At 71.3% G+C, this 112,728-nt stretch carries 99 protein-coding genes and 4 tRNA genes (2 of these 103 only partly in view); 50 read left to right on the top strand and 53 right to left on the bottom strand.

Annotated elements, in window-relative coordinates; translation table 11 throughout:
- Positions 1-300, bottom strand: partial view of a maleylpyruvate isomerase family mycothiol-dependent enzyme gene (locus ACLQ3K_RS20555; RefSeq protein ID WP_426001339.1) — the beginning only. It extends 345 nt beyond the left edge of the window; only the first 300 of its 645 coding nucleotides appear in the window; the start codon lies at positions 298-300; its stop codon lies beyond the left edge, outside the window.
- A gap of 83 nt (positions 301-383) precedes the next feature.
- Here ACLQ3K_RS20555 and ACLQ3K_RS20560 point away from each other — a divergent pair, with 83 nt between their 5' ends.
- Positions 384-791 carry a MarR family winged helix-turn-helix transcriptional regulator gene (locus ACLQ3K_RS20560; protein ID WP_426001430.1) on the top strand — a complete coding sequence of 136 codons (408 nt, stop codon included), beginning with the start codon at positions 384-386 and terminating at the stop codon, positions 789-791.
- Here ACLQ3K_RS20560 and ACLQ3K_RS20565 read toward each other — a convergent pair.
- Complete coding sequence (locus ACLQ3K_RS20565) at positions 772-1,437, bottom strand: SPFH domain-containing protein (protein ID WP_426001431.1); 666 nt, start codon at positions 1,435-1,437, stop codon at positions 772-774. The two genes, ACLQ3K_RS20560 and ACLQ3K_RS20565, sit on opposite strands and share 20 nt — an antisense overlap.
- Before the next feature lie 371 nt (positions 1,438-1,808).
- Here ACLQ3K_RS20565 and ACLQ3K_RS20570 point away from each other — a divergent pair, with 371 nt between their 5' ends.
- Positions 1,809-4,262: an alpha/beta fold hydrolase gene (locus tag ACLQ3K_RS20570; protein ID WP_426001341.1), complete on the top strand. Its 2,454-nt coding sequence runs from the start codon at positions 1,809-1,811 to the stop codon at positions 4,260-4,262.
- On the top strand, positions 4,259-5,146 hold the full coding sequence (locus ACLQ3K_RS20575) for an ABC transporter permease (RefSeq protein ID WP_426001342.1): 888 nt from the start codon (positions 4,259-4,261) through the stop codon (positions 5,144-5,146). Before ACLQ3K_RS20570 ends, ACLQ3K_RS20575 begins: the two co-directional genes overlap by 4 nt.
- 28 nt (positions 5,147-5,174) lie before the next feature.
- Here the strand turns inward: ACLQ3K_RS20575 and paaI are convergent, their stop codons facing one another.
- The 3 genes from paaI to ACLQ3K_RS20590 form a co-directional block, all read right to left on the bottom strand.
- Positions 5,175-5,594 carry a hydroxyphenylacetyl-CoA thioesterase PaaI gene (gene paaI, locus ACLQ3K_RS20580; protein WP_336671653.1) on the bottom strand — a complete coding sequence of 140 codons (420 nt, stop codon included), beginning with the start codon at positions 5,592-5,594 and terminating at the stop codon, positions 5,175-5,177.
- A complete protein-coding gene (paaZ, locus tag ACLQ3K_RS20585) occupies positions 5,594-7,645 on the bottom strand; it encodes a phenylacetic acid degradation bifunctional protein PaaZ (protein WP_426001344.1) in 2,052 nt (683 codons plus the stop codon). Before paaZ ends, paaI begins: the two co-directional genes overlap by 1 nt.
- 87 nt (positions 7,646-7,732) lie before the next feature.
- Positions 7,733-8,344, bottom strand: a complete 612-nt coding sequence (locus ACLQ3K_RS20590) for a TetR/AcrR family transcriptional regulator (protein WP_224645447.1) — start codon at positions 8,342-8,344, stop codon at positions 7,733-7,735.
- A 100-nt stretch (positions 8,345-8,444) separates the two neighbouring features.
- Here ACLQ3K_RS20590 and ACLQ3K_RS20595 point away from each other — a divergent pair, with 100 nt between their 5' ends.
- Genes ACLQ3K_RS20595 through paaK form a run of 9 tightly spaced genes read left to right on the top strand, consistent with a single transcriptional unit; the run spans position 8,445 to position 16,008 of the window.
- Positions 8,445-9,203: an enoyl-CoA hydratase/isomerase family protein gene (locus tag ACLQ3K_RS20595; protein ID WP_426001346.1), complete on the top strand. Its 759-nt coding sequence runs from the start codon at positions 8,445-8,447 to the stop codon at positions 9,201-9,203.
- Positions 9,200-10,051, top strand: a complete 852-nt coding sequence (locus tag ACLQ3K_RS20600) for a 3-hydroxyacyl-CoA dehydrogenase family protein (protein WP_224645445.1) — start codon at positions 9,200-9,202, stop codon at positions 10,049-10,051. The genes ACLQ3K_RS20595 and ACLQ3K_RS20600 overlap by 4 nt, the downstream gene beginning before the upstream one ends.
- 28 nt (positions 10,052-10,079) lie before the next feature.
- Entirely contained in the window at positions 10,080-10,862 is a 783-nt protein-coding gene (locus ACLQ3K_RS20605) for an enoyl-CoA hydratase-related protein (protein ID WP_426001347.1), read from the top strand.
- A 27-nt stretch (positions 10,863-10,889) separates the two neighbouring features.
- Positions 10,890-11,834, top strand: coding sequence for a 1,2-phenylacetyl-CoA epoxidase subunit PaaA (gene paaA / locus ACLQ3K_RS20610; protein WP_224645443.1), 945 nt, complete (start codon positions 10,890-10,892; stop codon positions 11,832-11,834).
- Between the two features lie 2 nt (positions 11,835-11,836).
- Positions 11,837-12,133: a 1,2-phenylacetyl-CoA epoxidase subunit PaaB gene (paaB, locus tag ACLQ3K_RS20615; RefSeq protein ID WP_224645442.1), complete on the top strand. Its 297-nt coding sequence runs from the start codon at positions 11,837-11,839 to the stop codon at positions 12,131-12,133.
- Positions 12,134-12,170: 37 nt separating this feature from the next.
- Positions 12,171-13,088: a 1,2-phenylacetyl-CoA epoxidase subunit PaaC gene (gene paaC, locus ACLQ3K_RS20620; protein WP_224645441.1), complete on the top strand. Its 918-nt coding sequence runs from the start codon at positions 12,171-12,173 to the stop codon at positions 13,086-13,088.
- Between the two features lies 1 nt (position 13,089).
- Entirely contained in the window at positions 13,090-13,599 is a 510-nt protein-coding gene (paaD, locus tag ACLQ3K_RS20625; RefSeq protein ID WP_426001348.1) for a 1,2-phenylacetyl-CoA epoxidase subunit PaaD, read from the top strand.
- Positions 13,599-14,678: a 1,2-phenylacetyl-CoA epoxidase subunit PaaE gene (paaE, locus tag ACLQ3K_RS20630; RefSeq protein ID WP_426001349.1), complete on the top strand. Its 1,080-nt coding sequence runs from the start codon at positions 13,599-13,601 to the stop codon at positions 14,676-14,678. The genes paaD and paaE overlap by 1 nt, the downstream gene beginning before the upstream one ends.
- Before the next feature lie 40 nt (positions 14,679-14,718).
- Positions 14,719-16,008: a phenylacetate--CoA ligase PaaK gene (gene paaK / locus ACLQ3K_RS20635; protein ID WP_224645438.1), complete on the top strand. Its 1,290-nt coding sequence runs from the start codon at positions 14,719-14,721 to the stop codon at positions 16,006-16,008.
- 14 nt (positions 16,009-16,022) lie between these two features.
- Here paaK and ACLQ3K_RS20640 read toward each other — a convergent pair whose 3' ends face one another.
- From ACLQ3K_RS20640 to ACLQ3K_RS20660, 5 genes are all read right to left on the bottom strand, one after another.
- Positions 16,023-17,912, bottom strand: coding sequence for an alpha/beta fold hydrolase (locus ACLQ3K_RS20640; RefSeq protein ID WP_426001350.1), 1,890 nt, complete (start codon positions 17,910-17,912; stop codon positions 16,023-16,025).
- Between the two features lie 84 nt (positions 17,913-17,996).
- Positions 17,997-19,181 carry a prolyl oligopeptidase family serine peptidase gene (locus ACLQ3K_RS20645; protein ID WP_426001351.1) on the bottom strand — a complete coding sequence of 395 codons (1,185 nt, stop codon included), beginning with the start codon at positions 19,179-19,181 and terminating at the stop codon, positions 17,997-17,999.
- 86 nt (positions 19,182-19,267) lie between these two features.
- A complete protein-coding gene (locus ACLQ3K_RS20650; protein ID WP_224645435.1) occupies positions 19,268-19,927 on the bottom strand; it encodes a response regulator in 660 nt (219 codons plus the stop codon).
- Positions 19,920-21,545, bottom strand: a complete 1,626-nt coding sequence (locus tag ACLQ3K_RS20655) for an ATP-binding protein (RefSeq protein ID WP_426001353.1) — start codon at positions 21,543-21,545, stop codon at positions 19,920-19,922. Before ACLQ3K_RS20655 ends, ACLQ3K_RS20650 begins: the two co-directional genes overlap by 8 nt.
- Before the next feature lie 28 nt (positions 21,546-21,573).
- A complete protein-coding gene (locus ACLQ3K_RS20660; RefSeq protein ID WP_426001355.1) occupies positions 21,574-22,944 on the bottom strand; it encodes a CitMHS family transporter in 1,371 nt (456 codons plus the stop codon).
- 131 nt (positions 22,945-23,075) lie between these two features.
- Here ACLQ3K_RS20660 and ACLQ3K_RS20665 point away from each other — a divergent pair, with 131 nt between their 5' ends.
- The gene (locus ACLQ3K_RS20665) at positions 23,076-23,519 is read left to right on the top strand and encodes an NUDIX hydrolase (protein WP_426001356.1); all 444 of its coding nucleotides are present in this window, start codon (positions 23,076-23,078) and stop codon (positions 23,517-23,519) included.
- A 320-nt stretch (positions 23,520-23,839) separates the two neighbouring features.
- Here ACLQ3K_RS20665 and ACLQ3K_RS20670 read toward each other — a convergent pair whose 3' ends face one another.
- The 3 genes from ACLQ3K_RS20670 to ACLQ3K_RS20680 all read right to left on the bottom strand — a co-directional run bounded on the left by ACLQ3K_RS20670 (position 23,840) and on the right by ACLQ3K_RS20680 (position 25,594).
- On the bottom strand, positions 23,840-24,496 hold the full coding sequence (locus tag ACLQ3K_RS20670) for a hypothetical protein (RefSeq protein ID WP_426001357.1): 657 nt from the start codon (positions 24,494-24,496) through the stop codon (positions 23,840-23,842).
- Between the two features lie 51 nt (positions 24,497-24,547).
- A complete protein-coding gene (locus ACLQ3K_RS20675) occupies positions 24,548-25,408 on the bottom strand; it encodes a hypothetical protein (protein ID WP_426001359.1) in 861 nt (286 codons plus the stop codon).
- A 112-nt stretch (positions 25,409-25,520) separates the two neighbouring features.
- Positions 25,521-25,594 (bottom strand) — tRNA-Arg (locus ACLQ3K_RS20680).
- A gap of 108 nt (positions 25,595-25,702) precedes the next feature.
- Here ACLQ3K_RS20680 and ACLQ3K_RS20685 point away from each other — a divergent pair.
- Both ACLQ3K_RS20685 and ACLQ3K_RS20690 read left to right on the top strand, forming a co-directional pair.
- Positions 25,703-26,236 (top strand): PadR family transcriptional regulator, encoded by a 534-nt coding sequence (locus tag ACLQ3K_RS20685; protein ID WP_426001361.1) that lies wholly within the window; start codon positions 25,703-25,705, stop codon positions 26,234-26,236.
- A 51-nt stretch (positions 26,237-26,287) separates the two neighbouring features.
- Complete coding sequence (locus tag ACLQ3K_RS20690; RefSeq protein WP_224645410.1) at positions 26,288-28,318, top strand: NADPH-dependent 2,4-dienoyl-CoA reductase; 2,031 nt, start codon at positions 26,288-26,290, stop codon at positions 28,316-28,318.
- On the opposite strand, the gene ACLQ3K_RS20695 is transcribed toward ACLQ3K_RS20690, so the two are convergent.
- Both ACLQ3K_RS20695 and ACLQ3K_RS20700 read right to left on the bottom strand, forming a co-directional pair.
- Complete coding sequence (locus ACLQ3K_RS20695) at positions 28,315-28,716, bottom strand: PPOX class F420-dependent oxidoreductase (protein WP_336671637.1); 402 nt, start codon at positions 28,714-28,716, stop codon at positions 28,315-28,317. The genes ACLQ3K_RS20690 and ACLQ3K_RS20695 overlap by 4 nt on opposite strands.
- Positions 28,713-29,171 (bottom strand): DoxX family protein, encoded by a 459-nt coding sequence (locus ACLQ3K_RS20700; protein ID WP_336671636.1) that lies wholly within the window; start codon positions 29,169-29,171, stop codon positions 28,713-28,715. The genes ACLQ3K_RS20695 and ACLQ3K_RS20700 overlap by 4 nt, the downstream gene beginning before the upstream one ends.
- 188 nt (positions 29,172-29,359) lie before the next feature.
- Here ACLQ3K_RS20700 and cmrA point away from each other — a divergent pair, with 188 nt between their 5' ends.
- Together cmrA and ACLQ3K_RS20710 are read left to right on the top strand one after the other, a co-directional pair.
- A complete protein-coding gene (gene cmrA / locus ACLQ3K_RS20705) occupies positions 29,360-30,166 on the top strand; it encodes a mycolate reductase (protein WP_336671635.1) in 807 nt (268 codons plus the stop codon).
- The gene (locus ACLQ3K_RS20710) at positions 30,166-30,678 is read left to right on the top strand and encodes a hypothetical protein (protein WP_336671634.1); all 513 of its coding nucleotides are present in this window, start codon (positions 30,166-30,168) and stop codon (positions 30,676-30,678) included. Before cmrA ends, ACLQ3K_RS20710 begins: the two co-directional genes overlap by 1 nt.
- Before the next feature lie 82 nt (positions 30,679-30,760).
- Here the strand turns inward: ACLQ3K_RS20710 and ACLQ3K_RS20715 are convergent, their stop codons facing one another.
- Both ACLQ3K_RS20715 and ACLQ3K_RS20720 read right to left on the bottom strand, forming a co-directional pair.
- Entirely contained in the window at positions 30,761-32,308 is a 1,548-nt protein-coding gene (locus ACLQ3K_RS20715) for a helicase HerA-like domain-containing protein (protein ID WP_224645407.1), read from the bottom strand.
- A 27-nt stretch (positions 32,309-32,335) separates the two neighbouring features.
- Positions 32,336-33,343, bottom strand: coding sequence for a pyridoxamine 5'-phosphate oxidase family protein (locus ACLQ3K_RS20720; RefSeq protein ID WP_426001365.1), 1,008 nt, complete (start codon positions 33,341-33,343; stop codon positions 32,336-32,338).
- 66 nt (positions 33,344-33,409) lie between these two features.
- On the opposite strand from ACLQ3K_RS20720, the gene orn reads away from it, so the two are divergent.
- Together orn and ACLQ3K_RS20730 are read left to right on the top strand one after the other, a co-directional pair.
- Positions 33,410-34,006, top strand: a complete 597-nt coding sequence (gene orn, locus ACLQ3K_RS20725; protein ID WP_224645405.1) for an oligoribonuclease — start codon at positions 33,410-33,412, stop codon at positions 34,004-34,006.
- Positions 34,007-34,107: 101 nt separating this feature from the next.
- Positions 34,108-34,183, top strand: a tRNA-His gene (locus ACLQ3K_RS20730).
- Between the two features lie 56 nt (positions 34,184-34,239).
- On the opposite strand, the gene ACLQ3K_RS20735 is transcribed toward ACLQ3K_RS20730, so the two are convergent.
- Entirely contained in the window at positions 34,240-34,764 is a 525-nt protein-coding gene (locus ACLQ3K_RS20735; RefSeq protein WP_426001367.1) for a GNAT family N-acetyltransferase, read from the bottom strand.
- Between the two features lie 131 nt (positions 34,765-34,895).
- On the opposite strand from ACLQ3K_RS20735, the gene ACLQ3K_RS20740 reads away from it, so the two are divergent.
- From ACLQ3K_RS20740 to ACLQ3K_RS20750, 3 genes are all read left to right on the top strand, one after another.
- Entirely contained in the window at positions 34,896-40,430 is a 5,535-nt protein-coding gene (locus ACLQ3K_RS20740) for a glutamate synthase-related protein (RefSeq protein ID WP_426001369.1), read from the top strand.
- Positions 40,427-42,208, top strand: a complete 1,782-nt coding sequence (locus ACLQ3K_RS20745) for a sulfite reductase subunit alpha (RefSeq protein ID WP_426001370.1) — start codon at positions 40,427-40,429, stop codon at positions 42,206-42,208. Before ACLQ3K_RS20740 ends, ACLQ3K_RS20745 begins: the two co-directional genes overlap by 4 nt.
- A gap of 218 nt (positions 42,209-42,426) precedes the next feature.
- On the top strand, positions 42,427-43,140 hold the full coding sequence (locus ACLQ3K_RS20750; RefSeq protein ID WP_426001372.1) for a hypothetical protein: 714 nt from the start codon (positions 42,427-42,429) through the stop codon (positions 43,138-43,140).
- A 51-nt stretch (positions 43,141-43,191) separates the two neighbouring features.
- Here ACLQ3K_RS20750 and ACLQ3K_RS20755 read toward each other — a convergent pair whose 3' ends face one another.
- Genes ACLQ3K_RS20755 through ACLQ3K_RS20765 form a run of 3 tightly spaced genes read right to left on the bottom strand, consistent with a single transcriptional unit; the run spans position 43,192 to position 46,558 of the window.
- Positions 43,192-44,751: an amidohydrolase gene (locus tag ACLQ3K_RS20755; RefSeq protein ID WP_426001432.1), complete on the bottom strand. Its 1,560-nt coding sequence runs from the start codon at positions 44,749-44,751 to the stop codon at positions 43,192-43,194.
- Between the two features lie 50 nt (positions 44,752-44,801).
- The gene (locus tag ACLQ3K_RS20760) at positions 44,802-46,295 is read right to left on the bottom strand and encodes a sodium:solute symporter family protein (protein ID WP_426001374.1); all 1,494 of its coding nucleotides are present in this window, start codon (positions 46,293-46,295) and stop codon (positions 44,802-44,804) included.
- On the bottom strand, positions 46,292-46,558 hold the full coding sequence (locus tag ACLQ3K_RS20765; protein ID WP_426001433.1) for a DUF3311 domain-containing protein: 267 nt from the start codon (positions 46,556-46,558) through the stop codon (positions 46,292-46,294). The genes ACLQ3K_RS20760 and ACLQ3K_RS20765 overlap by 4 nt, the downstream gene beginning before the upstream one ends.
- Before the next feature lie 165 nt (positions 46,559-46,723).
- On the opposite strand from ACLQ3K_RS20765, the gene ACLQ3K_RS20770 reads away from it, so the two are divergent.
- On the top strand, positions 46,724-47,902 hold the full coding sequence (locus tag ACLQ3K_RS20770) for a PucR family transcriptional regulator (RefSeq protein WP_426001376.1): 1,179 nt from the start codon (positions 46,724-46,726) through the stop codon (positions 47,900-47,902).
- 1 nt (position 47,903) lies between these two features.
- Here the strand turns inward: ACLQ3K_RS20770 and putP are convergent, their stop codons facing one another.
- A complete protein-coding gene (gene putP, locus ACLQ3K_RS20775; RefSeq protein WP_224645394.1) occupies positions 47,904-49,403 on the bottom strand; it encodes a sodium/proline symporter PutP in 1,500 nt (499 codons plus the stop codon).
- Between the two features lie 180 nt (positions 49,404-49,583).
- Positions 49,584-49,880: a hypothetical protein gene (locus ACLQ3K_RS20780; protein WP_426001377.1), complete on the bottom strand. Its 297-nt coding sequence runs from the start codon at positions 49,878-49,880 to the stop codon at positions 49,584-49,586.
- Between ACLQ3K_RS20780 and ACLQ3K_RS20785 the strand changes: the two genes are divergently transcribed.
- Both ACLQ3K_RS20785 and ACLQ3K_RS20790 read left to right on the top strand, forming a co-directional pair.
- Positions 49,861-50,496 (top strand): S1 family peptidase, encoded by a 636-nt coding sequence (locus tag ACLQ3K_RS20785; protein WP_426001378.1) that lies wholly within the window; start codon positions 49,861-49,863, stop codon positions 50,494-50,496. The two genes, ACLQ3K_RS20780 and ACLQ3K_RS20785, sit on opposite strands and share 20 nt — an antisense overlap.
- A 40-nt stretch (positions 50,497-50,536) precedes the next feature.
- A complete protein-coding gene (locus tag ACLQ3K_RS20790; protein WP_224646289.1) occupies positions 50,537-51,016 on the top strand; it encodes a nitroreductase family deazaflavin-dependent oxidoreductase in 480 nt (159 codons plus the stop codon).
- On the opposite strand, the gene ACLQ3K_RS20795 is transcribed toward ACLQ3K_RS20790, so the two are convergent.
- Both ACLQ3K_RS20795 and ACLQ3K_RS20800 read right to left on the bottom strand, forming a co-directional pair.
- Positions 51,003-52,520 carry a PH domain-containing protein gene (locus tag ACLQ3K_RS20795; RefSeq protein ID WP_426001379.1) on the bottom strand — a complete coding sequence of 506 codons (1,518 nt, stop codon included), beginning with the start codon at positions 52,518-52,520 and terminating at the stop codon, positions 51,003-51,005. The two genes, ACLQ3K_RS20790 and ACLQ3K_RS20795, sit on opposite strands and share 14 nt — an antisense overlap.
- Positions 52,507-53,031, bottom strand: coding sequence for a PH domain-containing protein (locus ACLQ3K_RS20800; protein ID WP_224646292.1), 525 nt, complete (start codon positions 53,029-53,031; stop codon positions 52,507-52,509). Before ACLQ3K_RS20800 ends, ACLQ3K_RS20795 begins: the two co-directional genes overlap by 14 nt.
- Before the next feature lie 70 nt (positions 53,032-53,101).
- On the opposite strand from ACLQ3K_RS20800, the gene ACLQ3K_RS20805 reads away from it, so the two are divergent.
- Both ACLQ3K_RS20805 and ACLQ3K_RS20810 read left to right on the top strand, forming a co-directional pair.
- Positions 53,102-54,271, top strand: coding sequence for an acyl-CoA dehydrogenase family protein (locus ACLQ3K_RS20805; RefSeq protein WP_336671621.1), 1,170 nt, complete (start codon positions 53,102-53,104; stop codon positions 54,269-54,271).
- 93 nt (positions 54,272-54,364) lie between these two features.
- A tRNA-Lys gene (locus ACLQ3K_RS20810) sits at positions 54,365-54,437 on the top strand.
- Positions 54,438-54,492: 55 nt separating this feature from the next.
- Here ACLQ3K_RS20810 and ACLQ3K_RS20815 read toward each other — a convergent pair.
- A complete protein-coding gene (locus ACLQ3K_RS20815; protein ID WP_426001381.1) occupies positions 54,493-55,026 on the bottom strand; it encodes a hypothetical protein in 534 nt (177 codons plus the stop codon).
- A gap of 232 nt (positions 55,027-55,258) precedes the next feature.
- Positions 55,259-55,504, bottom strand: coding sequence for a hypothetical protein (locus ACLQ3K_RS20820; RefSeq protein ID WP_426001382.1), 246 nt, complete (start codon positions 55,502-55,504; stop codon positions 55,259-55,261).
- Positions 55,505-55,603: 99 nt separating this feature from the next.
- Between ACLQ3K_RS20820 and ACLQ3K_RS20825 the strand changes: the two genes are divergently transcribed.
- A complete protein-coding gene (locus ACLQ3K_RS20825; protein WP_224646301.1) occupies positions 55,604-56,824 on the top strand; it encodes a L,D-transpeptidase in 1,221 nt (406 codons plus the stop codon).
- Here ACLQ3K_RS20825 and ACLQ3K_RS20830 read toward each other — a convergent pair.
- Positions 56,762-58,096, bottom strand: coding sequence for an NAD(P)/FAD-dependent oxidoreductase (locus ACLQ3K_RS20830; RefSeq protein WP_426001383.1), 1,335 nt, complete (start codon positions 58,094-58,096; stop codon positions 56,762-56,764). The genes ACLQ3K_RS20825 and ACLQ3K_RS20830 overlap by 63 nt on opposite strands.
- Before the next feature lie 124 nt (positions 58,097-58,220).
- On the opposite strand from ACLQ3K_RS20830, the gene ACLQ3K_RS20835 reads away from it, so the two are divergent.
- Complete coding sequence (locus ACLQ3K_RS20835; protein ID WP_336671614.1) at positions 58,221-59,084, top strand: LysR family transcriptional regulator; 864 nt, start codon at positions 58,221-58,223, stop codon at positions 59,082-59,084.
- Between the two features lie 17 nt (positions 59,085-59,101).
- On the opposite strand, the gene ACLQ3K_RS20840 is transcribed toward ACLQ3K_RS20835, so the two are convergent.
- Positions 59,102-59,497, bottom strand: coding sequence for a hypothetical protein (locus tag ACLQ3K_RS20840; RefSeq protein WP_336671613.1), 396 nt, complete (start codon positions 59,495-59,497; stop codon positions 59,102-59,104).
- Positions 59,498-59,515: 18 nt separating this feature from the next.
- Between ACLQ3K_RS20840 and bcp the strand changes: the two genes are divergently transcribed.
- Both bcp and ACLQ3K_RS20850 read left to right on the top strand, forming a co-directional pair.
- Positions 59,516-59,989, top strand: a complete 474-nt coding sequence (gene bcp / locus ACLQ3K_RS20845; protein WP_224646309.1) for a thioredoxin-dependent thiol peroxidase — start codon at positions 59,516-59,518, stop codon at positions 59,987-59,989.
- A 16-nt stretch (positions 59,990-60,005) separates the two neighbouring features.
- Entirely contained in the window at positions 60,006-61,151 is a 1,146-nt protein-coding gene (locus tag ACLQ3K_RS20850) for an acyl-CoA dehydrogenase family protein (protein WP_426001384.1), read from the top strand.
- 309 nt (positions 61,152-61,460) lie between these two features.
- Here the strand turns inward: ACLQ3K_RS20850 and ACLQ3K_RS20855 are convergent, their stop codons facing one another.
- The 3 genes from ACLQ3K_RS20855 to ACLQ3K_RS20865 are packed head-to-tail and all read right to left on the bottom strand — an operon-like array spanning position 61,461 to position 76,674.
- Positions 61,461-66,914: a carboxyl transferase domain-containing protein gene (locus ACLQ3K_RS20855; RefSeq protein ID WP_426001385.1), complete on the bottom strand. Its 5,454-nt coding sequence runs from the start codon at positions 66,912-66,914 to the stop codon at positions 61,461-61,463.
- Positions 66,915-66,934: 20 nt separating this feature from the next.
- On the bottom strand, positions 66,935-67,360 hold the full coding sequence (locus tag ACLQ3K_RS20860) for a holo-ACP synthase AcpS (protein WP_224646315.1): 426 nt from the start codon (positions 67,358-67,360) through the stop codon (positions 66,935-66,937).
- A gap of 17 nt (positions 67,361-67,377) precedes the next feature.
- Positions 67,378-76,674, bottom strand: coding sequence for a fatty acid synthase subunit beta domain-containing protein (locus tag ACLQ3K_RS20865; RefSeq protein ID WP_426001387.1), 9,297 nt, complete (start codon positions 76,672-76,674; stop codon positions 67,378-67,380).
- 308 nt (positions 76,675-76,982) lie between these two features.
- Between ACLQ3K_RS20865 and ACLQ3K_RS20870 the strand changes: the two genes are divergently transcribed.
- Positions 76,983-77,801 carry an SIR2 family NAD-dependent protein deacylase gene (locus ACLQ3K_RS20870; protein WP_426001388.1) on the top strand — a complete coding sequence of 273 codons (819 nt, stop codon included), beginning with the start codon at positions 76,983-76,985 and terminating at the stop codon, positions 77,799-77,801.
- On the opposite strand, the gene ACLQ3K_RS20875 is transcribed toward ACLQ3K_RS20870, so the two are convergent.
- Positions 77,776-79,068, bottom strand: coding sequence for a hypothetical protein (locus ACLQ3K_RS20875; protein ID WP_426001389.1), 1,293 nt, complete (start codon positions 79,066-79,068; stop codon positions 77,776-77,778). The two genes, ACLQ3K_RS20870 and ACLQ3K_RS20875, sit on opposite strands and share 26 nt — an antisense overlap.
- 78 nt (positions 79,069-79,146) lie before the next feature.
- On the opposite strand from ACLQ3K_RS20875, the gene ACLQ3K_RS20880 reads away from it, so the two are divergent.
- Positions 79,147-79,953: a shikimate 5-dehydrogenase gene (locus tag ACLQ3K_RS20880; protein WP_426001434.1), complete on the top strand. Its 807-nt coding sequence runs from the start codon at positions 79,147-79,149 to the stop codon at positions 79,951-79,953.
- A 27-nt stretch (positions 79,954-79,980) separates the two neighbouring features.
- Here ACLQ3K_RS20880 and ACLQ3K_RS20885 read toward each other — a convergent pair whose 3' ends face one another.
- Together ACLQ3K_RS20885 and ACLQ3K_RS20890 are read right to left on the bottom strand one after the other, a co-directional pair.
- Positions 79,981-84,198, bottom strand: a complete 4,218-nt coding sequence (locus tag ACLQ3K_RS20885; RefSeq protein WP_426001390.1) for an AAA domain-containing protein — start codon at positions 84,196-84,198, stop codon at positions 79,981-79,983.
- A 109-nt stretch (positions 84,199-84,307) separates the two neighbouring features.
- Positions 84,308-86,119, bottom strand: coding sequence for a DEAD/DEAH box helicase (locus tag ACLQ3K_RS20890; RefSeq protein ID WP_224646325.1), 1,812 nt, complete (start codon positions 86,117-86,119; stop codon positions 84,308-84,310).
- Positions 86,120-86,219: 100 nt separating this feature from the next.
- Here ACLQ3K_RS20890 and ACLQ3K_RS20895 point away from each other — a divergent pair, with 100 nt between their 5' ends.
- Entirely contained in the window at positions 86,220-88,004 is a 1,785-nt protein-coding gene (locus ACLQ3K_RS20895; RefSeq protein ID WP_224646327.1) for an AMP-dependent synthetase/ligase, read from the top strand.
- 65 nt (positions 88,005-88,069) lie between these two features.
- On the opposite strand, the gene ACLQ3K_RS20900 is transcribed toward ACLQ3K_RS20895, so the two are convergent.
- Both ACLQ3K_RS20900 and ACLQ3K_RS20905 read right to left on the bottom strand, forming a co-directional pair.
- Complete coding sequence (locus tag ACLQ3K_RS20900) at positions 88,070-88,447, bottom strand: DUF3817 domain-containing protein (protein ID WP_426001391.1); 378 nt, start codon at positions 88,445-88,447, stop codon at positions 88,070-88,072.
- Entirely contained in the window at positions 88,444-88,914 is a 471-nt protein-coding gene (locus ACLQ3K_RS20905; RefSeq protein WP_426001392.1) for a hypothetical protein, read from the bottom strand. Before ACLQ3K_RS20905 ends, ACLQ3K_RS20900 begins: the two co-directional genes overlap by 4 nt.
- Positions 88,915-89,000: 86 nt before the next feature.
- Between ACLQ3K_RS20905 and ACLQ3K_RS20910 the strand changes: the two genes are divergently transcribed.
- Positions 89,001-89,082 (top strand) — tRNA-Leu (locus ACLQ3K_RS20910).
- A 39-nt stretch (positions 89,083-89,121) separates the two neighbouring features.
- The gene (locus ACLQ3K_RS20915; protein ID WP_426001393.1) at positions 89,122-89,628 is read left to right on the top strand and encodes a hypothetical protein; all 507 of its coding nucleotides are present in this window, start codon (positions 89,122-89,124) and stop codon (positions 89,626-89,628) included.
- A 169-nt stretch (positions 89,629-89,797) separates the two neighbouring features.
- On the opposite strand, the gene ACLQ3K_RS20920 is transcribed toward ACLQ3K_RS20915, so the two are convergent.
- Complete coding sequence (locus ACLQ3K_RS20920; protein WP_426001394.1) at positions 89,798-90,238, bottom strand: hypothetical protein; 441 nt, start codon at positions 90,236-90,238, stop codon at positions 89,798-89,800.
- A 318-nt stretch (positions 90,239-90,556) separates the two neighbouring features.
- On the opposite strand from ACLQ3K_RS20920, the gene ACLQ3K_RS20925 reads away from it, so the two are divergent.
- Entirely contained in the window at positions 90,557-90,913 is a 357-nt protein-coding gene (locus tag ACLQ3K_RS20925; RefSeq protein ID WP_415677161.1) for a hemophore-related protein, read from the top strand.
- Between the two features lie 69 nt (positions 90,914-90,982).
- Here ACLQ3K_RS20925 and trbK read toward each other — a convergent pair whose 3' ends face one another.
- The 11 genes from trbK to clpS are packed head-to-tail and all read right to left on the bottom strand — an operon-like array spanning position 90,983 to position 98,170.
- Positions 90,983-91,264 carry an entry exclusion lipoprotein TrbK gene (trbK, locus tag ACLQ3K_RS20930; RefSeq protein WP_426001395.1) on the bottom strand — a complete coding sequence of 94 codons (282 nt, stop codon included), beginning with the start codon at positions 91,262-91,264 and terminating at the stop codon, positions 90,983-90,985.
- Between the two features lie 57 nt (positions 91,265-91,321).
- Positions 91,322-92,569: an LCP family protein gene (locus ACLQ3K_RS20935; protein WP_426001397.1), complete on the bottom strand. Its 1,248-nt coding sequence runs from the start codon at positions 92,567-92,569 to the stop codon at positions 91,322-91,324.
- 27 nt (positions 92,570-92,596) lie between these two features.
- The gene (rdgB, locus tag ACLQ3K_RS20940; RefSeq protein WP_336671605.1) at positions 92,597-93,217 is read right to left on the bottom strand and encodes an RdgB/HAM1 family non-canonical purine NTP pyrophosphatase; all 621 of its coding nucleotides are present in this window, start codon (positions 93,215-93,217) and stop codon (positions 92,597-92,599) included.
- Positions 93,214-93,996 carry a ribonuclease PH gene (gene rph, locus ACLQ3K_RS20945; RefSeq protein ID WP_224646344.1) on the bottom strand — a complete coding sequence of 261 codons (783 nt, stop codon included), beginning with the start codon at positions 93,994-93,996 and terminating at the stop codon, positions 93,214-93,216. Before rph ends, rdgB begins: the two co-directional genes overlap by 4 nt.
- 34 nt (positions 93,997-94,030) lie before the next feature.
- Positions 94,031-94,792 carry a cyclic nucleotide-degrading phosphodiesterase gene (locus ACLQ3K_RS20950; protein WP_426001398.1) on the bottom strand — a complete coding sequence of 254 codons (762 nt, stop codon included), beginning with the start codon at positions 94,790-94,792 and terminating at the stop codon, positions 94,031-94,033.
- Between the two features lie 28 nt (positions 94,793-94,820).
- Entirely contained in the window at positions 94,821-95,471 is a 651-nt protein-coding gene (locus ACLQ3K_RS20955) for a rhomboid family intramembrane serine protease (protein WP_336671604.1), read from the bottom strand.
- A gap of 36 nt (positions 95,472-95,507) precedes the next feature.
- A complete protein-coding gene (locus ACLQ3K_RS20960; protein ID WP_336671603.1) occupies positions 95,508-96,476 on the bottom strand; it encodes a cysteine synthase in 969 nt (322 codons plus the stop codon).
- The gene (locus ACLQ3K_RS20965) at positions 96,473-96,745 is read right to left on the bottom strand and encodes a MoaD/ThiS family protein (RefSeq protein WP_224646353.1); all 273 of its coding nucleotides are present in this window, start codon (positions 96,743-96,745) and stop codon (positions 96,473-96,475) included. Before ACLQ3K_RS20965 ends, ACLQ3K_RS20960 begins: the two co-directional genes overlap by 4 nt.
- On the bottom strand, positions 96,745-97,185 hold the full coding sequence (locus tag ACLQ3K_RS20970; RefSeq protein WP_336671602.1) for a M67 family metallopeptidase: 441 nt from the start codon (positions 97,183-97,185) through the stop codon (positions 96,745-96,747). Before ACLQ3K_RS20970 ends, ACLQ3K_RS20965 begins: the two co-directional genes overlap by 1 nt.
- Before the next feature lie 28 nt (positions 97,186-97,213).
- Positions 97,214-97,822 carry a DUF2017 domain-containing protein gene (locus tag ACLQ3K_RS20975; RefSeq protein ID WP_224646357.1) on the bottom strand — a complete coding sequence of 203 codons (609 nt, stop codon included), beginning with the start codon at positions 97,820-97,822 and terminating at the stop codon, positions 97,214-97,216.
- Positions 97,823-98,170 carry an ATP-dependent Clp protease adapter ClpS gene (gene clpS, locus ACLQ3K_RS20980; RefSeq protein ID WP_224646359.1) on the bottom strand — a complete coding sequence of 116 codons (348 nt, stop codon included), beginning with the start codon at positions 98,168-98,170 and terminating at the stop codon, positions 97,823-97,825.
- Between the two features lie 18 nt (positions 98,171-98,188).
- On the opposite strand from clpS, the gene ACLQ3K_RS20985 reads away from it, so the two are divergent.
- Positions 98,189-99,523, top strand: a complete 1,335-nt coding sequence (locus tag ACLQ3K_RS20985; RefSeq protein ID WP_426001399.1) for a nicotinate phosphoribosyltransferase — start codon at positions 98,189-98,191, stop codon at positions 99,521-99,523.
- Positions 99,520-100,068, top strand: coding sequence for an isochorismatase family protein (locus tag ACLQ3K_RS20990; RefSeq protein WP_336671600.1), 549 nt, complete (start codon positions 99,520-99,522; stop codon positions 100,066-100,068). The genes ACLQ3K_RS20985 and ACLQ3K_RS20990 overlap by 4 nt, the downstream gene beginning before the upstream one ends.
- Before the next feature lie 3 nt (positions 100,069-100,071).
- Here the strand turns inward: ACLQ3K_RS20990 and ACLQ3K_RS20995 are convergent, their stop codons facing one another.
- Both ACLQ3K_RS20995 and ACLQ3K_RS21000 read right to left on the bottom strand, forming a co-directional pair.
- Positions 100,072-100,374, bottom strand: a complete 303-nt coding sequence (locus ACLQ3K_RS20995) for a type II toxin-antitoxin system VapC family toxin (RefSeq protein WP_426001401.1) — start codon at positions 100,372-100,374, stop codon at positions 100,072-100,074.
- A gap of 52 nt (positions 100,375-100,426) precedes the next feature.
- Entirely contained in the window at positions 100,427-101,398 is a 972-nt protein-coding gene (locus tag ACLQ3K_RS21000; protein WP_426001402.1) for an alpha/beta fold hydrolase, read from the bottom strand.
- A gap of 71 nt (positions 101,399-101,469) precedes the next feature.
- Here ACLQ3K_RS21000 and ACLQ3K_RS21005 point away from each other — a divergent pair, with 71 nt between their 5' ends.
- The 11 genes from ACLQ3K_RS21005 to ACLQ3K_RS21055 all read left to right on the top strand — a co-directional run bounded on the left by ACLQ3K_RS21005 (position 101,470) and on the right by ACLQ3K_RS21055 (position 110,999).
- Positions 101,470-102,015 carry a TetR/AcrR family transcriptional regulator gene (locus ACLQ3K_RS21005; protein WP_336671597.1) on the top strand — a complete coding sequence of 182 codons (546 nt, stop codon included), beginning with the start codon at positions 101,470-101,472 and terminating at the stop codon, positions 102,013-102,015.
- 112 nt (positions 102,016-102,127) lie between these two features.
- Entirely contained in the window at positions 102,128-102,370 is a 243-nt protein-coding gene (locus ACLQ3K_RS21010; RefSeq protein ID WP_224646370.1) for a thiamine-binding protein, read from the top strand.
- On the top strand, positions 102,363-102,743 hold the full coding sequence (locus ACLQ3K_RS21015) for a helix-turn-helix domain-containing protein (RefSeq protein WP_426001403.1): 381 nt from the start codon (positions 102,363-102,365) through the stop codon (positions 102,741-102,743). Before ACLQ3K_RS21010 ends, ACLQ3K_RS21015 begins: the two co-directional genes overlap by 8 nt.
- A gap of 117 nt (positions 102,744-102,860) precedes the next feature.
- Positions 102,861-103,382: a 2-oxo-4-hydroxy-4-carboxy-5-ureidoimidazoline decarboxylase gene (uraD, locus tag ACLQ3K_RS21020; RefSeq protein ID WP_426001404.1), complete on the top strand. Its 522-nt coding sequence runs from the start codon at positions 102,861-102,863 to the stop codon at positions 103,380-103,382.
- Complete coding sequence (gene uraH / locus ACLQ3K_RS21025) at positions 103,379-103,726, top strand: hydroxyisourate hydrolase (protein ID WP_224646375.1); 348 nt, start codon at positions 103,379-103,381, stop codon at positions 103,724-103,726. Before uraD ends, uraH begins: the two co-directional genes overlap by 4 nt.
- 5 nt (positions 103,727-103,731) lie before the next feature.
- Positions 103,732-104,637 (top strand): factor-independent urate hydroxylase, encoded by a 906-nt coding sequence (gene pucL / locus ACLQ3K_RS21030; RefSeq protein ID WP_426001405.1) that lies wholly within the window; start codon positions 103,732-103,734, stop codon positions 104,635-104,637.
- Positions 104,638-104,650: 13 nt separating this feature from the next.
- On the top strand, positions 104,651-106,024 hold the full coding sequence (locus ACLQ3K_RS21035; protein ID WP_426001406.1) for a nucleobase:cation symporter-2 family protein: 1,374 nt from the start codon (positions 104,651-104,653) through the stop codon (positions 106,022-106,024).
- 223 nt (positions 106,025-106,247) lie between these two features.
- Positions 106,248-107,084 carry a hydroxypyruvate isomerase family protein gene (locus tag ACLQ3K_RS21040; RefSeq protein ID WP_426001408.1) on the top strand — a complete coding sequence of 279 codons (837 nt, stop codon included), beginning with the start codon at positions 106,248-106,250 and terminating at the stop codon, positions 107,082-107,084.
- A gap of 49 nt (positions 107,085-107,133) precedes the next feature.
- Entirely contained in the window at positions 107,134-108,015 is an 882-nt protein-coding gene (locus tag ACLQ3K_RS21045; RefSeq protein ID WP_224646380.1) for a 2-hydroxy-3-oxopropionate reductase, read from the top strand.
- 23 nt (positions 108,016-108,038) lie between these two features.
- The gene (gene gcl / locus ACLQ3K_RS21050; protein ID WP_426001409.1) at positions 108,039-109,859 is read left to right on the top strand and encodes a glyoxylate carboligase; all 1,821 of its coding nucleotides are present in this window, start codon (positions 108,039-108,041) and stop codon (positions 109,857-109,859) included.
- A 9-nt stretch (positions 109,860-109,868) separates the two neighbouring features.
- Entirely contained in the window at positions 109,869-110,999 is a 1,131-nt protein-coding gene (locus ACLQ3K_RS21055) for a glycerate kinase (RefSeq protein WP_224646382.1), read from the top strand.
- Positions 111,000-111,031: 32 nt separating this feature from the next.
- On the opposite strand, the gene ACLQ3K_RS21060 is transcribed toward ACLQ3K_RS21055, so the two are convergent.
- Positions 111,032-112,210, bottom strand: coding sequence for an oxygenase MpaB family protein (locus ACLQ3K_RS21060; RefSeq protein ID WP_426001410.1), 1,179 nt, complete (start codon positions 112,208-112,210; stop codon positions 111,032-111,034).
- A gap of 65 nt (positions 112,211-112,275) precedes the next feature.
- A protein-coding gene (locus ACLQ3K_RS21065) for a TetR/AcrR family transcriptional regulator (protein WP_224646384.1) crosses the window boundary here: on the bottom strand, positions 112,276-112,728 show its 3' portion. 210 nt of this gene lie beyond the right edge of the window; only the last 453 of its 663 coding nucleotides appear in the window; the start codon falls outside the window, past its right edge; it ends in the stop codon at positions 112,276-112,278.

Genomic DNA, 112,728 nt, shown 5'->3' on the forward strand with positions numbered 1-112,728 from the left:
GGTGACGCCCGCCTCCTCCCGCAGCATGACGGCCGAGCGGGTGCCGTACTCGGCGGCGGCCTCCCGGGAGAGCAGGTCGATCATGCCGTGCAGCCTGCCGCGGGCACGGACGGCCGCCGAGACCACCGCCCCCGCGGGCGCCGGGCGGAGCACCGCCGCGAGGTGGCCGGCGACGTCGGTCACCGTCCACCCCGCGCACAGCGACGGCGCGGCCCACTGCTCCGCGGTCAGCCCGTCGAGGAGCTCCGCGACCGCCATGCGCTGTTCCGCGATCACCCGCCACGCCTGCTGCTCGTCCATGACGACCTCCATTGGTCAAATTCCCTGACCAATATTAGTCAGTCTCTTGTACCATCGCAAGGGTGGAGATCGGAACTGGCGTCATGCTGTTCGTCGCCTATCGGGCCATGGAGACGCGCGCCATGACCGCGGCCAGGGAGGCCGGCTACACCGACATCACGCTCGCGCAGGCACGCATCGGTCAGCGCATCGGTCCCGAGGGCACCCGCCTCACCGACCTCGCCGAACAGGCGCAGGTCACCAAGCAGACCGCGGGCTTCCTGGTCGATCAGCTCGAGCGCGCCGGATACGTCGAGCGCGTCCCCGATCCCGCCGACGGCCGCGCGCGCCTCATCCGCCTGTCCGCCCGCGGCGCCGGGGTCGCCGACGTCGCGAACGCCGAGGTGGCCCTCGTGGAACGGGAGTGGGAGGACCACCTCGGCGCCGCCGCCTATCGGGACCTGCGCGTCGCGCTGCTGAAGCTGCGCGAGGTCACCGACCCGTATCGCTGAGGACGATCGTCGCGCCGGGCGGCGCCGCCTCGATCATCCGGATCCGGGCCAGCGCGGGCGAGCCGTCGAGCATGCGGCCGGCGTTGGCGAGCGCCCGCAGCGCGGCCGTCTCGGCCCGCGCCTCCTCCAGCCGGGCGGCGCCCCGTGCCTTGGCGGTGATCAGGCCTACCGCGGCGCTCCGGATCTCGGCCGGCAGCACCACGTCCTTGACCACGACGGCGAGCACCTCGACGCCCACGGTCTCGGCGGTCGCGCCGACGCGCGAGCGGATCGCCTCGCCGTCGACGGCCGCCGTGCGACGGGCCAGGTCGTCGATACCGATGCCGCCCAGCGCCTCTCGCAGCGCGACCTGCGCGGCCAGGTAGACCACGGCGTCCGGATCGGCGGCGCGCTCGAGGTACGCGACCGGGTCGGCGACACGGATGCGCAGCGCCATCGACACCCGGACCGGGACGGACTCGGCGGTGACGACCTCCTGCGGCGCCACGGCGAGCAGCCGTTCGGCGACGACGACCGGGACGACGGTGTGCGCCCGGCGGACCCGATGAGGGCCGGGCCCGAGGACGCGGGCGACGGCGCCGTCCCGGTACTCGACGGCGCGGCGGCCCACCGGCACGACGATGCGTCGGCCGCGGATCGCGGTCATGATCGACACGGTGGATCTCCTCTCGTGGTGGCCCGGGGGCCTCGATGTGGGTGGCACCGCCCCGCCGGGCGGGCAGCGGCGGCGGGATGTCCCGGGTAATGGCCGGGGCATCGCAGGGCCGCCGCCGCCCGCGCTTCCGGCGGAACGGCGTTCGAGGGACTCGAACCCTCTGGGCCCCGATGGGGCCGTGCCACTGGTCGGTTCTGCCGGATCGAACGCGCGGAACCGGTCGCGGTACCCCGCTCCGGCCGCTCCCCGGTCAGTGCCGGAACCACTCTGACAGCCGCCGATGACCTATCGCAAAGCCCTTTTTCGCCGTGGGCGGAATCCAGGCAGCGGCGAGCACGGACGAGCGCACATATCCTGGTCGGGTGCCCCCACCTCGCGCTCTGCGCGGCGCCGCCGCGCGCCCCCTCGTCACCGGTGCGGCGCTGGTCGCCGTCGTGATCATCCTCGCCGCGTTCGCGGCGTGCGGCCTGGGCGGGAGGAGCGCACCGTCGTTCCAGCGCACCGACCAGGCGATCGACGGGGCCGGGGTGCGCCTGGACACCTCCTTCTTCCGGCCCGACGGTGCCGGCCCCGCCCCCGCGGTGCTCCTCGCACACGGTTTCGGCGGCTCCAAGGACGACGTTCGCGCCGAGGCCGAGCAGCTGGCGGGCCGGGGATACGCGGTGCTGACCTACACCGCGCGCGGTTTCGGGAAGTCGACGGGCCTCGTCGGCCTCGACTCCCCCGACGCCGAGGTCGCGGACGCGCGCAAGCTCCTCGACTGGCTCGCGACGCGCTCCGACGTGCAGCAGGACCGGCCCGGCGATCCCCGGGTCGGCGTCGCCGGCGGCAGCTACGGCGGCGCCCTGGCGCTCCTGCTCGCCGGGCACGACAAGCGCGTCGACGCCATCGCCCCGCGAATCACGTACTGGGACTTGGAGCAGGCCCTGTTCCCCGGCGGCGTCTACAAGAAGCAGTGGGCGGGCATCCTGTTCACGATGGGCGGCGGCTGCGCCCGGTTCGAGCCGGCCGTCTGCGAGATGTACACCCGGATCGCGCAGGGCGGCACGCTCACCGACGCCGATCGAGCGCTGCTCGCGGCGCGGAGCCCCGCCTCGGTGGGTGCGGAGATCCGCGTCCCCACGTACCTCGCGCAGGGCGAGCTCGACTCGCTGTTCCCGCTCGACCAGGCCGATGCGGCGGCGCGGCGCATCGCGGCGAACGGCGCGCCCGTCGCGGTCGACTGGATCGCCGGCGGGCACGACGCGGGCAGCGCCGAGGACGCCCGGGTGAACGCCCGCACGGCGGAGTGGTTCGACCGCTACCTCAAGAACGAGGACGCCCCGGCGGTGCCCGCCTTCCAGGTCTCCCGGTCCGGCGGCGTCGACCGCGAGACGGGCGAGCGCACCGTCCGCGCGTCGAGCACCGACGCCTACCCCGGGCTCGCCGGGACCATCACGCGCACCGTCGCCCTGCCCGGCGAGCCGCAGCGGGCGGAGAATCCCGCGGGCGGTGCGCCACCGTCGATCTCGGGGGTGCCCGGCCTCGGCGGCCTGGCCTCGTCCGCGGCGGCGCTCGGTTCCTTCGGGCTCTCGCGCGACCTTCCGGCGCAGGCCGCGATCGTCGACTCGGAACCGCTGAGCGGACCGGTCACCGTGACCGGCGCCCCGACAGTGACGATCAAGGTCGACTCCCCCGCGTCCGACGCGGTGCTCTTCGCGAAGCTCTACGACGTGGGCCCCGAGGGCACGCAGATCCTCCCGCAGCAGCTCGCCGCGCCGATCCGCATCCCGATCACCGCGGGCACGGCGACGGCGACCATCCGGTTGCCCGTCATCGACCACGAGTTCGCCGCCGGGCACCGCATGCGGCTCGCCCTCGCCACCACCGACCTGGCCTACCTCTCCCCGTCCGCGCCCGCGACGCACACGATCACGGTGACGAGCCCCCTCACGGTTCCGGAAGTACCGGCGCTGAAGACCGCGCCGGCGCCCCTGCCCACCTGGGTGTGGGTACTGCCGCTGGTCGTGCTGGCGATCGCCGCGGCGTTGCTCCTCGTCCGCCGTCCGCGCCCTGCGCCGCCCGCCGACCCGGAGCTCGCCGATGTGGCGCTCCAGGTGACCGGGCTGTCCAAGAAGTACGCGGGCGGCGACGGCTACAGCGTGCGCGACGTGACCTTCCGGGTGGAGCGCGGCCAGGTCCTCGGCCTGCTGGGCCCGAACGGCGCCGGCAAGACCACCACGCTGCGGATGCTGATGGGCCTCATCACGCCGGACGAGGGCGGGATCCGGGTCTTCGGGCACGAGATCCGGCCCGGTGCGCCGGTGCTCTCCCGCGTGGGCGCCTTCGTCGAGGGCGCGGGCTTCCTGCCGCACCTGTCGGGCCGCGCGAACCTGGACCTGTACTGGCGGGCGACCGGCCGCCCCGCCGACCAGGCGCACCTCGAGGAGGCCCTCGAGATCGCGGACCTCGGTAGCGCGCTCGAGCGCCCGGTGCGCACGTACTCGCAGGGCATGCGGCAGCGGCTCGCGATCGCGCAGGCCATGCTCGGCCTGCCGGACGTGCTGGTCCTCGACGAGCCGACCAACGGCCTCGACCCCTCGCAGATCCGCGAGATGCGGGACGCGATCGTCCGTTACGGCGCCACCGGCCGCACCGTGATCGTCTCCAGCCACCTGCTGGCCGAGGTCGAGCAGACCTGCACGCACGTCGTGGTGCTGCGCCGCGGCGAGCTCATCGCCGCCGGCACCGTCGACGAGATCGTCCAGGCGGGCGAGGGCGGCGGGTCCCGCACCCTCGAAGACGCGTTCCTCCAGCTGACGGGAGACGGGGCATGACCACCACGAAGGACTCCGCGGCCGGGCGCGACGCGACGCACGGCGCCGCACCGGGCTACGCGCCCGGGCACACCCTGACGGTGCGCGTGGAACTCGCCCGCCAGCTGAAGCGCCGCCGCACCCTGGTGATGGCGGCCCTGCTCGCGGCTCTGCCGATCGTGCTCATCATCGCGCTCGCCGTGGGCACCGACGACGGGGGCAACGGCAACGGACGGCCGTCGATGTTCGACGTCGCCACCGCCTCCGGGCTGAACCTCACGGCCACCGTCCTCATCGCGGGCACCGGCTTCCTGCTGGTGATCCCCGTCGCCCTGTACTTCGGCGACGCGGTGGCCTCGGAGGCGGACTGGTCGTCGCTGCGGTACCTGCTGGCCGCGCCCGTCCCGCGGACGCGGCTGCTGGTGACCAAGGCGATCGTCGCGCTGATCCTGTCGGTCGCCTCAGTGGCCCTGCTCACCGCGGTCGCGCTGATCGCGGGAACCCTCGCCTACGGCTGGGGCCCGCTGCAGACGCCGGCGAACACCGCGATTCCGGCGGCCGACGGCCTCTGGCGGCTGTTGCTCGCGGCGGGCTTCATCATCATCTCCGAGCTCGCCACCGCCGGCCTTGCCCTGTGGCTCTCGACCCGCACCGACGCACCGCTCGCGGCGGTCGGCGGGGCCGTGGGCCTGACGGTGATCGGCAGCGTCCTCGACCAGGTCACCGCTCTCGGCGGCCTCCGCGCCGCGCTGCCCGCGCACTGGCAGTACGCGTGGACCGACCTGCTCCAGCCGAGCATCGAGTGGGCGGCGATGGCCCAGGGTGCGTCGTTGTCGGTGAGCATCGCCATCGTCCTCTTCGCCCTCGCCGTGCGCGGCTTCCGGACGAAGGACGTCGTCAGCTGACCGACGCGGATCTCCGCGATGATCGCCGTCAGACGCCGGACGGGATGGTGCGGCTGTCGCCGCGGAACTCGGCGATCACGTCCTCGCCGCGGCGCACCGTCACGTCGTAGAGGCCGTTGCGGCCGAACCGCTCCCGCTCGACCGCGGTGGCGGTGAGCACGTCGCCGAGCCGGGTGGCGCGGAGGAACCGGACGTCCGCCCGCGCGGCGACGGCGGCGTCGCCCCGCGAATTGCAGGCGAGGGCGAAGGTCGTGTCCGCGAGCAGGAAGACGTAGCCGCCGTGGGTGATCCCGTGGCCGTTGACCATCGTCTCCCCCACGGTCACCGTCGTGGTCGCGGTGCCGGGACGCAGGTCGACGATCTCGATGCCGAGCGCCCGGGAGGCGCTGTCGGCGGCGAACATCGACCGCGCCGGCTCGCACTCCTCGATGCGTGCGGACGCGGTCATCACGCCTCGCCCCCGTCCCGTGTCTTGGCGACGAGGGTCAGCACGTCGTAGGTGGCGACCGGCGCGCCGTCCTGGTTCGTGACCACGGCGTCCCAGCGGACCTCGCCGTAGTCGGCGCCGCTGCGCGGGGTGATCTGCTTGGCCGTGAGCGTGACGGTGAGGGCGTCGTCCGCGCGCACCGGGGTGAGGAAGCGGAGCGAATCGACGCCGAAGTTCGCAAGGACGGGGCCCGGCGCGGGGTCGACGAACAGGCCGGCCGCCAGGGAGACCACGAGGTAGCCGTGCGCGACGATGCCGCCGAACAGCGGGTTCGCCGCCGCTGCCTCGGGATCGGTGTGGGCGTAGAAGGTGTCGCCGGTGAAGTCCGCGAAGTGGCCGATGTCCGCGAGGGTGACGGTGCGCGGGCCGCCCACGATCGTGTCTCCCAGGCGGAGCTCGGCGAGGGACTTGCGGAACGGGTGCTCGGCGCCCTCGGTGCGCGGGGCACCGGTGACCCACTGCCCGGTCGCGGCGGCCAGCACCTCCGGGGTGCCCTGGATCGCTGTGCGCTGCATGTGGTGCAGCACGCCGCGGATGCCGCCGAGCTCCTCGCCGCCGCCGGCGCGGCCGGGTCCGCCGTGCACGAGCACGGGCAGCGGGGAGCCGTGGCCGGTGGATTCGCGGGCGTCCTCCGCGTTGAGCACCAGCAGCCGGCCGTGGTACGGCGCGATCCCGAGCAGGACCTCCCGCGCGAGCTGCGGATCGGCGGTGACGAGCGAGGCGACGAGGCTGCCCCCGCCGCGGGCGATCAGCTCCACGGCATGCGCCGTGTCGCGGTAGCCGATGACCGTCGCCACCGGCCCGAAGGCCTCGATCTCGTGCACCTCGGGCGCCTCGGGATCGGTGCTGCGCAACAGCATCGGCGGCAGGTAGGCACCGGTCTCCGCGTCCCCGCCGACGACCGCGACGCGGTCCGGGTCACCGACCACCAGATCGGCGGCGCCGCGGAGCTTGTCGACCGCCGCGAGCACGTCGGTGCGCTGCGACAGGGAGACGACGGGGCCCATCGTGACGCCCTCGGCGCCCGGAGCACCGACGACCACCCGGTCCAGCCGGGCCCGGGCCGCCTCGATCACCGCGTCCACCATCGGCTCGGGGACGAGCGCGCGGCGGATGGCGGTGCACTTCTGCCCGGCCTTGACGGTCATCTCGGTGGTGAGCTGCCCCACGTACAGCTCGAACTCGGGGGCGTCGGTCGTGACGTCCGCGCCGAGGACGGAGGCGTTGAGCGAATCGGCCTCCGCGGTGAAGTGCACGCTGTTCGCCACGAGAACGGGATGCGCGCGCAGCGTCGCCGCGGTGTGCGCGGACCCGGTGAAGGCGACGGAGTCCTGCCCGCCGAGGGCGTCGAGGAGCGGGGCCGGATCGCCGCACAGGAGCTGCACGGAACCCTCGGGGAGCAGGCCCGATTCGATGATCCGGCGGAAGACGAGCTCGGTGAGGTACGAGGTCTGGGTGGCCGGCTTGACGATGGTCGGCACGCCCGCGATGAAGGCGGGCGCGAGCTTCTCGAGGAAGCCCCAGACGGGGAAGTTGTAGGCGTTGATCTGCACTGCGACGCCGCGGCGCGCGGTGTGGACGTGCCGGGCGACGAAGGTGCCCTTCTTACCGAGCTGCTCGACGGGGCCGTCGAGGTGGATCACGTCGTTGGGCAGCTCGCGTTTGGCCTTGCTCGCGTAGCTGAGCAGGGTCCCGAAGCCGCCGTCGATGTCGACGGCCGAGTCCCGCTCGGTGGCACCGGTCCGGGCGGACTCGGCGTAGAACTCCGCCTTCCCCGCCATGAGGGTCAGGCCGAGCGCCTTGAGTGCCGCGGCACGCTCGTGGAAGGTCAGCGCGGCGAGCGCGGGTCCGCCCGTCTCCCTGCCGTAGGCCGCCATCGCGGCGACGTCCAGCCCGGTCGACGAGACCCGCGCGACCTCGGCCCCGTCGACGGGGCTGATCACCGCCCGCCCCTCGTCCGTCGCCCGGTGCCACCGGCCGCACGCGTAGCTCTCCACCATCCTGCTGTCCATCAAGCACGCTCCCATTACCGTATGTTCGGTCGGTAATCAGGGTGGCCCGAGACCCCGCCCCCTGTCAAGAGGGCGGTCGATCTTCGATCAGGTCCGGCGGAGGCCGGCGAAGGCGATCGCCACGAGGGCGTCGGCGACCTCGCCGACGGGGTGATCAGGCCGCGGCCGATACCACTCGATGAGCGAGTTGACCATGCCGAACAGGAGACGGCTGGTGACGGCGGGGTCGGCGTCCGCGCGCACGTCGCCCTCCTCCACGGCGCCCGCCACCAGGTCGGCGATGACGGTGTCGAATTCGCGGCGGCGCGCCAGCGCCCGCCGCTCCACCTCCGAATTGCCCCGCACCCGCAGCAACAGCGTCACGTAGGGCAGCTCCGCCACCAGCACCTCGACGCTCCGGCGCAGCACGTACTCGAGCCGGTCCACCGACCTGCCGGTGGTCGCGCCCGTCTCCGTGGTGACCGCGAACAACCCGCTCAGCGCGCGGTTGAGCGCGAGCTCGAGGAGCTCCTCCTTCCCGGCGACGTGGTGGTAGATCGAGGACTTCGTCAGCCCCAGATTCTTCGCCAGCACATCCATGCTGGTGGCGTCGTAGCCGCGCTCGTTGAAGACGCGGACCGCGACCGCCAACAGGGAGTCGAGGTCGTAGCCGGGACGCCCCGGCGAGCCGGTACGCCGCCGGACGGGTGTGGTGCTCATGAACAGATTCTCCCATCCGGACCCGACTTCCGATCAAGACCTTGTTACCGACCGAATGATCGGTTATTATTTCGGGGCACCGACCGAAGAGGACAGCGCTATGACCGAAGCCCTGACGGCCGTACTCCCCGGCCTCCGCACCGTCTCCGTCGTGCGGACGGAGGACCGGTACGTCGTGACGCTCGACCGCCCCGCGGCGCGCAACGCCATCGACGCCGCGATGATCGCCGAGCTGCACACCGTCTGCGGCGCGATCGAGTCCGATCCCGCGCCCGTCCTGCTCACCGGCGCCGGCGACCACTTCGCGGGCGGCGCCGACATCGGGGAGCTCCGCGACCGGGGCCGCGACCAGGCGCTCGCCGGGATCAACCGCACGCTGTTCGACCGGTTCGCCGCACTCCCCCTGCCCACCGTCGCCGCGGTGAGTGGCTACGCGCTCGGCGGCGGCGCGGAACTCAGCTACGCCTGCGACCTCCGGATCGCCACCGAAACCGCCGTCTTCGGCAACCCGGAGCCCGGCCTCGGCATCCTCGCCGCCGCGGGTGCCACCTACCGGCTGCCCGCCCTGGTCGGCCAGTCTGTCGCCAAGCAGGTGCTGCTCGCGGGCCGCACGCTCAACGCCGCGGCCGCGCTCCGGTGCGGCCTCGTCATGGACGTCGTCCCCGCCGGCGAGCACATCGCCGCGGCCCATCGGGCCATCGACCGCATCACGGCCTCGTCCGCGCTGGCGCTGCGCCTGACCAAATCGATCATCGACGGCACGGGCCGGGTGGAGGACATCGCCCAGGCCGTCCTGTTCGACACCACCGACAAGCAGGAGCGCATGACCGCCTTCCTGGAGAAGAGGAACCGCAGATGAGCACAGCACCGTCGAAGGTGGGCGTCGTCGGCGGAGGCCGGATGGGCGCGGGCATCGCGCAGGTCTTCGCGACGCTCGGCGCCACCGTCGTCCTCGCCGAGAGCGGTGACCGGGAGGCGGCGCGGGACCGCGTCGTCACCGGCCTGCGGCGCGCCGCCGAGCGCGACAAGCTCGGCGGACGCACGCCCGAGGACGTGGCCGCTCGGCTCACCGTGGTCGCCGACATCGAGGACCTGCCCGCCGACGCCGACGTGGTCATCGAGGCCGTGCCGGAGCGCATCGACCTCAAGCTCGACGTGCTGCACCGCGTGGAGCGCGCCGTGGGCGACACCTGCGTCGTCGCGAGCAACACCAGCTCGCTCTCGATCGCCTCCCTCGCCGCCGCGCTCGACGACCCGAGGCGGCTGGTGGGCATGCACTTCTTCAACCCCGTGCCGGCGTCGACGCTCGTCGAGATCATCCGCACCCCGGACACCGACGAGGCCGTCGTCGACCGCGTGCGCGGCTGGGTGGAGCTGTTGGGCAAGCAGGAGGTGCTGGTCAACGACTCCCCCGGCTTCGCCACCAGCCGACTCGGCGTGTGCCTGGGTCTCGAGGCGATCCGCATGCTCGAGGAGGGCGTCGCCGACGCGGAGTCGATCGACCGGGCGATGGAGCTCGGCTACCGCCACCCCATGGGGCCGCTGCGGTCCACCGACCTCGTGGGCCTCGACGTCCGGCTCGCGATCGCCGAGCACCTGGCGTCGACGCTGGGCGATCGGTTCACGCCACCGCAGCTGTTGCGCGACAAGGTCGCGAGCGGCGAGCTCGGCCGCAAGAGCGGCCGCGGCTTCCACACCTGGTCCTGACCCGCCGACATCGATCCGAGGAGACCCCATGGATTCCGCCACCCTCACCGTCGCCGACGGCCTCGCCGTCCTCACTCTGAACCGCCCGCAGGCCGCCAACGCGCTCGACGTCGCGCTCAAGACCGCCCTTCTCGACGCCGTCCGGTCCATCGCCGCGGACGACGCCGTGCGCGCCGTCCTGATCCGCGCCGAGGGCCGCAACTTCTGCGTGGGCCAGGACCTCGGCGAGCACGCGGACGCGCTGAGCCGCTCGCCCGAGCGCGCCATGGATACCGTCGCCGAGCACTACAACCCCCTGATCTCCGGCATCGCCGCGCTCGAGGTCCCGGTGGTCGCCGCGGTCCAGGGCGCTTGCGTCGGTGCAGGACTCGGCCTCGCGCTCGCGGCCGACGTGGTCGTGGCCGCCGAGAGCGCGAGCTTCGCGACGGCCTTCACCGCTATCGGCCTGGCGTCCGACTCGGGCCTGACCCGGACGCTCGTCGACGCCATCGGCGCGGTCCGCACGCGGGCGTTCATCCTGCTCGGCACCAAGATCTCCGCCGCGCAGGCCCTCGACTGGGGCCTCATCGCACAGGTCGCCGCCGACGACGAGGCCGCCGCCACCGCCGAGGCCGTCGCGCGCCGGCTCGCCGCCGGACCCACCGCGGCGTTCGCCGCCGTGAAATCGCTCGTCGCCGCCTCCCTCCCGCCGCTCGACGAGGCGCTCGAGCGCGAGCGCGCCGGAGCGGTCCCCCTCGCCGCCACCGCCGATCACACGGGCGCCGTCGAGGCGTTCCTCGCCAAGCGCCGGCCCGCGTTCACCGGTCGCTGACCACCAGCCGCACGGAAGGCACAGCCCATGACAGACACCACGACCGACCTCGAGACCGAGTTCGACCGCATCGTCCAGTCCGACCAGCGCATCGAGCCGCGCGACTGGATGCCGGACGGATACCGCAAGACCCTCGTCCGGCAGATCGCCCAGCACGCGCACTCCGAGATCATCGGCATGCAGCCGGAGGGCAACTGGCTCACCCGCGCGCCGTCGCTGCGCCGCAAGGCCATCCTCATGGCCAAGGTGCAGGACGAGGCCGGCCACGGCCTCTACCTGTACTCCGCGACGGAGACGCTCGGCGTCGACCGCGCGGAGCTCACGGAGAACCTCATCGAGGGCCGCCAGAAGTACTCGTCGATCTTCAACTACCCCACGCTCTCCTACGCGGACGTCGGCGTGATCGGGTGGCTGGTCGACGGTGCCGCCATCTGCAACCAGGTGCCGCTGTGCCGCAGCTCGTACGGCCCGTACGGGCGGGCGATGATCCGGGTGTGCAAGGAGGAGTCCTTCCACCAGCGCCAGGGTTTCGAGATGCTGATGACGATGATGTCCGGCACGCAGGCGCAGCGGGACATGGTGCAGGAGTCCGTGAATCGCTGGTGGTGGCCGGCCCTCATGATGTTCGGGCCGCCGGACGACCGCTCGCCGAATTCGGCGCAGTCGATGGCGTGGCGGATCAAGCGGCACACCAACGACGAGCTGCGCCAGCGCTTCGTCGACATGTCGGTCCCGCAGGCCGAGGTCCTCGGGGTGACCTTCCCGGACCCCGACCTGGCGTGGAACGCAGATCGCGGCGCGTACGACTTCGGCGAGCCCGACTGGGACGAGTTCATGCAGGTGGTCAAGGGCAACGGCGCGACCAGCGTCGAGCGGATCGCGAACCGTCGCGCCGCGCACGAGAACGGCGCCTGGGTGCGGGCCGCCGCCGGCGCCTTCGCCGCCCGCACCGCAGCATCGGAGAAGGAGTAGACATGACCGAGCAGACCCGTATCGAGTGGCCGCTGTACGAGGTGTTCCTGCGCGGCAAGCGCGGACTGAACCACGTGCACGTCGGATCCCTGCACGCCGCGGACGCCGAGATGGCGCTGCGCAACGCCCGCGATGTGTACACGCGCCGCAACGAGGGCGTGAGCATCTGGGTGGTCCGGTCGACGGACGTCGTCGCCTCCAGCCCGTCCGAGAAGGACCCGTTCTTCGCGCCGAGCGGCGACAAGGTCTACCGCCACCCGACCTTCTACGAGATCCCCGAGTCCGTCCCGCACATGTGACCGCCCCTCGCTCAGCCCGCGAACAGGAATGACAGCCATGATCGATCACGACAACGCCTACGAGGGCCTCGTCGACTCGGACTCCCACGGCCAGTGGGCCTTCGGCACCAGCTTCGACGAGCCCCTCGCCGGGGTGGACACGACGGTGCCGGACGACGCCGACCCGCACGCCCTCGCCGTCTACTGCCTGATGCTCGGCGACGACGCGCTGATCTCCGCACAGCGCCTCGCCGAATGGAGCACCCGCGCCCCCGAACTCGAGGAGGAGGTCGCGCTCGCCAACGTCGGCCTCGACCTCATCGGGCAGGCCCGGCTGCTGCTCGCCCGCGCGGCGGCCGCCGACCCCGCCGTGGTGCCGCACGTCTCGGACACCTCGCCCGTGCCCGCCGAGGACGCCCTGGCCTTCTTCCGCGACGACGCGGCCTTCCGCAACGTCCGGCTCGTCGAGCTCGACAACGGCGACTTCGCCGTCTCGATGGTGCGGCTGCTGGTGTTCGCGACCGCCCGCCTGGCGCTGTTCGACCGCCTCCGGGAGTCCCGCGACCCGGTGCTCGCCGCGGTGGCGGCCAAGGGCGTCAAGGAGATCACCTACCACCGCGACTACGCCGCGCGCTGGGTGGTCACCCTCGCCCAGGGCACCGACGAGTCGCGGCGACGGACCGAGGCGGCGATCGCCCGCGTGTGGCCGTACGTCCCCGAGCTGTTCGAGCCGTCGACCGAGGAACTCGCGCTCACCGCGTCCGGCATCGGCGTGGATCCGAGCGGTCTGCGCCCGGAGTTCGACGCGGTCATGGCACTCACCTTCGGCGCCGCGGGCCTCCCGATCCCCGACGCGCCGGGCGTGGCCCGCGTCGGCGGGCGGGCAGGGCGCCAGGGGCTGCACACCGAGGAGCTCAGCCGCATCCTCGCCGAGATGCAGTCCGTCGCGCGCGCCCACCCCGAAGGGACGTGGTGACGTGCGCGCCACCGCGACCCGTTCCGCCCTCGCCGTCGTCGGCGCCGTGCTCGACCCCGAGATGCCGCAGGTCACCCTCGCGGACCTCGGCATCGTCCGCGACGTCGCCGAGGCCGCAGGCGGCGCAGTGACCGTGACCATCACCCCCACCTACTCGGGCTGCCCGGCGATGGGCACGATCCGCGCCGACATCGAGAGCGCTCTCCGCGGCTCCGGTTTCGGCGAGATCACCATCGAGACCGCGCTCTCCCCCGCGTGGACCACCGACTGGATCACCGACGCCGGCCGCGCGAAGCTCCGCGCCGCCGGGTACTCGACGCCGGGCCCCGCGCCGCGCCGCGGCGACGGTCCCGTCCCGCTGACCCTGCAGCCCGCGCCCCGCCGGATCGCGTGCCCCGCGTGCGGCTCCACCGCCACTCGGCTCGACTCCGAGTTCAGCGCGACGCCGTGCAAGGCGCTCTACCGCTGCCTGGACTGCCGCGAGCCCTTCGACCACGTCAAGGAGATCTGATGACCGCCACCGCCACCCGCGGCCGCGCCTTCCACGCGCTCACCGTCGACGACGTCGAGTCCCTCTGCGACGACGCGGTCGCCGTGACCTTCGACGTTCCGGCCGCCCTCGCCGACGAGTTCGCCTTCGCCGCCGGGCAGTCGCTCACCCTGCGGCGCACCGTCGACGGCGTCGAGCACCGCCGGTCCTACTCGATCTGCGCGCCGGTCGGCGAGCGCCCCCGGGTCGGCGTCCGCGAGGTCACCGACGGCCTGTTCTCCTCCTGGCTGGTCCACCGGGTCCGCCCGGGCGACACCATCGAGGTCCAGGGCCCGACGGGGACCTTCGCCGCGGACCCCGACGCGGGCGGCGTGCACGTGCTCATCGCGGCCGGTTCCGGCATCACCCCGATGCTGTCCATCGCCGGGACCGTGCTCGCCAATCCCGCTGCCCGCGTGATCCTCATCTACGGCAACCGGCGCACCCGCTCGGTGATGTTCGCCGACGAGATCGCCGACCTCAAGGACCGCTACCACGACCGGCTCGACGTGATCCACGTCCTCTCCCGCGAACCCCGCGACGTCGAACTGTTCACCGGCCGCGTCGACGCCGAACGCCTGCGGGAGCTGCTGCGCACCGTCGTTCCCACCGCCGACGTCGACCACTTCTGGCTCTGCGGCCCGCACGGGATGGTGACCGACTCGGAGTCGGTGCTGGCCGAGCTCGGCGTCGCCCGCAGCGCGATCCACCGCGAGCTCTTCTACGTCGACGACGGCACCCCGCCGCCGCAGGAGCGGCACCGCGAGCCCGGCGTCACCGGGCCGAGCAGCGCGGTCACCGTCGTCCTCGACGGGCGGAGCGCGACCGGCACGATCGCGCAGGACGACACCCTGCTCGACGGTGCCGAGAACTTCCGGCCCGACCTGCCCTTCGCGTGCAAGGGCGGCGTGTGCGGCACGTGCCGCGCGAAGGTGCTGTGCGGCACCGTCGACATGCGCCGCAACTACGCCCTCGAGGACGACGAGGTGGCCGCCGGCTTCGTCCTGACCTGCCAGACGTACCCGACCAGCGACACCGTCACCGTCGACTTCGACGCCTGACCCCGCCGCGACCAGCCGCCCCAGCCCGAGGAAGCCAGCCATGACATCGACCGTCCCCACCGACGACATCGAGTTCGCGACCCGCGACCGGATCTCCGCCCTGCAGCTCGAGCGCATGCAGTGGTCGGTCACGCACGCCTACGAGAACGTGCCGCACTACCGCCGCGCGTTCGACGAGGCCGGCGTGCACCCGTCCGACCTCAAGGAGCTCGCCGACCTCGCCAAGTTCCCCTTCACGACGAAGGCGGACCTGCGCGAGAACTACCCGTTCGGCATGTTCGCCGTGCCGCGCGAACGCGTCTCCCGGATCCACGCGTCCTCCGGCACCACCGGCCGGCCGACCGTGGTGGGCTACACCGCCGACGACATCGGCATGTGGGCCGACGTGGTCGCCCGGTCGCTGCGCGCCGCCGGGGTCCGCGCGGGCGACCGTGTGCATGTCGCCTACGGCTACGGCCTGTTCACAGGCGGCCTCGGCGCGCACTACGGCGCGGAGCGCCTGGGCGCCACCGTGATCCCCATGTCCGGAGGGCAGACGGAGAAGCAGATCCAGCTGATCCAGGACTTCGAGCCCGACGCCATCATGGTGACCCCGAGTTACATGCTCACCATCGTGGACACCATGCGCGCCATGGGGATCGATCCACGGGCGACCTCCCTGCGGACGGGCGTCTTCGGCGCCGAGCCGTGGACCGACCGGATGCGCACCGAGCTCGAGCAGGAGGTCGGTATCGACGCCGTCGACATCTACGGCCTGTCCGAGGTGATCGGCCCCGGCGTCGCGATGGAGTGCGTCGAGACCAAGGACGGCCTGCACATCTGGGAGGACCACTTCTACCCCGAGGTCATCGATCCGATGACCGGAGAGGTGCTTCCGGACGGCGAGCACGGCGAGCTGGTGTTCACCTCGCTGACCAAGCAGGCCACGCCGATCATCCGGTACCGCACGCGTGACCTCACCCGGCTGCTCGCCGGGACCGCCCGCACGATGCGGCGGATGGAGAAGGTCACGGGCCGCACCGACGACATGATGATCCTGCGCGGCGTCAACGTCTTCCCCACGCAGATCGAGGAACTGATCCTCGGGATCGACGCCCTGGCACCGCAGTTCCAGTGCGTCCTCGACCGTCCCGGTCGTATGGATCGGCTGACGGTGAAGGTCGAACATCGGCACGACCGGCCCCACGACGAGCACGCCGGCGGCACGCTCGGCAAGCTCATCAAGGACAAGATCGGCATCACGGTCGACGTGGACGTCCTCGCGCCCGGCGGGATCGAGCGGACCGTCGGGAAGGCCCGCCGGCTGGTCGACAACCGACCGAAGGACTGAGGCCCGGCCCTGCGTCAAGCCCCCGCGGCGCGCCCGCCGAGGTGCTGCGCGAGGAACCGCTCCGTCGCCCGGAACATGTCGATCGTGTTCTCCGGGTTGACGAAGCCGTGTCCCTCGTCGGCCTTGATCATGTACTCCACGTCGACGCCGCGTGCCCGGAGCGCCTCGACCAGGTTGTCGGACTCGGCCTGCACCACGCGGGGATCGTTCGCGCCCTGGACGACGAGGAGCGGGGTACGGATCTCGTCGACCTTCGTGATCGGCGAGCGGGCGAGCATGTCGGCCAACCGATCCGGATCCGACGGGTCGCCCACGTACCGGAACCAGTTGTTGGCCAGGTACGGCCGCGCGATCTCGGGCAGCGTCGCCATGAAGTTCGGCAGACTCGAGATCCCGACGTAGTCGATGGCGGCGGCGAAGACGTCGGGGGTGAACGTGACGCCGACCAGCGTCGCGTAGCCGCCGTAGGAGCCGCCGAAGATCGCGAGCCGCTCAGGGTCCGCGATGCCCTCCGCGACGGCCCAGTCGACGGCGTCGATGAGGTCGTCGTGCATCGCGCCGGCGAGTTCGCCTATGCCCGCCTGCATGTGCGCCTTCCCGTAGCCCGTGGAGCCGCGGAAGTTGACCTGCAGCACCGCGTAGCCGCGGTTCGCCAGGAGTTGCACATCGCCGTGGTAGCCCCAGGTGTCGCGGAACCACGGGCCGCCGTGCACGAGCAGCACGAGGGGCAGTCCGACGGGGTCGACGCCCTGCGGCAGCGTGAGGTACGAGGGCAGCGCGCGCCCGTCGCGCGCCGTGATGGTGACCGGCTCCATCGGCGCGAGCGCGGCCGGGTCGAGGTGCGGGAACGGACGGAAGAGCAGCCGCGACTCCCCCGTGCGGTGGTCGTAGAGGTAGGTCGCGCCGGGGTCGCGGTCGTGCACGAACGAGACCGCCCAGCGGTTCCCGTCGAGATCGGAGGTCAGGGCGCCGATGTCGCCGTCCGACAGGGCGCGCAGGGCGTCGAGCACCTCCCCGAAGCGCGGGTCCAGCGCCCGGATCTCCTGGCGCTCACCGAGGTAGCGCACGCCGAGCAGCGCGCCGGTCCTCGGGTCGACGATGAGCGGCTGCGGCATCGTGGGTGCGACGAGGCCGGTGGTGTCCAGATTCAGCGTCGGGTGCGACGCGACCTCCGTCTCCTCACCCGTCGCGCCGTCCAGGTGGACGACGCGGGTGCGGTCGGTGCCGCGGTTCGATCCGAGCCACAGGCCACCGTCGGGCGAGGGCACGATGGGGAAGACGCCGAGCGGGTAGTCGATACCGTCGAACTCCGCGATCGGGCGCAGCTCGCGCGCCTCGGTGTCCCAGCGGCAGATCGCGATCGCGCCCTCCGGGTCCTGGGTGGAGGCGAACAGGGTGCCGTCGGCGCCGTAGACCCACCCGGCGACGTTGCCCGGGTTGCGCTCGATCTCGGTGAGCGCGCCGGTGGCGATGTCGAGCTCGAAGACGTCGAACTCGTCGACCTTGCGGGCGTTGGTCGAGATGATCGCGATCCCCGGGCGGGCGATCGGCAGATCCATGAGGAAGGTCGTGGAGCCGTCGAACGGGGTCAGGTCCACGGCGGGCTCGTCCGGGTCGTCGAGGTCGGCGCGCATCAGGTGCCACCGCTCGTCGCCGCCGTCGTCCTGCAGGTAGATCAGCCAGCGCGGGTCGGTGGTCCAGGAGAACATCTGCACGCTGCGGGTCGCGTCCGCGGTCACGCGCCGGGCGGGCGCGTCGCCGTCGAGATCCTCGACCCAGACGTTCAAGCGGTCGTTCGACGGTGCGAGGAAGGCGATCCGGGTGCCGTCGGGCGAGATCTTCGCTGCGGCGCGGACGGGCGACGAGAAGAACTCCTCGACGGTGATGAGGGTCGGCAGCGGCATGGTGGTACTCCTTTCGGCGGGTGACTCCAGGAGAAACCATGCCGTCGGGGCACGGTCAAGCGCCGCCTCCGCGCGGCCGCGCGATCAGGCGAAGACGCGGGCGAGGAAGGGGGTCGAGTCCTTCATGGATTCGAGGACGGCGCCGCTGTGGCCGGCGTTCGGGTACTGGTGCAGCTCGACGGTCGTGCCGCTCTTCTTCAGAGCGGCGGCGAGGGCGATCGAGGACTGGACGGGCACGTCGGTGTCCTTGAGGCCGACGCCGAGGAACACCGGCCGGTCGTAGCCCGACGTGGGGGTTCCCATGTACCGGTCGAGGGCGGCGCTCGCGCCGGGCACGGTGCTGACCTTGGCGGTGAGGAAGTCCGTCGGCTTCTGCCCGGCGAGGGACGTGCTGAGCTGCGCGTAGCACTGCACCTCGGCCTTCGCGGCGGCCGCCTTGCCGCGCGGGGTGAGCACCGAGTCGAAGTCCACGCCGGGGTTCGCCTCGCGGATCCCCGCCAGGATGTAGGCGGTGTAGGACGTGGCCGCGGAGCTCAGTCCGCCGGGCAGCCCGCTCGCGGGCCCGACGTTCTTCACGACCTCCTCGATCTTGAACGGGGTGCCCGTGGCCACGACGCCGCGGTAGTCGAGGCCGCTCCCGGCGCTGAACTCCGTCGCCCATCGGGCGCTGTTGACGGCGGCGCCGCCACCCTGCGACTGGCCGACGATCGCCCACTTCTTCGACAGCTGCAGCGACGGGTCCTGGTGCGCCGCGACGACGGAGTCGACCACGTTGTGCGCGGTCGAGACGCTGTTGAGGTAGCTCATGAGACCCGGCGTCCCCAGCCCGGCGTAGTCGGAGGCGACGACGGCGTACCGCTGCGACAACCAGTGCCCGAGGTACTCGCGGTCGCGGGCGGACCGGGGACTCGCCGACGGGGCGCAGGTGTCACCGAGGCCGACGGTGCCGTGCGCCCACGCGATGACCGGCCAGCCGCCCGCGGGCGCGGGCCCCTTCGGCACGAAGATCGCACCGGTGCTGGTCGCGGGCTTGCCGTGCTGATCGGTCGTCGAGTAGAGCACCCGCTTGGCCGTCCCCGCGCCGGGGATCGAGAGCGCGGGATCGAGGTCCACGGACCGGATCTGCTGGCCGCCCTTCGCGGGGATCGGCCCGGCGTAGTTCGCGACGTCGAGGCCCGACCAGTTCGGCGCGGCGCCGGCCGGGGCAAGGAACAGCCCGGATCCGACGAGTGCGGTGATGCCGGCGAGCGCGAACCGAGTGATTCTCATGGCTTCGGACTCTAGCGCCACCGGGGGCGCGGTACCCGGCGAGTCGGTCGATCCGCTCGCGGACATCGCGCGGCGCGGAAGACGGCTCAGCTCAGCGTGTACCGCTGGCGCGGCCGGCCCGTCGCGCCGTACTGCAGGGCCATCGTCAGTGTGCCCTCCCGGACCAGTTCCGCGAGGTACCGGCGGGCGGTCGCCGGCGAGACGCCGACCTCGGCGGCGATGTCATCGGCGAGCATCGGGCCGTCGGCGGCGCGCAGCGCTTCGACGATCCGTCTTTCGGTGACCGAACCGCCCTCGTCGCGGCGCGGGGCGGGCCGTTCGCTGCGCAGTACGGAGGCGGCGGCATCGACCTGCTCCTGGGTGACCTCCGCCGTGCCGAGGATCCGGCGGTACGCCGTGTAGGCGCCGAGCCGGCGCGCGAGCTCCGTGGTCGCGAAGGGCTTGATGAGGTACTGCAGCGCGCCCGCAGCAAGGCCCGCCCGGACGCTGGCGGCATCGTCCGCGGCGCCGAGGATGAAGGCGTCGCAGCGCATCTCACGCACCAGGTCGATGCCGGAGCCGTCCGGCAGATAGACGTCGACCAGGGCGAGGTCGACCCGGTCCCGCTCGAGAATGGCCCGCGCCTCCGACAGCGTGCGCGCGGAGCCCGCCGTCGTCAGGCCGACCATGGCGTCCACGATCTTCGCGTGCATCGCGGCCACCCGGAAGTCGTCGTCGACGACGAGGATCCGCAGCTCGTCAGGCATCGTCGCGCACCCCTTCCGGCAGCGTTGCCATCACCGTGGTGGGCTCGCCGTCGCCGCCCCGGGCCACCACTGTCACGTCTCCCCCGTGCCCGCGGGCGACCTGTCGGGCGATGACCAGTCCCAGCCCGCGGCCGCCGGGCACCGTCGGGTCGGTGCGGGTGCTGACGCCCTCGACGAACGGGTCGTCGACGGCGAAGCCGGGGCCGCTGTCGACGACGATGACGGCGAGGTCGTCGCCGTCGCGGAGCACGTCGAGTTCCACCTCCCGTGGTTCGGGGCCGTCGCCCGCGGCGTCGATGGCGTTGTCGAGGAGATTGCCGACGAGGGTGGTGGTGTCGACGGGGTGCGCGAGCACGCCGACGAGCGCGGTGTCGGCGCCGACGCGCAGGACGACGCCCCGCTCGCGGGCCCGCGCCGCCTTGGCGGAGACGAAGGCCCGCAGGTGCGGCTCGTCGAGTCGATCGAGGCCGGAGACCGGGAGGACGCCCGCGCGGCCGGCGATCTCGTCCAGGTAGGCCAGGGCCTCGTCGGTGCGTCCGTCGCGGAGCAGCCCGGCGACGACGTGCACCCGGTTCGCCGACTCGTGGCGCTGCGCCCGCAGGGCCGCGCTCATCGCCTGCACCGAATCGAGCTCGCGGGTGAGCGCCTCGACGTCGGTGCGGTCGACGGCGGTGAGGACGGTGCCCAGGTCGGTGTCGCCGCGGTGGACCCGGCGCGAGGCGACGAGGACGACCCGCTCGTTCACGGCGGCGGCGACGGGCACCTCGGTGGGCGTCGCGACGACGCCCGCGACCCGGTCGGTGAGCCCGAGGCCGGCGAGCGGGGTGCCCGCCGCGGCGGTGACGCCGAGCAGCTCGCGGGCGCGATCGTTGATGACCCGGGCGACGCCCTGCGCGTCGATGGCGATCACGCCCTCCGAACCCGAGTACAGGACGGCGTTCTGCTCGCGGATGAGCTCCGCCATCTCCTCCGGCTCGAGGCCCAGGGTGAGGCGGCGCCACCGTCGGGCGAGCAGGCCGGACCCGAGGATCCCGACGACGAGCGCGAGCGCGGCCAGGCCCGCGAGCAGGAGCAGCGTGCGGCGGGCCGCCTCAGCCACCGTCTCGGTGGAGATGCCGACGCTGACCAGCCCCACGACGGTCCCATCGTTCCCGAGGACCGGGGCCTTCGCGCGGACGGAGTCGCCGAGGGTGCCCCGCTGCTGGGTCACCTCGATCTCGCCGCCCAGGGCGGTGGACGGGTCCGTGCTCAACGGCGCCCCGAGCTGGGCGGGGTCCGGGTGGGCGATGCGGTAGCCCGCGTCGTCGGCGATGACCACGAAGAGCACGCCCGTGCGCTCGGTGATCGCGACCGCCTGGCGTTGGAGCGGCGCGGCGGCGAGTTCCTCCTGCGTGGCGGGGTGGCCTGCGCGGCGCGCCGCCGACTGGGTGGCGGCGCCGGCGCGGACGTCGGTATCGGAGGCGACCGTCTCGGCGATCGCCTCGGCCCGGTGTCCGTACTCGGTGCGGGTGTCGGCGTCCACGCGGTGCAGGACGATGCCGAAGCCGGCGGCGAGGCTGACGATGATGATCACCACCTGGAGCAGGAGGATCTGCGTGCGCAGCCGGATCCTGGGCATCGGCTCAGCCTAGCCATCCGAGCCGCGCTCAGAAGGGGATCTGGCCGAGGAGGACACCGACCACGAGCATGACGATCGAGACGACGAACGCGCGCCAGAGCACCTTCTTGTGGTGATCGGCCAGTCCGACGCCCGCGAGGGCGACGAGCAGCAGGATGGCGGGCACCAGCGGACTCTGCATGTGGAAGGGCTGCCCGGTGATCGACGCGCGGGCCATCTCGGCGGCACTGATCCCGTAGTGGCTCGCCGTCTCGGATAGCACGGGCAGGATGCCGAAGTAGAAGGCGTCGTTGGACATCAGGAAGGTGAACGGGATCGACAGGATGCCGGTGATGACGGCCAGGTGCGGGCCCATCGACGACGGGATGATGCCGGTCACCCACGCCGCGACGGAATCCACCATGCCGGTGCCCTTGAAGACGCCGGTGAGAACGGCTGCGGCGAACACCATTCCGACGACCGAGACGATCGACTTCGGGTGCCGGGTGATGGCCTCCTGCTGGTCGGCGACCTGGGGGAAGTTGACGGCCAGCGCGATCGCGGCGGCGATCATGAAGAGCACGGGGATCGGCAGCAGGTCGAGCGTGAGCACCGACAGCAGGGCGACGGTGAGACCGGCGTTGAACCACATCAGCTTCGGGTTGCCGTGCGCGCCGGTGACGGCCGTGAGGGCGCTGTCGCCGGTGCCGCCGGTGGGCGGGACGGGCGCGTCGGTGCCGCCGTCGCCCCCGACGGTGCCGCCGGTGGCGCCCGCGCCGGCGAGGACGCGCTCGCGGATCACGATGCTGCCGAGCCGCTTGCGCTCCATGAGCCCGAGGTGCCAGGCGAAGGCGAGGACGACGACCATGCCCGCGATCAGTGACGGGATCATCGGGACGAAGACCTCGGACGGCGAGATCTTCAGCGCGGCAGCGGCCCGGGCGGTGGGGCCGCCCCACGGGAGGATGTTCATGGTGCCGTTGGCGAGGCCCGCGACCACGGTGAGCACGACGGGGCTGACGCCGAGCTTGAGGTAGAGCGGCAGCAGCGCGGAGGTGGTGACGATGAACGTGGTGGAGCCGTCACCGTCGAGCGAGACGACTCCCGCCAGGACGGCGGTGCCGAGCACGAGTTTGGCGGGGTCCTCGCCGACGACGCGGACCACGGCCCGCACGACGGGGTCGAAGAGGCCGACGTCGATCATCACGCCGAAGAAGATGATGGCGAAGAAGAGCATCGCGGCGGTGGGCGCGAGGTCCTTGATGCCATCGGTGATCATCTTGCCGATGCCCGTGCCGGCACCGGCCAGCAGGCCGAAGATCACCGGGACGGCGATCAGCGCGACGATGGGCGTCGCGCGGCGGGTCATGATGACGACCATGAACGCCGCGACCATGGTCAGTCCCAGGACTGTCAGCATGGGGTTTCTCCTCGTGGATGAGTGATCGGGGTAACACGAGGAGCATTGAGGTGACGACGTTCACAGCGCGCGCTTGTGCGTGTTAGTCGCCCTTTTGCGCGTTTCGCGCGGCGCGGCCCTACGCTGATTCGATGCACTTCACCGAGTTCCACACGCGCCTCGCGGTGTACGGCCTCGTCGTGAACGAGGCCGACGAGATCCTCCTGACCTGGTTCAACGGCAGCACGGGCGCACCGCCCTGCTGGACCATGCCCGGCGGCGGCGTGGAGTTCGACGAGACCCTGCACGACGCGCTGGTCCGCGAGTTCGAGGAGGAGACGGGTTACCGAGTGACCCCGGGCCGGTTCCTGGCGGAGAACCACATCACGGTGCCCGCCACCGCGACCCGCGCGCCGGTGCGCTCCCAGCGGTTCCTCGTCGAGGTCGCCATCGACTCCGGCGCGCTCGGCACCGTCGAGGTCGGCGGCACCACGGATTTCGCGGAATGGGTCCCGCTCGAACGGGCCCGGGAGCTGCAGCCCCGCGCGGAGATCGTCGACGTGACGCTGCGATTGATCCGGCTCAGCCGGCGGTGAACGCCGAGCCAGTCCGCGCTCCCACCCATGACCGCTGGTTCAGCTTCATCCGGCAAGGATCTCACCCCAGGAACTGCCGCGCGTCGGTTATAAGCGGTACCCGAATGGCAATAAAGATGCCCCATCGCCTCACACCGCTATGACCAGAATCGCAATTTTCGAGGACGGGTAACGCGCGCGCTTTCCAGCGATCCGCTTCAGCGGGGCCTCCCGAGCCGGTTGATATCTAGCCGACATTGTTCGCCAATTCTCGATATCCCGCCAATGCCCCGGGGCCGCCGCCCTATCCGCAGATCGCCCCCCTGGGCAAGTCACCAATCTCAATTTAGATCCGAAATCTTCGGCACGGCACGCTCCACGGAACAATAGTGTTCGAACACTGATTTGTGCAATTCCTCTACTGCCACGCTGTACCGACTAACAAAATCGGCATCCGCATCGGAAAACGGAAGCTCCAACCCGTTTCTGATCGCACCTCCTCCGACCACAGTGCCGATTATCTGGACTATCGCATCCAACTTCTCACTCACCTTGTCGGCGGAATCAAATGCAGGCTGCACCGTCGTTCGCACATCCTTACGCATGGCCGTTCGCGCAACCATCCACCCACGCTCGTATGCGTGACGCCATTCTCCGTTATATTTGGAGATTTCATTCTGACGGTCTCCCCACTCCTGAGGCGACACGTTCATAAATTCGGAGCGCACCACCGGCTTCGAGAGTGACGGAGCAGTCCTCTGCTCAACAAATCCAATCTGTGCGTCGTAGCCAATACTCCGAATCGCCAATCTCGAGAATGGCATCTTGAAGAGACCGATACTGACAAGCGCATCACTTGCCAGACTGATCGATCGCGAATTCCTGTCACGTCGACTTGACCGAAGTCCGATCCAGAGTGCCACCCCGGCAGCGAACAGAGTCGCGCACGGAGCAGCGACAGCAGCAAACGCCCGAGCCGTCTCCCATTTCTCAACCATGCAGCGATCCTGCCACGGGACATGCCTTACCGCATTCGAGACGCAACTCGCCTACTTCTGAACCTTGCCGGTTGCGAACCAATCAACAAGAGTGACCGCAAGCGCAATCGCCGACTCGGCTTCTTCTTGAGTGACTTCAGACACTCCGACCGCCGAGGGGCCGCCATGGCGATCGTGTTGGCCGGCCCATAACAGTCGCATCATGGACACGAGTACGTCATGCGATGGGGCACGGGTATCCTCCCTTAGATGCGGTAGAGTCCACGAGCCGCTGGCGATGGACCCGATCGCCTTCCCCAGATGCCCCGTCTGGTCGTTCGGAGAAACGACTGGCATTACGGCGTCCTCAACAGCCATCACGGCTAATCGGTAACCGTGCGAGGGATTCGAATCAAGGCCGTATACCGCTTCCCACGCCAGTGCCAGCCTCCGTCCGGCATTTCCGAGTTTCGACGCGGCTTCGGCTGCCTGCGCGACACCCTCTGGAATCCGGCGAACCAAGCCTAGTCGCCCGCTACGGTCTCCAACCTTCCAAGCGATTCCGCACTCCTTCAGCATACTTTCGAGGTTCCGCGGAGAATCTGACATCGGCCACGGCGTCATACGCGAAAGTAGGTAGTCGACCAAGCGCCAGGTCATAAGCGTATTGCCGTCAAAGACTCTTGACACAGCGGCAACACCCAAGTCGACACTGAGGTCATACGCAGGGATTACGACATGCAGCGCGCGCTCGCAAGAACGCGCCAGACCGACATTGAAGGTCGACATGAGGTTTTTTTCCGTGAACTCCGAGTTGATCCACGGCCACAGTGAGGACTCCAGCCACTCGGGAATATCTTCACGGAGCGCGGTGAAACGCGCTGTTTCCTGCTCATCCATCCCAAACGGCAGCCAGTCATCCTTATTGCCCACGCACAGATCGTCTCACGCGACACCGACACGTCGCCCCTCGCGACGCGCATCACGAGAGCGGCTTGCGAGCCGACGTCATCGGCCGGCAAGCCGCCTACCACTGGTTTCACTGCGCCCCCGGCAGGAATCGAACCTGCGACATTCGGATTAGAAGGCCGATGCTCTATCCAACTGAGCTACGGAGGCAGTGGTGCAGTGGTCATCCTATCGGCACCCTCGCGCGGCACCGAGTTGTGCATACAAGCGCAGTGCAACTAGTTGCATAGTTGTGTTCGCCGCGGTAGCGTCGCGGGCGTGGCCCTCGAACACGCACTGCTCGTCTCCCTGAGCGAGCGCTCGGGCACCGGGTATCAGCTCACCCGGCGCTTCGACCGCTCGATCGGGCACTGGTGGCGGGCCTCGCACCAGCAGATCTACAAGACGCTGGCGCGGATGACGGACAACGGCCTCGTCACGTACGTCGAACAGGCGCAGGACGGCAAGCCCGACAAGAAGGTCTACTCGATCACCGACACCGGCCGGAAGACGCTCTCGGAGTGGATCCGCACGCCCGGTAAGGACGCCACGGACCGGCGCGAGCTGGCCACCAAGATCCGCGGGGCGGCACCGTCCGACCTGGCCGACCTGATGGCCGAGGTCCGGCGCGTGCGCGACCTGCACGCCGAGCGGGCAGAGCTCTTCCGCAGCCTCGAGGCCCGCGACTACCCCGAGCCCACCACGCTCACCGGCACGGACCTGCAGCAGCACCTCGTGCTGCGCGGGGGCGTGTACTCCGAACAGGGCACCGTCGACTGGCTCGACGAAGTGCTCGCCGCCCTCACCCCCTGAACCAGCCCTCCCCATCAGCCCGGATCGATCAGCCGAATGAAGGATCAGCCCATGTCAGCGAAATACCCCCACCTCTTCGAGCCCCTCGACCTCGGCCACACGACGCTGAAGAACCGCGTCGTGATGGGCTCCATGCACACCGGCCTCGAGGACATGCCGTGGGACATCGGCAAGCTCGCGGCCTACTTCGCCGCGCGCGCCAAGGGCGGCGTCGGCCTCATCATCACCGGCGGCTACTCCCCCAACATCACCGGCTGGCTGCTGCCGGCCGGCGCGAAGATGTCGTCGCCGATCGATTCCCTCCTGCACAAGCGGGTGACCGACGCGGTGCACAAGGAGGGCGGCAAGATCGCGATGCAGCTGCTGCACGCGGGCCGCTACTCCTACAACCCGCTCAGCGCCTCCGCCAGCGCGATCAAGGCGCCGATCAACCCGTTCAAGCCCCGCGCGATGTCGGGCTTCGAGGTGCGCAAGACCATCCGCGACTTCGGCAACGCGGCTCGCACCGCGCAGAAGGCCGGCTACGACGGCGTCGAGGTGATGGGTGGCGAGGGCTACCTGATCAACCAGTTCCTCGCGGCACACACCAACAAGCGCACCGACGAGTGGGGCGGCTCCGCCGAGAACCGGCAGCGGTTCCCCGTCGAGATCGTGCGGGAGATCCGCAAGCGGTGCGGCAAGGACTTCATCGTCGTCTTCCGGCTGTCGATGGCGGACTTCGTCCCCGACGGCCAGACCCGCGACGAGATCCTCTCCCTGGCGCACAAGCTCGAGGACGCCGGCGTCGACATCCTCAACACCGACATCGGCTGGCACGAGGCGCGCGTCCCGACGATCGTGACCTCGGTCCCCCGCGCGGCCTTCGCGGCGTTCACCGCCGACGTGACCCGCGCCGTGAACATCCCCGTGTGCGCGGCGAACCGGATCAACATGCCCGCCACCGCCGAGGAGCTCCTTGAGCGCGGCGACGCCCAGCTCGTCCAGATCGCCCGGCCGCTACTCGCCGACCCCGAGTGGGCGAACAAGGCGCGCGACGAGCGCGCCGACGAGATCAACACCTGCATCGGCTGCAACCAGGCCTGCCTGGACCACGCCTTCGTGCACAAGAAGGTCTCGTGCCTGGTGAACCCGCGCGCCGGCCGCGAGACCGACCTCGTGCTCGCGCCGACCCGCGCCGCCAAGCGCGTCGCCGTCGTCGGTGCCGGGCCCGCCGGGCTCTCCGCCGCCGTCAGCGCCGCCGAGTGCGGACACAAGGTAGACCTCTTCGAGGCCGGCGATCACGTGGGCGGCCAGTTCGGCTACGCCGCGAAGATCCCCGGCAAGGAGGAGTTCAACGAGACCATCCGGTACTTCACCACGATGCTGGACCGGAACCAGGTGACCGTGCACCTGAACACCGAGGCGACCGTCGACGACCTGGCCGGCAAGTTCGACGAGGTCATCATCGCGACCGGCGTCGTGCCGCGCGTCCCGTCGTTCCCCGGCGTCGACCACCCGAAGGTCATCACCTACGCCGAGGCGATCAGCGGCGCCAAGGAGATCGGCGACACCGTCGCGATCATGGGCGCCGGCGGCATCGGCTTCGACGTGGCCGAATTCGTCACCACCGACAAGTCCCCCACCCTGCACCTCGACGAGTGGAACGCCGAGTGGGGCGTCACCCGCCAGGGCGACGTGCCCGGCTTCATCACCAAGCCGGCCCCCGCACCGTCGACCCGGTCCAAGGTGTACATGCTGCAGCGCAAGAGCACCCCGCAGGGCATCGGCCTCGGCAAGACCACGGGCTGGGTGCATCGCGCGACGGTGAAGATGAAGGGCGTCGAGCAGCTTCGCGGCGTGAACTACGAGAAGGTCGACGACGCGGGCCTGCACATCACCTTCGGCGAGGAGCGCAAGGACGCGCGGGTGCTCGACGTGGAGACCGTGATCCTGTGCACCGGCCAGGAATCGGTGCGCGACCTCGACGCGGCGCTCGCGGACCGCGGCGTCAAGGCGCACGTGATCGGCGGCGCCGCGCTGGCCGCCGAGCTCGATGCGAAGCGGGCGATCCGTCAGGGCACCGAGCTCGCGGCCTCGCTCTAGCCCCGAAGAGCGTTGCCGCTGAACCGGGTGGGGCGGATCGCGATCTTGACGCGATCCGCCGCATCCGGCGGCACGACCGAGCCCTGGCCGTACCGCTCCGCGAGGCGCGTGTACAGAGACCCCGTCGGGTCGGGCTCGATCCGGTCGAGCTCGCCCCGGATCTCCAAGTAGGCGTACGGATTCCCCTCGGGCAGGATCGAGATCGCCACCCGCGGCTCATGCTGGAGGTTCCGGAACTTCTGCCGGAAGTCGGTGTGCGTGAACCAGATCAGCTCGTCCTCGAAGAGGAACCACATCGGGTTGACCTGCGGACCGCCGTCGGGGCGGACCGTCGCCAGGTCGACGACGAGGGCCTGATCGAGGAGAGCGCGCGCGGCTTCGGGGATGTCAGTGGTCATACCGCCGACTCTGCCGCATCCTTCTCGTCGGCGCGGTCCGACGGGGCCTTTCCCTCAGCCTGACCCCCTGCCCGCAGGCGGCCGATCACTGCGTCGACGCTGATCGGCCCGGCGCCGGTGAACGCGAAGAGCAGGAGCACCCAGCAGTAGAGGACCGAGAGCTCGCCGTCGTTGGCGAGCGGCGAGAGCCCGTCGCCGGCGTGGAAGGCGAAGTAGGCGTATGCCATGGAGCCGGAGGCGATGATCGCGGCCGGCCGGGTCAGGGCGCCGGCGGCGATGAGGAGGCCGCCCACGAGCTGGATCGCGGCACCCCACCAGCTCGGCCAGGCGAAGACGTCCGGGCTCGACCGGCGACCGTCGAGGAAGCCCCAGAAGGTCGCGGCACCGTGGAGCGCGAACAGCACGCCCGTCACGATCCGGAGAGCGGACAGGTAGTACGGGGCCCAGCGGTTCATGTCTTCCACCTTCAGCTCGTGACAATGGCGAGGCTAACCTAATAGCAGCGCAGCGCGGGCGCCACTTGAAACGCATCGCCGCAGGTCCAGCGTGCGCGAAATCGCCCGACGGCCCTCCGCGACCAGAGCGGTCACAGTGCGATCTTCGCGATGTCGACCCGTGCGTGCCCTCCCGTACGATCTGACCCATGCCAGTACCCGCACCCCATCAGTCCGCCCGCGCCGTCGTCACCGGCGGCTCCTCCGGCATCGGTGTCGCCCTCGCCACGGAGCTCGCCCGCCGCGGCCACTCGGTCATCCTCGTCGCCCGCAGCACCGGCCCCATGGAGGAGCTGGCCGCGAAGCTGCGCGCCGAGTTCGGCGTCGAGGCCGAGGTCCGCGGCGTCGACCTCTCCGATCATGCCGCGCGCGCCGTGCTCTGCGAGGAGCTCGCCTCGCGCGAGATCTCCATCCTGTGCAACAACGCCGGCACCGCGACCTTCGGCCGCGTCATCGACCTGGACTTCGACTACGAGCGCGCGCAGCTCGAGCTCAACGCCAACGCCGTCCACGACCTGACCCTGGCGGTGCTGCCGCAGATGGTGAAGCGCGGCAACGGCGGCATCATGATCACCGGCTCGGCGGCCGGTAACATGCCGATCCCGAACAACGCCACCTACGCGGCCTCGAAGGCCTTCGCCAACACCTTCTCCGAGTCGCTGCGCGGCGAGCTCAAGAAGACCGGCGTGCACGTCACCCTGCTCGCGCCCGGCCCCGTGCGCACCGAGCTCCCCGACCCCGAGGACCGCTCCACGGTCGAGAAGGTCGTGCCCGAGTTCCTCTGGGTCAACACGGAGTACACCGCCCGCGTGACCCTGGACGCGCTGGAGAAGAACAAGATGCGCGTCGTGCCGGGCCTGCTCTCGAAGGGCATGTCCATGGCGGGCCACTACACCCCGCGCGCCATCATGGCGCCCGTCGTCGGCGAGATGTACAAGAAGCTCGCGGGCAACTGATGCACCCCGCTGGGCCGACACTCCGGGAACGCCCGTTCCCGCCGATCCAGCACCAGTGGATCGCCGGGCCGGGCGACGCGTCGCGCGTCGCTTGGGCCGTCGCTCGGGCGATGATGTGGAACAAGCCGATGTGGGGGCTCTACGCGTTCATCGCCGCCGTGACGGTGTGGGACTTCACCCGCATGGGCTGGCTGGGAGTGTTCAGCGTCGTCCTCTTCTCCCTCGTTCTGGGCCTGCTCTTCCTCGTCTACTTCGGGTACTACCTGTCGGCGACGAGAGCGCTGCTGTCTCCGGGCGCAGTGTGGGCAACGGGCTTCGGCCCGGCAGAACTCTCACTGATCAGCCCGATCTCGACGAGCGTGATCGACTACGCGGCGATCACCGGAGCGCGCCGCGTGGGTCCGGTCGTTGTGATCCGGTATCGCGGCGGCGTTCTCTACGACGGGATCCCGTCCCAGCTGGTCCCCGACCGCGAATTCGAGATGCTCCGTCGGGCGGCGAAGGCGACGTAGCTCCTCCGGTATGAAGAAAGTCCGGTCATCGGATCCCACGATCGTGGGGACCGATGACCGGACTTTCGTCCGTCGTGCTCGCTCAGCGGCGACGCTTGGTGCCGAAGATGCTGCGGGACAGCTCGCGACCAGCGCTGGAGGCCGCGGACCGGAGGAAGGACTTCACGGCGGGGTTGCTCATCACGTCGGAGACCCAGCCGGACTCTTCCTCCTCCTTCTTGGGCGCGGGCGGGGGCGGCGGCGCCTGCTCGGCGGGCGCGTTCTCCTGCTGCGCCTGCTGCGCGTTCTGCGACAGCTTCTCGAAGGCCGAGAGGTTGTCGACGGTCTGCGCGTACTTGCCCCACAGCGGCGATGCCTGCGCGGCCGAGCGGATCGCATCGTCGCCGATCGCGGACATCAGCGAGCGCGGGGCCCGCAGACGGGTCCACGCCACCGGCGTCGGGGCGCCCTTGTCGGAGAGCACGGTGACGATCGCCTCGCCGATGCCGAGGCTGGTCAGGGCCTCGTCGAGCTTGTAGGCGGGTGAGGTCGGGTAGGTCTTGACCGTCTTGCTCAGCGCGGCCTGATCCTCCGGCGTGAACGCGCGCAGCGCGTGCTGGATGCGCGCGCCCAGCTGGCTGAGCACCGGGTTCGGGATGTCGGTGGGCAGCTGCGAGCAGAAGAAGACGCCCACGCCCTTCGAGCGGATCAGCTTGACGGTCTGCTCGACCTGGTCCTTGAAGGCCTTGCTGGCGTCGGCGAACAGCAGGTGCGCCTCGTCGAAGATGAAGACGAGCTTCGGCTTGTCCAGGTCGCCCGCCTCAGGCAGGTACTGGAACAGGTCGGCGAGGACCCACATGAGGAAGGTGGAGAACAGCGTGGGCCGCGCGGCCTGGTCGCCCAGCTCGAACAGGGTGACCACGCCCTGGCCGCCCGCGGTGCGCAGCAGGTCGCCCATGTCGATCTCGGGCTCGCCGAAGAAGGTGTCGCCGCCCTCGGCCTCGAGGTTGACCAGGGCGCGCAGGATCACGCCGGCGGTCTGCTTGCTGACGCCGCCGATGCCCTCGAGATCGGCCTTGCCCTCGGCGGAGGTGAGGTACTGGATCACCGAGCGCAGGTCCTTCAGGTCCAGCAGCTCGAGCTGATTCTGGTCGGCCCAGTGGAAGATCAGGCCGAGCGTCGACTCCTGCGTCGCATTGAGGCCGAGCACCTTCGACAGCAGGATCGGGCCGAACGAGGAGATGGTGGCACGGATCGGGACGCCGACGCCGTTGGTGCCGAGGGAGACGAACTCCGTGGGCACATTGGCGGGCTTCCAGTCGTCGCCGGTGTCGGTGGCGCGCGACGCGGTCTTGTCGTTGGCCTCGCCGGGCTTGGACAGGCCCGCGAGGTCGCCCTTGATATCGGCGAGCACGACGGGCACGCCGTTGGCGGACAGCTGCTCGACGATGAGCTGCAGCGTCTTCGTCTTGCCGGTGCCGGTGGCGCCGGCGACGAGGCCGTGGCGGTTCATCATGGCCAGCGGGATCCGCACCTTGGCCGACGGGTCGACGGTGCCGTCCACGAGGACGGTCCCGAGCTCCAGGGCGGGCCCCGAGAATTCGTAGCCGGCGGCGATGGTCTGCGCCGGGGAGTTCGCGTTGTCAGTCACGGTGCAAACCCTAGCGTGAGACCTGGGTCAATAGAGGTTCTGGCGGTAGTCGAGGTCGACTCCGGCCCGCATGACCCTTTCGTTCGCCACGGCCCGCAGCACTCGCGCGCCGACGCCGCCGGTCGTGTTGCGTTTGACGTGGTCGGTCCAGACGGCGGACGGGCGCGGCAGTTCCGCGGTGTCCGCATGCCGACCGAGGTCCCACAGCGCCGCGGCGGCGATCCCCTCGCTCCGGGCGAGGCGCGCGCGGGAGACCTCGACGACGATCACCGCCTTCGGCGCCTTCCCGCGCTCGGCGAGTTGCTCGCGCAGTGCGGGATCGGTGCTGATGGTGGCCGTCCCGGTCAGCTCCACCGCCCGGCCGTCGCCGGGGACCAGAGCCAGCAGCGCCACATCGGGATTGCTGACGATGTTGTGCAGGGTGTCGGTGCGCTTGTTGCCCGGGCGGTCGGCGATCGCGACGGTGGTGGGACCGAGCACGCGCAGGTCGCCCGCGGGGTCGCCGCGGGGGCTGCTGTCGGCGCGACCGTCCTCGTCGCGGGAGCTGATCACCGCGAACGGGGCGGCGGCGAGGAACGCGGCCGCGTCGGGTCCGATGGTGGCGGCGTCGGCCTCCGCGGTGGCCGCGCTGGGCGGCGCCGGCTGCCAGAGCCCGGAGCGGATCACCGCCTTCCCGCAGTGCAGGTAGGCCTCGAGGACCGCGAAGCCGCCGTCGCCGACGGTGCCGTTCACGCGAAGCGTCTCGCGCCAGCCGGGAACGAGAATCAGCAGCGAGGCCCCGCCCGGCGCGGCGTCGTCCGGGAGTGCGATCTCCAGGCCTGTGGGCGAGGCCACCGACAGGAAGCCCGGCGCACCGCCGAGGAGCCTCGTGCGCTGCACACCGTCGTGGTCGACGTAGCCGAGGACGGCCGCCGTGGAGACCGCGAGGATCGTACGGCAGTGCTCGTCGAGGTGGTCGATCGTCTTGAGCATCATCGCCGCGACGGGCTTCCCGACGGCCTTCTCGAGCTCCGGCACCGATCCGACTGGATTCATGAGGCCAGGCTACCCTCGCTGTTCGCTTCGGCTCGGCGCCTGACGGCGTTGGCTACGCTGATCGGCGTGGACGACAAACTCGTATGGGTCGATTGTGAGATGACCGGCCTCGACCTGACCTCCGACCGACTCATCGAGATCGCCGCCCTGGTGACCGACGGCGACCTGAACGTGCTCGGCGAAGGCGTGGACCTGGTGATCCATGCGGACGACGCCGCGCTCGCCGCCATGCCGCCGGTGGTACAGGAGATGCACGCGCGCTCGGGCCTGACGGAGGAGGTCCGGGCGTCGACGGTGACCGTGCGCGAAGCCGAGGAGGCCGTGCTCGCCTACCTCCGCGAGCACATCGAGGCGGGCGCCGTGCCGCTCGCGGGCAATTCGATCGCCACCGACCGTCGGTTCATCGCCAAGGAGATGCCGGAGCTGGACGGCTTCCTGCACTACCGGATGGTGGACGTCAGCTCGATCAAGGAGCTGTCCCGCCGCTGGTACCCGCGGATCTACTTCGGCCAGCCCGACAAGGGACTGGCGCACCGCGCGCTCGCGGACATCCGCGAGTCGATCCGGGAGCTCAAGTACTACCGGAGCACCGCCTTCGTGCCGGCTCCCGGGCCGTCGACCGAGCAGATCGCAGCGGCCGTCGAGGAGCTCGGCCCGGCCTGAATCCGCTGGTCACCGCGCTCGACGGGGTGGAGGCCATACCGATTGGATTCCGCCGGAACCGTCGGGTAAAGTTCTTCGAGCCTGGCGATCCCAGGCACCTGGTGGGTGTAGTTCAGTTGGTAGAGCACCAGATTGTGATTCTGGCTGTCGCGGGTTCGAGTCCCGTCATCCACCCCAATCGGTGAAGGCCGGTTGATCAGCAGAGATGCTGGTCGGCCGGCCTTCGTCGTTCGTCAGGCCGGCCGCGAGAGCAGCCCGCCGACCCACCAGTCCTGCGGCTCGCCGCGGAGCATCGCCCGCTGCCGCAACGTTCCCTCGACGACGAACCCGATCGACTCCGCGACCGACCGGGACCCATCGTTGCCCACCACCGCCCACCAATCGATGCGATGAATGCCGAGCGTGTCGAAACCCCACTGGCACAGCCGATGTGACGCTTCCGCGGTGTAGCCGCGGCGACGCTGCCCGGGTGCCGCCCAGTACCCCAGCTCGACGAACCCGGCCCCCTTGCGGGTGAGCTGCGCCATGCCGGCGAGAGCGTCGCCCACATGCACGGCGAAGGCGTACGACTCGTCCGCCTCCCATTCCCTAACCGCCGTCGCCACGAACTCGCGCGCATCAGCCTCCGTGTACGGCGACGGGACGGGCACGTACCGCTGGATCCACGGATCCGTGCACGCCGCCGCGATCGCCGGTACATCGGCGACCACGTGGCAACGCAGTGCGAGGCGATCGGTGAGCAGCTCAACGAGGTCCATCCCCGCAGTCTGCGGCGCGCGCTGCTCCGCGGCAATCGAGATTCCGGAGTGACCGACCCCACATGGCACAACCATAAGGTTAGCCTTACCATTCTGACTTCAGGTACCGCGCCCCGAGTGAGAGTGATCCGTTGAACGAACCACGCACCGGTCTGTACGACCCCACCCGGGAGTCGAGCGCCTGCGGCGTCGGCTTCATCACCCGCAAGGACGGCACCCAGCATCACGACGTGATCGCCTACGGCGAGCACGCGCTGTGCGCCATCCCCCACCGCGGCGGCATGTCCGCGGAGGGCGTGGGCGACGGGGCCGGGGTCAACGTCGACCTGTCCGTGGAGTTCTTCCGCGCGATCACCGGCAGCGAGCTGCAGCGCGGCCGGTTCGGCGTCGCCAACCTCTTCCTGCCCTCCGACCCGGAGCAGGGACCGGCCGCGCGGGCGCTCGTCCGCGAGACGCTCGCCGACCACGGCTTCGAGGTGATCACCGAGCGCGACGTCCCCGTCGACCCCTCCGCGATCCGCGTGGCGGCTCTCCGCTACCAGCTCCCCGTCACGCAGTGGGTGTTCACGGCACCGTCGGGCGTCCCGCGGATCGACGTGGACCGCGCCGCGAACGCGGCCCTCCTCGCGATCGAGCAGATCGCCTACGGCACCCCGGATCTCGCCGGGCTGTACCCGCTGTCACTGAGCGCGCGCACCCAGACCCTCAAGGGGCGACTCAATGCCGACGAGGTGATCCGTTACTTCACCGACCTCGCGGACCCGCGGCACTCGGTGTGCACCTTGTACTTCCACACGCGGTTCTCCACCAACACCGAGCCGCATCCGTCGATGGCCCAGCCGTTCCGACTGATGGCGCACAACGGCGAGCTCAACACGGACCGCAAGAACCGCCTGGCCGACGATGCCGTCGCCCGCGCCAAAGCGCGCACCATCGTCCGTCCTCCCGGCCAGTCGGATTCGAGCCGGCTCGATCAGTCGCTGCAGAGCCGGGTCTTCGACGACGGACTGGGCCTGGTCGAGGCGGTCGTCTCGCTCATGCCGCCGGCGTGGGAGAACGACGGCACGGTGCCGCAACCGGTCCGGGACATGCTCGAGTACTTCTCCCTCGGCGAGGAGAAGAACGACGGCCCGGCCGCGCTCATCTTCTCCGACGGTGATGTGGTCGGCGCGCGCCTGGACCGGCTCGGCCTGCGTCCGCTGCGCACCGTCGAAACGGCGGAGTACGTCGTCGTCGCCTCGGAGGCCGGGCAGGTCCCGTTCCCCGCGGACTCGGTGGTCCACCGCGGCCGCATCGAGGCCGGCGGCATGCTCTACGTGGATCACCGGGCCGGCGACGGTCGGGTCCGCCGTACGCGCGAGGCACTCGACCTGCTGGCCGCGCGCCGCGACTACGCCGAACTCCTCGGCGCCGCGCGCGTGAACCTCGCCGATATCGCGCCACCACCCATCCAGCGCGACGCCGGGACCCTCGGCTACCCGGGCGATCTCAGCCTGCACGGCCGGTACGTCGCCTACTCGCTCAACCAGGAGAGCTTCCGGTTCCTGCTCGACCCGATGCTGGCCGACGGCGCGGAGCGGATCTCGGCGATGGGCTACGGCAACGCGATCAACGCCCTGTCGGACCACGAGGGCGGCATGGCGAAGTACTTCTCCCAGCGCTTCGCGCAGGTGACGAACCCGCCGCTGGACTCGATCCGCGAGGCCGACGCCATGAGCATGCGGGTGGCGCTGGGCAACGCGGAACACGGCCACCGCGCCCCGCAGATCGTGATCGACTCGCCGATCCTCAGCCACCTGGAGATGGTGAAACTCCGCGACCAGCAGGTGACCCCGGTCCAGCACTTCGACCTGCTGTACCGCCCCGAGGTCGACGATGCGGAAGCGAACGCCGGCGCGGTGCTCGCGGCCGTCGAGCGGCTGTGCGACGACGTCGAGGCCTTCGCCCGCGACGGCGGCGGCATCGCCGTCCTCACCGACCGCGGCGTCTCCACTGCGCAGGCGCCCCTCCCCCTCCTGCTCGCTCTCGCCGCCGTGGACGTCCGGCTCACCGAGACCGGCCTGCGCCTGCGGCTCTCGCTCCTCGCCGAGAGCGGCCAGTTGCCGTCCTCGCATCACATCGCCTCGGCGCTGGGATTCGGCGCGTCCGCGGTGTACTCCCTCTCGGCGCGGCTGCGGGCGGAGGAGCGGTTCCCCGCCGACGCGGCGCCCGCCGGTGAGCTCACCGATACGGACCGCGCCTTCGACCGGTTCCGCAAGGCGGCGGAGAAGTCGCTCGCCAAGACGATGGGCCGGGTGGGCCTGTGCACGGCGGAGTCGTACATCGGCGGCCAGTTCTTCGAGCCCAATTACCTGGACACGCGGGATCCGGTGCTGTCCCGCTACTTCCCGCACCTGGACGCCCCCGTCGGCGGGGTCGGCTTCGCGCGGATCTCGGAGGCGAACTCCGACTGGCACGAACGGGCGGCCTCCGTGGCGGAGGAGCGCGACGTGCCGCTGCTCGGCCTGTTCAAGGAGCGCTCCGACGGTGCCGGGCACTCGTACGGCATCAACGCCGTCCGCGGCTTCACCCGGATGGCCGAGGAGCCCCTGGCCCTCACCGGTCCCGACGGCATCGGCTCCACGTCGCTGCGGCTACTCACGCTCTCGCGCCTCGACGACGCCTTCGGGCTCGACGACGCCGCGTACCGCAACAGTGGCTTCAAAGCGCTGCTGCCGCGCCAGATCGACGGCTTCGAGATCACCGACGGCTACCGCGAATTCCTCGCCGCCACCCTGGTCGAGCGCGAGCGCCGCCCCTCCGCGCTGCGCGACGTGCTCGCATTGCCCGCGGACGTCACGATGCTCACGACGGCCCAGGAGTTCCATCGCGAGCTGGCCCGGTTCTCCCTGGAGGGCAACGCGAGCCTGCCGACCCGTGGCCTGACCGTCGACACCGCGGCGGACGGCCGGTTCGTCGTGCGTTTGACCGACGCCCCGGAGCACCAGGCGGACACCGCCTACGCCGGGTTCGCGCAGTTCCTTCGCGAGCTGTTCGCGGACGAGGTCGAGGTCGAGACGAGCCCCGATGCCGGCGCCGTGATCGCCGCCACCGGACGGGCGCACACCTATCTGACGCTGCTGTGCACCGCGCCCCGCTCCCTGCGGCTCGACGAGGTGCAGCCCGCGCACGAGATCACCCGCACGCTGGCCTCCGGTGCGATGAGCCACGGCGCCCTCGTCGCCACCGCCCACGAGGCGGTCGCGCACGGCACCAACATGGTCGGCGGCATGTCGAACTGCGGCGAGGGCGGCGAGCACCGCACCCGCTACGGCACCATCCGCGGTTCGCGGATCAAGCAGTTCGCCTCCGGCCGATTCGGCATCTGGTCCGGGTACCTCGCGGATCCGATGCTCGAGGAGCTCGAGATCAAGATCGGCCAGGGCGCCAAGCCCGGAGAGGGCGGGCAGCTGCCGGGGCCGAAGGTCACCGTCGACATCGCGGCGGCCCGCGGCGGCACCCCGGGCATCGAGCTGATCTCTCCCCCACCGCATCACGACACCTACTCGATCGAGGACCTGGCGCAGCTCATCCACGACTGCAAAGCGGCCCGCGTGCGGGTGATCGTCAAACTCGTCTCCTCCGAGGGCATCGGCACGATCGCCGTCGGCGTCGCGAAGGCCGGCGCCGACGTGATCAACGTGGCCGGCAACACCGGCGGGACCGGTGCGGCGGCGGTGACCAGCCTCAAGTACGCCGGACGCTCCGCGGAGATCGGCGTGGCCGAGGTGCACCAGGCGCTGGTCGCGAACGGCCTGCGCGACAAGGTGACCCTCCGGTGCTCCGGCGCGCACCAGACCGGCGGCGACGTCGTGGTCTCCGCGCTCCTCGGCGGCGACTCGTTCGAGTTCGGGACGACCGCCCTGATGATGCTCAAGTGCGTCATGGCCAAGAACTGCAACCTCAAGTGCCCGGCCGGACTCACCACGAATCCCGAGGTCTTCGACGGGGACCCGCGGGCGCTCGCGCAGTACCTGCTCAACATCGCGCACGACGTCCGCACGCTTCTCGCCCGACTCGGACTGCGGTCGCTGCGCGAGGCGCGCGGGCGCACCGATCTCCTACAGCTGCTGGAACATCCCGCGGCGGTCGGCCACCTCGACGTGCGTGCGATGCTGCATGCGCCCGCGCCGCGGACCGTCGTCGATCCCGTGTACCTCGAGAAGGACTACGCGGTGGACGACCGCCTCCTCGCGGAGGTCCGGAACCGCCTGCTCGACGGTGGCGCGGAGTCGATCACCGTCGACGACGTGGCACTCGCGAACCCGAACAAGTCGGTGGGCGGCCAGCTCGCCGTCGACCTGGAACGCCTGCTCAACCACCCCGCGGCCGACCAGCGCGGGGCCTTCACCGGCGTGCCGGTGCCCGACGGTCACCCCGCGGTGCTCACCGACGAGCGCGGCCGCCGCTTCCTCGCCGACGGTGCCGTCGTCGTCCGCTCGCACGGCAGCGCGGGGCAGTCCTTCGGCGTCTTCTGCACGGACGGGATGGACCTGCAGCACACCGGAACCGCCAACGACGGCGTCGCGAAGAGCCAGTGCGGCGGCCGCGTCGTGGTCCGCTCCCCCGGTGGCGGCGGCGCCGACGCCGGGGCCAACGTCCTGATCGGCAATTTCGCGCTCTTCGGCGCGACGGGCGGCCGCACTTTCGTGCAGGGCGAGGCGGGCGACCGCTTCGCCGTGCGGAACTCGGGCGCCACCGCCGTCGTCGAGGGGGTCGGCGAGTACTGCTGCGAGTACATGACCGGCGGCGCCGTACTCAACCTCGGCGGCTTCGGCAAGGGCCTGGGCAACGGCATGAGCGGCGGCTTCGTCTACCAGTACGATCCCGAGGGCCGGGCCGCCGGCGCGGCGAGCTCGTCGCTGCACGTCGAGACCCTCGTCGGCCCGCACACCCCGCCCTTCCACGAGGTCGCGGTGCGGACCATGCTCGCCTGGCACGCGGAGGCGACCGGATCGCCGCTCGCCGCACGCCTCCTCGCGGACTGGGCGGGCACCCGCGACAACATCGTCGTCGGCACTCCCCTCGCGCTGATGCACTACCAGGACGCCGACCACATCTGGGCCGCGCACGGTCGCAAGGAGCTACTCGATGAGCTGTCGGGCTCCGTCGCCGCGGACCGCCTGCGCGAGTTCAAGCGCTCGCTGCGCGCGGGTACACCCGTCGGCGGCGGCACGGCGCCGAAGTTCGGCGACACCCGTTCCCCGCACGCCTTCTCCCTGCTCTCGTCGTTCACGGTCCTGTCGCTCGCACAGGAGGTGGCCGCCGAACGCGTGCCGGGCGCGACGGGGCACGACGACCCGCGGGTGTCCGCCCGCGCCCGGAACCTGGTGCTCACCGAGGATTTCGCGGTCCGGCAACGGATCACGAAGTACCTGCGCGCCCGGCTCGACACCTTCGAGGACGCGGAGCTCGCGGCGCTCATCGCGACGAAACGCCTCGGCGATTACACCACCTCGCTCGAGGAGCGGAACGTGTTGAGCATGGACGCCCCCGGCACCTACGGCTGGATCCTGTACAACCGCGCCCGCAACGCCGCGGCCCTCGACGGCGCCGCCGTCAACGCCATGCTGGTCGAGGGTGCGATGCCGGACCTGGTGCGATTCGCGAAGGAGACGCTGGCATGAGCGCCGCCACCTATGTCCTCCCCGAGGCGGATTCGTCCGCCCTCATCGACGTCTTCACCGGTGACCAGCGGGCGTGGCTGTCGGGATTCCTGGCGGGCCTGGCCGCGGTGCAGGCCGAGCAGACGGTCACCGCGACCACCGCCACGCTCCATGCGACCGTGCTCTACGGGACGCAGACCGGCAACAGCGAGGAGCTCGCGGAGCGGCTGGTCGGGCTGCTGCGGGAGAACGGCCTCGGGGCCGACCTCGCCGCACTCGACGACGCCGACCCCGACCGGCTGGCGGCCGCCTCGCATCTACTGGTGGTCACGTCCACCTACGGCGAGGGCGAGATGCCCGACAACGCGGAGCTGTTCTGGGAGGCGCTGTCCGCCGACACCGCCCCGCGCCTGGAGCACCTCCAGTTCTCGGTACTCGCGCTGGGCGACAGCGGCTACGAGGGCTTCTGCCGGGCCGGGCAGATCATCGACACCCGGCTTGAGCAGCTCGGCGCTGCGCGCCTCGCCCCGCGGGTGGACTGCGACGTCGACTTCGAGGAGCCCGCGTCGGCGTGGCTCGCCGAGGTGGTCTCCCGGCTGCGGGCGGTCGCCGATCACCTGGATCCCGCCGACGCCGCCGCAGTACCCGTCGCGGCCGCGCCCGCGACACCGTCGAAGCCGAAATCACGGTGGAACAAGAAGAACCCGTTCCCCTCCCGGCTCGTGGACAACCGACTGCTCTCCGGAAGCGGAAGCGCCAAGGAGATCCGGCACGTCGAGTTCGACCTCGCCGACAGCGGGATCGAGTACGCGGCCGGCGACGCCCTGAACGTGATGCCCCGCAACGCGCCCGCCCTCGTCGACGCCGTACTCGCGGCACTCGGCGCCACCCCGGACACCGACATCGACGGTGCCCCGCTCGCGGCGCGGCTGACCACCGACTGGGAGATCTCCACGCCGTCGAAGGACCTGCTCAAGACGCTCGCCGAGCGCGCACCCGAGTCCGAGCTCGCCGCGGTCCTGGCGCGCGGCGAGCGTGAGACGCTGGACGCGTGGCTCTGGGGGCGCGACGTCCTCGACCTCCTGCACGCGTGCGAAGGCGCCCGCATCGACGCCACGGAGCTCCCGGACCTGCTACGGCCCCTGCAACCGCGGGCCTACTCGATCTCGTCGAGCCCGCTGGCCAGCCCCGACCGCATCCATCTGACGGTGGCGGCAGTGCGGCACGGCGCGGAGGCGGGCCGCGAACACCAGGGGGTGTGCTCGACCTTCCTCGCCGACCGCTGTTCCGAGACGGACGAGGTCGGGATCTCGTTGCAGCCCAACGCCGCCTTCCGGGTGCCCGCGGACCCCGACCGGCCGATGATCATGGTCGGCCCCGGCACGGGCATCGCTCCGTTCCGGGCGTTCCTCCACGAACGCGCGGCGTCGTCGGCGGCGGGCCGGAACTGGCTGTTGTTCGGCGACCAGCATCGGGCCAGCGACTTCATCTACGCCGACGAGCTGGCCGGATTCACCGAGCAGGGCGTGCTGCACCGCCTCGACCTGGCCTTCTCCCGGGACCAGGCGGAGAAGATCTACGTGCAGACCCGCATGCTCGAGGCGGCGCGGGAACTCTACGGGTGGCTGGAGGACGGCGGACACTTCTACGTGTGCGGCGACGCCTCGCGCATGGCCAAGGACGTGGACCGGGCGCTGCGGGGGGTGATCGCCGGGCAGCGGGGCCGTGGCGCCGACGACGCCGACGAGTACGTCGCGACCCTCAAGCGGGAAAAGCGCTACGTGCGGGACGTCTACTGATGCGGCCCGCATCCTGCCCCGGCTGCGGCCGCGACCGGGGTCGCTGCCCGCTGCAACGCTCACGTGGTTGCGTCACGGTCGACGGTGCCTCAGCGACGGACGTCGCGGGTGCCTTCCCGCTGCTCGACTCGGCCGTCGCCGTGACGGAGTCGATGACCGCAGTTCTCGCGCACGAAGGCAGCTACGCCCGCCCGACCTGCTGCGGGGAGGATTTCACCGTGACGGCGGGAAGGATCGTCCTCCGGATCGCACCGGAGCGGGTGGTCGGCGCCGTTACCGACGACGACACCCCCGGCGGGCCGGCGGACGCCAGCATGGTCGGACTCACGGACCGGCGCGGCGCGGCCTTGCACCGGGCCTTCGTGACCGCCGACCCGGACCGGATGATCGTGCGGGCGCTCGGCCACCTGGCGCCGTCCGACCCGCATCGCGAGATGCTGTTCGGCGCGGGGCCGGACACCGCGGCACCGCGCGTGGGCGGCACCGCGGCGCTGATCGACCCGATCCTCATCGGCGGCCGCGACCGCCTGCGAGCGCTCTGTGCCGCGGGCCCGGACAGATACCGCCAGATCGCTACCGACTGGATACCCCGCATCTTCGAGTACCTCTGCGATAGCGGCCTATCGACCGATCTCGCCGTCGTGTCGGAAGGCGTCGCGCAGGTCTGTCGCGGGGAGATCCACGCGGCCCTGCGCGAAGGGCCGCGCCTCCTCACCGGATTCGCGGACGCCGCCGTGGACATCGACCTGGCGCGCGTGGACGGATGCGCCGTCGTGCGCTCCCTGGGCCCCGAGGGCGCCGTCTCGGCGATCGAGCTGTACGACGCCGGCGGGACGTGCTCCGCGGTCCTCACCCAATTCGGTCACGTCGACAGTGATGTCCGCCTCGCCTGGGAGGCGATGGCGCAGTCGCTGTGCGAGACGGCCGCGTGACTGTGCACTGCACCGCCACGCGGCCGTCATCATGACTGACCGCGGCCGCACTTAGCTCACCCACTCCCCGTCGACCATCACGCGCACAGGCCGTGGCATCGCGGCCGTCGGATCGCCGAGCGCATCGACCGGCGCATCGAGGACGACGAGGTCGGCACGACGCCCGGGCTCCAATGAACCGACCTCGGTCTCCTCGTGGACGAGATACGCACTATCTAGCGTCATCGCACGGAGTCCGCGCTCCGGCGAGACGCGTTGTGCCTCCCCGAGAACGTCACCCCCGCTCGTCAGGCGGGTGGACGCGGTGCGGATGGTGTGCAGCGGGTCCATCGGGGTTATCGGGCAGTCAGAGTGCAGACCGAACCGGATCCCCAGTGCGTCGGCACGGGCGAGTGGGTCCATCTCCCCCGCACGCTCGGCGCCCAGGAACCGGTCGCGGTGACGGTCGCCCCAGTAATAGACGTGATTGGCGAAGAAGCTCACGCCGAGTTCCTCAGCCACGATCGCGTCGAGATCGGCGGGCTCGGTCACCTGGCAGTGCTCTATCCGGTGGCGCGCGCGCCGTCCGTCGGAGCCCTGAGCCCGCGCGAGCGCCGTGATCGTGGCCTGCACCGCGGCGTCGCCGTTCGCGTGTACAGCGACCTGACCGCCCGCCTGGTGCACCCGGGCGACCATGTCGTCGAGCTCTTCCTGTGCGTGCAGGAGGTCGCCGCAGTGCCCGGGGTCGCACATGTACGGCACTCGGAGCGCCGCGGACAGCCCCTGGATCGAGCCGTCCGACCAGAACTTGGCGCCTGCCAGGCGGAACCGCCCGCGGGAAGTCCCGCCCCGGTCGAAGCGGAGCGAGCCGTCGGCGATCGCAGGAAGTGCCTGATCGCCACAGACGAAGCCCACGACGTGGACGGGGAGCCCGCCGCCGGCGGATAGCTCGCGGTACGCCGCGAGTTCCTCGTCGCCCGCCATCAGGCCGATCCCCAGGTCGTGCAGGGTCGTGATACCTCGTGACCGTGCCAGCCGCAGGCTGGCGAGCAGTGCCTCACGAACCTCGGCGGGTGAGAGCGGCGGTACCGCCGAGACAACCTTCGAGACCGCCTCGATCTCCCACGCCAGCCCCGTCAAGCGACCGCTGTCGTCCCGCGGGAAGCGTGGGTCATCGTGCGCCACGGACGATTCCGTGATGCCTGCCGCGGCCAGCGCGGCACTGTTCGCGACCAGGAAGTGCGCCGAGATGTGCTGCAGGATGGTCGGGCGGTCGCGGGCCACCGCGTCGAGTTCGTCGCGCGTCGGGTGCCGTCCCTCCGCGATCAGGGTGTCGTCGTAGCCCCATCCCCGCACCCAACCGGGAGCACCGAGACGCTCACGGAGCGCGTTCTGAATATCGGCGACAGACCCGCGGAGTGGCGATCGGCAGTCCACCCAGTCCTGCGTCAGGCCGGTGTATACGGGGTGCACGTGCGACTCGATCAGCCCCGGTATCACGCTCGCCCCAGGGAGGTCCACGGAGCGCGCCGATGCAGCCGCCGCGGCCCGGATCTCGCTGCTCGTCCCACTCGCGACGACCCTGTCGCCGCGGATCAGGATCGCCTCCGCGACCGGGCGCCTGCCGTCCATCGTATGGATCGCATCCGCCGTCAGCACAGTCTCGTTCGTCCCGGGCGTGGTCACAGGGCATTCCCTTCGAGCGCCATCGCGGGCGCCGGTGGACGCCGTCCCGGCATCAGCCGACGCAGCCCCGGCACGGGGTCGGTCGCCGGCCACACGACCCTCGAGATCACGACTAGGAGCGCATTCACCACGAGAGCGGCGGCGCCGATGTTGATGCCGTTGTGCGAAAGCCACGACGAGATCGGCCCGTGGGTGTCGAGGTACAGCCACAGCACCAGGAGATCGCCCACGACGAGACCAGTGGCGAGCGCAACGGGACGCAGCTTCCAGCCGAAGACCATGGCGGCGAAGACGACCGCCGCCTGCGTGACGCCGTAATAGGCGGTGTTGACGAGCGTGAGCAACAGCTGCGGCGCCGCCATCGTCAGCAGCAGAGAGATCGCGAGGTACGCGACGATCACACCGCGGACCCAGGCCCGCTGATGCGTTTCGGGGATCCCCGGGACGATGTTGCGGGACACGATCGATCCGATGCCGAGTGCGGACCCGCACAGGACGACGATGGCGCACAGTGCGGCGCCGCCCGCGACGATGCCGGTCACCCAGTCCGGAAGAACGATCCGGGACAGGATCAGGAGCGCCTCGTTCGACTTCGCCCCCTCCAACTTGCCCGGCACCTGGGAGATCGCGGCGAACGCGGCCGCCACGAGGAAGACGTACATCAGCATGTACAGCGGGTTGAACCGCGCGACCCGCTTCAGCGTGGCCTCCGACTTCGAGGCCAGGACCGCCTGCACCACGAACGGGAAGATGAAGAATCCCACGGACTGGAAGACGATGGTCGTCAGCACGAAGGTCAGAGACGAGCCGGTCACCGTGAAGTGGGTGTCCTTGCCGGCTCCGGCCGCATGAGCCGCCGCGAACAGCGCCTCAGTACCGCCCGACTTGGCGACTGCCGCGAGGCCGATCAGGACAGCCCCGAGGAGCAGCGCCGCGTCCTTGACGTACGAGACGAAAGCGGGTGCGCGGAGTCCCGACAGGAGCAGGAACAACAGTGCCAGACCGGCTCCGGCAAAGACCGCCACGGTCGGATCGATGGCGATACCGAGCCCGCTGAGGGCCACCTGGAGGCCGGCGAGCTGAAGCTGTCCCCACGGAATGAGGAAGATCACCGAGGATATCGCGACGGTGAGTTCGAGCCCGCGCGAACGGAAGTGGCGCCCAGCCACGTCGGGCAAGGTCATCGCCCCGTACAGCTTGCCGGCGCGCCAAAGGTACGGGGTGAAGAAGTAGCCGACGGCGTAGGCCAGCAGGATGTACGCGATGAACCACACACCGTAGCTCGACCCGTGCGCGTAGACGCCGCCGGGGAAGCCGATCAGCGTACCGATGCTGTACGCCTCACCCGCCCCCAGAATGAACACCAGGATCGGCCCGAAGGAGCGACCGCCCACCAGGTAGTCATCGATATCGCTCTTACTGCCGCGCCGGGACAGCAAACCCGCCGCGAGGGCGAGCCCGATGGTCAACGCGAAGGTGACGATGCTCATGCGGCCTCCGCTCCGGCCTCTCGGGCAGCATGGTCAGCGGCCAGATCGGCCCTTTCCAATTCCTCGAAATCTGCGCGGTCGAAGAAGCGCCACGCGACGTGCATGCACAGCGATGTCAGTGGCATCCACAGGAACAGCCAGGCGAACAGGACGGGGAATCCGAGCACGGTGGACTCGGAGTCGGACAGGTAGGCGATGCCGCCGAGCACCCCGGCGAACGGGACTCCGACGGCGATCAGAACGCTCTTGACCTCATTGGACACGATGAAGACGGCTCCTTGATTGGACTGTGCATGCGACGGCAGGGCTGTGATCCGCACCTCCGTCTTCCCCGAAGTGTGGTGCAGATCATGTTGTGAGGCCACTACGATTCCCCGAAAGAGAGTCACCGGATTCGTGAAATTCACGGATTGCGAGGCAGGGGGAGTATGGCTGCGGCGGGCGAATCGGAGCAGGTGCGCGAGGTGTGCCAAGCGGTCGCCGCCGAATTCGACACGGTGACCGAGCACGCCGTCGACAAGATCCGGGCGGAGATCACCTCGTACCACGCGATCCCGTACCGGGAACAGTACGATTACATCCGGACCGGTCTGGAGATGATGCTGGGGGCAGTCGCGAGTCCCTCCGGCATCACCCGACTCGACTCCGACCGCAGCCGCGACCTCGGTCGCCGCCGGGCGATGCAAGGCATCTCCTTGTCCGACGTCATCGAGACCTATCACATCGCGCTGGGGGAACTCTGGCACGAACTCCTCACCCACTCTCCCGAGCCGGATGCGGATTTGGTGGTCGCGGTCGGGCGCCTGTGGGACGTCGTGCATCTCGAGACGACAGCGGTCGCTGAGGGCCACAGCGAGGCCATGCGGAGCAAGCAGGCGGTGCGAGCCGGCGTGCGGCACAGGTTCTTCGCCGCGCTGACTGCGCGGGAAGAGCGCTCCCTGGCCGACGCCCGGGAACTCGCCACGCCCCTCGGGTTCGATCCGGACGGCGGGTTCCGGGCGCTCTGCATCGGTTCCGAGTGGCCGGAACCCGCGCAGGAACGACTCCAGGTCGTCCTCGACGGGCTCCGCGGCGCGGCCCACTGCAGCCGGCACGACGCCGCCCTCGTGATCCTCTGCCAGGGAACGCCGACCTCAACCATCGTCGAGGCGGTGCGTACGCTGCGCCCCGACGCAACTATCGGCGTGGGATTGGAGCGAGCGGGCCTCGACCTGGCGACGTCGACCCTGGACGACGCGATGCAAGCTCTCGACGCGTCGCGAGCGGGGACCGTCACGCGCTTCGCGGACGCGTGGCTGACTGCCTCGCTGACGCCCCAGCGCGAAAGGCTGGCCCCTATCCTCGAACGGGGATGGGCCGTCGCGCGGGAGAATCCGCACCTCGTCGACGCCGTCCGCGCCTATGCCGACGCGGGCCTCTCGGTCAGCGCCGCAGCCCGGTCGGTCAACCTGCACGCGAATTCGGTGACCTACCGTCTGGACCGGTGGCAAGCACTGACCGGATGGGACCCGCGCACCGCTCCCGGACTGCTGGCATCGGTCGCCGCGCTCGACCTCGCACCCGACTCACCGGACCTCACCGGGAAGCCAGGCGCGCCCGATCGCTGACCTACGCCGGCTGCTTCTCCGCGAGCCGCGCTGCCTCGTCGAACTCGGCGTCGACGGCAGCGTCGGGCTTGTAGGTGGCGAGGCTGACGCCGACCGCGACCACCAGGTTGGCGAGGAAGCCGGGCACGATCTCGTAGAGCTCGAAGGGCGGCCACTGGCCCCAGACGAAGGCGACGGCCGCGCCGACGATGAGGCCCGCCAACGCACCCGGGGCGGTGAGCTTGCGCCAGAACAGCGCGAGCAGCACGACCGGACCGAACGAGGAGCCGAAGCCGGCCCACGCGAAGCCGACGAGCTCGAGGATGCTGTCCGACGGATCGATCGCGAGCAGCACCGCGATCACCGCGACGATGAGCACCCCGAGCCGCCCGAGGCGCACGTACGTCTTGTCGCTGATCTCCGTGTCGCGGCCCGACTTCTCCGCGAAGATCTTGAACAGGTCCTCCACCAGCGCCGACGAGCACACGACCAGCTGCGAGGACACCGTCGACATGATCGCGGCGAGGACGGCGGCGAGCACCAGGCCCGCGACGAACGGGTGGAACAGGATCTGCGCGAGCACGAGGAAGACGGTCTCGGGGTCCTTGGGCGCCTTCTCGGGATGGAGCGCGAAGTAGGCGATGCCGATGAATGCGGTGGAGATGGCACCGAGCGCGGTGGCGACCATCCAGCTGATGCCGAACCGGCGGGCGGTGGAGGCCTCCTGCGGCGAGCGCAGCGCCATGAACCGCACGATGATGTGGGGCTGACCGAAGTAGCCGAGGCCCCACGCGGCCGCCGAGATGATGCCGAGGGCGGTGCCGCCCGCGAACAGGCTGAAGAAGGTCGGGTTCACGGAGTTCACGGTGTCGACGGTGACCGCCGGTCCGCCCACCTCGATGAGGGCGACGATCGGCACGGCGACGAGGGCGGCGAGCATCAGCAGGCCCTGCGCGACGTCAGTGAGGGTGGCGCCGAGGAAGCCGCCGAAGAGCGTGTAGACCATCGTCACCACGGCGACGATGAGCATGCCGTGGATGTACTGCACGCCGAAGGTGCTGTCGAAGAACTTGCCGGCGGCGACCATGCCGCTGGAGACGTAGAACGTGAAGAAGACCAGGATGATGAGGCCGCAGACGATGCGGAGCGACCGAGAGCCGTCGCGCAGCCGGTGCTCGAGGAAGCTCGGGATCGTGATCGAGTTGCCCGCGACCTCGGTGTACGAGCGCAGCCGCGGCGCGACGAACTTCCAGTTGAGCCACGCGCCGATCGTCAGGCCGATCGCGATCCAGGACTCCACGAGGCCCTTGGCGTAGATCGCGCCGGGCAGGCCCATCAGCAGCCAGCCGGACATGTCTGACGCGCCCGCGCTGAGCGCGGCGACCCACGGTTTGAGGCCGCGCCCCGCCAGCATGTAGTCGTCGAGGTTGTCGCGCGTCTTCCGGTACGCACTCCAACCGATGTACAACATGGCTGCGAAGTACAGGGTTACTGCGATCGTCTGATAGGTCTGGTCAGACACTAGGGGGTCTCCTCAGGTCCAGGAACCGAAACTCGCCGTTCGTACATGGTCTATACAACCAGCGAAATCCCAGTACGGTGAACTGATCTCGCACGAAGTCAGTCATGCGGAATGGTAAGCTCGGCCACGATTTTCTGCGGCGCTTTCTTCAGGCGCCCCTCGATCACCACGACCCACACCCTAGGAGGGTTCGACCTTGACCGACGGGACGCGCATCGGTGCGGTACTGCGACGCGGATCGATCGGGGTGGTCACCTTGCTGGTGTCGGGAGCCCTTCTGACGCCCGCGTTCGCGTCGGGCGCGCCGACGACCCCGGCACCGTCGCCGAAGCCCGCTTCGCCGAGCGCGCCGACGAAGCCGAGCGCGACCCCGAAGCCCGCGCCGGGCGCACCGTCGACGCCCGCGAAGCCGAGCGCGCCGACGCCCGCCCCCACGCAGACCCCCGCCCCGAAGGCGGTGGCACCGGGTGATCGCATCGACATCCTGCAGCGCTCCCTGGGCGGCGGCCGGTTCGAGTCGCTGCAGTGCACCATGGGGTTCGCGGTCACCGCGCCGGACGGCGAGCGGCTCGGCGTGACCGCGGGGCATTGCGGCGCGCCGCAGCAGCCGGTCGGCGTGAAGAAGTGGATCGTCGGCGAGGTCGTGCAGTCGAAGTCCCCCGAGGTCAAGGAGGACCCGAACCGTCCCGGGCACTACTCCCCCGTCGACCCGTTCGGGCCCGACTGGGCCACGTTCCGGCTGACCGATCCGCAGGTGAAGCTCCTCGCGTCGGCGCCCGGAATGGCGCCGCGGTCGGTGGGTACAGCGCGCGTCGGGGACCCGGTGTGCCAGCTGGGCTCCGTGAACGGTCGCCGTTGCGGCAAGGTGACGAAGGTCCTGGGTGACTGGGTCGTCGCCGACATCGTGACCACGCAGGGCGACAGCGGCGGGCCGCTCATCCGCACGTCGGACAACGCCGCGATCGGCATCATCACCGACGCGGTTACCCTGACCGACCGCGACTCCGGCAAGGTCACGCAGCGACTCACGCAGTACTACTCGCTGAACGCGGCGCTCCGCGCGGCGGGCGGCGCGCGACTCGCGACCAACTGATCGGGGCCCGGCCGCGGGCCGCGTTCATTACACTGCCGCCATGACCGTCGTGGACGACCTCAAGTCGCGTTTCCTGCAGCTCGGGCGACACCGTGCGGTGTCCCGCATGGTCCGGGCCACCGTCCCGCTCGACAAGGCGGTGACCCGGATCAGTCGCGGCTCGGTGCACCTCATCCCCGAGGCGCTGCTCCCCCAGCTCACGTTGACCACGGTGGGGCGGCGCAGCGGCGTCGCGCGCGCGGTCCCGCTGCTGTACGTGCGCGACGGCGAGGACTTCGTGGTGATCGCCTCCAACTTCGGGCAGAAGCACCACCCCGCGTGGTCGTTCAACCTGGAGGCGACGCCGGACGCCGAGGTGCTGCTGGGCACCCGACGGATCCCGGTGCGGGCGCGCCGGGTCTCCGAGTCGGACCGGAAGCGCCTGTGGCCCAGCATCGTCGCCGTCTGGCCCGCCTACGACGACTACATCGAGTGGGCCGGCGGCCGCACGATCAAACTGTTCCGGCTCACGCCTCGCTGACGAGGAAGCCCGTCACGATCTCGGGGTGGACGGTGCGCGCGACCTGCGCCGCGCGCTCGGGCGTCACGTCGACGGCGCCGAACGCACCGGCCGCGGTGGCGACGGTCAGGGTCGCGACGCCCGCGCGCCGCTGGAAGAAGGTCTCCCGGGTGACGAACCCGGTCACCCCGTCGAACTCGAGCGCGGTGCGCGTGCGTGCGACGGTGCCCGCGCCGAGGACCACGGCGTCGCCGGTGATGACGGTGCCGAGGTTGGCGTAGCGCAGGCGCGCGAGCGCCAGCGACAGGATCGCCACGAGGACCGCGCCGGCGAGGGGCAGGGCCTTCCACGGGCCGGGCGCGACGACGCCGAGCGCCACCAGCACGACCACCGGCACGAACGCGCCCAGCACCGCGCGGGTGTAGCGGCGACGCACGGCCACCGGCCCGTGCGCCTCCAGGCGCGTCTCGATGACACCGGGGCGCCCCAGGATCTCGTCGGCCACCTGGACGGCCTCGGCGCGCGGCGCGGGCGGCAGCAGGGTGGGATTGCGATCCGTGCCCGTAGCGATCGCGCGGAGCTTCGCGCCGCCCGGCAGGCGCATGAGGACGGGCTCGTGCAACTGCACGCCGCGCACCCGCTTGCGCTCGATCGTCGCCGCCACCGTCGAGATCAGGCCGCGGCTGGTGTGCAGCGCACCGTCGGCCCGGCGGACCAGGCGGAAGCCCCAGAAGGCGAGCACGTAGGCGAGCACCGAGACCAGGATCGACACCACGATCACGAGCACCACGGCGGCCGGGATCACCACGGCCGCACCGAGGTCGAGGACTTTCGCCAGCCAGGACTCGGCGAGCTCGGAGCCGCGCTCGCGCAGGCCCGCCTCGTCGACGATGCGGAAGCCGATGCCGGCACCCGCCGCGACGACGGCGAACCCCGTCAGCGAGAACGGGGCGAACCGGATCCACTCCGGCCGCAGGCGGGCGAGCTCCTCCTCGGGAGCGTTCGGCTGGGGCGCCACCACTGCCCCGTCCTCGCCGGGCGTCTCCGTGGCCGACGGTGCCGCGGTGCGGCGCAGGAGGTCCCGCCCGAGCTGCTCCGCGACCTCGGCGGGGATCGGATCGAGGACGAGCGCGGACTCCTTACCGCCGACGCCGGTACCGACCACCACCTTGCGCAGCTTCAGCGCGCGCTCGATGGGTCCGGCGGTGACGTCGACGCTGCGGATCCGGTCGCGGCGGGCGGTCGCGGAGACCTTGCGCACCAGGCCGTGCCGCAGCTCCAACTGATCGTCGGTGACCCGCCAGCGAGTGGTGAGCCAGGGCAGCAGGCCGACCAGCACGCTGATGGCGACGCCGGCGATCACGAAGAACACCGGGCCGGCGGCGCGGCCGAGGAAGAAGACGCCGATGAGGGCGGGGATGAGGGACGGGACCGCCTTGATGACGCGGGTGCCGATGCCCCACGGCGAGAGCCGGTTCCAGCCGTCGTCGACGGCCGGTGCGATCGCCTGGTCAGGTCGCGTCATCGGTGTCCTCCGCGGCGCTCACGGTCAGCCCGGCGGCGATGGCCTGCGCGGTCTCCGTGGGTAGGCCAGAGATGCGCACCGTGCCCGCCGACGAGGCGGTGGTGACGGTGACCGTCGACAGCCCGAAAGAGCGCTCCAGCGGCCCGGCGACGGTGTCGATGACCTGCACGCGCGAGATCGGGATGAGGACGCGGGTCCGCGTGAGCCAGCCCGCCTGCGAGTACACCGCCACCGCGTTGATCTCCCAGCGGTGGAAGGCGTAGCGGAAGCGCGGCATCACGATCAGGTGCGCCGCTGCGACTGCGGCCAGCACGAGGAAGGCCGCGGCGGCCACATACCAGGGCACGTCCGGGATCACCGCGAGCACCACCGTGACCAGCGGGATCACGATCACCCAGCGGATCGCGGCGCGGACCGTCCACCAGGTCTTCGCGCGCGGCGAGACCTGGTGCGCGGGCTGCCTGAGCACCTCTGCGGCGCCCGCGGGGGCGGGGGTTCCGGGAAGGGTCATGCGCCCAGCTAAGCACGACATTCCGCTCCGCTGCCACCACGCCCGGCTAGGGTGGCGCCGAGGAGGCACCATGACCACACATCCCGATGAGCTGGCGGGCCTGACCGGCCTGTTCACCGACCAGGAGCGCGCGATCGCCGATTCCGTCCGCGCGCTGACCGCCCGCGAGGTGGAGCCGTACGTCGCCGACTGGTTCGAGCGCGGCGAACTCGACGACCCGCGCGGCCTCATGCGGAAGCTCGGCGCGCTCGGCCTGCTGGGCATGCACCTCGACGGATACGGCTGCGCCGGAACGACCGCCACCGAGTACGGCGTGGCCTGCCTCGAGCTGGAGGCCTGCGACTCGGGCCTGCGTTCCATGGTCTCCGTGCAGGGATCGCTGGCGATGTATGCGATCTGGAAGTGGGCGAGCGAGGAGGAGAAGCAGCGCTGGCTGCCCGGCATGGCCGCCGGCGAGCTCATCGGCTGCTTCGGGCTGACCGAGCCGGACCACGGATCCGACCCTGCGAACATGCGCACCCGGGCGCGCCGCGACGGCGGCGACTGGATCCTCGACGGCCGGAAGATGTGGATCACCAACGGCTCCCTCGCCGACGTCGCCGTGATCTGGGCGCAGACCGACGAGGGCGTCCGCGGCTTCGCCGTCCCCACCGACACCGCGGGCTTCGCCGCGAACACCATCGAGCACAAGATGTCGCTGCGCGCGTCGGTGACCGCCGAGCTGGTGCTCGACGGTGTGCGCGTCCCCGACTCCGCCGCCTTCCCCGAGGTCCGCGGCCTGCGCGGCCCGCTGTCATGCCTGAGCGAGGCGCGGTACGGCATCGTCTGGGGCGCAATGGGTGCCGCTCGGACCGCACTGGAATGCGCGCAGCGGTACGCGGTGGAGCGCGAGCAGTTCGGCAGGCCGATCGGCGGCTTCCAGCTGACCCAGCAGAAGCTCGCCGACATGACCCTGGAGTACACGAAGGGCGTGCTGCTCGCGGTGCACCTGGGCCGCCTCAAGGACGCCGGGACACTGCGGCCCGAGCAGGTGTCCCTGGGCAAGCTGAACAACGTGCGCGAGGCGATCGACATCTGCCGCACCGCCCGCACGATCCTGGGCGCGAACGGCATCTCGCTCGAGTACCCGGTGATCCGGCACGCGAACAACCTGGAGAGCGTGCTCACGTACGAGGGCACCGTCGAGATGCACACCCTGATCCTGGGCCAGAAGCTGACCGGGCAGAGCGCCTTCCAGTGACCCGCCGTTAGCCCAGAAACCCACCCTGACCAGCCGATTTCACGTTTCGTGGCACTCCTTGCTAATGTATTCCAGCACGCAGCGAGCGAGCATGCGCCATTAGCTCAATTGGCAGAGCAGCTGACTCTTAATCAGCGGGTTCGGGGTTCGAGTCCCTGATGGCGCACAATCGAGAAAGCCCCCTCCACTTCGGAGGGGGCTTTTCGTGTCCGCTCGGAGGTCTACGCAGCCGGCCGGCAGTCCCCCGTCACCCGAGCGGAGACCGGCGCGGACTTCCCCGTCGACGTGTCGTCGCGACGCAAGGACAACGTCGAGCGACACCGGACGGCACCGCCGAGTCGCGCCACACCGGTGACCTCGACCCGGTAGTCGAGCCGCTCCCCCTTGTAGGGAACGTCGAGGACGGACCCGGCAACATTCTCGGAGGGCTCGACCAGGACCCGCGTCGCCCTCGTGACCGGCGACGAATTCGCAGAGAGCACCTGCGCCACAACATCGTCGGCGTCCGCCTTGGCATAGGTGTCGCCGACGATCAAGCCGGCACCGCCGGCGACCACCGGAATCCCGATGCAGAAGAATCCGATGAAGAACAGCACCGACTTCCACCACCGCCACGCGGTGACCCACCGCTCCTTCCACACCATGGCCGGGACGATGAGCAGGAGCATGGCGGCGACGAAGACCACCCACTTCCAGGCACTGATGTCGGGACTGCTGACTCCGGAGAGCTTCGTCCACGGAGTGTCGATCAGCACCGGCCGCTCCGGTTCGCCAGTAGCCCTAGAGTCTTCACATCAGTAAATACTACCCGCGGCGCACACCCGCGACGAACGGAGCAGACCGTGACCACGGTCGCAGAATTGAATCTTCTAAATTTACCTACGCTAAGTTAGTCTGGCAAACGAGCCTGGGGAGCAACCACCTCACCTGCCGCCCGCAGCGTTCTCCCCAGGCTCTCACCCAAGTCGGGACGACGGGGCCGGCGAGTCAGTCGGCCTCGTCATCCTTACCGGCCCCGTAGCCGAAGGCCATGGCGAACGCGATGCCCAGGGCGAGGCCGATCCCGATGCCCAGCCCGGGATTCCCCAGCGCCGTCCCGATGCTCGCGCCGAAGACCACGCCGATCGCGAGCCCCAGCGCCAGCTTGTTGTAGCCCTTGTCGCCCCACGGCCCCGACGGGCGGTCACCGTCGTTCTGCGCTCCGGAATCGGGCCGGTCACCGTCGTCGCTCACACCCCGCACCGTACCGGCAGCGCCCTCCGCGGGACCGGTAGAATCGGGATCAATCGGTCCCATGGACCGAATCCGACTGAGCCTTTCTGGAGCTGAGCCATGCGCAACCGTCCCGCCGTGTATCGACGTATCCCGACGGCGGTGACGGCACTGCTCGTCTCCGCCGCCTTGATCGCCGGATGCACGTCGTCGACCGGCGACGCGGCGCTGCCGGACGAGAGCCAGAAGATCACCGACTCGACGCCCTTCTTCGACCTGCTGCGCCCGCAGATCACCTCCAGCGTGCGCAACGGCGCGCTCGACGTGCAGCCCGGCGTCCCCGTGAAGGTGAGCGCGAGCGGCGGCACGCTGACCAGGGTCGTGATGACGAACGCGGACGGCAAGGAGGTGGCCGGCAAGCTCGCCGAGGACGGCCGCTCCTGGATCAACGCCGAGCCGCTGGGCTACAACAAGACCTACAAGCTGCGGGCCGAGGCCAACGGCATCGGCGGCGTCAACGTCGCGAACGAGACCTTCAGCACGCAGTCGCCGAACAACCTGGCGCAGGCATACTTCACCACCGCCGACAACTCGACGGTGGGCGTCGGTCAGACCGTGGGTGTGAAGTTCGACGAGCGCATCGCCGACCGGATGGCCGCGCAGCGCGCGATCAAGATCGTCACCGATCCGCCGGTCGAGGGCGCCTTCTACTGGATCAGCCCGTCCGAGGTGCGCTGGCGCCCGGAGAGCTACTTCAAGCCGGGCACCAAGGTCAGCGTGGACGTGAAGATCTACGGCGTGGACCTCGGCGGCGGCACCTTCGGCCAGAAGGACGCCTCCACCCGGTTCACCGTGGGCGACGAGGTGATCACCACCGTCTCCGACAAGGACAAGATCGTCCGCGTCACGAAGAACGGCAAGCTCATCAAGACGATGCCCACCTCGATGGGCGGCCCCGGCAACGAGACCCCGAACGGCGTCTACCTCATCGGCGATCACCGCGAGAACATGATCATGGACTCGTCGACCTACGGCGTTCCGGTGAACTCCCCCAACGGCTACCGCACGCTGGTCGATTACGCCGTGCAGATGTCCTACAGCGGCATCTACCTGCACAGCGCCCCGTGGTCGGTGAACCAGCAGGGCTCCACCAACGTGAGCCACGGCTGCCTCAACGTGAGCACTGAGAACGCCCTGTGGTTCCTGCAGAACACCAAGCGCGGCGACATCGTGAAGGTCACGGACACCTCGGGGCCCGTGCTCGAGGGCACGGACGGACTAGGCGACTGGAACCTGCCGTGGTCCGTCTGGCGTGCCGGCAACGCCAAGTCCGCCGGGTAGCTCCTCCCCCGCCTCCGGGGCTCCGACGGTCACCGTCGGCGCACCGTCGGGCAGCGCGGCGGTGGCGGCGAAGCCGGGCCGGGCGGCGCCGACGAAGGCGCGCAGCCAGTCGCGGAGCACCGCGACGCGGTTGCCCATGCCCGCCAGGTAGTACAGGTGCACGGCCAGCCAGCCGGCCCACGCGACGATGCCGGTGAGGCCGGGCAGCCCGAGCGGCGGCTGGATGACGGCGTGCGGGGTGTCGATCATCGCCATGCTGCCCTTGTCGAGGTAGCGGAAGTGCGTGCCGGGGCCAGCCTTCCCACGGATGATGTCCGCGGCGTGGCGACCCTGCTGCATGGCGACGGGGCTCTGCCCGGGCAGGCCGTTCAGGTTGGTCATGTCGCCCAGGGCGAAGACGTCGGCCCGGCCGCCGACCGTGAGGTCGCGGTTGATGAGGAGGCGGCCGTTGCGGTCGGTCTCGCAGCCGGTGGCCTCGGCGATCACGCCCGCGAGCGGGGTGGCCTTGACGCCCGCCGACCAGACGACGGTGCCCGCGGCGATCTCGCGCTCGACGCCCGCCTTGTCCTTGACGGTGACGACGTCGTCCTCGATCGCGGTGACGAACGTGCCGGTGTGCACCGTGACGCCCGCCTTCTCCAGCGCGGCGAGGGTGTAGCCCGAGAGGGTGCCGCCGTAGAAGGGCAGCACGTCGTCGGCGCCCTCGACCAGGTGGATGCGGATCTCGGCGTCGTCGTGGAAGCGGCGCGCGAGCTCGGCGACCTGGCCCGCGACCTCGACGCCCGTGGCGCCGGCGCCGACCACGACGACGGTGCGCGCGGGGCTCTCGGCGGGTGCGTCGAAGGCGGCGCGCAGCCGAGTCCGGAGGTTCTCTGCGTCCTCGAGGGTCTTGAGGGCGAAGGTGCGGTCGGCCCACTCGTCGTGGCCGAAGTACGCCTGCGCGGCGCCCGCGGCGACGATGAGGTAGGTGTAGCCGATCTGCTCGATGCCGTCGGCGGTCGCGTAGGTGACCACCTTGCGCTCGGCGTCGACCTCGGTGACGTAGCCGGTCACGACGTCGACGGTGCGGCGCCGGCGCAGCACCTCGGCGATCGGGGGCGCGATGCGCTCGCCGACGGTGACGCCGGTGGCCACCTGGTAGAGCAGGGGCTGGAAGAGGTGGGTGCCGTTCGCCGAGATGAGGGTGGTCTCGATGTCCGACTTGGCCAGCTGCTTCGCGGCGGCGAGGCCGCCGAATCCCGAGCCGATCACCACGACGTGGGTGCTGCGCATGATCTTCTCCTCCTTCAAGACGTCGTTGTCTACTACCAGATTGGTGCATGGATGATCACGCTTCAACCTGGTAGATCACCGTCCTGATGATGCGATCCATCGCATCTGTTCATACAATGGCGGTATGGAATTCCGGCAGCTCGAGTACCTCGTCGCGGTGGCCGATCACGGCGGCTTCTCGCGCGCGGCCAAGCAGTGCTTCGTCTCGCAGTCGGCGGTGAGCCACCAGATCGCGACCCTCGAGAAGGAGCTGGGCGCCGAGCTCTTCGAGCGGGCCGGGCGACGCGTCCGCCTCACCGACGCCGGCGAGTCCCTGCTCCCCCGCGCCCGCGAACTGCTCCGGCAGCGGGACGAGGCGATCGACGCGGTGCGCCCGCGGCCGGACCGGATCCGGCTCGCGGCGAACATGTCGTTCGCCCGATCCGCGCTGGCCGCCGCCTCCGACGTGCGCGAGCGGCACCCGGGCGCGGAGATCGACTTCCTCATCAAGCCCTTCGCACAGCGCATCGCCGCGGTGAAGTCGGGCGAGGCCGACCTCGCGCTCATCCGCGGCCGCCTGGACGAGCCCGGCCTCTACCTGGAGCCGCTGTGGGTGGACAACCCGCTCATCGCCTTCTCCACGCGGCATCCCCTCGCGGCCCTCGGCCGGGCACCGTCGACCACGGAGCTGGCGCAGTACCCGCTGCTCCTGCCGCCCCCGCACCAGCAGGTGCTGCTGCACCGGCTGGTGGACAAGGTCTTCACCGCCGACGGGCTGGAGGTGCGGCTCGGCCCCGAGATCCGCGACGACCACCCCGTCGCCTTCGAGTTGATCAACAACCCCGAGGGGTGGACGCTGCTGTACGAGGACCCGCGCCAGCCCGGCATCGCGAGCCGGCCGGCGCCGGGCTTCACGCTGCCCGTGTCCGCGGTGCTGCGCACCGACGCCACACCGAACCCACTGGTGGCGGAGCTGCTGGTGGGGCTGTCGAACGGATACCGCCGGTAGCCGCGCGCCGGTCGCGGTCAGTCGCGGTGCAGGAACCTCCGGCTCAGCGCCCCGACGGTGTCGACCGGTCCCGCGATCGCCTTCTCCGCGACCGAGAGCACCGCGTTGGGAGCACTGAGCAGTGCATTGACCTTCGTGATGGCCGCGTCGGTGCGCGCGACCGTCGCGGCGATCGCCGACATCAGGCGCTCGAACTCCTCGAGGTCGCGGTTCATGCGGACCAACGTCGAATCGAAGTCGGTCATCGTCCGGTCCATGTTCTCCATGGTCGTGCCCAGACCGTCGAGCATCGCCGTCGCCTGATCGATGGTGACGTCGGCGTTGAGCGCAGCGCTCGCCAGGTTGCGGATCCTCGTGCGACCCCGGCCGCCGGCTGCGCCGGTAGCTCCGGAGGTGTCGTCCTGTGTGGCCATGCCAGATACGGTAACTGCATGACTACATCTGCGCGGCTGGAGCCGGGAGTTAATGCACCTTCTTTCACTTTGCCGGACCAGGACGGCAAGCCTGTTTCGCTCGCCGACTACCGTGGCCAGCGGGTTGTCCTCTACTTCTACCCCGCTGCGATGACGCCGGGCTGCACCAAGCAGGCCTGCGATTTCCGCGACAACCTCTCCGATTTCGCCGACGCCGGGCTCACCGTGCTGGGCATCTCCCCCGACAAGCCGGAGAAGCTCAAGAAGTTCCAGGAGCGCGACTCGATCACATTTCCGCTCCTCTCCGATCCGGATAAGCAGGTGCTTACCGAATACGGGGCCTTCGGTGAGAAGATGATGTACGGCAAGACCGTGACGGGCGTCATCAGGTCGACGTTCGTCATCGGCGCGGACGGCACCATCGAGGTGGCGCAGTACAACGTGCGCGCGACCGGCCATGTCGCCAAGTTGCGCCGCGACCTGAAGCTCTAGAGAGGAACCCACCGACGTGGAACGCACCATCTACTCCGAGGACCACCTGCAGTTCGGCTCGGCGGTCCGGGACTACCTGCAGAAGCAGGTGCTGCCGCACGCCGAGCAGTACATCGACGACAAGCTGATCGCCCGCGACGTGTGGCGCGGTCTCGGCGAGCAGGGCGTCCTCGGACTGGAGATCCCGGAGTCGTACGGCGGCGGCGAGGCGGACGACTACCGCTTCAACGCCATCGCGCAGGAGGAGCTGGCCAAGGTCTCGATGGCCTTCGCGAGCTCGGTGGGCATCGACTTCGACATCACCACGCCGTACATCGTGCGCCTGGGCACCGACGAGGCGAAGCAGCAGTGGCTGCCCGCCATCGCCGCCGGCGAGGCCGTGGCCGCGATTGGCATGACCGAGCCGTCCGCGGGTTCCGATCTGGCCGGGATCAAGTCCACGGCGGTGCGCAGCGGCGACGACTGGATCCTCAACGGTTCCAAGACCTTCATCACCAACGGCTACACCTGCGACGTCGCGGTGATCGCCGCGAAGACCAACCCGGAGGCCAAGGCCCGCGGCATCTCGCTGTTCGCCGTGGACTGCTCGCTGCCGGGCTTCGAGCGGGGCCGCAAGCTCGACAAGGTGGGTCAGCCCGAGGCCGACACCGCGGAGCTCTTCTACTCGGACCTGCGGGTCCCCGCCAGCGCCCTCATCGGCGAGGTGGACCGCGGTTTCTACCACATGATGGAGAAGCTGCCCCAGGAGCGCATCGGCTCCGCGGTGGGCAACGTGGCGCACGCCAAGCAGATCCTGGCCGAGACCATCGAGTACGCCCGCGAGCGCAAGGCCTTCGGCGCCTCGATCGGCTCGTTCCAGCACAACAAGTTCCTGCTGGCCGACCTGGTGACCCAGATCGAGATGGCGCAGGCCTACGTCGACCAGGCCGTGCTCGCGCACGCCGAGGGCACGCTGACCGCCGTCGACGCCGCGAAGGTCAAGTACATCTCCGCCGAGATCCAGAACAAGGTGCTGGACTCCTGCGTGCAGCTGCACGGCGGCTACGGCTACATGCGCGAGTACCGCGCCGCCCGCGCGTGGATGGACGCCCGCGTCACCCGCATCTGGGCCGGCTCGTCCGAGATCATGAAGGAGATCATCGGGCGCGACCTGGCGCTGTAATTTTCGACGACGAACGGCCGAGGTGCGCAGGGCGCGCCCCGGCCGTTCGTCGTTTCTCGGCGGGTACGACGGGTGCCACAGGGTTCCGGCCGCACGACTCTCGAATTCTGTCCGGATCGGACAGCATGTCCGAGCCGGACAGAATCCGAGAGCGCCGTGCGAGGCACCTCGGGCTCCCGCGGGGAGTCTTCACCGAGCATCGGATTGCCACCCACTGTCGAGGACGAAGTCCCCGCGGGAGGCGTCGACGCGGCCGGAACGACGAAGGGCACCGTCGGGATTCCCGACGGTGCCCTTCGAGCGTGAGTCCTACTGCGCGGCCTCGATCACCGAGATGATCTTCGGGCGCAGGTCGGCGGCGGCGATGATCTCGTCGACCGAGCCGACCTCCACGGCGCGACGGATGCTGTGCACCCCGTCGAACTCGGAGGCGACCTCGCCCAGCTTCTCGGCGCGGACGGAGCCCCGCACCTCGTCGAGCTCGGCGAGCAGCGCCGCGCGCTCGGTGCCAGTGGCCTCGGCGACCTGCGCCTCGAGGTCCTTGACCCGCGCGTCGTTGCCGGTGCGGGAGTTGACCTCGCCCGAGAACACCACCGCGGCCGCGGGGGCGCCGCCGAGCACCGAGGCGAAGGAGCCCTCGATGGCCAGCACCGTCATGTTCGGGTTCAGCTGCTTGCTGAACACCACGAACGCGCCGCCGTGGTACCGCGAGATCACGCAGAACACGATCGGGCCCGAGAAGTTGACGATCGCGCGGCCGATCTCGGCGCCGTACTCCAGCTGGAGCTTGCGCAGCGACTCCGGCGAACCGTCGAAGCCCGAGAGGTTGGCGAGCACGACCAGCGGCCGGTTGTCGCTCGCCGCGTTGATCGCGCGCGCCGCCTTCTTCGACGACTGCGGGAACAACGTGCCGGCGGTGTAGGTGTCCGGGCCGTCCGTCGCCGGGAAGCCCAGGCGCGGCACCGACTTCGACTCGATGCCGAGCAGGCAGACCGGGATGCCGCCGATGTGCACGTCCTGCACGACCGCGGTCTCGGCGTCGGCCATGCCGGCCCAGCGCTCGAGCACCTCGTGGTCCTGGTCGGACAGCGCGCGCATCACGGTGCGGATGTCGAAGGGCTTCTTGCGGTCCGGGTTCTTCTCCGCGGAGAAGATGTCGCCGACGGTCGTGAAGTCGCTGTCGGCGAGCACGTGCGGGAACGTCGTGATGTCGCGATCGGACGGGTCCGTGGTCGCGGCACGACGCGGCGCCTGCTCGCCGGGGGCGATGTAGGTGTGCGCGTAGTGCCCCATCAGGATCTGGTGCGCGCCCATGAGATCCGCCGCCCAGTACTGCGCCTGGCCGTTCGGGCCCATGATGCGGTCGTAGCCGCCGATGCCGAAGTTGTCCTCCGCCGAGACGCCGCCGGAGAAGTCCAGCGACTGCTTGCCGGTGAGCACCATCGCCGACTCCGGCGTCATGATCAGCACGCCCTTGGTGTGCATGAGCATCGTCGCCTCGGCGTTCCAGTACGGCTGCGCGCCCACGTTGATGCCCGCGGAGACGATGTTGATCTCGCCGCCCTGCTGCGTGAACTCGACGATCTTCTTCAGCGCCGCCGCGACCCAGTCCATGTTCTCGGTGCCCGAGTCCATCGAGATGCGGGCACCCGCGGAGAGCGCGTACCACTCGACGGGCAGCTCCATCCGGTGCGCGAGGTCGATCGCCGCGCTGATCCGGCGGCACTCCGCCTCGGCGAGCGCGCCCAGCGACTTGGTCGGATCGCCCAGCAGCAGAACGCGCTTGACGCCCTCCGGGTACAGCTCGGTCGCGGTCGAGATGACGCCGACCACGATGCCCGCGGTGTTGCGGCCCTTCGGCCGGTCGGTGGGCACCAGCACGTCGGCGATGTCGCCCTCGGCCAGCTCGTACTCGACGAAATCGCCCAGCGCGGCGGTCAGCTCGTACGGGTAGACGGTGTTGCGGCTCGCGGCGCGCAGCACCTTCTGGCGGTAGCCGTCGATCGGCTCGACGGTGTCCTCGACCGGCTCGCCGATGTGCAGGTCGGCACGACCGGTGGGGCTGAAGGACACCCGCACCTCGGTCTTGACGAGCTCGCCGGACGCCGCGTCGCGGCGACGGCCGATGAGCAGCACCTCCTCGAGGCCCGCGCCGACCGTGGTCGACCCGATGTGGCCGGCGAGCGCCTCCAGCTCCGCGTCGCTGAGGTCCACCGGCGGCCAGATGTACATGACGATCCGGTTGGTGGGCAGCCGCTTCGCGCTGGGGCGGGCGGCCTGTGCCCGGCGGATCGAGTCCACGCACGTGGCGAGCGCGATCTCCGCGGTCGGCAGCGCCAGCAGGCGGCCCTCGCCGTCGCGGACGGCGGCCAGGTCACGGACCTGGGCGAAGGCGACCAGGCGGTCATCGGCCGGGTTCTCCTTGGCGACCGCGCGGTAGAGGTACACCTCCTCGTCGTCCGACGAGGTGAGGCGCGTCAGGTCGAAGCGGCGAAGCCGCTCCAGCTGCATGCGCTGCGCGATGTACGGGTGCAGGCCGCGGATCAGGCGGTCCTCGACGACCCCGTTGGTCGCGGCGCGGAACGTGAAGTGGTGGTGCATGACCGCGCCGCCGCTGCCCGCGACGGTGATCGTCACGCGCCGGACCTGCGCCGGCAGCGGGTGCGCCGACAGCACGCTGTCGAAGGCCGCCACCATCTCGTCCTGGTCCTCGGGCTGCTGCTCCCAGCTGAGGTAGATATCGGCGTCGACCGACGCCGCGCCCTCCGCGACCTGCGCCAGCCCGGCGACCGCGTCGCTGAGCCCGTCGTAGGCCACGGCGGCGGAGGCGAGCAGGGCACCGTCGCGCTCGGCGACGACCCACTCCGTGCCCGCGACGTCCTGCGTGCGGACCTCGGCGAGGCCCTTGTTGCCGTAGTAGCGGCGGGTGAGGACCTCGAGCATGACCGCGTTGTCGGTGGGGTGATCCCCCGCCAGGCGCTCGCCCAGGAGCAGGACCAGCGGCTCGGTGCTGCGCACCATCTCCGCGACCCGGTCGGAACGGTCTGCGGCCGTGGGGTTCTGGTCGAGGTGCGTCAGGTGCGCACGGACCGCCGAGTACACGCCCTCGCGGTTGCCGCGCAGCAGCGGCTGACCGAACCAGGCGAAGACCACGCCGCGGGCGAGGTCGGCGATCACCGGGTAGCGCGACTGCGTCGCGTCCATGAGCCGCTCGAGCACGGCGCGCGCGTCGCCGCCCTCCTCGACCGACGGTGCCGGCTCGCGCAGCCACTTGCGCAGCAGCGCGGTGATGGCGCGGACGCCGACCTTGGGCCGCTGCTGCGCCAGGAAGACGCGGAAGACGGCCGACTCGAGGTCGGTCGTGCGGTCGAGCTCGGCGACGCCGTAGTGGCCGAGGGCCGCGGCGAGCTTGGCCCGGTAGGAGTCCGGCAGTCCGGCGCGGTCGGCGTCGAGGCTGCGGAGGTAGGTGTGGAAGTGCTCGCGGGGGCTGTGCACCTCGTCGTCCCCGCCCACCGAGCGGCGCAGGCCCAGCTCGGCGAGATCGGCGAAGACGCCGGCCAGCGCGAGCTCCGCGCCGGCGGGAGCGGCGCCCTCGAGCTCCGCGGCGACGCGGTCCACGAGGTACTCGTCGAGCAGACGGCTCTCGTCGGCCGGGTCGACGTCGTAGCCCAGCAGCTGGCTGCGCAGGGCGTCGCGGCCCGCGGCGGCGCGCTCGACGGCGCCCACCTGCGCGGGCTCCGCCGGCAGGTCGATGGGACCGGCGGCACTGCCGGCGGCCTCCTCGTCGCCGTCGCCGAGGGGCTCGAGGCGCAGCAGCGGCGCGCCCGCCTCGACCTGGCTGCCGACGGTGACCGCGCACTCCTTGAGGCGCGCCGAGAAGGGCGAGCGGAGCACCGTCTCCATCTTCATCGACTCGAGGACGAGGATCGGCGCACCGGCCTCGACCTCGTCGCCGACGGCGACCGGGACGGCGACCACGAGCGCCGGCGCGGGCGAGCGGACCACGCCGCCCTCGTCGCGGCTGACGCGGTGGGTGACGCCGTCCACGTCGACCACGTGGACGGGGCCGTGCGTGCCGGTGGTGAGCCGGTACCGGACGCCGTTGACCACGGCCTGGCCGGTGTGGTTGTCGAAGCGCTCCAGGTCGACGTCGGCGGTGCGGGTCTCCGCGCCGGTGTCGATGACGAGCCGGAAGTTGTGGGCGCCGGTGCGGGCGACGCGGACGCGGTAGCTCGCGCCGCGGAGCTTGAAGTCCAGCGGGGTGCCGCTCTCGTGCTGCACCTGCGGGCGGCCGCCCGACGCGGTCGTGAGCAGGCGGGTGAGCTCGGCGCGCTCCTCGTCCTCGTAGGCGTCGATCGCCGCGGAGGCCAGCGCCACCGACGTGTGGCGGTCGGCGACCAGGCGGCCCTCGCCGCGGACCCGGTCGATCCAGCCGGTGTCGGCGCTGCCGTCGATCACCTCGGGCTGGTTCAGCAGGTCGAGCACGAAGCTCTTGTTGGTGGCGCCGCCCTCGATGATGACGCGGGTCTCGTTCATGGCGCGGCGCAGGCGGCCGAGCGCCTGGTCGCGGTCGCTGCCGTACGCGATGACCTTGGCGATCATCGAGTCGAAGTCGGCGGGGATGGTGTCGCCCTGGGAGACGCCCGTGTCGATGCGGATGCCGGGGCCCGCGGGCAGGTCCAGCAGCGCGATGCGGCCGGGGGCGGGCGCGAAGTCGCGGTCCGGATCCTCGGCGTTGAGGCGGGCCTCGATGGCGTGGCCGCGCTCGACGGGGCGCTCGCCGTCGAGCTTGCCGCCCGAGGCGACGTGCAGCTGCGCGCGGACCAGGTCGAAGTCGTTGGTGACCTCGGTGATCGGGTGCTCCACCTGGAGGCGGGTGTTCACCTCGAGGAAGGCGAGCAGGTCGTCGCCCGGGTGGTAGAGGAACTCGACGGTGGCGGCGCCGCGGTAGCCGACCTTGATGGCGAGGCGCTCCGCGGACTCCTTGAGCCGCTGCACCTGCTCGGGGCCGAGCACCGGGGAGGCGGACTCCTCGATGACCTTCTGGTTGCGGCGCTGCACGGAGCAGTCGCGCACGCCGAGGGCCCACGCGGCCTCGCCGTCGGAGATGACCTGCACCTCGACGTGGCGGGCACCGGTGACCAGGCGCTCGAGGAAGACGACGCCGCTGCCGAAGGCGCGCTCGGCCTCGTCGCGGGTGCGCAGGTAGGCGTCCTCGAGATCGGCGTCCGAGGCGACCATGCGGATGCCGCGACCGCCGCCGCCGGCGGTGGCCTTGAGCATGAGGGGGTAGCCGATGTCCTTGGCCTTGGCCTTGGCGTCCTCGAGCGTCTCGACGGGGCCGCGGCTCCACGGCGCGACGGGGACGCCGACCTCCTCGGCGATCAGCTTGGCGCCGATCTTGTCGCCGAGCTGCCGCATCGCCTCGGGGCTCGGGCCGACGAAGGTCACGCCGACCTCGGCGCACTTCTCCGCGAAGACGGGATCCTCGGCGACGAAGCCCCAGCCGACCCACGCCGCGTCGGCGCCGGTCTCCTGCAGGGCCGTGCCGAGCAGCTCGTAGTTGAGGTACGGCCGCGCAGCGGCAGGCCCCAGGTCGTACGCGATGTCGGCCTCGCGGACGAAGGTCGCAGTGCGGTCGACGTCGGTGTAGAGGGCGACGGTCTCGATCTGCTGCCCGGTCTCGGCGGCCAGGTCGCGGACCGCGTGGATGAGGCGCATCGCGGCCTCACCTCGGTTCACGATGGCGATTCGGCTGAACACTCGCTTGTTCCCTTTCGGCTCTATCCGGTGCGCGACTCGGTCCCTACCGGACCGTCGCGCTCTTCAGTTCTCTCGATCACCGCGAACGCCGCCGCGGTGTCACCGTCGTGGGTGAGTGACACATGGATCGTCGCACCCGGCCCGAGATCGGCCGCTATGCGGCCGTACACCCGTACCGCCGGGCGTCCCCAAGCATCGGAGACCACCTCCACCTCCCGCGCGCCGACCTCCTTCTCGGCCGGCCGCTGGGCGTAGAAGCCCGACGAGAACGCCTTGAAGACGGCCTCTTTGGCCGCCCACCGGGCGGCCAGAGAGCGCACGTCGCCCGCGGCGTCCCGTCGTTCGGCGGGACTGAACGACGAGAGCATCGTGGTCCCGGGTTGCGCGAGTTGCTCCGCGAACCCGGGCACGTGCACCACGTCGATCCCGACTCCCACCACGGCCATGGCGGAAGCCTATCGGGCTACCGGCATCCGTCGGCGCAGTACGTGCCGTCGGGTCCCAGCCGCACGGCCTCGTCGAGCAGCAGGGCCGCCTCGGTCCGGTCCGTCGCCTCCGAGGTCGCGTCGGCACCGAAGCGCCGGCCCGCCGGGGGCTTGCGGTACAGGCCCGACCGGCCGCACATCGCCGAGAGCACCGCGCGCCGACCCGCGACCTCGCGCTCCCGCGCCGCCGCCAGGTACTCGGCGCGCGCCGCCGGGTCGAGCGAGGCCAGGAAGGCGTCGCGGTGCACGACCGCGATGAGGCCCGAGACGTGGCCGAAGCCGAGCGAGGTCAGCAGGCCCGCCTTGGGACGGAAGCCCTCGTCGAACCGGTGCGTCTCCCGCAGCCAGACGAGGTGCGGGAACTTCCGCATCTCGTCGTCGACGCAGTCGAGGCTGCGGTTCGGCGGGAGCACCTGCTCGTTGAGCATCTGGCACATGCCGATCAGCTGGAAGGCGGCGGCGCCGCCCTTGGCGTGACCCGTCAGCGACTTCTGCGAGACCACGAACATCGGGGCGCCCTCGGAGCGACCGATCGACGCGGCGATCCGCTCGTGCAGGTTCGCCTCGTTCGGGTCGTTCGCGTTGGTCGACGTGTCGTGCTTGCTGATGATCGAGACGTCGTCCGCCGCGACACCCAGCTGCCGCAGGCTGCGGGCCATCGGGGCCTCCGGGCCGCCGGCGGCCACGGACAGCGCGCCCATGCCCGGCGCCGGGATGGAGGTGTGCACGCCGTCGCCGAAGCTCTGCGCCCAGGCCACCACGCCGAGCACTGGCAGGCCCATCTTCGCCGCGACGTCGCCGCGGGCCAGGAGGACGGTGCCGCCGCCGTTCGACTCGACGAAGCCGCCGCGACGGCGGTCGTTGGCGCGGGAGAAGCGGCGCGGGCTGATGCCCTTGGCCAGCATCTTCTCGCTGTCCGCGGTGGCCTGCATCATGCCGAAGCCGGTGATGCCCTCGATCGACAGGTCGTCGAAGCCGCCGGTCACCGCGAACAGGGCCTTGCCGACCTTGATCTTGTCGACGCCCTCCTCGACCGAGACCGCCGCCGTGGCGCAGGCCGCCACGGGGTGGATCATCGCGCCGTAGCTGCCGATGTAGCTCTGCACGACGTGCGCGGCGACGACATTCGGCAGGGCCTCCTGCAGGATGTCGTTCTGGTTCGGCTCGCCCAGCAGGGTGTTGATGAACAGGTCGCGCATCGAGCTCATGCCGCCCATGCCCGTGCCCTGCGTGTTGGCGACGTGCGAGGGGTGCACGTACTCCATCAGCTCGGCCGGCTCGAAGCCCGCGGAGATGAAGGCGTCGACGGTGGCGACCAGGTTCCACAGGGCCAGGCGGTCGACCGACTCGATCATCTCGGGCGTGATGCCCCAGTGCGTGGGGTCGAAGCCGTCCGGGATCTGCCCGCCGACGCTGCGCAGCAGCTTGGTGCGGCGCGGCACGCGGATCTCGGTGCCGGCCTTGCGGGTGATCCGCCACTCCCCCGTCTCCATCGGCACGGCGACGGTGTTCTCCGGATCGGCGTCGACGAAGGCGCGGGCCTCCGCCTCGTTCGCCACCACGAAGGACATGTCCTCGGGCAGGAAGACGGACACCAGCAGCGGAGCCGTCTGGTCGATGATGTCGCCGTCGTCGCTGAACTCGCGGATGCCGCAGCGCTCCACGACCGCGTCGTGGTACTTGTCGGCCAGCTCGGCCTCGGGCACCAGGTCGCCCGACTCGGCGTCGTACCAGCCCGGCTCCGGGTCGTTCTCCCAGGTGATCATGCCGGTCACCCAGGCGAGCTCGGCGACGCCCGCGGCGGAGAGCCGCTCGTCGACCTCCATCTCGAAGCGGGTGCGCGAGCTGCCGTACGGGCCGACCTCGCCGGCGCCGACGATGACGACCATGTCCTCGGGCCGGGCCGCGATGGCGTCCCAGTCCGGCTCGCGCAGCGTGGCGACCGGGGCACCGGGGAGGGCCGCGATGGTGCCCTCGTCCTCGGCCTCGGCGGCCTCGGCGAGGCGGGCCTCCATGGCCTGCTCGGCGAGCGCCTTCATGTCCAGGTTCACACCGCCCAGGCCGCCGGTGAGGTCGTCGAACAGCGGGGCCGTCGCGGCCCGCTCCCGCGCCTCGGCGCTGGCGTTCGCGAGCAGCTTGTCGGCCATCTCGAAGGTCGACCAGGTGCGCACGCCGGCCGCCTCGACGGCCTCGACCAGCGGGTCGTTGCCGCCCATGAGGCCCGTGCCACGGACCCAGCCGATGATCGCGTGGGCCAGGGTGACCCGCTCCGACCAGGACTTCTCGGCGTTCCAGCGGGTGACGAGGGCGTCCAGGGAGGCCTTCGACTCGCCGTAGGCGCCGTCGCCGCCGAACATGCCGCGGTTCGGGGAGCCCGGGAGCACGACGTGCAGCCGCGAGGCCAGGTCGGTGTCCTTGCCGATGGCGGCGAGGCCGGCGATGAGCCGCTCGACCGACCACAGCAGGATCTTCATCTCGAGCTCGGCGCGCGGCCCGGCGTCCGACATGTCGCCCGAGACGCGGGGCGCCGCGAACGGGAACAGCATCGTCGGGACCAGGGCCTCCTTGTGGACCGTGGTGTACGGGCCCACGGTCTCGGCCTGGCGCTCACCGATCCACTCGACGAGCCCGTCGACGTCGGCGTAGCTCGCCATGTTCGCCGGGACGATCCACAGGGCGGCGTCGGTCCGGGCGCTGGTGCGGTACAGCTCCTTGAAGAAGTCGAGGCGCTTGTCGTCGAGCCGGCTGGTCGTCGCGATCACCGTCGCGCCGCCCGCGAGCAGGCGCGCGGCCACGGCCGCGGCGATCGACCCGGCGGAGGCGCCCGTGACGACGGCGACCTCACCCGCGTAGACGCCCGGCTCCGGGCTGCTCTTGGCCAGGCCGGAGAGGAAGGCGTACGCCCGGGCGTGCTCGGTGCGGCCGGCCTCGGTGGCCTTCTTCTCCCACCACTGCGCCTGGTCCTGCAGCGCCTTGCCGGCGCCCTTGGCGGTCTCCAGGATGTGCTTGCTGTAGGTCGGGAAGGTCGCCGGGTCCATGTTCCACACGCGGAGCAGGTCCTCGCGGGCGCTGGCCCAGCGGTCGTCGATGAGGACGGCCTTGTTGGCGTCGAACGCCGGCGCGACCGCGTTCGCCCAGTCGTCGCCCAGCTCGGTGGCGATCAGCGCAGCGAGCCGCTCCGACTCGTCGTCGAGCGAGGGCAGTCCGCCCTCGACGGTCCCCAGGCCCAGCTTCTGCAGCAGCACGCGGGCCGACGTGGCGAGCGCGCCGTCCTCCCCCGTGATCGCGGAGGTGAACTCGGCGAGCGCCGCGGCGTCGACCGTCGCGCCGCCGCCCCCGCCGCCGGCGGAGGGCTTGCCGACGGGCACGCCCTGCGCGGCGCCGACCTCGGCGACCGCGCGGTCGATCAGCGCGTCGAGCGCGGCCGCGTTGGAGACGGCACCGTCGAGCAGCGTCGCGAGGTCGCCGCCGCGGACCGACGCGCCCTCGCGGGTGCCGGTGGCCAGTGCGAGCACGGTGTGCTGGGCCCAGCCCGGGCCGAGCTCCCACGTGCCGGTGACGTACTCGGTGATGTAGTTCGGGCGCTTGCCGGTGGAGCCCAGCAGCTTGCGCAGCTGGTTGCCGACGGTCTCCGAGAGCACCGGGCCGAGCGGCTTGTAGGTGCGCGCCAGCTTGGTGACGGTGCCGGCCAGCGTGGGCAGGTCGGCCTCCGCGGCACCGTCGATGGCGCCGAGGTTGAGCTCGCTGCCCAGGTCGAGGAGCAGCTGGTTGCGGCGCGAGCTCACGCCGTCGCACAGCGTCTCGATGGTGTCGGTCTTCTCCAGCTGGTCCGGACGCATCTTGGTCCAGATCGCGATCATGGCGCGGGTGGCGTCCGCGGCGTCGAAGCCGAGGTCGGCCGGGCGGGGGCCGCCCGACGGTGCGCTCGCCACCGGTGCGGCAGCGGGTGCTGCGGCCGGGGCGGCAGCGGCGGGCGCCGCGGCCTCGGCGGGCGCGTCGGTGCCCTCGTCCTCCTCCACGTCCTCGTCGGTCGCGAAGACCTTCGCGGCGTCGCGCTCAGCGTTGAGCACCGTCGCGGCGGCGCGCTGGTACGAGGCCAGGGCCAGGGTGCGGCTGGCGAGGTTCGCCAGCGTCGGGGCGGACGCGAGGCCCACCTCGATGAACCGCTCGACGCCCAGGCCGCCGTGGTCGGTGTCGATGAGCAGCTGATCCTGCGTCTCGATCCACCGGACCGGGCTGGCGAACTGCCACGCCAGCAGCTCGATGAGCAGCGTGCGGGCCGTGGCCATCGGGTTCGCGGCGGCCGCGTCCCAGTCGGCGACGAGCTCACGCACCGGCTCGCTGGGCACCACGTCGAGGATCGAGACCGCGAAGTCGGCGGTCAGCTCGAACGGGCGGGCGACCAGGTTCGGCAGGTACTTGCCGACGAGCTTGGTGTAGTCGAACTCGGCGGGCACCAGCTCCTGCAGGCGCGCGGCGAACTCCGGCACGCCGTCGCGCAGGACCGAGGAGTGGAACGGGATGTCGATGCCCGGCACCAGCTGGAAGGCCTTCGGGCTGCCCGTGCGCTCGGCGATCGCCTTCTCCAGCGCGTCGAGCCCGGCCTGGTTGCCGACCACGACGTACTGCGCGCCGCGCAGGTTGAGGTTGACGATCTCGGCGAACTCGTCCGCGCCCTCGAGGTTGCCCTCGACCCAGTCGGAGATCTCGGCGTCGTCGACGTCGAACAGCTCCGGGCGGAGCGCGGCCATCGCGTAGGGGCTGCGGCCCTGCTCGTCACGGGGCACCAGCTGCTGCATGATGCGGCCGCGGTGGAAGACGGTCTCGAGGATCGTGCCGAGCGGCAGCACGCCGGCGGAGGCCAGCGCGTTGTACTCGCCCACGGAGTGGCCGGCGATGATCGGATCGTCCACGCGGGCGCCGATCTCGGTGAGCTCGGCGAGCTGCGCGCAGGCGACGGTCGCCATCGCGACCTGGGTGAATTCCGTCAGGTACAGCACACCGTCGGGGTGGGTGTAGACGGTGCCGTTCGCGCGGATCGACAGCGGGTTGTCGCGGACCACGGCGAGGATGGAGAAGCCCAGGTTCTCGCGGGTGTGCGCGTCCGCGGCGTCCCAGACCTCGCGGGCGGCCTTGCTGCGCGAGCGCTGGTTCAGGCCCATGCCCTTGCCCTGGATGCCCTGGCCCGGGAAGACGTACGCGGTGACGGCCGGGAAGGCCACGGCCGACGCGGCCATCACGAGATCGTCGCCGACCCGCGCGGTGACCTCGAGCAGCTCGCCGCCGCGGTCGATGCCGACGCGCTCGACGGTGAACTGCACCTCGTCGCCCGGGAGGACCATGCCGAGGAAGCGCGTGGTCCAGCCGCGGATCTTGCGGTGCATGACGTCGCCGTTGGAGGCGGAGGCCACCTGCTGCGCGGCGGCCGAGAGCCACATGCCGTGGACGATCGGGCCGGGCAGGCCGGCCAGGCTGGCGGCGACCTGCGACGTGTGGATCGGGTTGTGGTCGCCGGAGACGGCGGCGAAGCCGCTCATGTCCTGCGGGGCGTTGACGACGGCCTGGCGGAGTCGCTTGCGCGGGGTCTCGGTGGCGGTCTCGCCGCGCGCGCCGCCCGCGGGCTGCGGGTCGGCCAGCTCGGCGGCGCCGGTGCGGCCGCGGATCGCGAAGCGCTCGGTCATGACGACCGCCGGGGCGTCGGCGCCCGGGGCGCGGACGTCGATGCCGACGGTGACCACGGTGCCGATGTCGGTGGCGGTCACGTCCTCGAGGCGCGCGGTCGCGCGGTACGCGCCCGGCGTCGGGTTCGCGGCCAGCTCGATCGCGTGGTCGAGGTGCACCAGGTCGAGCATGCCCTCGACGACGGGGCGGCCCTCGGCGGTGGTGGCGGCGCCGACCACGGCGAAGGACGCGGGCCAGCACAGGCCGACGAAGGCGTCCGGCACGGCCAGCTGCTCGTCGCCGTACAGGGCCGACAGGCCGACGGGAAGGCTGTCCGCGGTGATCGCCGCGTGGTCGGCGGCGTCCTCGGCGCGGAACTCGAAGTCGATGGTCGCGGCGCCGTCGGACACGGCGGGCAGGTCGCCCGCGGCGGCGAGAGCCACCAGCTTCGACATGGACTCGCTGGCCGCGCCGAGCTCGATGACGGGCACGCCGCCGTCGGCGCAGCTGTCCGGGACCTGGATCGGGATGACGAGATCGGTACCCGACACCGGGATCTCCAGGACGACGGAGTTCGCGCCCGTCACGCGCAGGCGGGCGCCGGTGGCGGCCTGCAGGGCGGAGTCACCGTCGGCCTCGACGGTCCAGGTGCTGCCGGCGCCCAGGCGGGCGATCGGGCTGTGCACGAGGCGGCCGGCCCACAGGATGTTCGTGGCGGCCAGGGCCCGCGCGAGCGGCACGGACTGGACGCCCGGCACGACGCGGCGGCCGGCGACGGCCTCCGCGACGACGCCCTCGCCGAGGCGGCGGCGGACCAACTCGGCCTCGAAGCGGTTGAGCAGGTCGCCGACGGGCTCGTCGACGCGGGTGATGCCGGCGACGGCCTCCGGGCCGGGGATGATGCACACCTCGTCGGCCGAGTAGCGCGGCGAGTGCGCCTGCCACAGCGAGTCGGAGCGCCACCAGCGGCGGACGTCCTTGTCGACGACGGGCACGAAGTTCACCGGCTTGCCGGGGGTACGGCACAGCGAGACGAAGAAGGGCACGTCGGCCGGGTGCAGGCGGGTGTCGGCCGCCTCCGGGTAGCGCTGCAGCAGCCGATCGAGCGCCGCGTAGGCGTCGTCGGTCGCGGTGACGTCCGCGAAGCCGGTCTCGATGGGACCGCGGTCCTCGGGCGCGAGGCGCGCCTCGGCGCGGTGCAGCATCGACAGGAAGCGGTCCTGGTGGGTGATGTCCAGCCAGCCGTAGTCGCCGAAGCGGCTCGCGTCGGCGTCGGCGAGCTGCTCGCGGGTGCCGACCGAGAGCTCGAGGTAGCGCTCGAGCCACTGCGCGTAGGTCATCGCGTCGGCGTCACCGAAGTAGGGCTTGGCGGTGCCGGCCATCGCGGAGACGATCTCGTCGCGGCGCTCGGCCACGGCGTCGCCGTCACCGGCGACCTCGTCGAGCAGGCGGCCGCACGCGGAGGCGGTGTTGTCGATCTCGTGGATGTCGGCGCCCAGCTGGCTGCGGCCCGACGCCATGCCGCCGCCGGCGTGGCCGGCGCCGATCCAGGCGGGGGTGCCGGGGATCTCGGCGAGCAGGCGCTTGACGTCGTCCGACGTCGTGGCCTCGAGCGTCGCCATCGCGGCGGTGCCGACGAGGATGCCGTCGACGGGCATCGCGGGGGCGCCGTACTTGCGCGACCACTCGCCGGAGAGGTACTGGGCCGCCAGCTCGGGCGTGCCGATGCCGCCGCCGACCGCGAGGACGACGTTGTTGCGGTCGCGCAGCTCGGCGTAGGTCACGAGCAGCAGCTCGTCGAGGTCCTCCCAGGAGTGGTGGCCGCCGGCCTTACCGCCCTCGACGTGCACGATCACGGGGAACTGCGGGACCTCGGCGGCGATGCGCGCCACCTGGCGGATCTGCTCGACGGTGCCCGGCTTGAAGGCGACGTGCCGCATGCCGGCCTCGGTGAGCTCCTCGACGAGGGCCGTGGCCTCCTCCAGCTCGGGGATGCCGGCCGTGATGATCACGCCGTCGAGCGGGGCGCCCGCGGCGCGGGCCTTCTGCACGATGCGCTTGCCGCCGAGCTGCAGCTTCCACAGGTACGGGTCGAGGAAGAGCGAGTTGAACTGCGCGGCGCGGCCCGGCTCGAGGAGCGCGGTCAGCTTCTCGACGTTGTCGGCGAAGATCGGCTCGGTCACCTGGCCACCGCCCGCCAGCTCGGCCCAGTGGCCGGCATTGGCGGCCGCGGCGACGATGCCGGGATCGACGGTGGTCGGGGTCATGCCGGCGAGCAGGATGGGGCTGCGGCCGGTGAGCTCGGTGAAGCGGGTGGACAGCACGGTGCGGCCGTCGGGCAGGGTCACCAGGCGCGGCGAGAACTCCGACCAGGCGAGCGGGAGCTCCGGCACGCCGCCGGGCGAGAAGAGGTTGCGGGCGCCGCGCAGCGTGGTGGCGGGCACGAGGCCGACGCCGCGGCCGCGTGCGGGGGCTGCGGAGAGCTTGGTGGCGATGTCCTCGGGGCCGAGGTCGATCAGCCAGCGGGCGCCCTTGCCGATCGCGCCGTCGACCTCGTCGACCCAGTCCACGGGCTCCACGAGGACGGCCGCGGCGAGGCGGGCGGCGGTGGCGGCGTCGAGGCCGCAGCGCTCGGCCCACTCCGTGACCAGGCCGACGCCGTCGGCGAGGGCGGGGTGGTGGAAGCCGATGTCGACCGCGACGTCCTCGAACTTCGGCGCGAAGGCGGCGCCGCCGGTGAGCTTCTCCTTGCGCTGCTCCTCCTCGGCCTCGGCGACGGACTCGCAGAACTCGCGGAAGCCGGCGAGCAGCTTCGGGGTGCCGGTGAGCACGAAGGAGTTGCGGTTGTTGCGCACAGCGAGCACGGGGCCGCAGGCGTCGAAGGCGACGGTGGCGGTGAAGTCGGCGAGCAGCTTCTCGAGCTTGTCCCGGCGGACGCCGGTGACCGCCATCATCGGGGTGGCGCCGCCGAGGGCGACGAGGCCCTTGCGGCGGGCGACGACGCGGCCCGCGGCGCCGATGAGGCGCGCGATGGCGAGGAGGTCACCCTCGTTGCCGCGCGAGGCGAAGGCGGAGACGGCGAGCAGGCCCTGCGAGTGGCCGATGGCGGCGACGGGCGGCACGTCCCACGGGTCGAGGCCCTGGGCCTCGAGGCCGTACAGGGCGACGAGCTGCGCGAACAGCACGCCGGGCACGGAGAAGACGGCACCGTCGACCTGCGGGGCGAGCAGCCGGCGCGCCGACGGACCCGCGGCGGCCTGCGCCTGGTCCTCGTCCTCGTCGGTGGTCTCGGCCTCGGAGGCGGCGATCGAGGCGTCGCGCCAGCGCATCGGGTCGAAGGTCAGGGCCTGCGCCCGGAGCAGCTCGGCGCGGACGGGCTCGAGCACGCTGTCGGCGCGCGCGACGAAGCCGTCGAAGAGGTCGCGGTACTCGGGATCGTCGGCCAGGCCGGTCTGCTCCAGGAGCGAGACCAGACCGGGCAGCCAGGGGCCGCCCTGGCCGCCGAAGGTGAGCGCGTACTGCTCCCCCGCTGCCAACCTGTCCACCAGCGCGTCGTTGCTTCGCGGTCCCTTGGCGGTGCGTGCATTGGCGGTGACGAAGTCGTCGACAGTCATGAATCTCCTCGGATCAGCTCGCTGCGCGCCGCTATGACGGCACGTCCGCGGCAGGCCCGCGGAAAACCCGTATTCCATGAGACCACAGGATTCGCACTACCTCTGACGTGCAGATATGTAACCAGTCGGTATACCGGCGAGTAGCTTGGAGATATCGATTCACGGGTGTATCCGACTGCCGATACACCCATGAATCCACGCAGGTCCACCACCACGTGACCACGATCACCGATGTTTCCCGCGAGTAGCAGTTGTTATCGAATCGTTACCTACCCCATCGCCCCGTCGACGGTCGGTAGTCTGTGCCGATGCAGCCCGGAATGCACCCTTCCGACCGCCCCGCCGCAATCCCCGTCCCCGCCGCCGTGGCGGAGTTGGTGCGTTCCGCCGAGTCCATCGCGGTGCTCACCGGCGCGGGCATGAGCCGCGAATCCGGCATCGCCACCTTCCGCGAGGCGCAGACGGGTCTCTGGGAGCAGTACGACCCGGAGGCGATCGCGTCCGTCGACGGCTGGAGCCGCGACAACGCCCTGGTCTGGGGCTGGTACCAGTGGCGCGCGCACGTCGCGCGGCAGGCCGATCCCAACGACGGTCATATCGCCCTCGCCGAGCTGGCCTCGCACCGCACCGTCTCGATCGTCACGCAGAACGTCGACGACCTGCACGAGCGGGCCGGCTCGCGGGTCATCTCGCACCTGCACGGCAGCCTGTTCGCGCCGCGCTGCGAGCACTGCGGCACGCCCTACCTCGGGTCGGACGCGTTCCTCCCCGACGACGCCGACGTGGAGCCGACGCTGCGCGCCACGCCGCCCACCTGCATGCACTGTCTGTCGCTGGTGCGGCCCGGCATCGTCTGGTTCGGCGAGCCGCTCCCGATGGACGCCTGGAGCCGCGCCGAGGCCGCGGTGGTCATGGCCGACGTGGTGCTCGTGATCGGCACGTCGAACATCGTCTACCCCGCGGCGCGACTGCCGGAGACGGCGCTCGCGGCGGGGATCCCGGTGATCGAGATCAACCCGGAGACCACGCCGCTCAGCGAGGCCGCCTCGTACCACTGGCGGGGCACCGCGGCCACGACGCTGCCCGCCCTCGTCGCGGCGATCAACGCGGGCGCGACTCGCCCGTAGCGGGTGGCGCCGAAGGCGCGGGCGACCGCGGGGCGTCCGGCGGACCGTCGGACTTCCACTGGCCGATGACGCCGGGGCCGACCAGCGGCATGCCGCCCACGATCTCCTCGCCGTTCTTCCGGTCGATGAGGTAGGCGGGCAGCCGGTGGCGGCCGTCGCCCTGGCCGCGCTGCGCGCCCGCGCCGGCCGCCGGCATGCCGTAGGGCCCCGTCGAGGGCCGCGCGCCCGTGGTGGTCGCTCCCGTGCCGACCTGCGGCGCCGCGGATCGCGCGACCGCGGCGTCCTGCCGCAGGCCGAGCGGCGAGGCGGTGCGCCCGACGTCGCCGCGGCCGCCGATCCCCGACAGCCCGGCGCCGGTGCGGGCGGCCGACGTGAGGGGCACGCCCGTGGACGGCGAGAGCAGCGACGACGGCGTCGCGGTATCGGCCGGCGGATCGTAGGTCGCGTCGTCCGTCGTCGGGTCGCTGCTGCTCCCGAGCCCCGCGCCCGCGCCCGCGCCGGTGTCGCCGCCGCCGGTGCCGCTCCCCGTTCCCGCGCCGCCACCCGTCCCCGTTCCCGTGCCGGTGCCGGCCTCGTCCGCGGCGGTGTCCGTGCCCGTCGTCGCAGTGTCGACGGGGTCCGTCCCGGTCACCGCCGTGTCGGTCCCGGCACCGGTGCCCGTGTCCGTCGTCCCGCCGTCGCCCGTGCCGGCGCCGTCGGTCGGGGACACCGTCCCCGGCTCCGTCGGCGCCCCGGTGCCCGCGGCGTTGTTCTTGGTCGCCGCGGGCCCGACGTGGCGGAAGTCGGTGCGGCCGCGGCTCTCCCCCAGCGGCAGGGTGGACGCGGATGTCTGGACCGGCGCGGAGTAGGTGCTGCGCACGCTCTCCGCGACCTGGTTCCGATAGCCGGAGTTCGACCACACCTCGTCGCGGGAGGGCGGATCGGGCAGGTCGCTGAACTTCCCGTTCGTGGTCGTCGCGGTGTCGGACAGATCCTCGACGTCGCCCACCAGCCGGCGCAGCGCGACGGCGTTCGTGTACGCGCGGTCGGTGTACTGGCCGATCTCGACGTACGACTGGTCCTTGGCCTCGCCGCGCCAGCGGGCGCTCAGGAGACCCGCGTCGCGCTGCAGCTCCGCCAGGCTGTCGGCGTGCGAGTTCCCCGCGCTGCCGATCGCACGCGCGTCCGCCGCGACCCCAGAACCGGAGAGCCCGCGCGCGAAGTGCCGTATCTCGGAGACCGACATCTGCTCCCACGCGGTCTGACCGATGCCCTGGAAATCCGTCACATCAATTGGACGCACCAGGTGCGCCCGCGGTTCCCGATCCGCCGGATTAGGGTGAGCGGGGTGAACGACTCGATCGCCATGCCCGACCGCGACACCGTGCTGTGCATGTCGCTGTCCGGCCGGCCCAGCAGCATCGGCACCCGGTTCCACAACTACCTGTACCGCGAGCTCGGCCTGAACTACCTCTACAAGGCCTTCACCACCTCGGACCTGCCTGCGGCCATCGGCGGCGTGCGGGCGCTCGGCGTGCGGGGTTGCGCGATCTCGATGCCGTTCAAGGAGGCGGTGATCGAGCTGGTCGACGTGATGGAGCCGTCGGCGAGTGCGATCGACTCGGTGAACACGATCGTCAACGAGGGCGGCGTGTTGCACGCGTACAACACCGATTACGCCGCGGTCGCCTCCCTGCTGGCCTCGCACGGCGTCGATCCGGCGCTGCCGGTCGCGGTCCGCGGCTCGGGCGGCATGGCGAAGGCGGTGGTCGCCGCCCTGCGCGACCACGGCTGCGCCGACGTGACCGTGGTGGCCCGCAACGCGGGCGCCGGTTCCGCGCTCGCGGACCTGTACGGCTTCCGACACGCGACCGAGGCGCCCGACGGTGCGCGGGTCCTCGTCAACGCGACACCCGTCGGCATGGCGGGCGGTCCGGCGGCCGAGGACCTCTCCTTCCCGGCGGCGCTCGTCGCGGCGGCGGACACCGTCTTCGACGTGGTGGCGATGCCGCCCGAGACGCCGCTGGTGCGGGCCGGGCGCGCCGCGGGCACGACGGTGATCACCGGTGCGGAGGTCATCGCGCTGCAGGCCGCGGAGCAGTTCGTGCTCTACACGGGCGTCCGCCCCGACCCCGAGCTGGTCCGGGTGGCGTCGGAGTACTCGCGCGCCTGATCCGGGGTCACCCGGGTGGCGGGCGGCCTACTCCGTATCGATGTCGAGCCCGACGGGCTCCCACAGCTCGACGGAGCCGTCGTCGGCGCGCTCGCCGACGGTGAGGGCGCGCTGCAGGGTCAGCGGGCGGACGCCTCGGTGGTCCAGCGCCTGCACCACGACGGACATCGCGGCGTCGGCGTCGGTCGCGAAGACGGACTCGCGGACGCGGACGAACTCCCAGCCGCACCGTCGGAGCTCGCGCTCGCGCTCGATGTCGGACCGGGCCTGCTCGGGCGTCGAGGCGAAGTCGGCGCTGTCGCACTCGACGGCGAGCCGGCCCTGCTCGCCGGTGACCACGAGGTCGATGGAGCGGTTGTTCACCACGACCTTCGGGTTGACGTGGTAGCCCATGTCGCGCAGCCGCACGAAGACCTGCTGCTCGAAGAGGTTGTCGAAGGGCTCGACGCGACGATCCGTCGGCACGTCGGGCGGCATCGGCTGCGCCACTTCGACGTCCGCGCGGGTGACGTAGCGCAACAGCGAGGCGCGCAGGTCGTTCGCCTTGAGGTCCTGCTCGTCGACGGACGTGAACAGCCACAGCTGGTCGCGGGCGCGGGACGCGGCGACGTTGAACCGGCGCTGGAAGTCGCGGCCGGTCAGCGCGCGGAAGCGGTAGTCCGGCGCGACGACCATCGACAGGAGCACGACGTCACGCTCGTCGCCCTGGAAGTCGGGGGGCGTACCCACGCGCAGGCGACGGGCGTCCCACTCGTCGGGGTCGATGCTCTCGCGCAGCCGCCGGTACAGCTCGTCGACCTGCCCCTGGCCCTGCAGCGCGATCACGCCGAAGGTGCGTCCGGCGTAGAGCGGGTCGGCGAAGCAGCGCACCAGCTGGTCGACGATGGCCTGCGCCTCCGTCGGGTTGCTGATCCGCGCGCCCTCGCCCACGACCTTCGCCTTCGGCACGTGCGTGACGCGCAGGGGGACGGGGCGGTCGGCGCCGTAGTGCCGCACCGGGATCAGCGGCGCATCGCTGTAGAACTGGCGCGAGCTGAAGTCGATGATCTCCGGCATGCACCGGAAGTGCTCGCGGAGCCGCACGGTGTGCCCGAAGCGGGTGCGCAGCAGGGTGAAAAGGCTGGACCGCGGGGTCAGCGAGTCGCGCAGGTAGGGCGGGATGTCGGGCAGCTGGGCGTCCAGCCGGGCGAAGACGTCGTCGAGGCTGACGCCGGTGAACGCCGAGGGCGCGCACTGGTTCTCGTCGCCCACGACGATCACGCGCGGAGCGAGCCACAACAGGAAGGAGCTGGTGATGTCGGCCTGGCTGGCCTCGTCGACGATGACCACGTCGAAGGCGTTGCGCTCCGGGGAGATCGACGCGACGACCTGCGAGATCGGCATGATCCACGCGGGGACGGCGGACTGCGCCTGCCGCATCGCCTCGCGCGCCGCGACGCGGAAGCGCTCGGCGTGCCGGCCGGAGCCGCGGCCGATCGAGGAGACGTGGTCGCGGTAGGCGTGCAGCGCCTGGATCTCGTCGAAGGTCATGCGGCGCAGGCACTGCCGCCACGCGCTCGCCGTCGCGATCCGGGTGGTGTAGTGCGCCACGTCCTGCTCCGCGGCCTGCAGGTCGGCCTCGAGCTGGGCGTCGTCTCCGGGGTGCACGCGGGACGCGGCCCAGGTGACCGCGCGGCGCCACGACCAGGCCGCGGCCAGTTCGGGCACCCGGACGTCCCACACGGGGTCGTCGGCGGTGCGGGCGACGAGGTCGAACAGGGCGGGCGCCTTGGTCCGCAGGCGCAGCGCGAGGAGGTCCAGCGCGCCGCGGTCGTCGCGCTCGGCGCGGGCGGCGTCCCAGGCGCGGCGGGCGTCGCGGATCGCGGGGTACTTGTAGCCGCGCAGGGCGGCGACCATCGCGTCGCCCTCGGGCGACGGTCCGCGCTCGACCATCTCCTGTACCTGCACCCGGATGGCGTCGAGCCGGCTGTGCGCGTCGCGCGCACCGGCGGCGGCGGAGATCGCGATCACCTGGCGGGCGGTCTGATCCGTCTCGGCGAGGTCCTTGGGTCGCGGCGCGTGCTCGGAGAGGGCCTGCATGGCCTCCACCAGGCGATCCCGTTCGGCGACGAGGCGCACGACGGTGCGTGCGCGCAGCAGCTGGTCGGCGGCCTGGCTGAGCCGCTCGCTGCGGCCCCGCGTCGCGGTGCGGCCGGACGGGTCGGTCGCGGGTGCCTCGAGCCCGAGCGCGCGCAGTACGTCGCCGACGCGGCCGATCACGTCCTCGACCTTGAGATGCTGTGCGGCGGCGCGCAGGTGCGCCTTGTCGGCCCCGTCGACACCGTCGACGACGATGCCGAGACCGGTCGCCTCGAACTGCTTCTGCTCGGGCTTGCGGAACCGCTTGCGCGGCTCGTTGCCCAGGGAGAGGTGGCGCGCGTAGTCCTCGATCGCGGCGCGATCGTTGGCGTCCGGGGTGTCGCTGAGCTGGACGACGACGCCCTCGAGCTCGCCGTCGGCGTTGCGGGCCGTGGCGATCTGCTCCTCCAGGCCGCCCAACCTCGCGGCGAGGTGCGCGCGGTCCCCGATGAGCATGTCCTCGGCCAGCAGCTGCGCGGACGGCGGGTAGCGGCGCACCCGCCCCACGAGTTCGTGGATCAGGTCGGCGCGGGCCCGGATCACGGCGAGGCGATCGGCGTCGACGCCGCCGAGGACGTGCGTCAGCGCGCCGCTGTCGGCGCCCGCCAACGGGGAATCGGCGAGGGTGGCGCACAGCGCCTCGAGCTCGTCGGCGTCGGGGACCTCGGAGAGGTTCGGAAGGTTGTGCGCGAGGCGGCGCGAGAAGTTCTCGTCGTTGCGCCGCAGCAGGGCGACGAGGCGGTCGAAATCGCGGGTGTCGAGCGGGGGCACCGCGCCGTCGACGGGGCCGGGCAGCCAGGAGTACTTGTCGGCGTCCCGGCGGACCTGGGCGACGATCTCCGCCGGCTTGCCGGAGTAGGCCGACGCCAGCCAGTCGGAGTCCTCGCTCTCGGCGGTGCGCAGCGACCAGACCTCGCGGACCAGCTCCTCGCGGCGCTCGATCGCGCGGTCGCGCTTGGCCCGCAGGTCGCGGATCTCGGCGTCGGCGAGGGCCTCGGAATAGGTGGACTTGCGGGTGGCGATCTCCGTGACCGACGCGGCGAGCGAGGCCGAGCCGTCCTTGGTCACGTCGGTGACGGACACGACCAGCTGGCGCACCTCCGGCGGTAGCTTCTCCTCGAGCACGGCGAGGGCCTGCGCCTTCTCGGAGACGACCAGCACGCGCTGCCCCTTGGCGAGCAGCGCGGCCAGCAGGTTCGCGATGGTGTGGGTCTTGCCGGTCCCGGGCGGTCCCTCGACCACGACGCCGGAGTCGGCGCCCATGTGCGCCAGGATGTCCCGCTGCTCGACGTTGGACGGCAGCACGTAGTAGGCCTCGTCCAGAAGCTCGAGCGGGCTCATCGCGCCGTCCACCGCGAGCTGCCGGATCCGCTCCTCCGAGCTCACGCCCTCGACGAGCTGCGCGAGCCCGATCGGCACGTCGCGCTCGGGGTCGGCGACGTCGGCCTTCATCGCGTCGTAGAAGCCCAGCAGGGGCGCCGAACCGCGGGTGCGGAGGACGAGCGCCGGAGCGAACTCGACGTGCGCTCCCCCGTCCTTCGCCGCGGCGCCGAGCCACGTCGACGTGAACTCCTGGCACGCGGGATCGAGCACGGTGCGGGCGTTCTCGCGCAGCTCCGTCTGCAGTTCGGCGGAGCCGGAGAGGTCGAACGACGGGAGCCCGGCGAGCAGCAGCGAGTCCTCGACGCGGGGCACGGAGTCGCGCGGGAGCACCACCGTCAGCCGCTTGCCGCGCCGGTCGCGCTCGAGCAGCACGGGCTGCGTGAGGAGGTGCGCGCGGATGGCGGTGTCGCCGTCGCGCGCGGTGAGCAGGCCGGAGGCGAGCACCAGCTCCACCGACTCCGGGTGGTCGGTCAGCTCGTCGAAGACGCGCAGCATCCGGGAGTGCGGCGAGTCCGGGGCGTCGTCACGCGGCACCGTGAAGATGGTGGCGCCGGGCTTGGCGTCGGCGTCCCAGCTGTCGGTGAGGGCACCGTCGCCGGTGAGCGGCAGCACCGCGAGGTGATCGTCGAGGTCCCGCGTCACGACGGACCGGGACCGGATCAGCTCGTCCAGGTACTGCAGCAGACGGACGACGCGATCCCGACGGCCACCGGGGCCGTCGCCCTGGTCACCGGCGGCGGTCATGCGCTCCTCGAGTCTCTCGGGTCGGCCGCAGCCGACAGTCGGCGCGCCCGGGTCGAGCTACACCTTGACTAAAGGTTAATACATCTGTGAGCAAACGCCGACACGCTCGTCACCGCTTGCGGCCCGCGCGGAAACGCTGCTTGCCCGCGCTCGGCCGGCCCGACGGTGCGCCCGGGTCGCGCTCGAGGTTGATCAGCTGACCCGAGATGCGGGTCCGCTCCAACGCGTCGAAGACGTCCCGGTCCAGATCGTCCGGCAGCTCCACGATGCTGTGATCCGGGCGGATGCTGATGTGCCCGAAGTCGCTGCGCCGCAGCCCGCCCTCGTTGGCGATCGCGCCGACGATCTGCGACGGGGTGGCGTGCTGCCGCTTCCCCACCGCGATCCGGTACGGCACCATCGGGCGGCCCGTCTTGCGATGGGTCGACGGCTCCCGGTCGTGATCCCGGTCCCGGCCCCGGGCGGGCCGAGCGTCGCGGTCACCGAAGTCGCGGTCCTTGCGGTCGCGGGCGTTGCGCTCGCGCTCCGGCGGATCGGGCTTGAGCAGGAACGAGGCACCGTCGCGCGACTGCAGCGCCAGCGCCGCGGCCACGTCGACCAGAGGCACGTCGTTGGCGCCCACGTAGTCCTCGATCAGCCTGCGGAACATCTGCAGGTGGTCGTTGGTGAGATTCTCGGTGATGGACTCGCCGAACTTCTCCACGCGGTGCGCGTTGACGTCCTCGACCGACGGCAGCCCCATCTCGGTGAGCGGCTGCCGGGTGGCCTTCTCGATGGCGCGCAACAGGTGCCGCTCGCGCGGGGTCACGAAGAGCAGGGCGTCGCCCTTGCGGCCGGCACGGCCGGTACGGCCGATCCGGTGCACGTACGACTCGGTGTCGTGCGGGATGTCGTAGTTCACGACGTGGCTGATCCGCTCGACGTCGAGGCCGCGGGCGGCGACGTCGGTGGCGACGAGGATGTCGATCTTGCCCTCTTTGAGCTGGCCGATCGTGCGCTCGCGCTGCGCCTGCACGATATCGCCGTTGATCGCGGCGGCCGCGTGCCCGCGGGCACGCAGCTTCTCGGCGAGCTCCTCGGTGGCCGACTTGGTGCGGACGAAGATGATCATCCCGTCGAACTCCTCCACCTCGAGGAGGCGGGTGAGCGCGTCGAGCTTGCGCTGGTGCGCGACCTGCAGGTAGCGCTGCGTGATGTTCGACGCCGTCGCCGTCTTCGACTTGACGGTGACCTCGACCGGGTCGTGCAGGTACTTTTTGGAGATCTTGCGGATCGCCGGCGGCATGGTCGCCGAGAACAGCGCGACCTGCTTGAACTCCGGGGTGTCGGCGAGGATCCGCTCGACGTCCTCCTGGAAGCCCATGGTGAGCATCTCGTCGGCCTCGTCGAGCACCAGGAACTCGAGGTTCGACAGGTCGAGGGTGCCCTTGGAGAGGTGGTCGATCACGCGGCCCGGGGTACCGACGATGATCTGCGCGCCGCGGCGCAGGCCCGAGAGCTGCACGCCGTAGCTCTGGCCGCCGTAGATCGGCAGCACGGTGATGTTGGGCATGTGCACTGCGTACTTGCCGAAGGCCTCCGACACCTGCAGCGCGAGCTCGCGGGTGGGGGCCAGCACGAGCGCCTGCGGCTTGCGGCTGTCTCCGTCGATCTTGGAGAGCACGGGCACGGCGAACGCGGCGGTCTTACCGGTGCCGGTCTGCGCGAGGCCGACGACGTCGCTGCCGGAGAGCAGCGGCGGGATGGTGGCGGCCTGGATCGGCGAGGGGTTCTCGTAGCCGACCTCGGCGAGAGCGCGCAGCACGCGCTCATCGATTCCGAGGTCGAGGAAGGTCACCGGTTCGGCTTCGTTCTCCGGAGCCTGCGCGTCGTTGACGACGGCGGCGGGGGCGGTGCGCTCAGCACCGAATTCATCAGACATTGTTTCCCCAGCATAAGCGGTATCCGCCGCGCACGCGAAACACTATCGGAATCGGACATCCTCCGATAGGTTGTGCTCATTCCACTATCTGCATGAGGAGATGAAGTTGCGCATCGAGTCCACGGAACCGACCCGGACCCACGCACCGTCCGACAATCTGACCACGCGGGTCCGCGATCTCGCGTCGTCGGCACCGTCGACGGAACTGTTCCTGCGCCCCTCCGGTTCCGGCTGGTCGCCCGTGACCGCCGCCCAGTTCAACGAGCAGATCACCGCGGTCGGTAAGGGCCTCATCGCCCGCGGGATCGCGCCGGGCACCCGGATCGCGATCATGAGCCCCACGCGGTACGAGTGGGCGCTCCTCGACTACGCGAACTGGTCCGTCGGCGGTTCGACGGTGGCGGTGTACGAGTCGAACTCGGCCGCGCAGGTCGAGCACATCCTCGCGGACTCCGGGTCCGTCGCGCTCATCACCGACACCCGGGCCACGGCCGACCGGATCGCCGCGGGCGTGCCCGCCGACACGCAGGTGTGGGTCATCGAGGACGGCCTGGTCGACGCCCTGGTGGCCGACGGCGCCGGCGTCTCGGACGAGGACTACCTCGCGCGCGCGACCGCCGTCGACGCCGCCGCGGAGGCGACGCTCGTCTACACGTCGGGCACGACCGGCAAGCCCAAGGGTGTCGTCCTCACCCACGACAACCTGCTCAGCGAGTACGACGCGATCCACGCGGGCCTGGACAAGATGGCCGGGCAGAACGCCAGCACGGTGATGTTCCTGCCGCTCGCCCACATCTTCGCGCGCGCCATCTCCGTCGCCGCGGTCCAGCACTCGATCCGGGTCGCGCACACGGCCGACCTGTCGAACCTGACGGGCCTGTTCGGCGAGCTCAAGCCGACCTACATCCTCAGCGTGCCGCGCGTCTTCGAGAAGGTGTACAACACCATGAGCGCGAAGGCCGAGGAGGCCGGCAAGGGCAAGATCTTCAACGCCGCGGTGGACACCTCCATCGAGTTCAGCAAGGCCCGGGACACGGGCGGCGCCGGGCTCGTGCTCAAGCTCAAGCACGCCCTGTTCGACAAGCTGGTCTACTCCAAGTTGCGCGAGGCGCTCGGCGGCCAGTGCGATTGCGCCGTCTCCGGTGGCGCGCCGCTCGGCGCGCGCCTCGGCCACTTCTTCCGCGGCGCAGGCGTCACCGTCTACGAGGGCTACGGCCTCTCCGAGACGAGCGCGGCCATCACCTGCAACACGCCTACCGAGCAGCGGATCGGCACCGTCGGCCGGCCCGTGCCCGGCAACGAGGTCGCCATCGCGGACGACGGCGAGGTCCTGCTCCGCGGTCCCGTCGTCTTCGGCGGCTACTGGGGCCTGCCCGAGGCGAACGCCGAGGCGCTGCAGGACGGCTGGTTCCACACCGGCGACCTGGGCTCCCTCGACGCCGACGGCTACCTGTCGATCACGGGCCGCAAGAAGGAGATCCTGGTCACCGCGGCGGGCAAGAACGTCGCGCCCGCACAGACCGAGGACGCGCTGCGCCAGCACCCGCTGGTCTCGCAGGCGATGCTCGTGGGCGACAAGCAGCCCTTCGTCGGTGCGCTCATCACCCTCGATCAGGAGGCGCTGCCGGGCTGGCTCGCGGCGCACGGGCTGCCGGCCGAGATGACGCTCGAGGAGGCCGCCGCCAACGACGTCCTGCTCGCCGAGATCGCGTCCGCCGTGGGGACCGCGAACGCGCTGGTCTCCAAGGCCGAGCAGGTGAAGAAGTGGAGCGTGCTCAGCACAGACTTCACCATCGAGGGCGGCGAGCTCACCCCGACGCTCAAGGTCAAGCGCAACGTCGTCATGGACAAGTACGGCGACGAGGTCGACGCGATCTACGCCTGATCGCCCCCGGACGACGAACGCCGCCCGCTCCTTGAAGGAGCGGGCGGCGTCGTTCGTTCAGCGCGTCAGAGGTCGAACTGCGCGCGGATCTCGTCCGAGTTCTTCTTCTCGAAGTAGAAGCCCAGCAGCGGGATGGTGCCCGCGAGCAGCGTCAGCAGGAAGCGGGGCGCGGGCCAGCGCACTTTGACGCCCAGGTCCACCGTGAGGATCAGGTAGATGAAGTAGCCCCAGCCGTGGATGACCGCGATGAGCCCGAGCCAGCCCGGGATCGGCCAGTCGAAGGCGGGCGCCAGCAGGTACTTGTAGATCATCTCCGCGCACAGGATGAGCAGGAAGTAGCCGGTGAAGTTCGCCATGAAGCGGTAGCGCTTGAGCGCGCCGCTCACCTGGTCGCGGCGCTTGGCCGCCAGCTTCTCCGCCGTCGGCGCGGGTGCGTCGGTCACTTCTTCTCCTCGGTCTGCTCGCTCCCCGCCAGTTCGGCGAGGAGCTTGTTGTACTCGTCGTGGGCCGGGTCGTCCGGCGCGGTGTCGGGGGCCGACGGTGCCGTCACCCGGGTGGGCAGGAAGCCGTCCGGGATCGCGGTCAGCGTGCCCGCGGGCGCGACCGTCGACCGCGGCGCGAGGGCCGGTCGCTCGACGGGGGAATTCTCGGGCGCGGCATCCGCGCCTCCCTCGGCCTCGGCGACGAGCCGGTCCTGCAGCTCCGCCTCGTCCTCGAGCTGCACGAACCGGCGGTAGCCCCAGACCGCCGCGACGGCGAAGAGCGGCCACTGCAGGGCGTAGCCGAGGTTCCGCGCGGAGCCCGCGGTGGACTCGAAGCGCCCCCACTGCCACCAGCCGAGCGCCAGGAACGCCACGGCGGCGATCACGACGAACGCGATCAGCGCGGGGCGATGACGACGACGTTTCACGACCTCGACGGTACCCGTCAACCCGGCGGTGTCCGAATGCCGGTATCGTGACCTGCGCCGCAGCGGAGAACCATCCACTGCCGCACGCGCCCGTGGCGGAATTGGCAGACGCGCTGGATTTAGGTTCCAGTACCTCAGGGTGTGGGAGTTCAAGTCTCCCCGGGCGCACCCTCCCACACCGCTTCGTCACATAGGTAAGGTTTACCTATGTGGCTCTCGCACTTCCTCGGCGTCGCACTGCCGCTGCTGCTCCTCCCCACCGTCGCGCTGTTCGCCTCCGCCACGTGGGGCCAGGCGGCTCTCGCGGGTGACTACCCCGCCGACGTGCGCGCCCTGATGCCCGAGTTCTCGGCGGCCGAACGGCGCCGCGGCACCCTGCTCGCCACCGCCTTCCTGGTGGCGCTCGTCGGAGCGGTGTTCGGCGCCACGTACACCTGGATCGACGGTGCCCCCGCCTCCGGATTCCTGCAGGCCTACGGGATGGCCTTCGCGACCCTGTTCGCGTTCTGCGTGATCGACCTGATCTTCGACTGGATCGTGCTGTGCTGGTGGCGTCCGTCGTGGGTCGTCGTCCGCGGAACCGAATCGGCCGAGGGATGGGGCGACTACATGTTCCACGTCCGCGAGCAGCTGAGCCCGACGGGCCTGGCCGCGATGTTCGGCCTCCCCCTCGTCGTCGCGGCGGCCGCGACGGCCGTCCGCGCGCTGCTCTAGAGTCGAGCCACCGGCCGGCCGGAGCTCCTACGCCTCGGGCACCCCGGGCCGGAACGAGGAACGCGCCCGCCGCCGATCAACTCATCCTCCACATCAGCAGCAAGGCAACGAGACCGGCGCAGGTGCGCGCTGCCGATGGCCTGGCGGCGCTCGGCGGGCGGCGTGGCCGTCAGGCCTCGCGCGAAGGTGCGCCGTCGCCCCGCTCGGGCCGCGTGAATGTTGCGAGGTGGACCACGAACGCAACGCCGGCGCCCGCCAATGCCACCGCCACCACCTGGCCGAGCCCGGCGGCGAACCCGGGTACGTCGCCGCTCGAGATCGCCGACAGGGCAGATGCGCCGGCGATCATCGCTCCGATGTCGCAGAGCCCGAGCACGACGGCGGCGACGGAGCCGAGGATTCCAGCACCTCGACCGAGCGACAGCAGGCCCAACCCTCCCAGCGCGCAGACCGCCAAGCCGATCAGCACAAGATCCACCCGGACCTTCGACACCAGATCGGGGCTCAAGCCGTTGAAGCCGGACAGCAGCACCAGCGCAACGAGAGGCAGCGCGAATGCCGAGGTCGCCGCGACCTCCGACCGATGGCCTGGATTCATGATGTTCAACATAGCGCACCGAATCGACAACAGGGCAGGTAGGAGGCCTCCGAACAGTCGGACACGCCCGCACGCAACGCACCGCTACCACACCGCCTGCCAATCACCGGCGGACATAGGACAACAGAGGATGCCGTTTGCGGAGATCTCCTCGTCGCTTTCTCATGAAAGAAGCTCCAGGCGATAGAGGGTTTTCCCGCCCGCAGGATCCCGCCGCCTGTGAATGCCTGTGAATTCTCTTCGGAGGAACTCAGTTTCGCCCCGCTACGTTCGGAGGAGTGGCTCGGACCGCCCACCGGTGGATCCGAGCGACGACGAAGGGAGAACGACATGCTCACACGATGGAAGATCGCCGCCACCGCCGGCGCTGCCGGCGCCCTCGCCCTGGCCCCCGCCGCGATGGCGCAGGCGGCACCGTCCGACCCGGTACCCGGCACGAACTGCACGGTGGCCCAGGTCGAACGCGCGCTGGTCGCCGTCGCGCCCGAGGCGGCGACGATGGTGAATCAGGTGCCCGGTGGCCGCGCCGAGGCCGAACGGATCCTGACGCTGCCGCCCGCCGAGCGCACCGCCCGGATCCACGAGCTGGGCCGGCAGAACCCGCAGCTCGCGGCGTACTACAGCCAGAACCAGGGGAAGATCAACCAGACGATCGGCGTCGTCGCGTCGACCTGCTCGCAGTACTGATCGCCCCACGCACCACGAAGGCGCCGACTCCACCGGGAGTCGGCGCCTTCGCCGTACGAGCACGATCCGTCAGGAGATCGGGATCTCCTTGATCTTCGAATCCGGCTTGCCCGCCGTCTTGCAGTAGACGATCGCCTGCTGCTGCAGTCCCGTGATCACGAGCGCCGAGGGCTCGTCGCCGTGCTTGTCCTTGTACAGCTTCGTCACCTGGTCGCGCTGGTCCGCGTCGGACATCTTCTGGTAGTTCTCGCAGGTGGTGTCGCCGCCCTGCTTCGTGCAGCCGGTGAGGGTGAGCGCGGCGACGGCGAGCACCGCCGCACCGAGGCGGATTCGGTTCGTGGGCTTCGACATGGGGCACCTTCCGGCTGGATGACGGGACGGGTCGACCCTACCGAGACGCCGGTCGCGTCAGTCGACGCAGGGGATCTCGCCGCCGCGCAGGGTCGTCCCGGAGTCGGGCACCGGGCCCGCCGCGGCGGACGTGGGCATCGTCGTCGTACCCGGCGCGCGGGGCGCGGTGAAGCCCACGGGCTTCGGAGCCGGCGTCGCGCCGGCGGCCTCGGTGGCGTCGGAGGTCTCCTCGGCGTCATCGGGTTCGTGCACGGACTGCCCGAAGGCCTTCTGCACCTGCGCACGGATGGCCTTCGGATCCACCAGGTTCACGGCCTGCTGGTCGATCATGTCGTAGCCGAGCACTGGCAGCGTCGTGAACGTGAGGTTCGTCCCCGCGATCTGGCCGGCCTGCTGCGCGAACTCCTGCAGGTCCCAGCCGTCGGAGACGACGACGTCCTTCTGCGCCACGGCGATCAGGGACTGCAGCTTCCGGACGTCGCCGAAGACGCCCTGCTTCTGCAGCTGCACCATGACGCCGGCGATGAACGCCTGCTGCCGGTGCGTGCGGTCGAGGTCGCCGTCGGCGAGCCCGTGCCGCTGCCGGACGAAGGCCAGCGACTGCGCGGCGTTCAGCTTCTGCCGACCGGCGGGGAAGGCGGCGCCGGAGTAGCTGTCGCGCACCGGGTTGTTGAGACACACCTCGACGCCGCCCAGGGTCTGCGCGAGGTCGTAGAAGCCGACGAGACTGACCTCCGCGAAGTGATCGATCGGCACGCCCACGAGCCGGCCGACGGTGGCGATGGTCGCGGCGCGCGCCGACTCCCGGGCCTTGCTCTCGAGCTCCTTGCGGTCGGAGACGCCCGTCGCGGCCAGCTTGTCCTCGACCTCGGCCTTGCGGGTGCCGTACGCCTCCTTGATCTTCCCCTTCTTCTTCGACTCGACGCCCATGAAGGTCACGTAGTCGTCGCGCGGGATCGAGAAGGCGGTCACCTTCTTCCCGTCCGCGGGCACGTGCAGGAGGATCAGCGTGTTGGTGTTGTAGCCGCCGTTGTCACTGGTACCGGCGTGCAGCTGCTCGAGGACGTCGGCGGGCAGCGGGTCGCCGTTCTGATCACGCCGGGTGTCCAGCCCCATCAGCAGGATGTTCTTCGCACCGCCCGTGGACTTCGCCACCTTGGCCTCGGCGAGCGCGCGCGAGACGTTGAAGCCGCCGATCACCAGATTGGTGCTCCACCAGACGGTTCCGGTGACGGCGAGCACGACGGCCGACAGCAGCGCGATGGCCACGCGGCCACCCCGCGCTCCCGACGGTCTGCGCTTCACGCGGCGACATTACCGCGCGGAGCGGCGCTACTCGGGGACGCGCGCCGCGAGTGCCCGGAGCGGCTCCACCAGCTGGGCGAGCGCCCGCGCGCGGTGGCTGATCGCGTTCTTCTCCTCCGCGGTCAGCTCCGCGGCGGTGCGGTCCGAGCCGTCGGGGAGGAAGACCGGGTCGTAGCCGAACCCGCCGTCGCCGCGGGGCTCCCGCAGGACGGTGCCGCGCCAGGTGCCGCGCACCGTCCGCTCCCCCGTGCCGTCCACGAGGGCGCACGCCGAGACGAACTCGCCGCCGCGCCGCTCGTCCGGGGTGTCGGAGATCTGCGCGAGCAGCAGGGCGGTGTTCGCCGGGTCGTCCCCGTGGCGGCCGGACCAGCGCGCCGAGAGCACGCCGGGCATGCCGTTCAAGGCGTCGACGCAGATGCCGGAATCGTCGGCGAGGCAGGGCAGTCCGGTCCGCTCGTAGCCCTGCCGGGCCTTGATGAGCGCGTTGCCCTCGAACGACGGCGCGTCCTCGGGCAGCTCCTCGAAGGCCGGGACCTCGTCGAGCCCGATGACCTCGAGACCGACGATGCCCGCGTCGGCGACGACCTGCCGCAGCTCGCGGAGCTTCTTCGCGTTGCGCGAGGCGAGCAGCAGCCGGGTGCCGGTCACTGCCCGAACTTCTTCTTCTGTTCGCCCTCGAACTCCGGCAGCACGCCCGGGTACGGCGCCGCGAGCGCCTCCTTCTGCACGGCGAAGAGCTTCTCGGTGCCGGCGACCGCGGAGTCGAGCATCCAGTCGAGGGTGGTGCGGGCGAAGGTGGCTCCCTCGCCCGTGCCCTGCACCTCGACGAGGGTGCCGGTGTCGGTGGCGACGACGTTCATGTCGACCTCGGCGCGCGAATCCTCCTCGTACGGCAGGTCGAGCCGGACGCGGCCGTCGACGACGCCCACCGAGACGGCGGCGATCGCGCACGAGATGGGCTGCGGGTCGGTCAGCTTGCCGGCGGCGCCGAGGTAGGTCACGGCGTCGCACAGCGCGACGTAGGCGCCGGTGATCGACGCGGTGCGGGTGCCGCCGTCGGCCTGCAACACGTCGCAGTCGATGGCGATCGTGTTCTCGCCCAGCGCCGCGAGGTCGATGCAGGCGCGCAGCGACCGGCCGATGAGGCGGGAGATCTCGTGGGTGCGGCCGCCGACCTTGCCCTTGGTGGACTCGCGGCGGCTGCGCTCGTGGGTGGCGCCGGGGAGCATCGAGTACTCGGCGGTCAGCCAACCCTGGCCCGATCCGCGGCGCCAGCCGGGCACGCCCAGCTCGACGCTGGCGGTGCACAGCACCTTGGTGTTGCCGAACTCCACCAGCACCGAACCGGCGGGGTTCTGCGTGAATCCCCGGGTGATGGTCACGGGGCGGAGTTCGTCGTCGGCCCTGCCGTCTGCGCGTCTGCTCACGGCCCCAGCCTATCGCCTCCCGTCGGCGGGGGCGCTAGAGCTCGAAGACGTCGCCGCCCGTCACGGCGTGGACCGGCCCGTCGTAGACGGAGCGCGCCTCGGCGAGCACCGCTTCGCGCGAGGTCCACGGCGGGATGTGGGTGAGCAGCAGCCGCCCGACGCCCGCATCCGCGGCGGCCTGGCCGGCCTCGACGCCCGAGAGGTGCACGCCCAGCGGGCGGTTCGCGGGGTCGTGCGTCCAGCTGGCCTCGGCCAGCATCACGTCCGCGCCGCGGGCGACCTCGACGAGGTTGTCGCAGACGCCGGTGTCGCCCGTGTACGCGAGGACCTTGCCGCTCGGCGACGTGATCCGCAAGCCGTGCGACTCGGGCGGATGGAACATGCGGAAGGGACGCACGGTGAGGCCGCCCACGACGTGGTCCTCACCCTCGGCCCACGCGGAGAAGTCGAACGTGTCGGAGATGTCGTCGAGCATCGCCGCCGACTCGGCGGAGGCGCGCCCTAGGCGCTGCGGGGTGTCCGCGGGGCCGATCAGGCGGGCGCGGCCCACCGCGGGCTCCGGGTGGTAGCGCCGCCACACGAGCAGCGACGGCACGTCGAGGCAGTGGTCGGCGTGCAGGTGCGAGAGCATGACGGTGACCGTGTTCGGGTCGACTCGCTGTTGCAACTCCCCCAACACCCCGGGTCCGAAATCCATGACGACCGGATCCTGCCCGTCCACCTCCAAGAGGTATCCCGAGCAGGCCGCCCGAGGACCGCCGACGCTGCCGGAACACCCGAGGATGGTGAGACGCATGAAGCACATGCTGCCAGATCCGCGATCGTCACGAGGCAATCGCGCCGACCTCACGGGAATTGCCAGGTCCGGACTCGGTGCGGGCGCGGCGCCCGAGCAGCACCGCCGCGAGCACGCCGCCGACGGCGCCCCACAGGTGCGCCTGCCACGAGACACCGGGCTGACCGGGCAGAACGCCCCACAGCATGCCTCCGTAGAGCACCATGAGCGTCACGCCGACGATGATGTCGAGCGGCTTGCGGGTGAACAGCCCCCGCACCGCCAGGTAGGTCATCCAGCCGAACAGCACCCCCGACAGCCCGATCACCACGGTGTTCGTGCCGCCCGTCACCCACACGCCGACGCCCGACACCAGCCAGATGATCGCGGTGGCGAGCAGGAACCGGCCGGCACCAGCGATCAGGCCCAGGAAACCGAGGATCAGCGCCGGAACGCTGTTGGCGGCCAGGTGCTCCCAACCGCCGTGCAGGAGCGGAGCGGCGGCGATCCCGCGGATCGCGTCGCCACCCTCACGCGGGTGGATGCCCCACTGGTCCAGGGAGTTGCCGGCGACGGTGTCGACGACCTCGATGGCCCATAGCGCGGCGACGAAGACCGCGATCACGATCGCGGACCGTCCGGCCGTGCTCCCGGCCACCCGCCGCACGGGCGACCGCTCGTCCTTGATGGGAACCGTCATGGCGACCTCCTCGCGCGAGCGGAGGCGGTGCTTCACTCACGCCCAGAGCTGGCCGTCGAGGGCCTCCTCCGCATCTTCCAACGTACCGTCGTACGCGCCGGTCGACAGATACTTCCATCCCGCATCCGCGACGACGAAGGCCACATCGGCGCGCTCGCCCGCGGCCAGGGCCTTGTTCGCGACGCCCAGCGCGGCGTGCAGCACCCCGCCGGTGGAGACGCCGGCGAAGATCCCCTCGTCGTCGATGAGCTGCCGCATGCGGCGCACCGCGTCGTAGGCGCCCACGGAGAACCGCCGGGTCAGGACCGTCTCGTCGTAGAGCTCGGGGACGAAGCCCTCATCGAGGTTACGGAGCCCGTAGACGAGCTCGCCGTACCGCGGCTCGGCGGCGACGATCTGCACGCCGGGCACGTGTTCGCGCAGGTAGCGGCCGGTGCCCATGAGCGTGCCCGTCGTGCCGAGACCTGCGACGAAGTGCGTGATCTCGGGCAGGTCGGCGAGCAGCTCCGGCCCCGTCCCCGTGTAGTGCGCGCGGGCGTTCGCGGGGTTGCCGTACTGGTAGAGCATCACCCAGTCCGGGTGCTCCGCGGCGAGCTTCTTCGCCTCCGCCACGGCGCGGTTGGAGCCGCCCGCGGCAGGGCTGGAGATGATCTCGGCGCCGTACATGGTGAGCAGCTGGCGCCGCTCCGCGGAGGTGTTCTCGGGCATCACGCACACCAGCCGGTAGCCCTTGAGCTTCGCGGCCATCGCGAGGCTGATCCCGGTGTTTCCGGAGGTGGGCTCGAGGATGGTGTCGCCGGGACGGAGCCGGCCGTCGGCCTCCGCCTCCGTGATCATCCGCAGCGCCGGGCGGTCCTTGATCGACCCCGTCGGGTTGCGGTCCTCGAGCTTGGCCCACAGCCGGACGGAGGGCGCACCGTCGGACCCGTCCCAGCGGGGCGACAGGCGCGGCAGCCCGACCAGCGGCGTCCCGCCCAGCGAGTCGAGCAGCGAGTCGAACCTCATCCGCCCGCCACCGCGGGAAGCACCGTGACGGTGCCCCCGTCGGCGACGGGGGTGTCGAGGCCGCCGGTGAACCGCACGTCCTCGTCGTCGACGTAGACGTTGACGAACCGGTGCAGCGCGCCGTCGGCGATGAGCCGGTCCTTGATCCCGGCGTGGCGGGTCTCGAGGTCGTCGATGACGGCGGCGAGCGTCGCGCCGTCGGCGGGCACGCGCTTCTGGTCGCCGGTGAGCGGGCGCAGGATGGTCGGGATGGACACGGTGACGGACATCAATCCTCCAGGATGTGGACGGGCTCTTCGGTGATCACGGAATCGACGATGCGGTAACTGCGGACCTCGGCGTCGGGGCCGAGCTCGTCGCGGGTGGAGATCAGGACGTAGTGGGCGTTCGGCTCGGAGGCGAACTTCACGTCGGTGCGGGAGGGATAGGCCTCGGTGGCCGTGTGCGAGTGGTAGATCACCACCGGCTCCTCGTCGGCGTCGTCCATCCCGCGCCACACGCGCAGTTGCTCGCCCGAGTCGAAGCGGTAGAACGTGGGCGAGCGCTCCGCGTTGAGCATCTCGATGAACCGCTCGGGGCGGTCGGAGCCCTCGGGCCCGGCGATGACGCCGCACGCCTCGTCGGGGTGGTCGCGGCGCGCGTGCGCGATCATCCGCTCCACCAGGTCGCGCCTGATCGTCAACCCGCGCGGCGGGCCCGGCTCCGTCATGTGCCGTGCAACCGCCGCCGGGCGCGCGCTATTCCGGCTCGCGGTCGAGCATCACCGAGACCAGCACGTCGAGCATCGCCGAGAGCCAGTGGTAGACGTCGACGTGCCCGGCCCGGGCCGGGTCCTCGGAGGACGGCCCGTCGGGCAGGTCCGCGGTGATGCCCAGCAGCGTGCCGAGCGCGAGCCGCAGGTCGTTGATGCAGGTCAGCCAGTCCTGCGCCTCGGACTCGGTGAGGGAGACGGTGCCGGCCCGCTCGGGCAGGGTGGCGAGCACCGTCTGTGCGGCATCGCGCTTGGCGTCGATCACCTCGGGCTCGTTGAGGGAGCGGAGCGCGCCGTTGAGGTCGCGGGCCAACTCGCCCGACGGTGCCTCGGTCGCGCCCGGCGCGTTGGCGTCGGGCCGGTAGAAGTCGGGCAGCAAGCGCTGCAGCACGGTCTCCTGGGGCGGCTCGGCGTGGCCGGTCCGCAACCCGGTCAGCTCGGCGAGGTCGTCGTGCGGTGCCGAGTCCTCCCGCTCGTCGAACAACTCGACCAGGGAGCCGACGAGGGACCGGACGAGGCCGACCTCCTCCGGATCCATCTTCGAGACGAAGCGGACATCGCCGCGCACGCCCCGCTTGACCTGCCAGTTACGCACTCAGTCGTCTCGCTGCATCGTCGCCCACAGGCCGGCCGCATGCAGCTTGCGGACATCGGCCTCCACCTTGTCGCGGTCGCCCGTGGAGACCACGGCCTTCCCCTCGGTGTGCACCTGCATCATCAGTTCCTTGGCTTTGGCCGTGCTGAAGCCGAACAGCTTCCGGAGCACGAAGGTCACGTACGACATGAGGTTCACCGGGTCGTCCCAGACCACGGTGACCCAGGGCTTGTCGAGCGCCTCGTCGGTCTTGCGTTCGAGCACCGCGGACGTACCGGGCTGGGCAGCAGTGGAACCTCCGCCCGGACCACCGTCACTTCCCGGGGCCGCTGCGCTGCTGTCGGTCATGGTTCTAGGGTACCCAGTGTGACGGTAGATGAAAACGGGGCCGACTCCTCCTGGCGCAGCTCCGCCCTGCTCACGGATCAGTACGAGCTCACCATGCTCGCGGCGGCCCTCAAGGACGGCACGGCGCACCGGCCCTGTGTCTTCGAGGTCTTCGCGCGACGGCTCCCGGCGGGCCGCCGGTACGGCGTGGTGGCCGGCACCACGCGGGTGCTCGACGAGCTCCGCCGGTTCCGGTTCGGGCCCGCCGAGCTCGCCGTCGTCGAGCGCTTCCTCGACGCGGAGACGCTGGCCTGGCTCAGGGACTACCGGTTCACCGGCGAGATCGACGGCTACCGCGAGGGCGAGCTCTACTTCCCCGGTTCCCCGCTCCTGACGGTGCGCGCCACCTTCGCGGAGGGCGTGATCCTGGAGACGCTCATCCTGTCGATCCTCAACCACGACAGCGCGATCGCCTCCGCCGCCGCCCGTATGGTGTCCGCGGCCGCGGGGCGCCCGCTGATCGAGATGGGCTCGCGGCGCACGCACGAGCGCGCCGCGGTGGCCTCCGCCCGCGCGGCCTACCTCGCCGGGTTCGCCACGACCTCCAACATGGAGGCGGCCCGGACGTACGGCGTCCCGTCGGGCGGCACGGCCGCGCACGCCTTCACCCTGCTGCACACCGGCCCGGACGGCCCCGACGAGGAGGCCGCCTTCGCGGCCCAGGTCGCGGCGCAGGGGCCCGGTACCACGCTGCTGGTGGACACCTACGACATCACCGAGGGCGTCAACCGCGCGGTCCGGGCCGCGGGACCGGAGCTCGGTGGCGTGCGGATCGATTCGGGCGACCTCGGCATCATCACCCGGCAGGTGCGGGCGCAGCTCGACGGCCTGGGCGCGACGCGGACCAAGATCGTGGTGTCGGGCGATCTGGACGAGTACGCGATCGGCGCGCTGCGCGCGGAGCCGATCGACGTCTACGGCGTCGGCACCTCGCTCGTCACCGGCTCGGGCGCCCCCACCGCGGGGATGGTCTACAAGCTCGTCGAGGTCGACGGCCTGCCCGTCGCGAAACGCAGCTCGCACAAGGAGACCCAGGGCGGCGAGAAGCGCGCCGTGCGGCTCGCGCGCGGCACCGGCACCATCGTCGAGGAGCTGCTGCACCGGCCCGGGGCCACCCCGACGGTGCCGGCGCACCTCACCGCGACGCCGCTGCAGATCCCGCTGGTGCGCGGCGGCGACCAGGTCGACGGGCTGCCGACCCTCGAGGACGCGCGCGCGCACCTGCGCAACGCCCTGGTGACGCTGCCGTGGGAGGGCCTGGGCCTGTCGAACGGCGAGCCCGCGATTCCGACCCGCCTGGAGGAGAAGCGATGACGACGGCGCTGATCGTCGTGGACGTGCAGAACGACTTCTGCGAGGGCGGCTCGCTGGCCGTCGCGGGCGGCGCGCAGGTGGCGCGGCGCATCCACGACGACCTGCTGGAGTCCTATCCGGTGATCGCCGCGACCCGCGACTGGCACATCGACCCCGGCGCGCACTTCTCCGCGACCCCGGACTTCGTGGACTCGTGGCCGGTGCACTGCCGGGCGCGCACCGAGGGCGCGCAGTTCCACCCGAACCTGCGGCTGCCGGTGCGGGTGCCGGTGTTCAGCAAGGGCGCCTACTCGGCGGCGTACTCGGGTTTCGAGGCGCACGATCCGGACGGCGCCTCGCTCGCGGAATGGCTGGCGGCGCACGACGTCTCGTCGGTCGACGTGGTCGGCATCGCCACCGACCACTGCGTGCGCGCCACCGCCCTCGACGCCGTGGCCGCCGGCCTGACGGTGCGCGTGCTCGCCGACTACACCGCGGGCGTCGCCGAGGAGTCGACGCGGGCCGCGCTGGCGGAGTTCGCGGCCGCCGGGATCACGGTGGCCTGAGAATCATTCGCCGGATTCGTCGCCGGGGCCCGCGGGGTCGTCGCCGGGATCCGGGAGGTCGTCCGGGTAGATGACGTCGATCTCGCGGATCGACTTCGGGAAGTCCTTGCGGTTGTTGGTCAGGAAGCGATCGGCACCCGCGGCAATCGCCGTCGCGAGGTGCACGGAGTCCGCGGCTCGGAGCCCGTAGGACACCGCGAGCGACAGCGCCAGGTGCGCAGTGGGGTCATCCAACGGATACAGGTCGAGCCGGCCGACCAGCTCGAGCAATCGCGTCGTCTCATCCGACGCAAGACCCGCGCGCACTGACGGTGGTCATGGACGGTTTGTACGGCTGTGTACATGTACGTACAACAGGTCACGACGGTTGCCGGGCCTGGACGGCCGACAGTTCGGCAAGGAGCTCGTCGGGGTACTCCATCGGCAGCGAGTGCGTCCCGTCCGGCCAGACGCGGACCGTCGCGTTCGGCAGGGTGCGGGCCCGCTGCTCGGCGGCAGCGGTGTCGGTGACCGTGCTCCGGCCGCCGAGTCCGACGAAGACGGGCATCGTCAGTCGCGCGAGCGCGGCGTCGTCGGGCTGGACGGGCGTCGGGAGCGCGGCGCGGTACCCCGCCGCGCCGGCGTCGATCATGGCGCCGATCGGGCTGCCGGTGGTGTCGGCCTCGTCGGCCCCGCCGATGGACGCGAGTCCCTTCCGCCGCCACGACTCGGGCAGGAAGGGCAACGCCGAGGGCAGCGTCGCGACGTACATCTGCCAGCGCAGCCCGGCGAAGACGAGGATCGGCTCCCACAGCGTCAGGGTGGCGACCCGATCGGGATGGCGCACCGCGAGGTTCGCGGCGCTCCACGCGCCGAAGGAGTGCCCGACGAGGTGCGCGCGGCCGATCCCGAGGGCCGTCATCGTCTCCGCGAGCCAGGCCGCCTGGTCGTCGGCGCCGGCCAGCGGCCGGTCCTGCACGCTCATGCCTGCATCGCCCAGCGCGTCGACGGCGTAGACCTCCCGGTCGCGCAGGCGCGCCACTACGTCCGCCCACATGGGGACACCCGAGGATCGCCCCGGCACCAACAGGATCGGCGCCTCCCCGGGCCGGGGCGTCCCGAACCGGTAGGCGCGGACGATGCCGTACCCGGTGCGCACGTCCCGCGTCTCCGACGGTGCCGGCAGGTCGCGGAGGGCGCGGTCGTACCGCTCGAGGTACGTCGCGCGGGCGTCCGCCGACCGCCAGTACCCGACGGGGCTCGGATCGCGCACGAGGTAGGCGCCCACCGCACCGAGGACCACCGCCGCCACCGCTCCGACCATCACCGCTCGCCGGATCCGTCGTCCCATGTCGCACCTCCTTGACAATGCATTCGCATTGTAACAAGTTCGCGATGCACTCGCATTGCTACGATCGACGGGTGCCGAAGCAGGTGGACCACGAGGAACGTCGCGCCGAGATCGACCGCGTCGTATGGACGATCATCGCCGAGGAGGGCATCGCCGCCGTCACCCTCCGCGCCATCGCCGCGCGCGGCGACATCTCGATGGGCCGCATCCAGCACTACTTCCCCACCCGCGACGCCATCGTCCGGCACGCACTCACGTCGTACCTGGCGCTGGCGGAGCGGGCCCACCCCGTCCCGGACGATCCGGGCGAGGCCCTGACGATGCTGCTCACCCACGCGATCCCGCGCGACGGCGCGCGACGTCTCGGCGCGAAGGTCTGGTACGCCTACCTCGCCGAGGCGGTCACCGATCCCGGCCTCCGCGCGATCGTCGACGAGACGCTGCGGGGCGCCGAGGACCTCGCGACGGACCTGCTCGACGGTGACCGCGACCGCGCGCGGGCCCTCCTCGCCGCGGCGGACGGCTTCGCCTACCGCGCGCTGATCGGCGTCGTCACCGCCGACGAAGCCGAAGCCGCCGTCCGCGACCTCGCCGGCCCGGCCCCGCGCCGGACCTGACGCGCGCCGGACCCGACCCGCGGGTAGTGAGCACCGGATGCACACGTTTCCCCAGGAAGCAGTGCGGGCTAACGCTGTTAAGTTCCGATCGGGGCGGGGCTACAGTGCAGACATGCGCCTGACCGCCGAATTCACCAGCGAACCCTTCGAGGGCGAGGGAACGGTGCCGACGCACGCCGACCGCGCCGTCGGAGCACTGCGGGCCGCCGGCCTGGAACACGACTTCGGTCCGCTCGGCACCTCCGTGGAGGGTGACCGCGATTCCGTGCTCGACGCACTGCGGGACGCCCTCGATGCGGCGTTCACAGGCGGCGCGACTCGCGTCACCGTGCAGATCGAGCGGACCGATGACTGAACCCGGACATCCGCTGCTCGAGGCCGTGCAGGACCTCGTGGACCGGATCGACGGCACCGTCGTGACAGTGGCCGAGTTGCGGCCGTCGGACGTGCCGCTGCGCTGGGAGGGCCGCATCGTGGGTGGCGTGCGCCTCTCCGCCACGGACCCGGCGGAACCCCTCGCCGGCGACCTGGACACCCTCCTCGAGCGGCTCGCGGAGGAACTGGGAGCACCCCTGAACGAGTTGGACCGCAAGGACAAGCAGCGAGCCGTTCGCCTGCTCGAGGAGCGCGGCGCGTTCACCTTCCGCAAGTCCACCGAGACGGTGGCCGAGGCGCTCGGAGTCACCCGGTTCACCGTGTACAACTACCTCAACCGCCTGCGCGCCTGACCTGGACCGAGCGACGCTCGGCAACATTTTTCAACAAACTGTTGACGTGACTCAGATCACATGCCATTCTTCGATCAGTGGAAAACCTCTTCCGCAGACCGAAAGAAGGCAGGTCAGATGGACCTCGAAGACTTCAACTCGGCGCCTGAGGCCGATATCCGGGCGACTCTACTCGCGTGTTGCGATGTGCGCTCCTGGAGCGATGCGGTCATCGGCGGACGGCCCTACGCCGATGCCTCCGACGCCCTCCGGGTGGCCGGCACCGCGGCCCTGGCGTTCACCCCCGCCGACGTGGATCGCGCACTCGCCTCCCATCCGCGGATCGGCGAGCGCGCCGCGGGCGCCTCCACCGAGGCCGCGTGGTCCCGCAAGGAGCAGTCGGGCGTCGCCACCGACACGCAGACGCAGGCCGCCCTCCTCGCCGGCAACGGCGCCTACGAGGAGCGGTTCGACCGCGTCTTCCTGATCAACGCCGCGGGACTGGACGCGACGACGGTGCTCGCCGAGCTGCACCGGCGGCTCGAGAACGCGCCGGACGCCGAGGCCGCCGAAGTCGCCCGCGAGCTCCGCGGGATCGCGCTGCGCCGCCTCGCCCGGGTCCTCGAACTGGAAGACGAACTCGCAGAGAGGCAGTCATGAGCACGGTCACCACCCACGTCCTCGACACCGCGCGCGGTGTCCCCGCAGCCGGGGTCCCGATCCGGATGGACCGGGTCGGGCCGGACGGCACCGTCGAATCCGTGGCACAGGGCGTCACGGACGACGACGGCCGGATCCGCGACCTCGGCCCGGACGACCTGGCCGCCGGCGTCTACCGCCTGACCTTCGACACCGCGACGTACTCCACGGCCACGGGGCAGGAGAACTTCTTCCCCGAGGTCGCCATCACCTTCCGCCTGATCGCGGTCGACGGCGCCGTTCCCCACCACCACGTCCCGCTCCTCCTCAGCCCGTTCCACTACTCCACCTACAAAGGAAGCTGACCACCATGGCAATCCACTTGGGCCCCAACCAGTACGGCAAGGCGGAGAACCGCGTGGTGCGGATCTACCGCGACACCGCCCGGCACACGATCCGCGACCTCAACGTGTCCTCGGCGCTGCGCGGCGACTTCCAGGACGCCCACATCAGCGGCGACCAGGCGGCGGTGCTGCCGACCGACACCCAGAAGAACACCTCGTTCGCCTTCGCCAAGGAGAAGGGCATCGGCGCGATCGAGGACTACGCCCTCACGCTGGGCGGTCATTTCATCGACTCCACCCCCAAGGCCGACGGCGCTCGCATCGAGGTGCACGAGTACCCCTGGGACCGGATCCAGGTCGACGGTGCCGGCCACGACCACGCCTTCGTCCGCTCCGGCGGCGGAGTACGGTCCACCGTCGTCAACGTCGACGGCCGCGGCGCCGACCGCCGCGCGCACGTGGTGTCCGGCATCCACGACCTGACGCTGCTCAAGTCCACCGGCTCGGAGTTCCACGGCTTCCTCAAGGACAAGTACACGACGCTGCAGGAGACCGACGACCGGATCCTCGCCACGTCGCTCGTCGCCAAGTGGCGCTACGACCACACGGACGTGGACTGGGACAAGTCCTTCGACTCGATCCGCGCGATCATGCTCCAGCGGTTCGCCGAGATCCACAGCAAGGCACTGCAGCAGACCCTGTACGGCATGGGCCAGTCCGTGCTCGAGCAGCACCCCGAGGTCGCGGAGATCAAGTTCTCGGCGCCGAACAAGCACCACTTCCTGGTGGACCTCTCCCCCTTCGGCGTGGAGAACCCCGGCGAGGTGTTCATCGCGGCCGACCGCCCCTACGGCCTGATCGAGGCGAGCGTCGTGCGCGACGACGCCTCCGACGCCGGCTCGGCGTGGCACGGCGTGCCCGGATTCTGCTAGCGGGGCGACGACCATGACCACAGCCACCGAGGTCCGGCCCGAGGACGAACGCCTCCCGCTCGGCAAGACCTTCGTCTACGGGCTCCAGCACATCCTGACGATGTACGGCGGCGTCATCGCGCCCCCGCTCATCGTGGGCGGCGCCGCGGGCCTGTCCGCCACGGACATGAGCCTGCTCGTGACCGCGGGCCTGTTCGTGAGCGGCCTCGCGACGATCCTGCAGACCATCGGCATCGGCCCGCTCGGCGCGCGCCTACCGATCGTGCAGGGCCTCTCGTTCGCCAGCGTCTCGACGATGACCGCGATCGCGCAGGACGGCGGCGTGCGGCCCATCTTCGGCGCGATCATCGTCGCCGGCCTGATCGGTCTCGTCCTCAGTTCCGTGTTCGCGAAACTGGTGCGGTACTTCCCGCCCGTGGTGACGGGCACGATCATCACGGTGATCGGCCTGTCGCTGCTGCCCGTGACCTTCAACTGGGCGCAGGGCGGCAACGCCAAGGCCGCCGACTACGGCTCGATGGCCAACATCGGGCTGGCCGGCGCCACGGTGCTGATCATCCTGGTGATCAGCCGCCTGTTCCAGGGCGCGATCTCGCGGCTGTCGATCCTCATCGGCATCGTCGTCGGCACGGTCATCGCCGCCTTCATGGGCAAGCTCGACTTCTCGAAGGTCGGTGACGGACCGATCTTCTCGCTGCCGCCGGTCATGCACTTCGGCAGCCCGACGTTCCAGATCGGCGCCATCATCTCGATGACGATCGTGATCCTGGTGATCATGACGGAGACCACGGCCGACATCCTCGCCATCGGCGAGATCGTCGGCACCCCCGTCGATTCGAAGCGGGTCGCCAACGGTCTGCGCGCCGACATGCTCTCGACCGCGGTGGCCCCCGCGTTCAGCGCCTTCCCGTGCAGCGCGTTCGCGCAGAACGTGGGCCTGGTGGCGCTCACGGGGATCAAGAGCCGGTACGTGGTGGCGATGGGCGGCGGCATCCTCGCGTTCCTGGGACTGCTCCCCGTCGTGGGCCGGGTGATCGCGGCGATCCCCTACCCCGTGCTCGGCGGCGCCGGCCTGGTGCTGTTCGGCTCCGTGGCCGCCAGCGGCATCAAGACGCTCTCCCGCGTGAACTTCGACGGCAACCTCAACATGGTGATCGTCGCCGTCTCCATCGGCATGGGCATGATCCCCGTGGCGGCGCCCGACTTCTGGCACGCCTTCCCGACCGCGGTCGGCACGGTCATGCACTCGGGGATCAGCGCCGCCGCCGTGGTCGCGGTGGTCCTGAACTTCCTGTTCAACGAGATCACGGCGGGCAACCGACCCGACGTCTCGGTGTTCGCGGCGGCCCCCGACGAACGCGGCAACCCGATCCCGAACGGCGACTGAGGCACGCCCGGTCGGCCGCCCGGCCGCACCGCCTCGACGAGAGCCGGAGTGTGCGATGCGCACTCCGGCTCTCCTCTTCCCGAACCCCTTGACGTGACCACCATCACATGTCACAATTCCATTGTACGGAAATGATCTTTCCGACAGGCGAAAGCTTGCAGGTCGTATCGGACCTCGCCAGAACCTGCATCGCCCGTACGCCCCGCCTGATGAAGGAGCCCCCATGAACGCGAACGCCCCCGCCAAGTACACGGTCAACTGCTCGATCCTGCTCGCCGACACCCCGATCTTCGATCGGCCCCGCACGGTCCGCGAGGCCGGCTTCGAGGCCGTCGAGTTCTGGTGGCCGTTCCCCACGGCCGTGCCGAGCGACCGCCAGGTCGACGCCTTCGTGACGGCGATCGAGGACGCGGGCGTGCAGCTCACGGGCCTGAACTTCGCGGCCGGCGACATGCCCGGCGGCGAGCGCGGCATCCTCTCCGATCCCGCCCGGGTCGCGGAGTTCCGCGACAACATCGACGTCGTCGTCGGCATCGGCGAGCGCCTGGGCATCCCCGCTTTCAACGCCCTGTACGGCAACCGGATCGACGGCGGCGACCCCGCCGAGCAGGACGCCGTCGCCGCCGAGAACCTCGCCGCCGCGGGCCGCGCCGCCGCCGGGATCGGTGCCGTCGTCCTCATCGAGCCGGTCAGCGGCGCCCCGCGCTACCCGCTGCTCACCGCGGCCGACGCCGTGACCGTCATCGACCGCGTCCGGGAGCAGTCCGGCGTCGACTCCCTGCGACTGCTCGCCGACCTGTACCACCTGCAGGTCAACGGCGACGACGTCGCCGCCGCCATCGACACCCACGCCGGCCTGATCGGCCACGTCCAGATCGCCGACGATCCCGGCCGCGGCGAGCCCGGCACCGGGACCCTCGACCTCGACGGCCACCTCGCCCACCTCGAGCGCGTGGGCTACCGCGGGCCGATCGGCCTGGAGTACAAGCAGACCCAGGACGATCCCTTCGCCTGGCTCCCCCGCGAGCAACGCGCGGCCCGCGTCGTCGCCGCCTCCTGAGCCCCCAGCCACCCGATCCTCCGATCGACGACCCGACACAAGGAATCTCATGACGAACATCGCCTTCATCGGACTCGGCATCATGGGCAGCCCCATGGCCGTGCACCTCGCGAACGCCGGCCACACGGTGGCGGGCTTCAACCGCACCCCCGAACGGGCCAAGCCGCTCGTCGACGCCGGCGGCCGCGCCGCCGCCTCGATCGCCGACGCCGTCGCCGACGCCGAGGTCATCGCGGTGATGGTGCCCGACTCCCCCGACGTGCAGGCCGTGCTCGCGGGCGAGGGCGGCGTCTTCGACAACGCCCCCGCCGGCGCGCTGATCATCGACTTCTCCAGCATCCGGCCCGACGTGACGACCGAGCTCGCGAAGCAGGCCGCCGAACGCGGCTTCCGGCTCATCGACGCGCCCGTGTCGGGCGGCGAGGCGGGCGCGATCAACGCAGCGCTGTCGATCATGGTCGGCGGCACGCCCGAGGACTTCGCCGCGGCGCAGCCGGTGCTCGACGTGGTCGGCAAGACCATCGTGCACGTGGGCCCCAACGGCTCCGGGCAGACCGTCAAGGCCGCGAACCAGCTCATCGTGGCCGGCAACATCCAGCTCCTGGCCGAGTCCATCGTCTTCCTCGAGGCGTACGGCGTGGACACCGCCGCCGCCGTCCAGGTGCTCGGCGGCGGGCTCGCGGGCTCCGCCGTGCTCAACCAGAAGGCGCAGAAGATGCTGGACCGCGAGTTCGAGCCCGGCTTCCGGATCGAGCTGCACCACAAGGACCTCGGCATCGTCACCGCCGCCGCCCGCGAGGCCGGCGTCGTCGCACCGCTCGGCGGCCTCGTCGCCCAGCTCATGGCCTCCGCCCGCGCCAACGGCGACGGCTCCCTCGACCACTCCGCGCTGCTGCGCGGCGTCGAGCGCCTGTCCGGCCGCACGTCCTAACCCGAAGACATTGGAGAACTGACATGGCTCGTATGCGTGCCGCCGAAGCAGCGGTCAAGATCATGGAGCTCGAGGGTGCCACCCAGGCGTTCGGCGTGCCCGGCGCCGCCATCAACCCCTTCTACGCGGCGATGCGCGCGCACGGCGGCATCGGCCACGTGCTGGCCCGCCACGTCGAGGGCGCCTCGCACATGGCGGAGGGCTTCACCCGCGCCGAGGCCGGCAACATCGGTGTCTGCATCGGCACGTCCGGCCCCGCCGGCACCGACATGATCACTGGGTTGTACTCGGCCATGGCCGATTCCATCCCCATCCTCGCCATCACCGGCCAGGCGCCCGTCGCGCGCCTGCACAAGGAGGACTTCCAGGCGGTCGACATCGCGTCCATCGCGAAGACCGTCACCAAGATGGCCGTCACCGTGCTCGAGCCCGCGCAGGTGCCGGGCGTCTTCGCGCAGGCCTTCCACCTCATGCGTTCGGGTCGGCCCGGCCCCGTCCTCATCGATCTGCCCATCGACGTGCAGCTCGCCGAGATCGAGTTCGACCCGGACACCTACACCCCGCTGCCCGTGCACAAGCCCGCCGCGACCCGCGCGCAGGCGGAGAAGGCGCTGGACATGCTGGCCGCGGCCGAGCGCCCGCTCCTCGTGGCCGGCGGCGGCATCATCAACGCCGACGCCTCCGACAAGCTGGTCGAGCTCGCCGAGCTGCTGGACGTCCCCGTCATCCCGACCCTCATGGGCTGGGGCACGATCCCCGACGACCACCGCCTCGCCGCGGGCATGGTGGGCCTGCAGACCGCGCACCGCTACGGCAACGCGACGATGCTCGCCTCGGACTTCGTGCTGGGCATCGGCAACCGCTGGGCGAACCGGCACACCGGCGGGCTCGACACCTACCGCGCGGGCCGGACGTTCGTCCACGTGGACATCGACCCCACCCAGATCGGCCGGGTCTTCGCGCCGGACTACAGCATCGTCTCCGACGCCGGGGCCGCGCTGGAGCAGTTCGTGGAGGTCGCCCGGGAACGGCGGGCCGCCGGCACGCTGGCGGACCGCTCCGCCTGGGTCGAGTCCTGCGCCGAGCGCAAGCGGACCATGCAGCGCCGCACGCACTTCGACGACGTGCCGATCAAGCCGCAGCGCGTCTACGAGGAGATGAACAAGGCCTTCGGCCGCGACACCCGGTACGTCAGCACGATCGGTCTTTCGCAGATCGCCGGCGGGCAGTTCCTGCACGTCTTCAAGCCGCGCCACTGGATCAACTGCGGGCAGGCCGGCCCGCTGGGCTGGACCATCCCCGCGGCCCTCGGCGTGGTCAAGGCCGCGCCCGGAACCGACGTGGTGGCGCTCTCGGGCGACTACGATTTCCAGTTCATGATCGAGGAACTGGCGGTCGCGGCGCAGTTCAACCTGCCCTACGTCCACGTCGTGGTGAACAACTCGTACCTGGGCCTGATCCGGCAGGCGCAGCGCGCCTTCGACATGGACTTCCAGGTCCAGCTGGGCTTCGACAACATCAACGCCGATGTCGACGACGCCCACAGCACCACCGGCTCGGACCCGATGCCCCTGGCCCCCAAGGGCTACGGCGTCGACCACGTCAAGGTCGCGGAGGGCCTGGGCTGCAAGGCCGTGCGCGTGACCGACCCGGCGGAGATCGCCGCGACGCTCACCCGCGCGCAGCAGATGGCCCGTGAGCACAAGGTGCCCGTGGTCGTCGAGATCTTCCTGGAGCGGGTCACCAACATCGCGATGGGCACCGAGCTCGACAACGTCGCCGAGTTCGAGGATCTCGCGACCGTCGGCACCGACGCGCCCACCGCCCTCCTGCTGCTCGACTAGGAGGACGCGATGACGACGGTGCTGCTCTCGCCCGACAAGTTCAAGGGCTCCCTGTCCGCGGCGGGCGTCGCGGACGCCCTCGCCCGCGGTATCGCGGACGTCGCGCCGGACTGGGTGTGCGTCCGCGCCCCCATCGCGGACGGCGGGGACGGCACCGTCGACGCCGCCGTGGCCGCGGGGTGGGAGCGGGTCGCGGTGGAGACCACCGGCCCGACCGGGGTCCCGCACACGACGTCGTACGCCCGCGGCGGCCCGACGGCCGTGGTCGAGCTCGCCTCGGCCGTCGGCCTGGAGCTGCTGCCCGGCCGCGAGCCGGACGCGCTCGGCGCCACCACCTTCGGCCTGGGCACGGTGATCCGGCACGCGCTCGAACACGGGGCGCAGCACATCGTCCTCGGCCTCGGCGGCAGCGCCTCGACCGACGGCGGCGCCGGCATGCTGCAGGCGCTGGGCGTGTCGATCACCGACCGCGCGGGCGAGCCCGTGCGGCCGGGCGGCACCGCACTGCTGCAGGCCGCGCGCGTCGACCTCGCCGGCCTGCTCCCCGAGGCGCGCGGCGCGCGGTTCACGCTCGCGTGCGACGTCGACAATCCGCTGCTCGGACCCGACGGCGCGGCCGCGGTCTACGGCCCGCAGAAGGGGGCGACCGCCGCGCAGGTCACCCTGCTCGACGGCGCCCTGCGCACCTGGGCCGACGTGGTCGCGGAGGCGACGGGCGCCGACCTGCGGGAGACGCCGGGCGCGGGGGCCGCGGGCGGCACGGGCTTCGGCGCGATGGCGGTTCTCGGCGCCGAGGCGCGGCCGGGCGTCGACATCGTGCTGGAGCTCGCCGACTTCGCGGACAAGGTCCGGGCGGCTGACCTCGTGATCACGGGCGAGGGGTCACTCGACGCACAATCGCTGCACGGCAAGGCGCCGGTCGGCGTCGCCTCCGCGGCCCGCGCGGCCGGGGTGCCGGTCATCGCGGTGGCGGGGCGCAGCGCGCTCACCGCGGAGCAGATCCACGCGGCGGGCTTCCGGCGCGCGATGGCGCTGTCCGAGATCGAGCCCGATCCCGCGCGCTCGATGGCGAACGCCGCCGAGCTGCTGCGCCGCATCGGCCGGTCCATCGCCGCGGGCGCCGGCGGCCGGCTGGGCTGATCGGCGCCGGCCCGGCCGCCGAGCGGGGACGGTCAGCGGGGGCCGTTGCGGCGCAGCCAGGTGGCGATCTGACGCTCGCCGCGCACCGTCGCCCAGCGCCGAGCGGCGGGCGAGAACCGGGCCGCGACCTGGACGGGCGCGTGGCTCGCCCACGCGACGGGCACGGCCCACGGCAGCTCGGCGGGGAGCCCCAGGTCGCGCAGGCCCTGTCGGCCGGCGAAGACGCCCTCGAGGCTGCCCAGGTAACGCTGATAGAAGCCCCGCCGCAGCCCCTGCGCGACCGGGTACCGGTGCCGGCCCCAGTTGCCGTACAGCGCGCGGCCGAGGACGGCGGAGTCCGCGTCGGGTCCGGGCGCGTACTGGCCGATCTGCACCATGCGGCGCCGGCCCTCCCCCTCGGTCGCGGGCAGGACGTGTTCGTCGAGGCCGAGCAGCCAGCCGACGTAGCGCCACAGCGCCATCACGTCGCGGCCCTCGTCCGCGGAGACGGGCATGCCCAGCGCGCGCAGACCGAGCAGGAAGGTCGTGGAGAAGAGGCCGAGCGTGCCCAATTGGTCGGACTGGTTGATGGGCACGCCCCACTGCGCCCGGTCCCAGTCGTCGCGGCGCAGCAGGGTCGTGTTGGCGAGGCCGTGGATCACCCGGACCTTCACGGCCGACCGCCAGGCGAGCCCGTGCGGTCGCACGTCGCCGCCGATGATCTCCGACCACCACTGCGTGGTCTCGTGGATGCGGGCGTCCACCCCGTCGACCATGCCGCCCGTCGCGACGAGCTGGCGCGTGGTCGCGGAGGTCGTGTACCCGGTCATGAGCGACGCCGTCGCGAGGACGTCGAGCCCGAGCGAACCGGATCGCCGGCAGACGGCGGCGCCGCGCTCGCAGGCGTCGAAGTCCACCCAGGCGGGCGTCGCGGCGGCGCCGACCGCGTCCAGCAGCTCCTGGAGCTCGGGGTTCTCCGTGGCGCCCGACGCCAGCGCCGCGTCGAGGTCGCGCATCGAGTAGGCCCGGTCGTCGATCATCGCGCGGCCGAGCCGGTTGCCGAGCTCGTCGCCGCGGTCCACCGCTTCGCCCGCCCAGGCGATCTCCTCCGCCGTGAACGGGCGGCGATCCTTCTGCAGGAGCCGGAGGGCGCGCACACTGCCGGCGGCCCACTCGGGGTCGCGGTCGAAGCGTGCCGGGGTGTCGACGGTGCGGGGGGCTGCGAGGGTCATGATCCGAGCGTAACCCAATCTGGCTACATCCTGTAGCCACAATCCCGTAACGGTCTCCCCGCCGCCTAGGAGGACGCCGCCCGCAGGCGCCTGAGCACCGCGGACAGCTCTCGGTTGCTGAGGATCCCCGCCACCATGATCTCCTCGACCGTCGTGGGCGAGGCGTCGATCCGGCCGGCACTCGCCGCGATCGCCAGGTGCATCCCGCCCACCGCGATCATCCGCGCCGACAGCTGCGCATCCTCGTGCTCCGGCGGGTCGTCGAGGATCTCCTCGGCCTGGGCCGCCATGGCTCCCGCGAGCAGGTCGATCAGCGCCTCCCGCCGCGCCCGGAGGCCGGGATGCACGTCCGCGCCGACGAGCAGGGCGGACCGGCGCGGATCGGCACTGATCGCGCCGAGCGAGCTGCGCACGCCCGCCCGCACCTTCCGCTCGACGACGTCGGGCGCCTCTGGCGCGACCGCCGCGATCGCGGTGGCGACATCACCCATGAGCTCCGCCGCCATCACGTCGAAGGC

It is taken from the genome of Tsukamurella sp. DT100, assembly GCF_049844855.1.
GTDB lineage: Bacteria > Actinomycetota > Actinomycetes > Mycobacteriales > Mycobacteriaceae > Tsukamurella.

What these genes read in the sequence shown, in the direction of transcription:
- ACLQ3K_RS20840 (WP_336671613.1), bottom strand. Translation starts at nt 59,497, where the DNA reads ATGGCCACACAGGACGACACCTCCGGAGCTACCGGCGCAGCCGGCGGC.
- ACLQ3K_RS20710 (WP_336671634.1), top strand. Translation starts at nt 30,166, where the DNA reads ATGCACCCCGCTGGGCCGACACTCCGGGAACGCCCGTTCCCGCCGATC.
- ACLQ3K_RS20870 (WP_426001388.1), top strand. Translation starts at nt 76,983, where the DNA reads ATGCAGCCCGGAATGCACCCTTCCGACCGCCCCGCCGCAATCCCCGTC.
- ACLQ3K_RS21055 (WP_224646382.1), top strand. Translation starts at nt 109,869, where the DNA reads ATGACGACGGTGCTGCTCTCGCCCGACAAGTTCAAGGGCTCCCTGTCC.
- ACLQ3K_RS20880 (WP_426001434.1), top strand. Translation starts at nt 79,147, where the DNA reads ATGCCCGACCGCGACACCGTGCTGTGCATGTCGCTGTCCGGCCGGCCC.
- ACLQ3K_RS20595 (WP_426001346.1), top strand. Translation starts at nt 8,445, where the DNA reads ATGACCGAAGCCCTGACGGCCGTACTCCCCGGCCTCCGCACCGTCTCC.
- ACLQ3K_RS20790 (WP_224646289.1), top strand. Translation starts at nt 50,537, where the DNA reads ATGACCGTCGTGGACGACCTCAAGTCGCGTTTCCTGCAGCTCGGGCGA.
- ACLQ3K_RS20770 (WP_426001376.1), top strand. Translation starts at nt 46,724, where the DNA reads ATGGCTGCGGCGGGCGAATCGGAGCAGGTGCGCGAGGTGTGCCAAGCG.
- ACLQ3K_RS20600 (WP_224645445.1), top strand. Translation starts at nt 9,200, where the DNA reads ATGAGCACAGCACCGTCGAAGGTGGGCGTCGTCGGCGGAGGCCGGATG.
- ACLQ3K_RS21060 (WP_426001410.1), bottom strand. Translation starts at nt 112,210, where the DNA reads ATGACCCTCGCAGCCCCCCGCACCGTCGACACCCCGGCACGCTTCGAC.
- ACLQ3K_RS20645 (WP_426001351.1), bottom strand. Translation starts at nt 19,181, where the DNA reads ATGAGAATCACTCGGTTCGCGCTCGCCGGCATCACCGCACTCGTCGGA.
- bcp (WP_224646309.1), top strand. Translation starts at nt 59,516, where the DNA reads ATGACTACATCTGCGCGGCTGGAGCCGGGAGTTAATGCACCTTCTTTC.
- ACLQ3K_RS20990 (WP_336671600.1), top strand. Translation starts at nt 99,520, where the DNA reads ATGACGACGGCGCTGATCGTCGTGGACGTGCAGAACGACTTCTGCGAG.
- ACLQ3K_RS20665 (WP_426001356.1), top strand. Translation starts at nt 23,076, where the DNA reads ATGCACTTCACCGAGTTCCACACGCGCCTCGCGGTGTACGGCCTCGTC.
- ACLQ3K_RS20965 (WP_224646353.1), bottom strand. Translation starts at nt 96,745, where the DNA reads ATGTCCGTCACCGTGTCCATCCCGACCATCCTGCGCCCGCTCACCGGC.
- ACLQ3K_RS20835 (WP_336671614.1), top strand. Translation starts at nt 58,221, where the DNA reads ATGGAATTCCGGCAGCTCGAGTACCTCGTCGCGGTGGCCGATCACGGC.
- ACLQ3K_RS20925 (WP_415677161.1), top strand. Translation starts at nt 90,557, where the DNA reads ATGCTCACACGATGGAAGATCGCCGCCACCGCCGGCGCTGCCGGCGCC.
- ACLQ3K_RS20745 (WP_426001370.1), top strand. Translation starts at nt 40,427, where the DNA reads ATGAGCGCCGCCACCTATGTCCTCCCCGAGGCGGATTCGTCCGCCCTC.
- ACLQ3K_RS20890 (WP_224646325.1), bottom strand. Translation starts at nt 86,119, where the DNA reads ATGTCTGATGAATTCGGTGCTGAGCGCACCGCCCCCGCCGCCGTCGTC.
- uraH (WP_224646375.1), top strand. Translation starts at nt 103,379, where the DNA reads ATGAGCACGGTCACCACCCACGTCCTCGACACCGCGCGCGGTGTCCCC.
- uraD (WP_426001404.1), top strand. Translation starts at nt 102,861, where the DNA reads ATGGACCTCGAAGACTTCAACTCGGCGCCTGAGGCCGATATCCGGGCG.
- paaZ (WP_426001344.1), bottom strand. Translation starts at nt 7,645, where the DNA reads ATGGACAGCAGGATGGTGGAGAGCTACGCGTGCGGCCGGTGGCACCGG.
- ACLQ3K_RS20860 (WP_224646315.1), bottom strand. Translation starts at nt 67,360, where the DNA reads ATGGCCGTGGTGGGAGTCGGGATCGACGTGGTGCACGTGCCCGGGTTC.
- paaB (WP_224645442.1), top strand. Translation starts at nt 11,837, where the DNA reads ATGACCGAGCAGACCCGTATCGAGTGGCCGCTGTACGAGGTGTTCCTG.
- ACLQ3K_RS20575 (WP_426001342.1), top strand. Translation starts at nt 4,259, where the DNA reads ATGACCACCACGAAGGACTCCGCGGCCGGGCGCGACGCGACGCACGGC.
- trbK (WP_426001395.1), bottom strand. Translation starts at nt 91,264, where the DNA reads ATGTCGAAGCCCACGAACCGAATCCGCCTCGGTGCGGCGGTGCTCGCC.
- ACLQ3K_RS20690 (WP_224645410.1), top strand. Translation starts at nt 26,288, where the DNA reads ATGTCAGCGAAATACCCCCACCTCTTCGAGCCCCTCGACCTCGGCCAC.
- ACLQ3K_RS20655 (WP_426001353.1), bottom strand. Translation starts at nt 21,545, where the DNA reads ATGCCCAGGATCCGGCTGCGCACGCAGATCCTCCTGCTCCAGGTGGTG.
- paaA (WP_224645443.1), top strand. Translation starts at nt 10,890, where the DNA reads ATGACAGACACCACGACCGACCTCGAGACCGAGTTCGACCGCATCGTC.
- ACLQ3K_RS20760 (WP_426001374.1), bottom strand. Translation starts at nt 46,295, where the DNA reads ATGAGCATCGTCACCTTCGCGTTGACCATCGGGCTCGCCCTCGCGGCG.
- ACLQ3K_RS20825 (WP_224646301.1), top strand. Translation starts at nt 55,604, where the DNA reads ATGCGCAACCGTCCCGCCGTGTATCGACGTATCCCGACGGCGGTGACG.
- ACLQ3K_RS20565 (WP_426001431.1), bottom strand. Translation starts at nt 1,437, where the DNA reads ATGACCGCGATCCGCGGCCGACGCATCGTCGTGCCGGTGGGCCGCCGC.
- paaE (WP_426001349.1), top strand. Translation starts at nt 13,599, where the DNA reads ATGACCGCCACCGCCACCCGCGGCCGCGCCTTCCACGCGCTCACCGTC.
- ACLQ3K_RS20950 (WP_426001398.1), bottom strand. Translation starts at nt 94,792, where the DNA reads ATGCGTCTCACCATCCTCGGGTGTTCCGGCAGCGTCGGCGGTCCTCGG.
- ACLQ3K_RS20920 (WP_426001394.1), bottom strand. Translation starts at nt 90,238, where the DNA reads ATGTTGAACATCATGAATCCAGGCCATCGGTCGGAGGTCGCGGCGACC.
- ACLQ3K_RS20720 (WP_426001365.1), bottom strand. Translation starts at nt 33,343, where the DNA reads ATGAATCCAGTCGGATCGGTGCCGGAGCTCGAGAAGGCCGTCGGGAAG.
- paaK (WP_224645438.1), top strand. Translation starts at nt 14,719, where the DNA reads ATGACATCGACCGTCCCCACCGACGACATCGAGTTCGCGACCCGCGAC.
- ACLQ3K_RS20895 (WP_224646327.1), top strand. Translation starts at nt 86,220, where the DNA reads ATGAAGTTGCGCATCGAGTCCACGGAACCGACCCGGACCCACGCACCG.
- ACLQ3K_RS21015 (WP_426001403.1), top strand. Translation starts at nt 102,363, where the DNA reads ATGACTGAACCCGGACATCCGCTGCTCGAGGCCGTGCAGGACCTCGTG.
- ACLQ3K_RS21010 (WP_224646370.1), top strand. Translation starts at nt 102,128, where the DNA reads ATGCGCCTGACCGCCGAATTCACCAGCGAACCCTTCGAGGGCGAGGGA.
- ACLQ3K_RS20670 (WP_426001357.1), bottom strand. Translation starts at nt 24,496, where the DNA reads ATGGTTGAGAAATGGGAGACGGCTCGGGCGTTTGCTGCTGTCGCTGCT.
- ACLQ3K_RS21040 (WP_426001408.1), top strand. Translation starts at nt 106,248, where the DNA reads ATGAACGCGAACGCCCCCGCCAAGTACACGGTCAACTGCTCGATCCTG.
- ACLQ3K_RS20590 (WP_224645447.1), bottom strand. Translation starts at nt 8,344, where the DNA reads ATGAGCACCACACCCGTCCGGCGGCGTACCGGCTCGCCGGGGCGTCCC.
- ACLQ3K_RS21035 (WP_426001406.1), top strand. Translation starts at nt 104,651, where the DNA reads ATGACCACAGCCACCGAGGTCCGGCCCGAGGACGAACGCCTCCCGCTC.
- ACLQ3K_RS20780 (WP_426001377.1), bottom strand. Translation starts at nt 49,880, where the DNA reads ATGCGATCACCCGGTGCCACCGCCTTCGGGGCGGGGGTCTGCGTGGGG.
- clpS (WP_224646359.1), bottom strand. Translation starts at nt 98,170, where the DNA reads ATGACCGACAGCAGCGCAGCGGCCCCGGGAAGTGACGGTGGTCCGGGC.
- ACLQ3K_RS20865 (WP_426001387.1), bottom strand. Translation starts at nt 76,674, where the DNA reads ATGACTGTCGACGACTTCGTCACCGCCAATGCACGCACCGCCAAGGGA.
- ACLQ3K_RS20700 (WP_336671636.1), bottom strand. Translation starts at nt 29,171, where the DNA reads ATGAACCGCTGGGCCCCGTACTACCTGTCCGCTCTCCGGATCGTGACG.
- ACLQ3K_RS20755 (WP_426001432.1), bottom strand. Translation starts at nt 44,751, where the DNA reads ATGGACGGCAGGCGCCCGGTCGCGGAGGCGATCCTGATCCGCGGCGAC.
- ACLQ3K_RS20660 (WP_426001355.1), bottom strand. Translation starts at nt 22,944, where the DNA reads ATGCTGACAGTCCTGGGACTGACCATGGTCGCGGCGTTCATGGTCGTC.
- paaC (WP_224645441.1), top strand. Translation starts at nt 12,171, where the DNA reads ATGATCGATCACGACAACGCCTACGAGGGCCTCGTCGACTCGGACTCC.
- ACLQ3K_RS20830 (WP_426001383.1), bottom strand. Translation starts at nt 58,096, where the DNA reads ATGCGCAGCACCCACGTCGTGGTGATCGGCTCGGGATTCGGCGGCCTC.
- ACLQ3K_RS20970 (WP_336671602.1), bottom strand. Translation starts at nt 97,185, where the DNA reads ATGACGGAGCCGGGCCCGCCGCGCGGGTTGACGATCAGGCGCGACCTG.
- ACLQ3K_RS20605 (WP_426001347.1), top strand. Translation starts at nt 10,080, where the DNA reads ATGGATTCCGCCACCCTCACCGTCGCCGACGGCCTCGCCGTCCTCACT.
- ACLQ3K_RS20885 (WP_426001390.1), bottom strand. Translation starts at nt 84,198, where the DNA reads ATGACCGCCGCCGGTGACCAGGGCGACGGCCCCGGTGGCCGTCGGGAT.
- ACLQ3K_RS20955 (WP_336671604.1), bottom strand. Translation starts at nt 95,471, where the DNA reads ATGACGGTTCCCATCAAGGACGAGCGGTCGCCCGTGCGGCGGGTGGCC.
- ACLQ3K_RS20650 (WP_224645435.1), bottom strand. Translation starts at nt 19,927, where the DNA reads ATGCCTGACGAGCTGCGGATCCTCGTCGTCGACGACGACTTCCGGGTG.
- ACLQ3K_RS20560 (WP_426001430.1), top strand. Translation starts at nt 384, where the DNA reads ATGCTGTTCGTCGCCTATCGGGCCATGGAGACGCGCGCCATGACCGCG.
- cmrA (WP_336671635.1), top strand. Translation starts at nt 29,360, where the DNA reads ATGCCAGTACCCGCACCCCATCAGTCCGCCCGCGCCGTCGTCACCGGC.
- ACLQ3K_RS21000 (WP_426001402.1), bottom strand. Translation starts at nt 101,398, where the DNA reads ATGGGACGACGGATCCGGCGAGCGGTGATGGTCGGAGCGGTGGCGGCG.
- ACLQ3K_RS20805 (WP_336671621.1), top strand. Translation starts at nt 53,102, where the DNA reads ATGACCACACATCCCGATGAGCTGGCGGGCCTGACCGGCCTGTTCACC.
- ACLQ3K_RS20800 (WP_224646292.1), bottom strand. Translation starts at nt 53,031, where the DNA reads ATGACCCTTCCCGGAACCCCCGCCCCCGCGGGCGCCGCAGAGGTGCTC.
- ACLQ3K_RS20795 (WP_426001379.1), bottom strand. Translation starts at nt 52,520, where the DNA reads ATGACGCGACCTGACCAGGCGATCGCACCGGCCGTCGACGACGGCTGG.
- ACLQ3K_RS20915 (WP_426001393.1), top strand. Translation starts at nt 89,122, where the DNA reads ATGTGGCTCTCGCACTTCCTCGGCGTCGCACTGCCGCTGCTGCTCCTC.
- ACLQ3K_RS20695 (WP_336671637.1), bottom strand. Translation starts at nt 28,716, where the DNA reads ATGACCACTGACATCCCCGAAGCCGCGCGCGCTCTCCTCGATCAGGCC.
- pucL (WP_426001405.1), top strand. Translation starts at nt 103,732, where the DNA reads ATGGCAATCCACTTGGGCCCCAACCAGTACGGCAAGGCGGAGAACCGC.
- gcl (WP_426001409.1), top strand. Translation starts at nt 108,039, where the DNA reads ATGGCTCGTATGCGTGCCGCCGAAGCAGCGGTCAAGATCATGGAGCTC.
- ACLQ3K_RS20640 (WP_426001350.1), bottom strand. Translation starts at nt 17,912, where the DNA reads ATGCCGCTGCCGACCCTCATCACCGTCGAGGAGTTCTTCTCGTCGCCC.
- paaI (WP_336671653.1), bottom strand. Translation starts at nt 5,594, where the DNA reads ATGACCGCGTCCGCACGCATCGAGGAGTGCGAGCCGGCGCGGTCGATG.
- ACLQ3K_RS20735 (WP_426001367.1), bottom strand. Translation starts at nt 34,764, where the DNA reads ATGGACCTCGTTGAGCTGCTCACCGATCGCCTCGCACTGCGTTGCCAC.
- ACLQ3K_RS20960 (WP_336671603.1), bottom strand. Translation starts at nt 96,476, where the DNA reads ATGAGGTTCGACTCGCTGCTCGACTCGCTGGGCGGGACGCCGCTGGTC.
- ACLQ3K_RS21045 (WP_224646380.1), top strand. Translation starts at nt 107,134, where the DNA reads ATGACGAACATCGCCTTCATCGGACTCGGCATCATGGGCAGCCCCATG.